This window comes from Pannonibacter indicus (genome assembly GCF_001418225.1).
GTDB lineage: Bacteria > Pseudomonadota > Alphaproteobacteria > Rhizobiales > Stappiaceae > Pannonibacter > Pannonibacter indicus.
This window is the reverse complement of the sequence record NZ_LIPT01000003.1, coordinates 169,763-282,698: the sequence shown is the minus strand read 5'-3', so window position 1 is coordinate 282,698 and position 112,936 is coordinate 169,763. Positions and strand designations below refer to the sequence as shown.

The 112,936-nt window shown below is 63.4% G+C and carries 98 protein-coding genes and 1 tRNA gene (2 of these 99 cut by a window edge); 51 read left to right on the top strand and 48 right to left on the bottom strand.

The genetic code is table 11. The annotated features are described in order from the left end of the window. The 4 genes from ASC48_RS07095 to ASC48_RS07080 form a co-directional block, all read right to left on the bottom strand. Positions 1-325, bottom strand: partial view of a Crp/Fnr family transcriptional regulator gene (locus ASC48_RS07095; RefSeq protein WP_050472029.1) — the beginning only. Its footprint begins 365 nt before the window's first position; the window shows 325 of its 690 coding nt (coding positions 1-325); the start codon lies at positions 323-325; the stop codon falls past the left edge of the window. A 233-nt stretch (positions 326-558) separates the two neighbouring features. Continuing rightward, positions 559-1,356: a ChbG/HpnK family deacetylase gene (locus ASC48_RS07090; RefSeq protein WP_055455064.1), complete on the bottom strand. Its 798-nt coding sequence runs from the start codon at positions 1,354-1,356 to the stop codon at positions 559-561. Between the two features lie 111 nt (positions 1,357-1,467). Further along, positions 1,468-3,000, bottom strand: a complete 1,533-nt coding sequence (locus ASC48_RS07085; RefSeq protein WP_055455290.1) for a glycosyltransferase family 39 protein — start codon at positions 2,998-3,000, stop codon at positions 1,468-1,470. 13 nt (positions 3,001-3,013) lie between these two features. After that, on the bottom strand, positions 3,014-4,141 hold the full coding sequence (locus ASC48_RS07080; protein ID WP_055455063.1) for a glycosyltransferase: 1,128 nt from the start codon (positions 4,139-4,141) through the stop codon (positions 3,014-3,016). 200 nt (positions 4,142-4,341) lie between these two features. Here ASC48_RS07080 and ASC48_RS07075 point away from each other — a divergent pair, with 200 nt between their 5' ends. The 4 genes from ASC48_RS07075 (at position 4,342) to hisG (ending at position 8,885) form a co-directional block, all read left to right on the top strand. Next, a complete protein-coding gene (locus tag ASC48_RS07075; RefSeq protein ID WP_055455062.1) occupies positions 4,342-4,791 on the top strand; it encodes a group III truncated hemoglobin in 450 nt (149 codons plus the stop codon). A gap of 413 nt (positions 4,792-5,204) precedes the next feature. After that, positions 5,205-6,740: a histidine--tRNA ligase gene (gene hisS / locus ASC48_RS07070; protein WP_055455061.1), complete on the top strand. Its 1,536-nt coding sequence runs from the start codon at positions 5,205-5,207 to the stop codon at positions 6,738-6,740. A 10-nt stretch (positions 6,741-6,750) separates the two neighbouring features. After that, positions 6,751-7,920 (top strand): ATP phosphoribosyltransferase regulatory subunit, encoded by a 1,170-nt coding sequence (locus ASC48_RS07065; protein ID WP_208975581.1) that lies wholly within the window; start codon positions 6,751-6,753, stop codon positions 7,918-7,920. After that, positions 7,917-8,885 carry an ATP phosphoribosyltransferase gene (gene hisG, locus ASC48_RS07060; protein WP_050472034.1) on the top strand — a complete coding sequence of 323 codons (969 nt, stop codon included), beginning with the start codon at positions 7,917-7,919 and terminating at the stop codon, positions 8,883-8,885. The genes ASC48_RS07065 and hisG overlap by 4 nt, the downstream gene beginning before the upstream one ends. A 155-nt stretch (positions 8,886-9,040) precedes the next feature. Here the strand turns inward: hisG and ASC48_RS07055 are convergent, their stop codons facing one another. Both ASC48_RS07055 and ASC48_RS07050 read right to left on the bottom strand, forming a co-directional pair. Beyond that, the gene (locus tag ASC48_RS07055; protein WP_055455060.1) at positions 9,041-9,679 is read right to left on the bottom strand and encodes a DNA-3-methyladenine glycosylase I; all 639 of its coding nucleotides are present in this window, start codon (positions 9,677-9,679) and stop codon (positions 9,041-9,043) included. Positions 9,680-9,797: 118 nt separating this feature from the next. Beyond that, positions 9,798-10,532 (bottom strand): protein phosphatase CheZ, encoded by a 735-nt coding sequence (locus ASC48_RS07050; protein WP_055455059.1) that lies wholly within the window; start codon positions 10,530-10,532, stop codon positions 9,798-9,800. 235 nt (positions 10,533-10,767) lie between these two features. Between ASC48_RS07050 and ASC48_RS07045 the strand changes: the two genes are divergently transcribed. After that, entirely contained in the window at positions 10,768-11,490 is a 723-nt protein-coding gene (locus ASC48_RS07045) for a DUF2927 domain-containing protein (RefSeq protein ID WP_055455288.1), read from the top strand. Between the two features lie 188 nt (positions 11,491-11,678). Next, positions 11,679-12,419 (top strand): L,D-transpeptidase, encoded by a 741-nt coding sequence (locus tag ASC48_RS07040; protein ID WP_055455058.1) that lies wholly within the window; start codon positions 11,679-11,681, stop codon positions 12,417-12,419. A gap of 11 nt (positions 12,420-12,430) precedes the next feature. On the opposite strand, the gene glcF is transcribed toward ASC48_RS07040, so the two are convergent. The 3 genes from glcF to ASC48_RS07025 are packed head-to-tail and all read right to left on the bottom strand — an operon-like array spanning position 12,431 to position 16,547. Next, complete coding sequence (glcF, locus tag ASC48_RS07035; protein WP_055455057.1) at positions 12,431-13,747, bottom strand: glycolate oxidase subunit GlcF; 1,317 nt, start codon at positions 13,745-13,747, stop codon at positions 12,431-12,433. A gap of 21 nt (positions 13,748-13,768) precedes the next feature. Continuing rightward, on the bottom strand, positions 13,769-15,037 hold the full coding sequence (gene glcE / locus ASC48_RS07030) for a glycolate oxidase subunit GlcE (protein ID WP_055455056.1): 1,269 nt from the start codon (positions 15,035-15,037) through the stop codon (positions 13,769-13,771). A gap of 13 nt (positions 15,038-15,050) precedes the next feature. Beyond that, positions 15,051-16,547 (bottom strand): FAD-linked oxidase C-terminal domain-containing protein, encoded by a 1,497-nt coding sequence (locus tag ASC48_RS07025; RefSeq protein WP_055455055.1) that lies wholly within the window; start codon positions 16,545-16,547, stop codon positions 15,051-15,053. A 181-nt stretch (positions 16,548-16,728) separates the two neighbouring features. Between ASC48_RS07025 and ASC48_RS07020 the strand changes: the two genes are divergently transcribed. Together ASC48_RS07020 and ASC48_RS07015 are read left to right on the top strand one after the other, a co-directional pair. Continuing rightward, positions 16,729-17,670 (top strand): LysR family transcriptional regulator, encoded by a 942-nt coding sequence (locus tag ASC48_RS07020; RefSeq protein ID WP_055455054.1) that lies wholly within the window; start codon positions 16,729-16,731, stop codon positions 17,668-17,670. 111 nt (positions 17,671-17,781) lie between these two features. Then, complete coding sequence (locus ASC48_RS07015; protein WP_055455053.1) at positions 17,782-18,177, top strand: c-type cytochrome; 396 nt, start codon at positions 17,782-17,784, stop codon at positions 18,175-18,177. Between the two features lie 156 nt (positions 18,178-18,333). Here the strand turns inward: ASC48_RS07015 and ASC48_RS07010 are convergent, their stop codons facing one another. Beyond that, a complete protein-coding gene (locus ASC48_RS07010; RefSeq protein WP_055455052.1) occupies positions 18,334-19,656 on the bottom strand; it encodes a DUF3422 family protein in 1,323 nt (440 codons plus the stop codon). Between the two features lie 166 nt (positions 19,657-19,822). Between ASC48_RS07010 and ASC48_RS07005 the strand changes: the two genes are divergently transcribed. Continuing rightward, positions 19,823-20,650, top strand: a complete 828-nt coding sequence (locus ASC48_RS07005) for a FadR/GntR family transcriptional regulator (RefSeq protein WP_055455051.1) — start codon at positions 19,823-19,825, stop codon at positions 20,648-20,650. A 42-nt stretch (positions 20,651-20,692) separates the two neighbouring features. Then, entirely contained in the window at positions 20,693-21,856 is a 1,164-nt protein-coding gene (locus ASC48_RS07000) for an alpha-hydroxy acid oxidase (RefSeq protein WP_055455050.1), read from the top strand. Positions 21,857-21,874: 18 nt separating this feature from the next. On the opposite strand, the gene ASC48_RS06995 is transcribed toward ASC48_RS07000, so the two are convergent. Then, positions 21,875-22,576 (bottom strand): type 1 glutamine amidotransferase, encoded by a 702-nt coding sequence (locus tag ASC48_RS06995; protein ID WP_055455049.1) that lies wholly within the window; start codon positions 22,574-22,576, stop codon positions 21,875-21,877. A gap of 125 nt (positions 22,577-22,701) precedes the next feature. Between ASC48_RS06995 and ASC48_RS06990 the strand changes: the two genes are divergently transcribed. Together ASC48_RS06990 and ASC48_RS06985 are read left to right on the top strand one after the other, a co-directional pair. Continuing rightward, a complete protein-coding gene (locus ASC48_RS06990) occupies positions 22,702-23,268 on the top strand; it encodes a hypothetical protein (protein WP_244270016.1) in 567 nt (188 codons plus the stop codon). Positions 23,269-23,386: 118 nt separating this feature from the next. Then, positions 23,387-24,304, top strand: coding sequence for a DMT family transporter (locus ASC48_RS06985; RefSeq protein WP_055455047.1), 918 nt, complete (start codon positions 23,387-23,389; stop codon positions 24,302-24,304). A 9-nt stretch (positions 24,305-24,313) separates the two neighbouring features. Here the strand turns inward: ASC48_RS06985 and ASC48_RS06980 are convergent, their stop codons facing one another. Then, positions 24,314-25,189 (bottom strand): LysR substrate-binding domain-containing protein, encoded by an 876-nt coding sequence (locus ASC48_RS06980; RefSeq protein WP_019963218.1) that lies wholly within the window; start codon positions 25,187-25,189, stop codon positions 24,314-24,316. Between the two features lie 232 nt (positions 25,190-25,421). On the opposite strand from ASC48_RS06980, the gene ASC48_RS06975 reads away from it, so the two are divergent. Next, entirely contained in the window at positions 25,422-25,754 is a 333-nt protein-coding gene (locus ASC48_RS06975; protein ID WP_055455046.1) for a DUF1127 domain-containing protein, read from the top strand. A gap of 134 nt (positions 25,755-25,888) precedes the next feature. On the opposite strand, the gene ASC48_RS06970 is transcribed toward ASC48_RS06975, so the two are convergent. From ASC48_RS06970 to ASC48_RS06950, 5 genes are all read right to left on the bottom strand, one after another. After that, positions 25,889-26,725 carry a DUF937 domain-containing protein gene (locus ASC48_RS06970; protein ID WP_055455045.1) on the bottom strand — a complete coding sequence of 279 codons (837 nt, stop codon included), beginning with the start codon at positions 26,723-26,725 and terminating at the stop codon, positions 25,889-25,891. 138 nt (positions 26,726-26,863) lie between these two features. Continuing rightward, positions 26,864-28,237, bottom strand: coding sequence for a glutamate--cysteine ligase (locus tag ASC48_RS06965; RefSeq protein WP_055455044.1), 1,374 nt, complete (start codon positions 28,235-28,237; stop codon positions 26,864-26,866). A gap of 83 nt (positions 28,238-28,320) precedes the next feature. Further along, positions 28,321-29,082, bottom strand: coding sequence for a 16S rRNA (uracil(1498)-N(3))-methyltransferase (locus ASC48_RS06960; protein ID WP_055455043.1), 762 nt, complete (start codon positions 29,080-29,082; stop codon positions 28,321-28,323). Between the two features lie 105 nt (positions 29,083-29,187). Continuing rightward, complete coding sequence (locus ASC48_RS06955) at positions 29,188-32,310, bottom strand: efflux RND transporter permease subunit (RefSeq protein WP_055455042.1); 3,123 nt, start codon at positions 32,308-32,310, stop codon at positions 29,188-29,190. 2 nt (positions 32,311-32,312) lie between these two features. After that, the gene (locus ASC48_RS06950; protein ID WP_055455041.1) at positions 32,313-33,449 is read right to left on the bottom strand and encodes an efflux RND transporter periplasmic adaptor subunit; all 1,137 of its coding nucleotides are present in this window, start codon (positions 33,447-33,449) and stop codon (positions 32,313-32,315) included. On the opposite strand from ASC48_RS06950, the gene ASC48_RS19750 reads away from it, so the two are divergent. The 3 genes from ASC48_RS19750 to ASC48_RS06935 all read left to right on the top strand — a co-directional run bounded on the left by ASC48_RS19750 (position 33,436) and on the right by ASC48_RS06935 (position 37,240). Beyond that, entirely contained in the window at positions 33,436-34,293 is an 858-nt protein-coding gene (locus tag ASC48_RS19750; RefSeq protein WP_208975580.1) for a TetR/AcrR family transcriptional regulator, read from the top strand. The two genes, ASC48_RS06950 and ASC48_RS19750, sit on opposite strands and share 14 nt — an antisense overlap. 50 nt (positions 34,294-34,343) lie before the next feature. Next, positions 34,344-35,954: an exodeoxyribonuclease VII large subunit gene (gene xseA / locus ASC48_RS06940; RefSeq protein WP_055455040.1), complete on the top strand. Its 1,611-nt coding sequence runs from the start codon at positions 34,344-34,346 to the stop codon at positions 35,952-35,954. A gap of 131 nt (positions 35,955-36,085) precedes the next feature. Continuing rightward, entirely contained in the window at positions 36,086-37,240 is a 1,155-nt protein-coding gene (locus ASC48_RS06935) for an acyl-CoA dehydrogenase family protein (protein ID WP_055455039.1), read from the top strand. Positions 37,241-37,420: 180 nt separating this feature from the next. Here ASC48_RS06935 and ASC48_RS06930 read toward each other — a convergent pair whose 3' ends face one another. Then, entirely contained in the window at positions 37,421-38,833 is a 1,413-nt protein-coding gene (locus tag ASC48_RS06930; RefSeq protein ID WP_055455038.1) for an FAD-binding oxidoreductase, read from the bottom strand. Positions 38,834-39,026: 193 nt separating this feature from the next. On the opposite strand from ASC48_RS06930, the gene fabI reads away from it, so the two are divergent. Continuing rightward, on the top strand, positions 39,027-39,845 hold the full coding sequence (gene fabI, locus ASC48_RS06925) for an enoyl-ACP reductase FabI (RefSeq protein ID WP_055455037.1): 819 nt from the start codon (positions 39,027-39,029) through the stop codon (positions 39,843-39,845). Between the two features lie 199 nt (positions 39,846-40,044). After that, positions 40,045-40,683 carry a histidine phosphatase family protein gene (locus ASC48_RS06920; protein WP_055455036.1) on the top strand — a complete coding sequence of 213 codons (639 nt, stop codon included), beginning with the start codon at positions 40,045-40,047 and terminating at the stop codon, positions 40,681-40,683. Between the two features lie 10 nt (positions 40,684-40,693). Here the strand turns inward: ASC48_RS06920 and ASC48_RS06915 are convergent, their stop codons facing one another. Further along, on the bottom strand, positions 40,694-40,951 hold the full coding sequence (locus ASC48_RS06915) for a DUF1344 domain-containing protein (protein WP_055455035.1): 258 nt from the start codon (positions 40,949-40,951) through the stop codon (positions 40,694-40,696). 218 nt (positions 40,952-41,169) lie between these two features. Here ASC48_RS06915 and ASC48_RS06910 point away from each other — a divergent pair, with 218 nt between their 5' ends. From ASC48_RS06910 to ribB, 3 genes are all read left to right on the top strand, one after another. Further along, positions 41,170-42,381 (top strand): DUF3095 domain-containing protein, encoded by a 1,212-nt coding sequence (locus tag ASC48_RS06910; RefSeq protein WP_055455034.1) that lies wholly within the window; start codon positions 41,170-41,172, stop codon positions 42,379-42,381. A gap of 63 nt (positions 42,382-42,444) precedes the next feature. Beyond that, entirely contained in the window at positions 42,445-43,527 is a 1,083-nt protein-coding gene (aroC, locus tag ASC48_RS06905; protein ID WP_055455033.1) for a chorismate synthase, read from the top strand. A gap of 71 nt (positions 43,528-43,598) precedes the next feature. Beyond that, positions 43,599-44,918 (top strand): 3,4-dihydroxy-2-butanone-4-phosphate synthase, encoded by a 1,320-nt coding sequence (gene ribB, locus ASC48_RS06900; RefSeq protein WP_055455032.1) that lies wholly within the window; start codon positions 43,599-43,601, stop codon positions 44,916-44,918. Positions 44,919-45,150: 232 nt separating this feature from the next. Here ribB and ASC48_RS06895 read toward each other — a convergent pair. Together ASC48_RS06895 and ASC48_RS19925 are read right to left on the bottom strand one after the other, a co-directional pair. Continuing rightward, positions 45,151-45,227, bottom strand: a tRNA-His gene (locus ASC48_RS06895). Positions 45,228-45,449: 222 nt separating this feature from the next. Beyond that, complete coding sequence (locus tag ASC48_RS19925) at positions 45,450-49,571, bottom strand: histidine kinase dimerization/phospho-acceptor domain-containing protein (RefSeq protein WP_055455031.1); 4,122 nt, start codon at positions 49,569-49,571, stop codon at positions 45,450-45,452. Positions 49,572-50,068: 497 nt separating this feature from the next. Between ASC48_RS19925 and ASC48_RS06885 the strand changes: the two genes are divergently transcribed. The 4 genes from ASC48_RS06885 (at position 50,069) to ASC48_RS06870 (ending at position 54,615) form a co-directional block, all read left to right on the top strand. Continuing rightward, a complete protein-coding gene (locus ASC48_RS06885; RefSeq protein ID WP_019963236.1) occupies positions 50,069-50,452 on the top strand; it encodes a phasin in 384 nt (127 codons plus the stop codon). Positions 50,453-50,763: 311 nt separating this feature from the next. Beyond that, a complete protein-coding gene (locus ASC48_RS06880; RefSeq protein WP_055455030.1) occupies positions 50,764-51,288 on the top strand; it encodes a phasin in 525 nt (174 codons plus the stop codon). 461 nt (positions 51,289-51,749) lie between these two features. After that, positions 51,750-52,802, top strand: coding sequence for a Fe(3+) ABC transporter substrate-binding protein (locus ASC48_RS06875; protein ID WP_141658892.1), 1,053 nt, complete (start codon positions 51,750-51,752; stop codon positions 52,800-52,802). A 136-nt stretch (positions 52,803-52,938) separates the two neighbouring features. Then, complete coding sequence (locus tag ASC48_RS06870; RefSeq protein ID WP_055455029.1) at positions 52,939-54,615, top strand: ABC transporter permease; 1,677 nt, start codon at positions 52,939-52,941, stop codon at positions 54,613-54,615. Between the two features lie 16 nt (positions 54,616-54,631). On the opposite strand, the gene ASC48_RS06865 is transcribed toward ASC48_RS06870, so the two are convergent. Continuing rightward, positions 54,632-56,767, bottom strand: a complete 2,136-nt coding sequence (locus ASC48_RS06865; protein WP_208975578.1) for a putative bifunctional diguanylate cyclase/phosphodiesterase — start codon at positions 56,765-56,767, stop codon at positions 54,632-54,634. A 421-nt stretch (positions 56,768-57,188) separates the two neighbouring features. Between ASC48_RS06865 and ggt the strand changes: the two genes are divergently transcribed. Next, on the top strand, positions 57,189-58,946 hold the full coding sequence (gene ggt / locus ASC48_RS06860) for a gamma-glutamyltransferase (protein ID WP_055455028.1): 1,758 nt from the start codon (positions 57,189-57,191) through the stop codon (positions 58,944-58,946). Positions 58,947-59,027: 81 nt separating this feature from the next. Here the strand turns inward: ggt and ASC48_RS06855 are convergent, their stop codons facing one another. The 9 genes from ASC48_RS06855 to ASC48_RS06815 form a co-directional block, all read right to left on the bottom strand. After that, complete coding sequence (locus ASC48_RS06855) at positions 59,028-59,660, bottom strand: CoA transferase subunit B (protein ID WP_055455027.1); 633 nt, start codon at positions 59,658-59,660, stop codon at positions 59,028-59,030. 14 nt (positions 59,661-59,674) lie between these two features. Beyond that, on the bottom strand, positions 59,675-60,370 hold the full coding sequence (locus ASC48_RS06850; protein ID WP_055455284.1) for a CoA transferase subunit A: 696 nt from the start codon (positions 60,368-60,370) through the stop codon (positions 59,675-59,677). 216 nt (positions 60,371-60,586) lie between these two features. Beyond that, positions 60,587-61,735, bottom strand: a complete 1,149-nt coding sequence (locus ASC48_RS06845; protein ID WP_055455026.1) for a GNAT family N-acetyltransferase — start codon at positions 61,733-61,735, stop codon at positions 60,587-60,589. 121 nt (positions 61,736-61,856) lie between these two features. Further along, positions 61,857-62,657, bottom strand: a complete 801-nt coding sequence (locus ASC48_RS06840; RefSeq protein WP_055455025.1) for a sulfite exporter TauE/SafE family protein — start codon at positions 62,655-62,657, stop codon at positions 61,857-61,859. A 100-nt stretch (positions 62,658-62,757) separates the two neighbouring features. After that, entirely contained in the window at positions 62,758-63,582 is an 825-nt protein-coding gene (locus ASC48_RS06835; RefSeq protein ID WP_055455024.1) for an ABC transporter permease, read from the bottom strand. Then, a complete protein-coding gene (locus tag ASC48_RS06830) occupies positions 63,579-64,505 on the bottom strand; it encodes an ABC transporter permease subunit (RefSeq protein WP_055455023.1) in 927 nt (308 codons plus the stop codon). The genes ASC48_RS06835 and ASC48_RS06830 overlap by 4 nt, the downstream gene beginning before the upstream one ends. 82 nt (positions 64,506-64,587) lie before the next feature. Further along, a complete protein-coding gene (locus ASC48_RS06825) occupies positions 64,588-65,745 on the bottom strand; it encodes an ABC transporter ATP-binding protein (RefSeq protein ID WP_055455022.1) in 1,158 nt (385 codons plus the stop codon). Between the two features lie 100 nt (positions 65,746-65,845). Beyond that, positions 65,846-66,934, bottom strand: coding sequence for a polyamine ABC transporter substrate-binding protein (locus tag ASC48_RS06820; RefSeq protein WP_055455021.1), 1,089 nt, complete (start codon positions 66,932-66,934; stop codon positions 65,846-65,848). A 204-nt stretch (positions 66,935-67,138) separates the two neighbouring features. Further along, on the bottom strand, positions 67,139-68,524 hold the full coding sequence (locus ASC48_RS06815; protein WP_055455020.1) for a glutamine synthetase family protein: 1,386 nt from the start codon (positions 68,522-68,524) through the stop codon (positions 67,139-67,141). A gap of 160 nt (positions 68,525-68,684) precedes the next feature. On the opposite strand from ASC48_RS06815, the gene ASC48_RS06810 reads away from it, so the two are divergent. From ASC48_RS06810 to ASC48_RS06795, 4 genes are all read left to right on the top strand, one after another. Beyond that, positions 68,685-69,437: a GntR family transcriptional regulator gene (locus ASC48_RS06810; protein ID WP_082440016.1), complete on the top strand. Its 753-nt coding sequence runs from the start codon at positions 68,685-68,687 to the stop codon at positions 69,435-69,437. 173 nt (positions 69,438-69,610) lie between these two features. Beyond that, the gene (locus ASC48_RS06805; protein WP_055455282.1) at positions 69,611-71,020 is read left to right on the top strand and encodes a glutamine synthetase family protein; all 1,410 of its coding nucleotides are present in this window, start codon (positions 69,611-69,613) and stop codon (positions 71,018-71,020) included. Between the two features lie 64 nt (positions 71,021-71,084). Continuing rightward, the gene (locus tag ASC48_RS06800) at positions 71,085-72,482 is read left to right on the top strand and encodes an aspartate aminotransferase family protein (protein ID WP_055455019.1); all 1,398 of its coding nucleotides are present in this window, start codon (positions 71,085-71,087) and stop codon (positions 72,480-72,482) included. A gap of 252 nt (positions 72,483-72,734) precedes the next feature. Beyond that, positions 72,735-73,145, top strand: coding sequence for a BA14K family protein (locus ASC48_RS06795; RefSeq protein ID WP_141658891.1), 411 nt, complete (start codon positions 72,735-72,737; stop codon positions 73,143-73,145). Positions 73,146-73,371: 226 nt separating this feature from the next. Here ASC48_RS06795 and ASC48_RS06790 read toward each other — a convergent pair whose 3' ends face one another. Together ASC48_RS06790 and ASC48_RS06785 are read right to left on the bottom strand one after the other, a co-directional pair. Further along, the gene (locus tag ASC48_RS06790; RefSeq protein WP_055455018.1) at positions 73,372-73,833 is read right to left on the bottom strand and encodes a YaiI/YqxD family protein; all 462 of its coding nucleotides are present in this window, start codon (positions 73,831-73,833) and stop codon (positions 73,372-73,374) included. Next, the gene (locus tag ASC48_RS06785) at positions 73,830-75,050 is read right to left on the bottom strand and encodes a BaiN/RdsA family NAD(P)/FAD-dependent oxidoreductase (protein ID WP_055455017.1); all 1,221 of its coding nucleotides are present in this window, start codon (positions 75,048-75,050) and stop codon (positions 73,830-73,832) included. Before ASC48_RS06785 ends, ASC48_RS06790 begins: the two co-directional genes overlap by 4 nt. Before the next feature lie 220 nt (positions 75,051-75,270). Between ASC48_RS06785 and ASC48_RS06780 the strand changes: the two genes are divergently transcribed. The 3 genes from ASC48_RS06780 to ASC48_RS06770 all read left to right on the top strand — a co-directional run bounded on the left by ASC48_RS06780 (position 75,271) and on the right by ASC48_RS06770 (position 78,449). Next, positions 75,271-76,593 carry an HD domain-containing phosphohydrolase gene (locus tag ASC48_RS06780; protein ID WP_055455016.1) on the top strand — a complete coding sequence of 441 codons (1,323 nt, stop codon included), beginning with the start codon at positions 75,271-75,273 and terminating at the stop codon, positions 76,591-76,593. Between the two features lie 180 nt (positions 76,594-76,773). Continuing rightward, complete coding sequence (locus ASC48_RS06775; protein WP_055455015.1) at positions 76,774-77,595, top strand: glycosyltransferase family 2 protein; 822 nt, start codon at positions 76,774-76,776, stop codon at positions 77,593-77,595. Then, the gene (locus ASC48_RS06770) at positions 77,592-78,449 is read left to right on the top strand and encodes a DUF6492 family protein (RefSeq protein WP_055455014.1); all 858 of its coding nucleotides are present in this window, start codon (positions 77,592-77,594) and stop codon (positions 78,447-78,449) included. Before ASC48_RS06775 ends, ASC48_RS06770 begins: the two co-directional genes overlap by 4 nt. 47 nt (positions 78,450-78,496) lie before the next feature. On the opposite strand, the gene ASC48_RS06765 is transcribed toward ASC48_RS06770, so the two are convergent. Further along, complete coding sequence (locus ASC48_RS06765; RefSeq protein WP_055455013.1) at positions 78,497-79,243, bottom strand: glycosyltransferase; 747 nt, start codon at positions 79,241-79,243, stop codon at positions 78,497-78,499. A 455-nt stretch (positions 79,244-79,698) separates the two neighbouring features. Here ASC48_RS06765 and ASC48_RS06760 point away from each other — a divergent pair, with 455 nt between their 5' ends. Beyond that, entirely contained in the window at positions 79,699-80,865 is a 1,167-nt protein-coding gene (locus tag ASC48_RS06760) for an acetyl-CoA acetyltransferase (RefSeq protein ID WP_055455012.1), read from the top strand. Positions 80,866-80,919: 54 nt separating this feature from the next. Here the strand turns inward: ASC48_RS06760 and ASC48_RS06755 are convergent, their stop codons facing one another. Next, the gene (locus tag ASC48_RS06755) at positions 80,920-81,234 is read right to left on the bottom strand and encodes a DMT family transporter (RefSeq protein ID WP_055455011.1); all 315 of its coding nucleotides are present in this window, start codon (positions 81,232-81,234) and stop codon (positions 80,920-80,922) included. A 304-nt stretch (positions 81,235-81,538) separates the two neighbouring features. On the opposite strand from ASC48_RS06755, the gene ASC48_RS06750 reads away from it, so the two are divergent. The 5 genes from ASC48_RS06750 to ASC48_RS06730 all read left to right on the top strand — a co-directional run bounded on the left by ASC48_RS06750 (position 81,539) and on the right by ASC48_RS06730 (position 85,957). Further along, complete coding sequence (locus ASC48_RS06750; protein ID WP_055455010.1) at positions 81,539-82,114, top strand: YceI family protein; 576 nt, start codon at positions 81,539-81,541, stop codon at positions 82,112-82,114. Positions 82,115-82,174: 60 nt separating this feature from the next. After that, on the top strand, positions 82,175-82,747 hold the full coding sequence (locus ASC48_RS06745; protein WP_055455009.1) for a cytochrome b: 573 nt from the start codon (positions 82,175-82,177) through the stop codon (positions 82,745-82,747). A 33-nt stretch (positions 82,748-82,780) separates the two neighbouring features. After that, complete coding sequence (locus ASC48_RS06740) at positions 82,781-83,335, top strand: YceI family protein (protein WP_072242562.1); 555 nt, start codon at positions 82,781-82,783, stop codon at positions 83,333-83,335. Between the two features lie 191 nt (positions 83,336-83,526). Next, positions 83,527-85,122, top strand: a complete 1,596-nt coding sequence (locus ASC48_RS06735; protein WP_409841049.1) for a fumarate hydratase — start codon at positions 83,527-83,529, stop codon at positions 85,120-85,122. A 238-nt stretch (positions 85,123-85,360) separates the two neighbouring features. Continuing rightward, positions 85,361-85,957 carry a L,D-transpeptidase gene (locus tag ASC48_RS06730; protein ID WP_055455006.1) on the top strand — a complete coding sequence of 199 codons (597 nt, stop codon included), beginning with the start codon at positions 85,361-85,363 and terminating at the stop codon, positions 85,955-85,957. Positions 85,958-85,970: 13 nt separating this feature from the next. Here the strand turns inward: ASC48_RS06730 and ASC48_RS06725 are convergent, their stop codons facing one another. Both ASC48_RS06725 and ASC48_RS06720 read right to left on the bottom strand, forming a co-directional pair. After that, complete coding sequence (locus ASC48_RS06725) at positions 85,971-86,330, bottom strand: gamma-butyrobetaine hydroxylase family protein (RefSeq protein ID WP_019963269.1); 360 nt, start codon at positions 86,328-86,330, stop codon at positions 85,971-85,973. A gap of 275 nt (positions 86,331-86,605) precedes the next feature. Next, complete coding sequence (locus ASC48_RS06720) at positions 86,606-88,069, bottom strand: cryptochrome/photolyase family protein (RefSeq protein WP_055455280.1); 1,464 nt, start codon at positions 88,067-88,069, stop codon at positions 86,606-86,608. A gap of 177 nt (positions 88,070-88,246) precedes the next feature. On the opposite strand from ASC48_RS06720, the gene moaA reads away from it, so the two are divergent. Beyond that, entirely contained in the window at positions 88,247-89,263 is a 1,017-nt protein-coding gene (moaA, locus tag ASC48_RS06715; protein WP_072242548.1) for a GTP 3',8-cyclase MoaA, read from the top strand. 38 nt (positions 89,264-89,301) lie between these two features. Here moaA and ASC48_RS06710 read toward each other — a convergent pair whose 3' ends face one another. From ASC48_RS06710 to ASC48_RS06700, 3 genes are all read right to left on the bottom strand, one after another. Then, the gene (locus ASC48_RS06710; RefSeq protein WP_055455005.1) at positions 89,302-90,543 is read right to left on the bottom strand and encodes a multidrug effflux MFS transporter; all 1,242 of its coding nucleotides are present in this window, start codon (positions 90,541-90,543) and stop codon (positions 89,302-89,304) included. 3 nt (positions 90,544-90,546) lie between these two features. After that, positions 90,547-91,425, bottom strand: coding sequence for a DMT family transporter (locus tag ASC48_RS06705; protein ID WP_244270015.1), 879 nt, complete (start codon positions 91,423-91,425; stop codon positions 90,547-90,549). Positions 91,426-91,571: 146 nt separating this feature from the next. Next, positions 91,572-92,768 carry an Mrp/NBP35 family ATP-binding protein gene (locus ASC48_RS06700; protein ID WP_055455004.1) on the bottom strand — a complete coding sequence of 399 codons (1,197 nt, stop codon included), beginning with the start codon at positions 92,766-92,768 and terminating at the stop codon, positions 91,572-91,574. A 212-nt stretch (positions 92,769-92,980) separates the two neighbouring features. Here ASC48_RS06700 and ASC48_RS06695 point away from each other — a divergent pair, with 212 nt between their 5' ends. The 4 genes from ASC48_RS06695 to ASC48_RS06680 all read left to right on the top strand — a co-directional run bounded on the left by ASC48_RS06695 (position 92,981) and on the right by ASC48_RS06680 (position 97,014). Next, the gene (locus tag ASC48_RS06695) at positions 92,981-94,960 is read left to right on the top strand and encodes a bifunctional 2',3'-cyclic-nucleotide 2'-phosphodiesterase/3'-nucleotidase (RefSeq protein WP_055455003.1); all 1,980 of its coding nucleotides are present in this window, start codon (positions 92,981-92,983) and stop codon (positions 94,958-94,960) included. A gap of 136 nt (positions 94,961-95,096) precedes the next feature. Next, positions 95,097-95,783, top strand: coding sequence for an SDR family oxidoreductase (locus tag ASC48_RS06690; RefSeq protein WP_055455002.1), 687 nt, complete (start codon positions 95,097-95,099; stop codon positions 95,781-95,783). Positions 95,784-95,886: 103 nt separating this feature from the next. Then, a complete protein-coding gene (locus ASC48_RS06685; RefSeq protein ID WP_055455001.1) occupies positions 95,887-96,339 on the top strand; it encodes a BLUF domain-containing protein in 453 nt (150 codons plus the stop codon). Positions 96,340-96,555: 216 nt separating this feature from the next. After that, the gene (locus tag ASC48_RS06680) at positions 96,556-97,014 is read left to right on the top strand and encodes a BLUF domain-containing protein (RefSeq protein ID WP_072242547.1); all 459 of its coding nucleotides are present in this window, start codon (positions 96,556-96,558) and stop codon (positions 97,012-97,014) included. 136 nt (positions 97,015-97,150) lie between these two features. On the opposite strand, the gene ASC48_RS06675 is transcribed toward ASC48_RS06680, so the two are convergent. After that, positions 97,151-97,330, bottom strand: a complete 180-nt coding sequence (locus ASC48_RS06675) for a hypothetical protein (protein WP_055454999.1) — start codon at positions 97,328-97,330, stop codon at positions 97,151-97,153. 231 nt (positions 97,331-97,561) lie between these two features. Here ASC48_RS06675 and ASC48_RS06670 point away from each other — a divergent pair, with 231 nt between their 5' ends. The 3 genes from ASC48_RS06670 to ASC48_RS06660 are packed head-to-tail and all read left to right on the top strand — an operon-like array spanning position 97,562 to position 99,454. Continuing rightward, positions 97,562-98,392 carry a sulfite exporter TauE/SafE family protein gene (locus ASC48_RS06670; RefSeq protein ID WP_055454998.1) on the top strand — a complete coding sequence of 277 codons (831 nt, stop codon included), beginning with the start codon at positions 97,562-97,564 and terminating at the stop codon, positions 98,390-98,392. Then, the gene (locus tag ASC48_RS06665) at positions 98,389-99,141 is read left to right on the top strand and encodes an AzlC family ABC transporter permease (RefSeq protein WP_208975577.1); all 753 of its coding nucleotides are present in this window, start codon (positions 98,389-98,391) and stop codon (positions 99,139-99,141) included. The genes ASC48_RS06670 and ASC48_RS06665 overlap by 4 nt, the downstream gene beginning before the upstream one ends. Continuing rightward, on the top strand, positions 99,134-99,454 hold the full coding sequence (locus ASC48_RS06660; protein ID WP_055454997.1) for an AzlD family protein: 321 nt from the start codon (positions 99,134-99,136) through the stop codon (positions 99,452-99,454). Before ASC48_RS06665 ends, ASC48_RS06660 begins: the two co-directional genes overlap by 8 nt. Here the strand turns inward: ASC48_RS06660 and ASC48_RS06655 are convergent. Then, complete coding sequence (locus ASC48_RS06655) at positions 99,443-101,002, bottom strand: bifunctional aminoglycoside phosphotransferase/ATP-binding protein (protein ID WP_208975576.1); 1,560 nt, start codon at positions 101,000-101,002, stop codon at positions 99,443-99,445. The two genes, ASC48_RS06660 and ASC48_RS06655, sit on opposite strands and share 12 nt — an antisense overlap. Positions 101,003-101,157: 155 nt before the next feature. Between ASC48_RS06655 and ASC48_RS06650 the strand changes: the two genes are divergently transcribed. From ASC48_RS06650 to ASC48_RS06635, 4 genes are all read left to right on the top strand, one after another. Next, positions 101,158-101,538, top strand: a complete 381-nt coding sequence (locus ASC48_RS06650) for a hypothetical protein (RefSeq protein ID WP_055454995.1) — start codon at positions 101,158-101,160, stop codon at positions 101,536-101,538. A 174-nt stretch (positions 101,539-101,712) separates the two neighbouring features. Further along, the gene (locus ASC48_RS06645; protein WP_055455276.1) at positions 101,713-103,383 is read left to right on the top strand and encodes a thiamine pyrophosphate-binding protein; all 1,671 of its coding nucleotides are present in this window, start codon (positions 101,713-101,715) and stop codon (positions 103,381-103,383) included. Positions 103,384-103,573: 190 nt separating this feature from the next. Beyond that, positions 103,574-104,404: a universal stress protein gene (locus ASC48_RS06640; protein ID WP_055454994.1), complete on the top strand. Its 831-nt coding sequence runs from the start codon at positions 103,574-103,576 to the stop codon at positions 104,402-104,404. A gap of 443 nt (positions 104,405-104,847) precedes the next feature. Continuing rightward, positions 104,848-107,574 carry a bifunctional acetate--CoA ligase family protein/GNAT family N-acetyltransferase gene (locus ASC48_RS06635; RefSeq protein ID WP_055454993.1) on the top strand — a complete coding sequence of 909 codons (2,727 nt, stop codon included), beginning with the start codon at positions 104,848-104,850 and terminating at the stop codon, positions 107,572-107,574. Between the two features lie 183 nt (positions 107,575-107,757). Here ASC48_RS06635 and ASC48_RS06630 read toward each other — a convergent pair whose 3' ends face one another. From ASC48_RS06630 to ASC48_RS06605, 6 genes are all read right to left on the bottom strand, one after another. After that, complete coding sequence (locus ASC48_RS06630; protein ID WP_055454992.1) at positions 107,758-108,318, bottom strand: DUF934 domain-containing protein; 561 nt, start codon at positions 108,316-108,318, stop codon at positions 107,758-107,760. Positions 108,319-108,375: 57 nt separating this feature from the next. After that, complete coding sequence (locus tag ASC48_RS06625) at positions 108,376-109,122, bottom strand: phosphoadenylyl-sulfate reductase (protein WP_055455275.1); 747 nt, start codon at positions 109,120-109,122, stop codon at positions 108,376-108,378. Further along, entirely contained in the window at positions 109,109-110,767 is a 1,659-nt protein-coding gene (locus ASC48_RS06620) for a nitrite/sulfite reductase (protein WP_055454991.1), read from the bottom strand. Before ASC48_RS06620 ends, ASC48_RS06625 begins: the two co-directional genes overlap by 14 nt. A gap of 101 nt (positions 110,768-110,868) precedes the next feature. After that, positions 110,869-111,159, bottom strand: coding sequence for a DUF2849 domain-containing protein (locus ASC48_RS06615; RefSeq protein ID WP_055454990.1), 291 nt, complete (start codon positions 111,157-111,159; stop codon positions 110,869-110,871). Between the two features lie 60 nt (positions 111,160-111,219). Further along, positions 111,220-112,686 carry a siroheme synthase CysG gene (gene cysG, locus ASC48_RS06610; protein ID WP_055454989.1) on the bottom strand — a complete coding sequence of 489 codons (1,467 nt, stop codon included), beginning with the start codon at positions 112,684-112,686 and terminating at the stop codon, positions 111,220-111,222. Between the two features lie 178 nt (positions 112,687-112,864). Beyond that, positions 112,865-112,936, bottom strand: partial view of an SDR family oxidoreductase gene (locus ASC48_RS06605; RefSeq protein WP_055454988.1) — the end only. The gene runs 681 nt beyond the window's last position; 72 of the gene's 753 nt are visible here — the last part of the coding sequence; its start codon lies off the right edge, out of view — the gene reads right to left on this strand; the stop codon is at positions 112,865-112,867.

The window sequence follows — 112,936 nt, the reverse complement described above, 5'->3', positions numbered from 1 at the left end:
TGTCGATGAAGGCGAGCCGTGCCGCCTTCAGCGCCGTGACAGTGGCCGAGCGCGGCCGGCCGTCGAGAAGCGCCAGTTCACCCACCAGATCCCCTGGCCCCAGCACGGCGAGCAGCTGCTCATCCCCTTCGACGGAAAGAATGGAGACTTTGAGGGAGCCTTCCAGAATGGCGTAGCAGCCATTGCCCGGATCGCCGGTCTCGAACAGGATCGCTCCCTGGTTCACCTTCATCGGACGCGCCAGACGGGTGAGCCCGTCCGCCAGCTCTGACGGCAGCCCCTCGAGAGTGAAGCTGTTGTCGAGAAAACCCTTGAGATCCGACACGAGACGCTGCCCCTTGGCTCATGGCAGATACACGGCCCTGCGCCGCCCGCCTGCCCAGTAAAAATTGTCTACTCTGCCTCTGGCAATCTCGCAAAAACTGCCCATATCCACAATAGCAGACAGCGAGAGCTGTTTGCCTCCTCCCGAAGAACGGCTCCAGCCCCCACTGGAGCCGTTTCCGTTCGCGGAAGGCAGATCGAGGACTGGCAGAAGAAAACCGGCTGGTACGCCTTTCAGTAAAGGAAGATGTCCTTCTCTGCCAGTGTGTTGAAGAATTTGAGGCTTTTGAGCACAGCAAAATGCCGCTCGCGCCTTGCAAGCTCCGCCTTTGGCAGTTGCCGCCGCAGACGGTCATCGATGATCGCAGGCCGCGCCACGACGAAAGCCATTTCGGGAAGTCCGTCGAAGTGATGCCTCAGCGCCTCCTGCAGTTCCGCCTCAGTTGGCGGGTCCGGCAGAATGGGGCCGCTGGCCAGCAGCGGAAAGCCAAGCTTTAACGCAAAGCGGCTGAAACGGCGCAGCGCCCGCCCTTCCCCTTGCGGGTAGATGAGAAGGGGACGGTTGGCAAGCCCCTCAGCCTCCACCGCCCGTGCCAGCAGCCGAACCAGAGCCCGGTGGCGCATCAGGCCATCGGACAAGGTGATGAATTGCGGTTCAGCGCCGAAATGCGCCATGAAGCTGCGGATCTGGGCGGCCATCTCCTCAAGGATGATTTCGTCGGGCAGCAGCCCGAAGCCTGCGCGGCGGCCAAACCAGCCGGGGCTGCGGAAGGATGGCCCCAGTTCCTGCTGCCAGCGGGGGCTCATCGGTTTGCCGAAGGCGCCTGTCAGCGTCAGGGTCAGGCCAACCAGTGCATGACCTGCGCTGCAATCCACGACCTCGCGCAAGGGCGCATATTCTCGCCGCCACATCTCGGAGAAAGCAAGACAGCCCACCGCGCTGAGGCGGCCCTGCGCCAAAAGTTCGCGGATCGCCCGGTCCGTGCCGAACGCGAAGCCATAATCGACTGCCGCCAGGGTGATCCGTTTCATTCCGCCCCCTACCCGCAATTTATCGCGGGGCACCATGCCTCTTTGCTAACCGCAAAAAGGCTTGGAATACAATCGGAAACAGAAGTTCAGGCATAACCTCGCGGCATCAGCCTATTGCGCGGACATCCACAGAGCGGGATCAATTGGCTCCAGTGGCTGGCCTTCCGGCTGATCGATGACATAGACCAAGAGATCCTCAAGCGGCACGCCCTCAACCTTGCGCGTAAGGGTTGCCACAAGCTCCACCCGGCCAAAGGTCTCCGACAGCCGCTCGGCCGCATCGCGCCGCGCTTCGGTGACATAGAGCCCCGGCACGGAGAACAGCTCCGGCCCCGGCTGCGGCATCATCACATAACGGATGCGGTCATTGAGCTGGACGACCGGAATTTCCCCCCGGAAGGCAAAGGCCATCTGGCCATTGAGGCCGTAGCCCATGGTGGCGATGTAGCCCGCCCCTTGCGCATCGGCGATCTGGCGAAGCTCATCATGGATCTGCTGCCAGCCGCGCATCTGGAACGTGGGGTCCTTGCGGGCGAACTTGCCGGTGAAGGGCGACACCGCATGCACCTGCACTGCTGCGCCAAGGCCAAGCCCCAGCACAACCGCAGCCGCAGCAAGCCCGCGCCAGAAGCGTGCTGTGCTTGCTGCCACAAACACCGCGGCCATGATGCAGAAGGCCGGGAACACGGGCGCCGGCCAGTTGCCCTGCACACGCGAATGCAGCGCATGGACGAGCAGATAGGCAAGGAACGGCAGCGTGGTCAGCACGATCAGTCCGGCGCCTGTCTCGCCCTTGCCCATGCGCCGGATCAGTTGCCACAGCCCGGCCAGCGCAGGAATCGCCACCAGCGGATTGAGCAGGCCAAGGAATGCACCGAGGAACTCGACAATGAACTTTTCCGTCCAGTCACCCCGCCCGGCACGGCCAAACTGCTTGTAGAAGGAGGCCCAGTCATGGCCCGCGTTCCACATCAGCACCGGGGAAAGCACCGCGAGGGCAATCAGCCCACCCGCCCAAAGCTGCCAGGAGAAGAACCAGCGGCGGTTTGCGGGCATCAGCAGCCACAGCACGATCCCGGCGCCAAGGAACAGCACGGAATATTTGGAGACGAGCCCAAGACCTGCGAACAGCCCAACCGCCAGCCACCAGCTGGCTTTTCCCGAAGCAGTGAGTTCCGCCAGAGCCCAGAGCGTCAGGCCCCAGAAGAACACGGAAGGCGCATCAGGCGTGGCAATCACCGCGCCGACGCCGACCAGCAGCGTCGCGTTGAGAAACAGCACGGACAGCCCGGCCACACGCGGACCAAACAGCAGAAATGCCGTGCGCCACAGCGCCAGCGCCCCAATGGCCGCCGACAGGATGCTGACCAGCCGCAACCCGAGCGCATTATCGCCCGCAATCTGCTGGCCCAGCCAGATCCACCAGGCGACCATCGGCGGGTGATCATAATAGCCGAAAGCCGGATAAAGGCCCCAGAGCCGGTAATAGGCCTCGTCCTCGACGATATAGGCACTGCCCCCAGTCCACAGGCGCAGCGCCGTCAGCGCCAGCACCAGAAGGACAAGCAGCTTCGGGTGCAGCCACAGCGGCAGGTCTGCCACTCTTTCGCGGCCTGTTCCCAATGCGCCCGTCTGTCCAGCCATGATCACTTCACCCTCAGGACTTGCGCCAGGTCAGCACAGAGGAGGCAGCATAGTTCCACACGGCGCCCATCACCGCACCGGCAGCACCCGCAATCCACCACACCGGCTCGTTCTCGTAGATCAGGTTGGCGACGCCGACATTGGCCAGCACGCCGACACTGCACACCGCATAAAAGGTGACAAGGCCGCGCAGGATGGCAAACCCGGTCAGCCGCCGGTCACGGTAGGTCAGCTGGTTGTTGAGGAAGAAGTTGGTGGTCATGGCGACGAAGGTCGCCACCATCTGCGCCTGATTGAAGTCCAGTTCCAGCGCCTGCAGCGACGCGCGCAGCGCCACCAGATGCACCAGCACGCCGCTGGCGCCCACAAGGCTGAACATGAGGAAGCGGACGGAGACCATGTCGCCGAGATACTTCGAGACCAGAAGGCCCAGATAATCCAGCGTCACCAGCGTATCGAGCTTGCTTTCCCCCTCCTGCCGCTCGCGGAAGACAAAGGGCAGCTCGCGGATGCGCAAGCGCCCCTCGCCGCTCGCCACGATGTCGAGCAGGATCTTGAAGCCCTGCGCCGACAGACGCGGAGCCAGCTCATCGACCACTTCCCGCCGCAGCATGAAGAAGCCGCTCATCGGGTCGGAGAGTGTCACCTTCAGCAGCTTGCGCGCCAGCGCGTTGGCGAAATTGGAGCCCGCCTTGCGGATTGCGGACAGGCCCTCGCCGATATCACCGCCTTCCACCTTACGGCTGGCGACTGCGAGATCCACCTCGCCGGAGCGCAGCGCCGCCAGCATGCGCGGCAGCAGCGTCTCGTCATGCTGCATGTCCGCATCCATCACCGCCACAAAGGGGGCAGACGACGCCAGCATGCCTTCGACGCAGGCGCCCGAAAGCCCCCGGCGGCCAACACGGCGGATGACGCGAATGCGCGGGTCCTTGGCGGCAATGGCGCGGGCTGCGGCGGCGGTGCCATCCGGTGAGTTGTCATCGACGAAGATGACTTCCCAGGCCACGCCTTCCAGCGCCTTGCGCAGCGCCGAAATCACCAGCGGCACGTTGCCCCGCTCATTATAGGTCGGCAGAACCACCGTGAGTTCCGGCGCGGCGCCATGTTGCACCTCTGTCCGGTTCAGGCTCACATCCATGCGGAAAATCCGTTCTTCAATCGTCTTGCGGCGGCCGTCTGCCTGCCGGTCTGTTTGGCCGGGAACATAGCCAAAAGGCCGCCATTTGCAAGCAAGGCACGGTTGACGGCAGCCTGCGGCCCCTTGCCGCCCGCGCAGCTTTTGCCGTGCCTTTGCAAAGACTCGCCGCTAGACTGGCGGCCTGATCAGGAAAGCAGGCCATGACCTCAGTCGACATCCGCCCCGCCGTCACCCGCGTTCCCATGCATGAAAGCATCACCCGCGAGGAGATCAACACGCTGGTGGACAGCTTCTATGATGCCGTGCGCGCCGACGAACGCCTCGGCCCCATTTTCGAGGCCCGTATGGCCGGGCACTGGGAGGCGCATTTGCACCGGATGAAGGGCTTCTGGGGCTCCGTGCTCCTGAAGACCGGCGAATACAAGGGCCGTCCGGTGCCTGCCCACCTGCCCATGCGCCAGGAGGTGAAAAGCGATGATTTCCGCCGCTGGCTCACCCTCTTCCGCGCCACCGCCCGCCACGTCTTTGCCGATCCGGAAGCTGCCGCCATCGTCATCCGCCAGGCCGAGCGCATCGCCACCAGCCTCTGGCTCGCCATGCTCGGCACCCCCTTCGACCGCCCGCCGGGATTTCTGTTCGGGGAGGAATAAGGGGGAAGGCGCTCTCTTTTGAGCACAGCGCCCTTTGTTCCACCTTGAGCTGCGATATGCAGGCTTCGTGCATGAGGATGCACAGACGTGCTCTGACGCCAAAAAACAAGCAGTTTCAATGTTTCGCCTCTCTGACTGATGCCTCTCCTTTCCCCTCCCCCTTGAGGGGAGGGGAACTGAACCGCCGTGCTGTGCAGGGCAAACAGCCTTTTCCCCCTGCCATCCATCTCAAACACCGCCCACCACAGGAATAGGGCGTGACGGCTGAAAACAGGCACCGCCCGCTTCCCCGCCCAATGCCTTGCCCGGCGGGCTGGTTTCGTCTAGGAAACAGCCAGCCGTTTCAGGGGCATGAAAGCCGCTGGACATGACCGCAAGCCTGTTGCACAGCATCCCGGAAAGCAGCCTGTTCCATGTCAAATCCGAAGACCCAGAAACTGAAGGCGCGGCTGCCGCGCGGCTTTGTTGACCGTTCGGCAGCGGATATCCGCGCCACCGAAGAAATGGTCGCGAAGATCAAGGCGGTTTACGAGCTTTACGGGTTTGATCCGGTCGAGACGCCGATGTTCGAATACACCGATTGCCTCGGCAAGTTCCTGCCCGATACGGACCGGCCGAATGCGGGCGTCTTCTCCGTGCAGGATGACGACGAGCAGTGGCTGAGCCTGCGCTATGACCTGACGGCCCCGCTCGCGCGCCATGTGGCCGAGCACATCAACGAGATCCAGCTGCCGTTCCGCAGCTACCGGGCGGGCTGGGTGTTCCGCAACGAAAAGCCCGGCCCCGGCCGCTTCCGCCAGTTCATGCAGTTCGACGCCGACAGCGTTGGCGCACCGGGCGTCGGGGCGGACGCGGAAATGTGCATGATGTTCGCCGATACGCTGGAAGCGCTTGGGCTGAAAGGCCAGTATGTTGTGCGCGTCAACAACCGCAAGGTTCTGGACGGCGTGCTCGAAGCCATCGGCCTTGGCGGTGAGGCGGACGGCGAACAGCGCCTGACCGTGCTGCGCGCCATGGACAAGTTCGACAAGTTCGGCAGCGAAGGCGTGCGCCTCTTGCTGGGTGCCGGGCGCAAGGACGAGAGCGGCGACTTCACCAAGGGCGCCGGGCTTGCGGACGCTGCCATCGCCGCCATCCTCGAAATTCTGGAAGGCGGCTCGCTGGAGGCGCTTCTGGCTGATGGCGAGGACCTCGCCTTCAAGACACCAGCACTGGCGGCCCTGCCCTTCAATGCGGCGCTTCATGACGGCTTCTCGGAGCTGCGCGCCATCTCCGGCCTCGTCCGTGCAGCTGGGTATGGTGCCGAGCGCATCAAGATCGACACCTCCGTCGTGCGCGGCCTCGAATATTACACCGGCCCCGTCTATGAGGCCGAACTGCTGTTCCCCGTCACCAATGAAAAGGGTGAGGTGGTGCAGTTCGGCTCCGTTGGCGGCGGCGGGCGCTATGACGGGCTGGTGAAGCGCTTCACGGGCCGCGATGTTCCGGCCACGGGCTTTTCCATCGGCGTGTCGCGCCTGATGAGCGCGCTGAAGAACCTCGGCAAGCTGCAGGGCAGCGGGACGCTGCCGCCGGTTCTCGTCACCGTCATGGACGGCGATGCAGACGCCATGGCCAGCTATCAGGCCATGACCCAGCAGCTGCGGCAGGCCGGCATCCGTGCCGAGATGTATCAGGGCAACTGGAAGAAATTCGGCAACCAGCTGAAATATGCCGACAAGCGCGGCTGCCCCCTCGCCATCATTCAAGGTTCCGATGAGCGCGCCAACGGAGAAATCCAGATCAAGGACTTGATTGAGGGCAAGCGTCTTTCAGGTGAAATAACCGACAATGTAACATGGCGCGAAAGCCGCCCGGCACAGGTGACTGTGGCCGCAGGCGAGCTGGTGGAAACCGTGAAGCGCATGCTGGCCGGGCAGGCCGAAGACCGCGCCCGCGCGGCAAGCTGAGGACAGGACGATGACGGGAAGCACCGCAGCAAACGGATCAGGGGCCGATGCCGGCACCGCACGGCTGGCCGCAACCGCACTGGCGCGGCTGCAGGCTGCCGGGCATACGCGCATCGACCCGCCGATCCTGCAGCCTGCGGACACGTTTCTGGATCTGGTGGGCGAGGACATCCGCCGCCGCCTGTTCCTGACGAACGGTGCCGATGGGCCGGAGCTGTGCCTGCGCCCGGATTTCACCATTCCCGTCTGCCGCCAGCACCTCGAAAGCGAACCGGCCAACCGGCGCGATGACTATTGCTACGCGGGGCCCGTGTTCCGCCAGCGCCCCGGCGGCATCGGCGAGATCCCGCAGGTTGGTGCCGAAAGCTTTGGCCGCACCGACCGGGAACAGGCGGATGCCGCGATGCTGGCGCTGGCCACCGGCGTGCTGGCCGACCTTGGCATCACGGATCCGGTGATCCGCATCGGCGATGAAACCATCTTCACCGCCGTGCTTGCCGGGCTGAACCTGCCCGTGGTGTGGCAGCGCCGCCTGCGCGGGTTGTTCGGCGAGACGGCCCGGCTGGACGCGGCCATCGCCCGCATGGGCGGCGAAGGCGTGCAGGATGACAGCGCCACCCGTCTCGGCTTCCTCGCCGCGCTCGACGGCGCCAATCATGAAGCCGCGCAGCAGGTGGTCACCGATCTTCTGTCCATCGCCGGCATCACCGCCGTGGCCGGGCGCAGCGCCAGCGAAATTGCCGAACGCTTTCTGGAGCAGGCCGCCCTTGCCAACGGCTCAGGCGCCAATGCGGGCGCGGCGGCCACCTTGCGCGACTATCTTGCCATCAAGGGCCAGCCGGATGTGGCGCTTTGCGAGCTGAAGGCCTTCGCCAGCCGTCATGGCCTGGACCTTTCCGGCCCGCTGGCGGCCTTCGAAGCCCGGCTTGCGGCCATCAATGCGCACGGTCTTGCCGCCTCGCGCATGCAGTTTGCCGCTGATTTCGGCCGCCGCCTCGACTATTATACCGGCTTCGTCTTCGAGATGACCGCTGCAGGTCATGACCTGCCGGGGCAGATCGTCGGCGGCGGGCGCTATGACAAGCTGCTGCGCCTGCTGGGCGCCCCGCACGAGGTGCCCGCCGTCGGCTTCTCGCTGTGGCTGGACCGGCTGCAGACCGTTGTGGAGGCTCGCGCATGACCCGTCTGATCATCGGCATTCCCTCCAAGGGCCGCCTGCAGGAAAAGACCTCCGAGTTCTTCGCCGCCAGCGGCTTGCGCATCGTCCAGCCGGGCGGCGACCGCAATTACCGCGGCGCCATCAAGGGGCTGGAGGATGCGGAAATCGCCTTCCTCTCCGCTTCCGAAATCGCCCGCGAACTGGCGGAAGGCACCATCCACTTCGGCATCACCGGGCTGGATCTGGTGCATGAGAGCATCGCCGCGCCGGAGCGCCTCGTGCATGTCGTCACCCCGCTCGGCTTCGGCCCGGCGGATGTGGTCGTCGCCGTGCCCAAGGCCTGGATCGACGTGGAAACCATGGCCGACCTTGGCGACGTGGCCTCCGACTTCCGCGCCCGCCACGGCCGCAGCCTGCGGGTGGCAACCAAATACGTGAACCTGACCCGTGCCTTCTTCGCCCGGCAGGGCATTGCCGATTACCGCATCGTCGAAAGCGCCGGCGCCACGGAAGGTGCGCCTGCCGCCGGCTCTGCGGAACTCATTGTCGACATCACCACCACCGGCTCGACGCTGGAAGCCAACGCGCTGAAGATTCTCAAGGATGGCGTCATCCTGAAGAGCCAGGCCCATCTGGTCGCCTCGCTGAAAGCGGACTGGAGTGGCACGGCACTGGGAGCAGCCCGCACCATTCTGGACCGGGTGGCGGCTGAGGAAACCGCAAGGGGCCTGCGCATCGTCCGGGCGCTCGTCACCGATCCGCGCGGCGCGGTGAAGGCCGTGCTGCCGCTGGGGGCTGAACTCGCCTTCGGCCATCCGGCCGACGAAACGGTTCTCGCCCTGCTCTGCCCCAAGGATCAGGTGGCCGACTGCGCCCAGAAGCTGATCGAGCATGGAGCCCAGACGGTCAGCGTCGAGACGCCGGACTACATCTTCCGCAGCACCAACCGCCTTTTCGATCCGCTGGCGGAAAAGGTGAGACCCTGAAAAATGGCCGCCTTGCGGGCTAGAGAGCGCAAGGCGGCCAGTCTCATCGGGGGAAGACCGGTGCGCCGCGCGGGGGGGGGGGGGCTGCGGCACCGGAAATCGCTGCTGCCACTGCATCACGGTTATCAGGTATACGCAGGCAGCCGCCCGCCGGATCAGCCGTTCATGACAACAGGACGCACGAACGTGGCCCGGTATTCTTCAAGCGGCTCCCGGCAGCAGCAGCCTTCGAGGTGATCGTTCACCAGCCCCATCGCCTGCATGAAGGCATAGACGGTGGTTGGTCCCACAAAACTCCAGCCGCGCTTCTTGAGATCCCTGGACAGGGCCACACTTTCCGCTGACTGGGTGATCTGCGAAAGGGTTGCGCGGTCATAACGCAGGGGCCGCGCCTCCGGCTTTGGCTCGAAGCGCCAGAAATAGGCGGCCAGAGACCCGAACTCGGCCTTCAACTCGATGGCGCGCCGGGCGTTGTTGATGGTGGAGACGATCTTGCCACGGTGGCGCACGATGCCCGTGTCAGCAAGGCAGCGGGAGATGTCCTCTTCCCCGAACTCCGCCACCTTGTTGAAATCAAAGCCGGCAAAAGCCGCGCGGAAGCCCTCGCGCTTGCGCAGGATCGTCAGCCAGGACAGGCCGGACTGGAAGCCTTCGAGGCAGATCTTCTCGAACAGGCGGTGATCATCCGTGACGGGCCAGCCCCATTCCTGATCGTGATAGTTGCGGTAATCCTCCAGCCCGCCATACCACTTGCAGCGGTGCTGGCCATCCGGCCCCTCGATCAGACCATCCATTCTTGCCTCCCGCATCTGGGATTTTTGTTCTTTTTTTGTTCTATATGCTTTTCATCCATGCCGCAAACGGAAAAAGCCGGCGCAAAGGCCGGCTTTTTGCAAAATGACAGAGGCTGCTTCACGCAAAGAGCGCGTCGATGTCGTCCTGCGAGGCAACATTGGTGTCGGTCTTGAGCGAGGGGCCGTTGAGCAGAGCGGCGTCGCCCTCGGCCTGCGCCCGCATCTTGAACTCGAAGTCGTTGAAGCTTTCAATACCGCCCCAGATGTTCATCATGTCGATGATGCGCTCTTCAATGAAGCGCAGGGTATTGATTACCTTGGTGATGCGCTGACCGGTCAGATCCTGGAAGTTACAGGCTTCGAAGATCTGGATGACCTTTTCCTGGATGTCCTGCGCCATTTCACGGTCATGGCCGCTCACGCGGGCCGACAGGGTGTTGGCGGTCTCGTCGATGAACTCGGCTGCGGACAGAATGCTTTCCGTAGCCCCTTCCGTACCTTCGACGACAGCATCAAGTTCGTTGGAGACGCGCGCCATCTCCTCACCTTCCGACCCGGTGGTGTGGTGCAGGGCTGCGATTTCCTTCTTCGTAGCGTTGATCGCCTCGTAGATGGCATCAAGTTCAGCCTTCAGCTTGGCCGCTTCGTTCAGTTCCTTGCGGAACTCCTGCAACACCTGATCGCTGATGCTCTTGCTGTCCGGAGCAGTATTGCCCTGCATCAAGGCCTTGACTGCCCGGATCTCCGCCATCAGCTCCTGATGCCGGTATTCCTCAAGCCGTTCTGGCTGCGCTGCAGCCGTCGCATCACGGAAAAGACTTTCAACCCGGAATGCACGTTTTGCCGCCGCCATAACTGCTCCTGCCATCACTCAAATACTGTAGGAGATTGCCCATCCTGGGGCTGATTTATATCCGCCGATGTTTAAGGAAATGTTCCCGGGCTCCGTTGAAACGCGCAGATGATGCGGATTCAGGCCATTGATGCGATTTTGGTTTTCAAGCCGACCCGGCTGCGATTAAAGTCCGCCAGCGTGGAAGGTTAACGCCGCGTGAAGAAGGGTCCGCAGCCCGGTGAAGCAGTTTCAGATGCCGCGCATTTCCATCACATGCCTTGCCCTTCTGCTTGCTAGCAGCCTTGCCGGCAAGGCAGTGGCGCAGCCGGATACCTTCACCACAGAAGAACTGGTGACCGGCTTCAATGCGACCGTCTTCGGCCTCGAATACCGCACCTGGAGCTGGCAGCCCTATATGGTGAAGAAATTCGCCAAACCCGTCCGTTTCCGCATCTTCAGCCTGTCACACAAGGACCGGCGGGCCGAAGTCGAGGTCTTCATCGCCGAAATGGACCGCAAGATCGCAGGTATTTCGATCCAGGTGGCCAGCGCCACCGAAGAGCCGAACTTTGACGTCTACATCGTTGACCGGCACCAGTATGAAGACGTGGTGCGCCAGTCGGTCTACAAGGACATGACCGCTGATGCACCGGGCCGCTGCCTTGTGCGGGTGGAGTCTGGGCGCCGGGGTATCAAGAACTCCCGTGCCGTCATTGTTTCCGATGAGGGCGACTTCCTGTTCCGCCGCTGTCTGGTGGAAGAGCTGCTGCAGGGGCTCGGCCCCATGAATGATGATGACCGGCTGGTGCATTCGGTCTTCAATGACAGCTCACGCCACAACCGCTTCACCGTTTTCGACCAGCTTATCCTGAATATACTCTATGACCCGCGCATCAAGCCCGGCATGTCCCCTTCCGAGGCAGAGAAGGTGCTGCCGGTGGTCGTGCGGGACGCCCGGCGGCGGATCCAGCCCTGAGCCATCAGGCCCCTCGCATCCGGCCGGGTAACCGGCCGTTCACCATATCCGTACATTGCCCCTTTACCTTGATTCCAGATTGCCGGACTGGTTAGCCCGCCGTTCACCCTTTCCACGCGGTCAGATACCTAAAATTTGAACGAATGCCGGTCTCCGGCTTGAAGGCCATCTGTTTGCGAGTAACGCCAATGAAGCGGATACGGACCCTGACTGCCGCCGGGCTTTTCAGTGCCCTTGCACTGGTGCCTGCGGCCACACCAAGCGCCATGGCCCAGAATGCCGGCCGTGCCACGCCGCCGCCGGTGATCCTGAGCCCGGACCTGGCAGAACCCTGGCTGCTGCAGCTGCGCCCCCACGGCATTCAGCCGCCAAGGCCGCAGCCGCCGCAGCAGAGCTGGTTCTCCTTCAGCAGCAGGCAGCCAGCCCCCGTGCAGCTGGCCCATGCCGAGCCTGCCCGCAAGGCGCCGCAGGCCACCCGCCAGATCGACCCGAAATTCCTGCCAGCGGTGGTGGATTACAAAGGCCCCCACAAGCCGGGCACGATCGTGGTGGATACCAACACCCGCTATCTCTATCTGGTGCAGGCGGGCGGCACCGCGCGCCGCTATGGTATTGGCGTCGGCAAGCCGGGCTTTGAATGGGCCGGGACCCACAAGGTCACCCGCAAGGCGGAATGGCCGGACTGGCGCCCGCCGGCTTCCATGCGTAAGCGCCGCCCGGAACTGCCCACCTTCATGGCGGGCGGGCCGAACAATCCTCTGGGCGCCCGGGCGCTCTATCTCGGCTCGTCGCTCTACCGGATTCACGGCTCGAACGAGCCCTGGAGCATCGGCCATGCCGTATCTTCCGGCTGTATCCGCATGCGCAACGAGGACGTGACGGATCTTTACGAGCGCGTCGGCGTCGGCACGACGGTGATCGTCATCTGACCTGATAGCAGCTAAGCTTTGGACGTGAGCACTTCCGGGCAAGGCCCGCCATAGGCCCAGTCCAGCAATTCCGCCGTGTGCACCACAGGGATATCGATCCCGGTTCCGATCTGCGTCATGCAGCCGATGTTGCCGGTGGCGACCAGATCCGGCATCGTCTTGCGGATGTTGGCGGCCTTGCGGTCCCTGAGGCGCGTGGCAATTTCGGGCTGGAGAATGTTGTAGGTGCCGGCCGAACCGCAGCACAGATGCCCCTCCGGCACATCCTTCACGGTAAAGCCCGCCGCCTTCAGCAGATCTTTCGGCTGGCGGGTTATCTTCTGCCCGTGCTGCATGGAACAGGCGGAGTGATAGGCGATGGTCAGCCCGCCGGGACGAACCGGCGCGCCCAGATCGAGGCCAGTCAGGAACTCGGTGATGTCCTTGGCGAGGCCGGACACTTTCGCCGCCCGCTCCGCATAGGCCGGATCATTGCGCAGCATGAAGCCATAGTCCTTGATCGCCGTGCCGCAGCCAGAAGCGGTGATGACGATGGCATCGAGCCCTTCGCCCTCTGCCTCGCGCATCCACACATCCACATTGCGCCGGGCATTGGCGAGCGCATCCTCTTCCCGGCCCATGTGATGCACCAGCGCGCCGCAGCAGCCCTCTCCCTTGGGCAACACCACCTCATATCCGGCCCGCGTCAGCAGGCGGATGGTGGCGTCGTTGATGGACGGGGCCAGCACCGGCTGGGCGCAGCCGTTCAGCAGAGCAACCCTGCCCTTCCGTGCGCCTTCCTGCGGCTGGAAATTACCCGGCGCCTCATAGAGGCCACGCCCCGGCGCCCTGGAAGGGGCCAGCGAAAGCATCGCGCCCAGCTTGGCAAAGGGACCGCCCAGCGCCTTGAAGGCACCTGCAAGCGGGCGGCCCATATAGGCCCCCACCAGCGCCAGCCGGAAGCGGCCGGGATAGGGCAGGACAGCGGCCAGCAGCGCGCGGATCAGCCGGTCAGCCAGCGGGCGGCGCCAGGTCCGCTCGATATGGACACGGGCATGGTCCACCAGATGCATGTAATTCACGCCAGACGGACAGGTGGTCATACAGGACAGGCACGACAGGCAGCGGTCCACGTGGCGCACGATCTGTTCATCCGCCGGACGGCCGTTTTCCAGCATGTCCTTGATCATGTAGATGCGGCCGCGCGGACTATCCAGCTCATCCCCCAGCAGGGTGAAGGTGGGGCAAGTGGCCGTGCAGAAGCCGCAATGCACGCATTTGCGCAGAATCTTCTCCGATTCGGCCACATGCGGATCTGCGAGCTGTTCGGCGGTGAAATTGGTCTGCATGCATCACCTGAGGGTCAAGGGTCACAGATCCGGCGCGATACGGCCGGGATTGAGAATGCCTTTGGGGTCGAACTGAGCCTTGAGCCGGCGCGACAGCGCCGCAAGCGCAGGTTCCTGCGGCTCGAACACAGGCACGCTGGAGCGCGCGCCAGCATCCGCCCGCACCAGCATGGCATGGCCGCCGCCGTGGTCCGCCAGAGCGTCACGGATGGGCACGTCATGCAGATTGCCATCCAGGCACTGCAGCCAGACCAGCCCGCCGCTCCAGTCAAAGAAGGCTTCCACCGGAATGCTCTGCTTCAGGCTGGCGAGATATCTTGCCCCCGAAGCTGGCGGCAGCGACACGCGCCAGACCGGCAGGCTGCCGCCCGCAAAGGGCCGGCAATCGCGGATCGCGGCCCAGGCGGCACGGGAGGCTGAATCCTCCAGCCGCTCCACGGCAGCGCCAGCCGGAAGAACTTCAGCCAGCAGGCGGGACAGCGCGGCAAAGCGGTAATCGACAGAAGGGCCAAAGCCCTCCAGCCGGATCAGCGTCACCGCCCGGCCCCGGTCCTGCCCGGCAAGGCCAAGCCTTGCAAACAGGCCCTCAGGCAGATGTGCAGCCGCCGACACTTCGGCAGGCGTTCCCATCGCCCGGCAGAGGGCGGCAACCGCCGTGGCATCGTCCAGCCCCTCGATCAGCAGGCTGACGCTGGTTTCCGCCCGAGGATTGACCTTGAGCGTCAGTTCGGTGGACAGTGCCAGCGTGCCCCAGGAGCCGCAGAGCGCGCGGGGCAGATCGTAGCCCGTCACATTCTTTACCACCTTGCCGCCGGCCCGGAAGATCTCGCCGCGCCCGGAGACAGCCTCCAGCCCCAGCACGTGATCCCGGGCAGCGCCTGCCTTGATGCGGCGGGGACCGGACAGATTGGCCGCCAGTGCGCCGCCAAGCGTTCCTTGCGCGGAGACGCCGCCCAGCAGCGGGCCATAGTCTATCGGCTCGAAGGAGAGCTCCTGCCCGGCTGCAGCAACCGCCGCCTCGATCTCCGCCAGCGGCGTGCCCGCCAGCGCGGTCAGCACCAGTTCGGCAGGCTCATAGACGAGGACTCCGGAGAGGGCCGACAGGTCGGCCACAAGTCCAGCCTGCACCGGGCGGCCCAGCGCGCGCTTGGAGCCCTGCCCGATGATTTCAAGCGGCAGATCCTCCGCAGCCGCATGGGCCACAAGGTCGCGCAGTTCACTGGCATTGCGCGGCCGCACGGCCTTCAGCGCAGCGGCACCGGGAGCCACGGTGGTCTGGTCTGGGGTCATCTGGTCCACCTGCTCAGAAACGCGGAATGTCCGGGAAGGGCATCTGCCCCTTGTGCACATGCATGCGGCCAAGCTCGGCGCAGCGGTGCAGCACGGGGAAGACCTTGCCGGGATTGAGAAGCTGGCGCTCGTCAAAGGCGCATTTGACCCTCTGCTGCTGGCGCAGATCATCCTCGGAGAACATCTCCGTCATCAGGTCGCGCTTTTCGATTCCGACGCCATGCTCGCCGGTCAGCACGCCCCCCACCTCGACGCAAAGCCGCAGGATGTCGGCGCCGAAGGCTTCGGCAGCCTCCAGTTCGCCCGGCAGATTGGCATCATAGAGGATCAGCGGATGCAGATTGCCGTCTCCGGCATGGAACACGTTGGCGACCCTGAGCCCATGCTTCTCCGACAGCGCCCGCATGCCGGCCAGCACACGCGGCAGTTCGCGCCGGGGAATGGTGCCGTCCATGCACAGATAGTCCGGCGAAATACGCCCCACAGCAGGGAAAGCTGCCTTGCGCCCGGCCCAGAACACCATCCGCTCTTCTTCGCTCGTCGAAACGCGCAGATAGCCGGAGTTGTTGGCGCGGGCGATTTCCTCGACGCGGGCCAGCAGATAGTCCACCTCCGCCTCCGGCCCGTCCAGCTCCACGATCAGCAGCGCCTCGGCCTCGCGCGGATAGCCGGCATGGACGAAATCCTCCGCCGCTTCCAGCGCCAGCTTGTCCATCATCTCCAGCCCGCCGGGGATGATGCCTGCGGCGATGATATCGGCCACGCAGCGCCCGGCATCTTCGGTAGCAGAGAAGCCGACCAGCGCGGCACGGGCCGTTTCCGGCTTCTGCAGGATGCGAACGGTAACTTCCGTCACGACGCCAAGCAGCCCTTCGGAGCCTGTCATCATGGCCAGGAGATCATAGCCTTCCGCATCCAGATGCTTGCCGCCAAGACGGATGACCTCACCCGTCACCAGCACCATTTCGAGACCAAGCACGTTGTTGGTGGTGAGGCCATATTTCAGGCTGTGCACGCCGCCGGAGTTTTCCGCGATGTTGCCGCCGATGGAGCAGGCAATCTGCGAGGACGGGTCCGGCGCGTAATAGAAACCCTCGTGTTCCACGGCGCGGGTGATGCCAAGGTTGGTCACGCCGGGCTGGACAGTGACGGCACGGTTGGGAAAGTCGATATCGAGGATGCGGTTGAACTTCATCATCGACATCAGCACGCCATCGGCCACCGGCAGCGCGCCGCCGGAGAGCGAGGTGCCGGCCCCGCGCGGCACCACCTTGACGCCGTTGTCATAGCAGTAGCGCAGGACGGCCGCGACCTGCTCCACCGTTTCCGGCAGCACGACGATCAGCGGCATCTGGCGGTAGGCGGTCAGCGCATCGGTCTCATAGGGGCGCATGCCGGTGTCATCGGCAATCACACCCTCTCCCGGCACGATGGCCTGAAGCGCGGAAACGATCTCCGCCCGGCGCGCCAGAACGGCACCATCCGGCTGCGGCATGGCAAGTCCGGCCATTTTCTCTCCTCTCCGGCAAAAATGTGATCCATTCTTGCCCTCCTGCCCGTAAGACAGCAAACGGACCGGCTCCACCGCTCCGGAAATGCCTTCTGTCAGCCTTACGAAAGGCAGTCTGGCAAAAAACCGGCGCAAGCGGAATATCCGGTCCCTTACTAGCTCTCTTTCCGGCGGGAATAAAATGAGCAATCTGACCGATATGGAAATCTTCGCCCGGGTCGTCACAGCCGGCAGCATGTCGGCCGCAGGACGGGAGATGGGGCTTTCCCCTGCCGTCGTGTCGAAACGCATCCGCCGGCTGGAAGACAAGCTCGGCACCCGCCTTCTGCAACGCACCACCCGGCAGATTGCCCTGACAGAGGCCGGCCATGGCTTCCATGACCGGGTTCTCGCCATTCTTGCCTCCGTCGAGGAAGCCGAAACCTTTGTGACACGGGGATCGGCGCAGGCGCGCGGCACGCTGAAGGTCAGCGCGCCCACATCCTTCGGCCGCATGCACGTTGCGCCGTATCTCGCCCGTTTTCTCGAAGCCAATCCGGACCTTTATGTCAGCCTCGACCTGTCGGATGAGTTCGTCGACATCGTCGGTGACGGCTATGACCTGGCGATCCGCATTGCCGAACTGTCCGATTCCAGCCTTGTTGCCCGGCGCCTTGCGCCCGTGCACCGGGTGCTCTGCGCCTCTCCCTCCTATATCGAGCGGCATGGCGAGCCGAAGAGCATCGATGACCTTGTGGAGAACCACGTCCGGGTTGCCGCCGCCGCGCAGGACCCCTGGCGGCTGATGGGGCCGCGTGGCCTGGAAATCGTCAAGACGGACGCTCCCTTGCGCACCAATTCCAGCGAGGTGGTGCGCGAGGCGGTGCTGGCCGGTGTCGGCATTGCGCTGCGCTCCACTTGGGACGTGGGGCCGGAACTGCGCGAAGGCAAGCTGCAGATCGTGCTGCCCCAATACCGCGCCTCCAAGGACGTGGGCCTGCATGCGGTCTATCCCACCCGGCGCTTCCTGTCGGCCAAGGTGCGGGTTTTCATCGACTTTCTGGCCCAGCTCTACGGTCCGCAGCCCTATTGGGACGAGGGCCTGTCCGGCTGGCTCGGCAGCATGGAACGCGCAGCGGGCTGACAGCGTAGCTCTGCGTATGAGCCACAGTGACGCACCCGCTTGCAGCTTGAAGAGAGTAGAATATCTTCTCTACAAGACCGGCTTGGCGGCCGTGACTGAGGGAGAAACACGATGAAATATGTAGTGCTTGCTGCAGCCATGCTGGCTGCTGCGGCGACGGGGGCACGTGCAGACGGCGATGCCGCTGCGGGCGAAAAAGTGTTCAAGAAGTGCATGGCCTGCCATGAAGTTGGCGCGAGTGCCAAGAACAAGGTGGGGCCGGAACTGAACGGCATCGTCGGGCGCCCGGTCGCCTCGATTGCCGAGTTCAAATATTCGCCTGCCATGACCGAGTTTGGTGCCGGTGGCAAGGTGTGGGACGCGGAAACCCTTCACACCTATCTGGCGGACCCCAAGGGCCTCGTCCCCAAGACCAAGATGGCTTTTGCCGGTCTCAAGAAGGATCAGGAAGTCCTTGACGTGATCGCCTACATGAACCAGTTCAACGAGGACGGTTCAATCAAGTAATCCGGATTTCCGGACTTGCAAGGCCGGGCCCAGCGCCCGGCCTTTTGCGTTTTCATGAAGATATTTTTCAGCAAAAATCCGATATTTTCGTCATGCCATGGCTCGTCCATGGCATGACGGTGTTGTCATTTTAAGCGCTCAGCTTCACCCACCCCCTCAATGCGGCTCCCCTGTATCCGTGTGATGCGCCCGGATGCGGCGGACGGTCCACCAGACGGCGAGCAGCACCAGCGGCACCGACATGCCCGAGACAAGACCCGGATCTGGCATGGGCACACCCGCGTCCTTCAGGCCCTTGGCGAGATAGCCCACCAGCCCCACCACATAGTAGCTGACGGCGGCCACCGAGAGCCCCTCCACCGTCTGCTGCAGGCGCAGTTGCAGGCGGGCGCGGCGGTTCATGGAATCGAGCAGATCCCGGTTCTGGCGCTCCATGTCCACATCCACCCGCGTGCGCAGCAGCGTCGTGGCGCGGGCAAGTTTGCGTGACAGGTTGATCTGCCGGTTTTCCACCGACTCGATGGTGCGCATGGCCGGGGCAATCCGGCGTGCGAGAAAGGACGCCAGCCCGAGATAGCCAGGAACCGGGGCTTCCTCGATGGTCTCCAGCCGTGCCTTGAGAATGCTGTGATAGGCACGGCTCGCCCCGAAGCGGTAGGCGCTGGAGGCCGCGCCCGCCTCCAGATCCGCCGCCAGATCGGAGAGACGCTCCAGCAGGCGGCGGTTGCTGTCCATGTCCGACGCCCCGCGCATCTCCCCGGTCAACCGCACAAGCTCTTCCTCGATCCGCCGGACATCCGGCGAAAGCTCCGTGGCCATGGGCAGGCCAAGCAGTGCGAGCGTGCGGTAGGTTTCCACCTCGATGAGGCGCTGCGCCAGCGCGCCGGTCTGGCTGGGCGCCATGCCCCTGTCGATGAGCAGAATACGCGTCAGCCCCTCGCCGTCCTGCCGGAAATCCGTCATGGCGACGGCCCGCCCCTCCTCGGATTGGAGAGCGGCCAAGCTTGCCCGGTCGAACCACCGGGACAGCGCAGCCTCGTCGTGACCATTTTCCGGCACGACATCCAGCCTTGCCGCCACCAGCATCGGCCCCGGAGCCCGGAAGCCCGATCCGAAGGGATGACCGGCGGGAATCCGCCCGAAGGGATGCCCGCCATCCGGTGCCACGTCAAAGGTGTAGGTGATGAATTCCGAATGCTGCTCCCAGCGCAGGGAGCCACCCGCCATCGGCAGAACATGCGAGCGGTCGCTCTCCTCCGGTCCCTTGACGCCCTGGCTGCGGCAGAGATCGGCAAACCAGATCCGGTCATCACCGATGGCCTGCGGGTCCGCGGTAAAGGCGTAATGCAGCAGGATGCGCGGGCTTTCCAGCGCGCGGAACGGGCGGGCATGAAGCTCGCCCAGCACGGCCGCCCTCAGGTGATGCTTGCCGAATGGCAGCAAGCCACCGGTCTGCTGCGTGTTTGCGTCCGCGTTCATTCTCGCCCCCGTCTTCCTGCCTCAAAGTGGCGCAGGATCCTCGCATCTGTCATGCGCAAAATTGCGCCGGCGGCAAGCTGCGGCACAATGTAAGGGCTCATGCAAAGGCAGAACTTGCAATTGGACAAAAAATTTGACCAATTATTGCAAGAGAAAGAGATGCCGCATGTTCGCCAAGGTCAATCATGCCCGTACCGCCGATGCCGTGGTGGATCAGATCGAGCTTCTGATCCTCAATGGCGTGCTGCGTCCGGCCGACCGGCTGCCGCCCGAGCGGGAACTGGCGGATCTGGTGGATGTGTCGCGGCCGATCCTGCGTGAGGCCCTGAAGACGCTGGAAGAGCGCGGGCTTGTGGTGAGCCGCCAGGGTGGCGGCACCTATGTGGCCGACCTGACCGGTTCGGTGTTTTCTGAAGCGCTGGTGGATCTCATCGCCCGCCATCCTGCCGCCATCGAGGACTACCTCGACTTCCGCAGCGACATTGAAGGCCTTGCAGCGGCCAAGGCGGCGGCCAGATCCACCGCTGCCGATCACGCCCTGCTGACGCGTATTGTCGAAGCCATGGCCGCAGCCTTCGAGGCGGAAGACCATGAGGCCGAGGCGCGGCTGGACGTGGAGTTTCATCAGGCGATCGGTGAAGCTGCCCATAACATGATCCTGCTGCACACGCTCAGGGCCTGCTACCGCCTGCTGGAAACCGGCGTCTATTTCAGCCAGCAGAAGCTCTTCCGCCATCCCGGCGCCCGCGAGGCACTGCTGGACCAGCACCGGGCCATCCTCGCCAGAGTGACCGCCGGCGACAGTGAAGGCGCGCGGCGGGCGGCAGAGGCACACATTGCCTTTGTGCGCCGCGCGCTGAGGGAGGCCGGGCAGGAAGGCACCCGCAGCGCCCTGTCAAACCTCAGGCTTGATCAGCGCATTGCCAGCCTGCCGAAACCCCGGCGCGCCAAGGCCAAATCAACAGCCAAACCGGCGGCCGCCCGCCAGACGTGACCCCGGACCGACGTAACGTTACCTTGGGAAGGATCTGAACGCATGCCCGTAATAACCGAGATCGAAGACCTCAAGCGGCTTTACAGGCGCCGCGTGCCGAAGATGTTCTACGACTATGCCGAGACCGGCAGCTGGACCGAACAGACGTTCCGGGAGAACTCCTCGGACTTTGACGAGATCCGCCTGCGCCAGCGCATCGCCGTCGACATGGCCGGACGCAGCACTGCGGCCAAGATGGTGGGGCAGGACTGCAAGATGCCGGTTGCGCTTGCGCCCGTCGGGCTCTGCGGCATGCAGTCGGCTGATGGCGAGATCAAGGCCGCCCGCGCAGCCGAGAAATTCGGCGTGCCCTTCACGCTTTCCACCATGTCCATCTGTTCCATCGAGGACGTGGCGGAGCACACCAGCAAGCCGTTCTGGTTTCAGGTCTATACCCTGAAGGACGATGACTTCATGAAGCGCCTGTTTGCCCGTGCCAAGGCGGCAAGCTGCTCGGCGCTTGTCATCACGGTGGATCTGCAGGTGCTTGGCCAGCGCCACAAGGACCTGAAGAACGGGCTCAGCGCCCCCCCGAAGCTGACGCCCTCCTCTATCCTGAACCTTGCCACCAAGGTGCCGTGGGGCCTGGAAATGCTGCAGACCAAGCGGCGCTTCTTCGGCAACATCGTCGGCCATGCCAAGGGCGTGAGCGACCCCACCTCCTTGAGCAGCTGGACGGCGGAAGCCTTTGATCCCTCGCTGAACTGGGAGCGCATCCGCGAATTCCGCAGCTGGTGGGACGGTCCGGTCATCCTCAAGGGCATTCTCGACGCGGAAGACGCGAAGAAAGCGCTGGATGTTGGGGCCGATGCCATCGTCGTATCCAACCACGGCGGCCGCCAGCTCGACGGCGCCCTCAGCTCCATCCGGACCCTGCCGAAAATCATGGATGCCGTGGGGGACAAGATCGAGGTCCATCTCGACAGCGGCATCCGCTCCGGTCAGGACGTGCTGAAGGCGCTGGCCCTCGGCGCCAAGGGCACCATGATCGGCCGCGCCTTTGTCTACGGTCTGGGCGCCATGGGCGAGGCCGGGGTGACCCGCGCCCTTGAGGTGATCCACAAGGAGCTGGACATCACCATGGCGCTTTGCGGCGAGCGCAACGTCAAGGATCTGGGCCGCCACAACCTGCTGCTGCCCGCGGACTTCGCCGACCGCTGGCGCTGACGAACGGCCGGGTCCGCCTCACCTGAGCAGGCGGACCCAGTTGGCGGCAAGGAGGGCGCCTGTGGCATCGGCGCGGGGCGCGTGCCGGGCAATCTCGGCTTCCAGCCGCTGCGCCCAGTCCGGAGTGTTTTCGGCGATCATGCCGGCGAAATCCCGCGACCAGTCGCGCACTTCGGGCTCGGCCGCCTCGAAATGGAACTGGATACCATAGGTCGCCGCGCCCATGCGGAAGGCCTGATGGCGTGTCTGGGCGCTTGTGGCCAGATGCACCGCGCCTTCGGGCAGATCAAATGTGTCATTGTGCCAGTGGAACAGCGGCGCGCCCTCCCCCAGCGCCGACAGCACCGGATCCGCCTTGCCCGCATCGGTCGGCGTCACGTCATGCCAGCCGAATTCGATGGGCCTGCCGATGATGTTGCGCCCGCCGAAGGCACGGGCGATGAGCTGCGAGCCAAGGCAGATACCCAGCACTGGCCTCTGCTCTTCGTGGAAATCGCGGATCAGATTGCAGATCTGCGGCAGAAAGGGCGAGCCCTCGTCATCCAGCGCGTTCTGCCCGCCGCCAAAGACGGCAAGGCCGGAGAAACGCTCAGCGCGCTGCGGCACCGGCTCCCCTTCGAAGGCCTTCACCACGGTCACTTCGGCCCCCGCATCCTGAAGGGCGCGGCCGACCTGGCCATGAGGTGTGAGCGGATAGTTTTCGATGACAAGAACGCGCATGGGGTCTCCGGCGGGTATCGGCTGCGCCTGCGAATGTGGCAGTATGGCTGTCTTAGTCAAGCGAAGGCAGTAGGGAGACAACCGCAATGCCGCTGCCGAACAGGGTCTGGCCAGATGGAAAACTGATGGCCCATCCGGCCCGGGGCCTGCTGATGGGCAACCGGGGCGGCCAGATCCATGATCCGCAAACCCGGACGATCCGGCGGCAACAAGCCTCCCGGCGCTGGATCTGTTGCGTCCCCTCCTTCAAGGGCCGCCGCCGTGAGGTGATGCGAGCGGGCTATACGGAACTGTTCTTCCTGGATGAGGTGACGGCTCTTGCCGCCGGGCACCGGCCCTGCTTTGAATGCAGACGGGCGGAGGCGCAGGCCTATGCCACGGCGGCGGCCCGGCATCTTGGCCTTGAGGCCGTGTCCGGTGCGGACTGGATGGACCTGCAGCTGGCACCCGAGCGCGGCCCGCGCTGGCAGGGCAAGCCTGCTGATGGCGCGGCTCTCATGTCCCTGCCGGATGGCACAATGCTGACGGACGGAGCCGGATTTCTCGCCCTCAAGTCAGGCCGCCTGCTGCGCTGGAGCCCGGAGGGATATGCGGCCACGAGTTCCGTCTCTCGCCTTCATGTCATCACCCCGGCGCTGTCTCTTGCGGCCCTGTCTGGCGGATATCAGCCAATCTGGCATCATACATCCTGAAGCTTCATTGTGGTTTCATTCACAAACCAGATCGGTTGCTTCAACGACTATCATTTGAATTTCCCGCCACCACGGCGCATTCTCCCGGCCCGGATACCCGGCAGAAGAGAGATTTGAAATGACGATGGCTGAAAGCCGGATTGCAGCCCCCGCCTCCCCGCTGACCTCGAAGGACCTTGGCCTTTATGGTCTCACCGTCTTTTCCTGGGGCTTCAGCTGGATCGCCATGAAGGGGCAGGTGGCGAATGTCGCCCCCGAAGTTTCCGTGTTCTGGCGTTTCGCGCTGGCTGCTGCCGTGATGCTGGGCTGGAGCGTGATCCGGCGGGAAAGGCTGGCTTTTCCCATGAAGACACACCTGCGCTTTGCCGTGCTCGGGCTTTTCATCTTCTCCACCAACTTCACCCTGTTCTATTACGGCGCCAAATATCTGCCTTCCGGCCTGCTGGCCGTGGTGTTCTCGCTGGCTTCCGTCTTCAATCTGATTCTCGGCGTGGTGCTGTTCCGCCAGAGGCCGAAGCTGATCATTCTGGGCGCCGGGATCATCGGCTTTTCCGGCATTGCCCTGATGTTCTGGCCGCAGATTGCAGGGGCTGAACTGAACCTTGATGCGCTGAAGGGCCTTGCCCTGTGCACGGCCGGCACCCTGTCCTTCTGCCTCGGCAACATGGTGTCTTCATCCAACCAGACGGCGGGCATCAGCATCACTTCCGCCACCACATGGGGCATGATCTATGGCGCGGCGCTGCTCGGCACCTTCAGCCTGCTGCGCGGCGACAGTTTCGCGGTAGAGCCGACACTCACCTATCTCGGCAGCCTCGCCTATCTGTCGATCATCGCTTCCGTGCTGGCCTTTGCCTCCTACCTGACGCTGCTCGGCCGTATCGGTCCGGCGCGGGCGGGCTATTCCACGGTCATCTTCCCCGTGGTGGCGCTGACGGTCTCCACCATCTTTGAAGGCTATGTCTGGACCTTTGCTGCCCTGCTCGGCCTCGTCCTCGTCATCGCCGGCAATGTGATCATGCTGCGCAGCCGGTAAGCGGCAGGCCTATTCCGCCGCCTGCGGCACCGACAGGTTGTCGAGAGACGAGATGATGTGTTCCACCAGCGCTTCCGTCACACGGGAATGCTGGTGCCAGGAGCGCATGACGGCAATCTCGCACTCCGGCAGCTTGGGAAAGCCATCAGCTTCCGCCAGAACCCTCATGCCGGGACGCAAGGCCGATTCGGGCAGCACCGAGACAGCCAGACCCGCAAGAACGGCAGCACCGACGGCGGTGGAGTTCCAGCTGGAATAAAGCAGCCGGTGCTCCCGCCCGACCGAGCGCAGCGCCAGAAGCGCCGCACGCCGCCAGCCGCAGGTGGCACGGCCAAGCGCCAGCGGCAGCACGTCCTCATTCTCCACCGCATGGCGGGCTGACGTGACCCAGAGCAGCGGCTCGCGCCGGATCACCTCGTCGCGCTGGCCGCCGGGCTTTTCAACGTGGGTGATGATCGCCACATCCAGCTCATTGGCGACGACGAGATCGATGAGGTTGGCAGTCGGGGCACAGACCACGCTGACCTCGGCCTTGGGATTGGAGCGGGAGAACCGAGCCAGAATTTCCGGCAGGAAGCGGTCGGCATAATCATCCGGCGTGCCCAGCCGCACCATGCCCTGCACTTCAGTTTCGTCGAAGGCGGCCAGCGTCTCGTCATTCAGCTGCACCAGACGGCGGGCATAGTGCAGCAGCTTCTCCCCCTCTTCGGTGAGACGCGACAGGCGCCCGTCGCGCATGAAGATGGGGCGGCCGATTCTCTCTTCCAGCCGCCGCATCTGCATGGACACGGCGGACTGGGTCTTGTGCACCATCTCCGCCGCGCGGGTGAAGCTGCCATATTCGGCGATGGCCACAAACGTGCGCAATTGATCGAGATCGAGCATCAAACCCTCGCCATACAGATGCCGGAGGCGCAGAAATACAGGACTTTTCCTGCATTGCGGCGCCTTCCATCACCAACATTGATCAAACCCATTAAAAACATTCGTTAGATAAATTCAAGCGGCTCTGACATGGTCCCCCTATCGGAAGAGCGTAAAATTACTGAGCCCGGCCGACGAATATGACAGACCATGACGGGAGCAAAGCCTCCCGGAGACGAAGGAGTTTGACGCCATGTACGCCCCGCTCAAGACGCAGCTGATCCACCGCATCGCCGGTATCGCAGCGCGAGCATGGCGCGTGGTGCGTAACCGCCATCAGGCGGGCAAACTCAATGACCTCACAGATGCTCAGCTCGCAGATATCGGGCTGACAAGGGGGGATGTTCGCGAAGCACTTGCGGCGCCCTTCTTCCGTGATCCGTCGTTTGCCCTGACCAAGGCCTCCCGGAGCAATGCACAGGCACCGCAGGCACAGGTTCCGGCCAGCATCGTGCTGATCCCGCAGCCTCAGAAGGCCGCACCCGTCTTTGCAGCATCCAACGCAGGCCCGCAAATGGCTGCCTGAGACTGATGGACGGGATCTCGCCTGCCGCTGTCCCCCCGCGCAGGCTGTGAGATCTGGTCCATCGCCCTACCCCGTCGGCGATTGCCTTGCCGACAATACCTGGCCCGCCTCCCCCGGCGGGCCTTTTTTTTGCCTCACGCCCGGCCTGGCAAGGCAGAGGGGCCGAAACGCTCGAACAGGCCTTCGATCGCCTTCATGTGGTTTTGCTGAAAGGCGCGCCCGGCGGACAGCCAGTCTTCAACAATGGATGCACCCGGCACCGGCGCCTGTGCGGCCCCCTCCGGCTCGGGTACGCTTTCAGGAGCTGGAGCCGGTTCAGGCTTTCGTGCCGCCGCCGGGCGGACTGGAGCCTCGGGCGCGGCTGGAGCCGGCGCAGGCTGCGCGCCTCCGCCCTGCCCTGCGGCAGGCATCCCCCAGAAGCTGGCCGCCTTGCCGGCCGCATCGGCGGCGGAACCGAAGAAGCCCGACCAGAATGACTGCACCGCTTCACCATAGCCCGCCATCATCGCCACACCCGGCGTGGGCTTCGGGCGGCCGCGGGCATAACCGGCCATGAAGGCATCCAGCAAATCTCGCGCCTGCCCTTGCAGGAAAGGCCGGGCCACATTGCCAAGCGCCAGCGTTGCGGCAACGGGCATCAGCGCGGCCACGGCCTCCTGCTGCACCCCCGTGAAAGCCGAAATCTGCGATGCCACCGCCTTCTGCAGCGGATCGGAGCCATAGAACCAGGGCACGGGCGCCGCCGAGAAGGGCTCGGCCATCACGGATGGCGCCTGTCCCTGCAGGAAGCTCATGAAGGACTGGAACGCGTTGGGCGTGGCCGTCGTGTGCTTGAGGCCGGTGAAGGCGGTGGGGATCAGCGCACCCATGGCCCGGGCCACATCTGCCTCATTGAGGCCGAACTGCTGGCGCACGGCATCAACAACCTGTGCGGGATCGAAGGAGAAGGGATGACCTGCCATGCCGTTCATAATGCCTCGCACCGGATCGTGAGCTTTCCCCATGATCCGCGCAACGGCGGCGCACGTCAAATGGCGCTTTGCGCCTGAGCCGCTTCCGGCCCGCCCATCAACAGGGAGTTGAGGGGCAGGCCGGTCAAACGGGTCTCTTCAGTAAGCGTAATCCGCATAGGCGCGGGTTACATCGCCCTGCCATTCGCCGTGGAACTTCGCCAGCATCTGGTCTGCCGGGGAAATGCCGAGGGCCAGCGTCTCTTCCACGGTGGCCAGATGCACCCGCTCGTCCTGGCCGCCGTCATTGAGGCGGGCGCGGCGCTTCAGGCCTTCCAGCGACAGGGCCGTCATCTGGCGGGCGAGATCCAGAACCTTGCCCTTCCGGAACGGCGTCTGAAGACCATGGATGGGCACACCATTGCGCAGGGCAAGGCGTTCTTCCGCCGTCCAGTCTTTCACCATCTGCCAGGCATCCTCAAGGATGCCCTTGTCATAGAGCAGGCCCACCCAGAGCGCGGGCAATGCGCAGATCTTGCGCCACGGGCCGCCATCGGCGCCGCGCATCTCCAGATATTTCTTCAGGCGCACGTCCGGGAACAGGGTGGACAGATGGTTGTTCCAGTCACCTATGGTCGGCAGGCCATCCGGCAGCCGGTCCTTCAGCGCCCCGTTCATGAACTGGCGGAAGGTGGTGTCCGTCGCATCGTGATAGGTATCGCCGCGCTTGACGAAATACATCGGCACGTCGATGGCCCAGTTCACGTAGGCTTCAAAGCCAAAGCCGTCCTCGAAGGCAAAGGGCATCGGCCCGGTGCGGTCGGCGTCCGTGTCTTTCCAGATTTCGGCGCGGAACGACTGGAAGCCATTCACCTTGCCTTCCGTGAAGGGCGAATTGCCGAAGATCGCGGTGGCCACCGGCTGCAGCGCGAGGCTGACGCGCAGCTTCTTCACCATGTCGGCTTCGCTGGAGAAGTCGAGATTCACCTGAATGGTGCAGGTGCGGTACATCATGTCGAGGCCGAGCGAGCCGACCTTCGGCATGTAGTTGGTCATGATCGCATAGCGCGACTTGGGCATGACCGGGATCTGGTCCCGCCGCCAGTCCGGTGTGAAGCCGAGGCCCAGGAAGCCGATGCCGAGCGGTTCGGCAATCTCGCGCAGCTGCGCCAGATGCGCATGGGTCTCGCGGCAGGTCTGGTGCAGATTGTCGAGCGGCGCCCCCGACAGCTCGAACTGTCCGCCCGGCTCGATGGATATGGCGCCGCCGGCAACCGGATCGGCAAGGCCGATGATCTTGTCACGGTCCGAGATGCGCTCCCAGCCCAGCATGGTCTCCATGCCCGTCAGCAGAGCCTCGATGCCGCGCGGCCCCTCATAGGGAACCGGAGAGAAATCCGCCTTGTAGAAGGGAAACTTCTCGTGCTCGGTGCCAAGGCGGAAGCCGTCTTCCGGCTTGCAGCCCGACTCCAGATGTTCAGCGAGTTCACGGACGCCCGAAATCGGGGTGGAATCAACGGTATCGCGGGCCATGCGTCGTCTTTCAAACTTGAGATCGGCGCGCACATTACCGGGGGCCTGCGCGCCACACAATCAAACTTGTTTGATGAATGGGGTTACCAATCGCCAATTACCGATTGAACAATCGCCAGCGCGGCCACAGCGGCCGTGTCGGCGCGCAGAATCCGCGGTCCGAGCGGAATGGCGGAGACGAAGGGAAGGCTCTTCAGCTGCGCGCGTTCGGCTGCCGAAAAGCCGCCTTCCGGGCCGATCAGGACAGCTGGCGGCACAGTGGCACCCCCTTCGTCCCTGAGGGCTGAGAGCAATTGCAGCGGGTTGGCGCCCTCATCGCTTTCGTCGCAGAAGATGATGCGCCGTTCCCCTTCCCGCGCTGTCCAGTCCGCCAGCACGGCAGCAAGAGATCGCGGCTCTTCGATTGCTGCAAGGCCAAGGATGCCGCATTGCTCCGCAGCCTCGATCACATTGGCGGTCATGCGTTCGGTGTTGACGCGGGTTGCCTGGGTGTGGGCGGTGATGACCGGCACCAGCCGCGCCGCTCCCATCTCCACCGCCTTCTGCACCATGTAGTCCAGTCGGGCATGCTTCAACGGCGCGAAGAGATAAACGAGGCCGTCAGAGGACGGCTGAGGCCGTGTCTGCTCATGCGGGCAAAGCAGGACGCTCTTGCGGCTGGGCAGCTTCAGGCGTGCACGCCATTCCCCGTCCCGGCCATTGAACAGCAGTACCTCGTCACCCTCTGCGAGCCGCAGCACGTTCAGAAGGTAATTGGCCTGGGTCTTGTCTGCGGCAATTTCTGCATCCGGGGCAAGCGCAGCCTCCACAAACAGGCGCTGCATGCGGAATTCGTATTTGGCCATGGGCGTCATCCTGATTGGACAGGGGGCTGGTGGCTTGCAGAACAAGCGGGAACGCCGCCCCTTTGTGGGGGGCGGCGTCCAATCATTCAAGCCTTGAGGCTCAAATCAGGCCGTTGCCGGGCCCTCGCCTGCGCCATGGGCATTGCCATGGCCCGCCGGCTTATGGTGGCCGGCTGCGGGCACCTCATCGTCCTCGTCCGTCTTCTTGTGGTCGCCGTGACCGATGTACATGTAGAACATCGGCACGACGAACAGGGTGAAGAGCGTGCCGACCGCAAGGCCCGAGCTGATCACCAGACCGATCGAGTAACGGGCCGCAGCGCCGGCACCTTCCGACATGACGAGCGGAAGGACGCCCAGCACCATGGCGCCAGTGGTCATGAGGATCGGGCGCAGACGCTCACGCGCTGCTTCGATCATCGCCTCCTGCTTGCTCAAGCCGTGCTGTTCACGCTGGGCATTGGCAAACTCGACCATGAGAATGCCGTGCTTGGTGATGAGGCCCACAAGGGTGATCATGCCCACCTGCGTGTAGATGTTGAGCGTTCCCGCCCCCATGAACAGCGGCACCACGGCACCGAAAATCGACAGCGGCACCGACATCATGATGATGAAGGGATCGCGGAAGCTTTCGAATTGGGCCGCCAGCACGAGATAGATCACGATCACCGCAAGACCGAAGGCCATGATGATGGTGTTGCCTTCGTTCACCTCAAGGCGCGACTGGCCGGCATAGTCCTCGAAGAAGCCTTCCGGCATTTCCTCGCGGGCGATCTGCTGCAGGGTCGCAAGGCCGTCACCCGTGGTCACGCCCGGCATCGGCAGAGCCGACAGGGTTGCCGAATAGAGCTGGTTGAACTGCTCTTCAGCCACAGCCGTTGCATTGGTCTCGATCTTCACCACGGAGGACAGCGGCACCATGGCTCCGCTCGCCGAGCGGACATAGAGATCCGCCAGGCGTTCGGGGTTCATGCGGAACTGCTTGTCCACCTGCGGGATGATTTCGTAAGCGCGGCCATCACGGTCGAACTTGGCAACCTGGGCATCACCCACAAGGATGTTGAGGGTCTGACCGATGGTCGAAACCGGCACGCCCAAGGCGGCTGCACGGTCGCGGTCGATGGTGACCGTGGTCCGGGGCTTCTCGAAGGACATCGAGTTCTGCACCACGATGAACTTGCCCGAAGCAATCGCACGCTGCTTGACCTGCTCCGCCACTTCATAGACCTGTTCGGCGGAACCGGTGGTCTGAAGGACGTACTGGATCGGCAGGCCGCCGCCGCCGCCCGGAAGGGATTCCGGCGCGAAAACGAAGGCTTCCACACCCGCAGATTTCCGCAGGCCTGCCTGCACGATCTGCTGGATCTCCTTCTGCGACTGTTCCCGCTCACCCCAGGGCTTCAGCACCCAGATGGCGAACGCGCTGTTGGTGCCGCCGAAACCGACGATCTGGAACCGCGTGTCCACACCCGGCGCATCATCGGTCAGTTCATAGAACTGGTTCGTGTAGAGCTCGGTGTAGTCGGAGGTTGCGTATTGCGGAGCCGTCACAAGCGAGAACAGCGCGCCCTGATCTTCTTCCGGAGCAAGCTCGGAGGAGATCTTGACGAACATGAAGCCCGTCAGGCCCATCAGACCGATGACAACAATGAGGGTGACCGGCTTGTAGTTGAACGAAGCCTTGAGGCGGCGTCCGTACCAGGTGGTAAGCCGGGAGAAGATCCGGTCCACGAACTTCTGGAAGCCGCTCTGTTCCGCCGTCAGAAGCCGCGAGGACATCATCGGCGACAGCGTCACCGCGACGAATCCGGAGATGAACACGGCACCGGCCAGCGTGAAGGCGAACTCGCGGAAAAGCGCGCCGGTCAGGCCCTGTGCAAAGCCGATCGGCGCATAGACGGCGCCCAGCGTGATCGTCATGGCCACCACCGGCCCGAAGATTTCCTTCATGCCGATGATTGCCGCCGGAATGGGCTTGAGGCCTTCCTCCAGATGCCGGTGAATGTTCTCCACTACTACGATGGCGTCATCCACCACGAGGCCGATGGCAAGCACCATGGCCAGCAGCGTCAGGGTGTTGAGCGAATAGCCCAGAGCCCAGAGGAAGAAACACACACCGATGAGCGACAGGGGGATGGTCACAATCGGGATGATCACCGAGCGGAAAGACCCGAGGAACAGCAGGATCACCAGAATCACGATGATCACGGCTTCGCCGATGGTCTTGAACACTTCCTCGATCGAGGCGCTGATGAACTGGGTCGAGTCATAGGTGATCACGACCGACATGCCCTCGGGCAGGTTTTCCTGCAGCTTGGGCAGTGCATCGCGGATGCCCTGTGCCGTGTCGAGCGGGTTGGCGGACGGCGTCGGCATGATGCCGAGGAAGATGCCGCCCTGCCCGTTGAAGGACACGCGCACGTCGGTGCTCTTCGAGCCGAGTTCTGTGCGGGCCACGTCACGCAGGCGCACCACTTCGGTGCCATCGGAGCGGATCGGCAGAGCACCGAAGGCTTCCGGCGTCTGCAGCGTGGTCTTCGTCTCGATCTGATAGGCGACGTATTCGTTTTCCGTCTTGCCGGGAGCAGACAGGAAGTTCGCGCTCTGGATGGCCGAAAGCACCTCCGCTGCCGTCACATTGCGGGCGGCGAGCTTGATGGGATCGATCCAGATACGCATCGAGAAGGTCTGCTCACCAAGGATCTGCGCATCCGCCACGCCCTCGACGATCGAAAGCTGCGGCTGGATCACACGGGAGGTGAACTCGGTGATTTCCTGCGGCGACATCACATCCGACAGCACGGTGAGATACATGATGGCGAAGGACTGGCCGGTGCCCTTCTGGATGACCGGATCTTCGGCCTCCGTGGGCAGCTGCCCACGCACCTGCTGCACCTTGGAGATGACCTCCGTCAGTGCCTTGTCCGGGTCAGAATTCAGCTTCATGTTGACCGTGACGGTCGAAACGCCGAGCGTACTCTTGGACGACACATAGTCCACGTTTTCCGCCGAGGCGACAGCCTTGGCGATAGGCGTGGTGATGAAGCCCTGAATGAGGTCCGCACTGGCACCGACGAAGGCCGTCGTCACGGTGATCACCGTTTCGTCGATCTTCGGGTACTGGCGGATGGACATGTTCAGGATGCCCTGCGCGCCCATCAGCAGGATCAACACGTTGACCACTACCGCCAGCACAGGCCGCCTGATGAAAATTTCGGAGAAATTCATTCTTACTCTCCGGTCGTCATGCCCGTGGCATTGGGCATGATCGTATTGTCGATGGTCACGCTGTTGCCGGCGGCAAGCTTGTTCTGCCCGGCATTGACGATCACATCGCCGGCGGAAACGCCCTTGCTGACCTCGATCCGGCTGCCGAAGCGGCGGCCTGCGGTGACGAACACCTGCTCGACGATCTGCTTCTTCGGCGCGTCAGCTGCGGCACCTTCCTCCGGCTTGGCATCGACCACACGGAAGACGTAGGTGCCATAGAGGCTCTGCACCACCGCCGTCTGCGGCAAGGCAATGACGTTCTCCTCGGCCGGCAGTACGACATCGACAAAGACGAACTGGCCGGGGCGCAGCAGGCCTTCCGAATTGTCCACTTCCGCCTGCAGCGAGACGAGGCGCGACTGCGGGTCGATCTTGGGATCGATACCCGTGATCTCGCCGCGGTGGCTGAACCCGCCTTCCGTCAGGCTTGCCCTGATCTCCTGGCCAATGCTGACGAGCGGAAGCTGCTGCTCGGGGATGGTGAAGTCCACCTTCATGACCTTCAGATCCTGAAGCGTGGCAATCGTGGTGCCTGCCTGCAGGAACTGGCCCTCATCAACCTTGGCAATGCCGATGGTGCCAGAGAAGGGCGCAACGATCTTCTTCAGATTAATGGCCGCCTGCACGCGCTCAACCTGCGAGCGGGAGGCGTCCAGCGCTGCCGTGGCATTATCCAGCTCCGAAGTGGAGCTGAAGCCACGGGTGTTCAGCGCAGAGGCACGGCTCAGCGCCTGTGCGTCACGGGCCTCGTTCGCCTTGGCGGCGATCATGTCGGCCTGTTCGGTCTCATCATCGAGCTGCACCAGCAGCTCGCCCTTTTCAACGTCCTGATTGGAGGTGAACAGGATTTCCTTGATGATGCCCGACGTTCTGGCCGGCACGTCCACGCCCTGACGCGCGCGGATCGTGCCGATGGATTGGATCACGGGCTCTACCCGCTCCGGCTCAACGGTCAGCGCCGAAACGGTGATCGGCGGACGCGGCTGCGCGAAGAACGCCTGAATCATGCTGGCGCGGAAGTTGTCGAACCACCAGGCGCCGTATCCAAGGCCACCTACGATCGCAATGGCAATAAGCCCGATAATGAAACGTTTCATCTGTTTCCCGGTCATGCGGCGAACCGGCCGCTTTCTAATGCGACTGCTCCCCTGCAGTTTCCTGCCGGGCTTTGCCGCGGATAGTATCGCTGGAGCGGCGGATTTTCGATCACTCTTTATAGGGGTAATCACCAATCTGCGCTCAGTGACTTGCAAACTTTACCGTCCAGACGGTAAAGTCAAGATGACGCAATGCGGAAAATGGCAAACATCGGCGGTGAATGTGACTGAAGTGCAACAGGGCTCAAGGCAGGCAAAGCGGGAAGCGACACGGGAGCGGCTCATTGATGCAGCCGTGGAACTCGTCTACGCAGAAAGTGCCCGAAAACTGTCGCTTGAAGCCGTTGCCGAAAGAGCTGGCGTCTCCAAGGGCGGGCTGCTTTATCACTTCAAGTCCAAGTCCGATCTCCTGCGCGCCATGGTCGAGCGGCATATGGCAATGGTCAGCAAGTCGGTCAGCGAGGCTTTTGAGGAAACCTTGCGCGACAACAAGCCCAATGCCCTGATGCGAGCCTATCTGATTGCCGTGGCGCGGGACGTCTGCCCCTTGAGCGAACCACCTGCCGGAATGCTTGCCGCCATTGCCGAGGAGCCCGAGCTGCTGGCGCCGGTCAAGGCCCACCACATCAGCCTCGTGCGCGAAATCCGCGCGACCTGCGAAACGCCGGAGCTTGCGGAGGTTGCCTTTCTGGCGATCGAGGGTGTCTGGCAGCTGATGATGTTTTCCGTCTGCCCGTTCTCGGAGGAAGAGATCCTTCAGCGGCTTGACCTCCTTTCCGAGCTTCTGGCCAACCCTCCGGCCGCATTCACAGGCAATCGGGAGCAGGACGCCCCGCGCTCTTGACCCCGGCGGCCCGTCCGTCCACCTTGGCGCCAACAGGCAGGACGAGTGGCGTGACCGAAGCATCCCCGAATTCCAACATCGCCGAATTCACGGTTTCCGATATCTCCTTTTCCATCAAGCGCACGCTTGAGGATGCTTTCGGCTATGTGCGGGTACGCGGCGAATTGGGGCGCATCTCGCGGCCCGGCTCCGGGCACATCTATCTCGACCTCAAGGATGACCGGTCGGTGCTCTCAGCCGTCATCTGGAAAGGTGCCGTCTCCAAGCTGAAGATCCAGCCGGAACAGGGGCTGGAGGTGATTGCCACGGGCAAGGTCACCACCTTCCCCGGCCAGTCGAAATACCAGATGGTCATCGATGCGCTGGAACCGGCGGGTGCCGGGGCGCTGATGGCGCTGCTGGAAGAGCGCAAGCGCAAGCTCGCAGCTGAGGGCCTGTTCGCGCCCGAGCGCAAGAAGCCGCTGCCCACGCTGCCGCGCGTCATCGGCGTCGTCACCTCACCTACGGGAGCAGTGATCCGCGATATCCTGCACCGCATCTCCGACCGCTTCCCGCTGCATGTGCTGGTCTGGCCCGTGCGCGTACAAGGCGAAACCTGCGGCGCGGAAGTCGCCAACGGCATCCGCGGCTTCAATGCCTTGCCCGAGGGCGGGGCCATTCCCCGGCCAGACCTTATCATCGTTGCCCGCGGCGGCGGCAGCCTTGAGGATCTGTGGGGCTTCAACGACGAGGCGGTTGTCCGGGCAGCTGCCGAAAGCGCCATCCCGCTGATCTCGGCTGTCGGCCACGAGACCGACTGGACGCTGATCGATCTGGCCGCAGACCTGCGCGCCCCGACACCCACGGGCGCGGCCGAAATCGCCGTGCCGGTGAAGGCGGAGCTGATGGCCTCGCTCAACGATCTGAACCGCCGCCTTTCCGCCGGGCTCTTGCGGCTGGTGGCCAGCCGCCGGACGGAGCTGCGCGCTGCCGCCGCCGCCCTGCCCGCCCCGCGTGACCTTCTGGCCCTGCCGCGCCAGCGCTTTGACTTTGCCGCCGGCAATCTGGAGCGGGGGCTATCCGTCAACACCCGCGCCCACCGCACCCGGCTGATGCGCGCCGAAGCCCTGCTCACACCGCTGACGCTGGCCCGCCGCACCACGCAGGCCCGTGACCGGCTGACCGGTCTCGAAGAGCGGCTGGCCCGTGCCCTCACTGTTGCCATCGCCAGCCAGTCGCAGCGGCTCAACGCCGTCTCCGGCCGCCTGACGCCCGCTCCGCTGATCCGTCAGATCCGGCTGGGGCAGGAGCGGATTGGCACGCTGTCCGCCCGGCTGGACCGCACAGGCCAGCAGCTGACGCAGGAGCGGCGTGCCCGGCTCGACAGTCTGTCCAAGCTGCTGAAGTCCCTGTCCTACAAGGATGTGCTGTCACGCGGCTATGCGCTCGTACGCGCTGCCGATGGCCAGCCGCTGCGCAACCCCGCCGATGCCCCCGCAGGCACCTTGCTCTCCATCGAACTGGCAGGCGGTCAGATCTCCGCCGAAGTGGTGGAGAGTAACGGCCCCGCATCTTCTTCCGCCAGCAGCAGCACCGTGCTGCCTGCAAAGAAGCCCCGCGCAGCTAAAGCCGCCGCATCGAAGCCGGATGCACCGGCTTCCAATCAGGGCAGTCTGTTCTGAGGGCAAAGATCCCGGGGAAATTTCGCAGGGCGGCTGTCCGCCATTTGGAGGGTTCCCGGCCAATGGACAGGTTCTGCCCCCTTCGCTAGCTTTCGCGCAGGATCCGGCCTCATTGCGGGAGCAGAAAAGCCATGCATTTCGACCTGACCGAGGAACAGAGCCTCATCGCCGAAACCGCCCGCAAACTGGCGGCGGACCGGCTGGCGCCGCTGGCCGAAACGCTGGACCACGGCGGCGGACGCGAGGCGTTTCTGGAGAATCTGAAGGCTCTGGCCGAAAACGGCTTCATGGGCCTGAATGTGCGGGCAGACTACGGCGGTGCGGAAGCTGGGACGCTGGCCTTTGCGCTCTCCGTCGAGGCTCTGGGCCAGGCCTGCGCCTCAACCGGCGTCACCGTGTCGGTGACCAACATGTTGGGCGAGGTCATCCAGGCTGTCGGCAACGAAGCCCAGCGCGCCGCCTATCTGCCCAGGCTCACCGATGGCACCTATGCAGCCGGCGGCTTCTGCCTGACGGAAGCAGGCGCTGGCTCGGACCCCGCCGGCATGAAGACCCGCGCCGTGAAGGATGGGGACAGCTACATCCTCAACGGCGCCAAGCTCTACATCACCTCCGCCGAATATGCGGGCGTCTTCGTCGTCTGGGCCGTCACCGATCCCGCCGCGCCGAAGGGCAAGGGCATCTCCTGCTTCCTCGTCGAGGCAGGCACGCCGGGGCTCATCATCGGCAAGGCGGAAAGGAAGATGGGCCAGACGGGCTCAGCCACCAACGAGGTATTGTTTCAGGACTGCCGCGTGCCCGCCTCTGCCCTGATGGGGCAGGAGAACCAGGGCTTCCGCGTTGCGGTGGGAGAACTGGCGGGCGGGCGCATCGGCATCGCCGCCCTGTCGCTCGGCATTGCGCGTGCCGCCATGAGCGCGGCCAAGGCCTATGTGAAGGAGCGCCAGCAGTTCGGCGCACCCCTGTCGGACATGCAGGGCATCCAGTGGATGATCGCCGACCGGGAAACCGAACTGGAAGCTGCCCGCCTTCTCATCCTGCAGGCGGCATGGCTGAAGGATCAGGGCCGCCCCTTCGCCCGCGAAGCCTCCATGGCCAAGCTCTTCGCCTCGGAAGCTTCGCAGAAAGCCACATACACCGCCCTGCAGCTCCATGGCGGCGCCGGTTACATCAAGGACTATCCGCTGGAGCGCTACGCCCGCGACGCCCGAATCACGACGATCTACGAAGGCACCAGCGAAATCCAGCGCCTCATCATCGCCCGGGAAACACTGAAGGGGATTTGAGGGGCAGAGATTGGCGGAAAGGCACGCGCCTCTCGTCCTCTCTCCGTCTTGCCATGGCTTGACCATGGCAAGACGGAGACTGTGGGGCTTACGGCCTACCTCTAGTCCGTTAGAAAGAAGCCGGCCGAGTCCCGCAACACACTCGTCGCTAAACTCAGGCCAGCCCCACTCTTTGTTACCTTACAGCACACGTCCCGGATTGAGGGTGTTCTTCGGGTCGAAGGCGGTTTTGATGCGTTGCATCAGGTCGAGTTCCAGCTCGCTCTTCACCTGCTTCATCAGATCGCGCTTCAGGCGGCCTATGCCGTGTTCGGCGGAGATGGAGCCATTGAATTCGTGCACGATACCGTGGACCAGTTCGTTCATCTCGTCCCAGCGCGCGATATAGGCTTCCTTGTCGGCGCCAATGGGCTGGCTGACGTTGAAGTGGATGTTGCCATCGCCCAGATGACCGAAGGGCACTGGGCGGCAGCCGGGCACCATGGCTTCCACGGCGGCGATCGCCTTGTTGAGGAAGGCCGGGATTGAGGCCACCGGCACGGACACGTCATGCTTGATCGAGCCACCCTCGGCGCGCTGCACTTCCGACATGCCATGGCGGATGTGCCAGAAGTCATTGACCTGCTGCAGGCTTTCTGCAAAGGCTGCATCCTCGACAACGCCCTTCTCGAAGGCCTCGCCCAGAATGGACTCCAGCAGGTCGCGCACAGGGAAGGCTTCGGTACCCGAGGAAAGTTCCATCAGCACATACCAGGGATGGCTGCCGGACAGCGGATCGCGGGCGCCACTGAGATGGCGCAGGCAGAACTCCAGGCCGATGCGCGGCATGATTTCAAAGCCGGTGAGAATCGGTCCGGCTTGCCCCTTGGCGAGCGAGAAGAGCTGCAGCGCGTCTTCCGGGCTCGCCAGACCAACAAAGGCGGCTTCCAGTTTCTTCGGTTTGGGGAAAAGCTTCAGCGTGGCAGCCGTGATGACCCCCAGAGTGCCCTCTGCGCCGATAAATAATTGTTTCAGATCATAACCGGTGTTGTCCTTGCGCAGGGCGCGCAGGCCGTTCCAGATGTCGCCGTTTGCCATCACCACTTCGAGGCCGAGAACCAGATCGCGGCTGTTGCCATAGGCCAGAACCGCGGTGCCGCCGGCGTTGGTGGAGAGGTTGCCGCCGATCTGGCAGGAGCCCTGCGCGCCGAGCGAAAGCGGGAACAGCCGGCCAACCTTTTCCGCCTCGCGCTGCAGCGCTTCCAGCACCACGCCGGACTCCACCGTGATGGTGAAACCGTCTGGATCGACGTTGCGCACCTTGTTGAGGCGGCCGAGCGAAAGGACGATCTCATCCCCGGATTCCTGCGGGATCTGGCCGCCGACGAGGCCGGTGTTGCCGCCCTGCGGCACGATCTTGAGCCCCTGCTCATCGGCATAGCGCAGCACCGCGCTGACCTCTGCCGTGGAGCCGGGACGCAGCACCATCGGGGTCACCCCCTGATAAAGATCGCGCCACTCCACGAGGTAGGGCGCCTTGTCCGAGGCAGCAGTCAGAACATTGGCAGCGCCGATGATTTCGGCAAAGCGGGCGGCGTGGGCAGTATCGGCCATGACGGGCTCCCTGAAGGTCCGGCCCCGGCAGGGGGGCAAAACTGACGACAGCGCGCCGCTATCATATCGCAGGCCGCCGGTCCAGCCGGAGCTTTGCCACAGGCGCGGCAGCAGACTTGAAGCGGGCAACTGCGTGTGCCATAGGAAGCCAGCCCGCCGGGCAGACGGTTAAGGAAGTCATCTGGAGAAAAACATGGCGGAAACGCACGGACTGATGAAAGGCAAGCGCGGCCTCGTGATGGGCGTTGCCAACAACCGGTCGATTGCCTGGGGTATCGCCAAGGCCCTCTCGGATGCAGGCGCTGAAATCGCCCTCACCTACCAGGGCGAGGCCCTTAAGAAGCGCGTCGAGCCGCTGGCCGAACAGCTGGGCGCCATCGTCGCCGGCCATTGCGACGTCACCGACGCTGCCAGCATTGACGACGTGTTCGCCCTTCTGGAAAAGACATGGGGCAAGCTCGATTTCCTCGTCCACGCCATCGCCTTCTCCGACAAGGAAGAGCTGACCGGCCGCTATGTGGACACCACGCCGGGCAACTTCGCCCGCACCATGGACATTTCGGTCTATTCGCTCACCGCTGTCACCCAGCGCGCCGAAAAGCTGATGACCGATGGCGGCTCCGTGCTGACGCTGACCTATTACGGCGCTGAAAAGGTGATGCCGCATTACAACGTCATGGGCGTGGCCAAGGCGGCTCTGGAAGCCAGCGTCAAGTACCTGGCGGCTGACCTCGGCCCGCAGAACATCCGCGTCAACGCGATCTCCGCCGGTCCGATCAAGACGCTCGCCGCCTCCGGCATCGGCGACTTCCGCTACATTCTGAAGTGGAACGAGTACAACGCCCCGCTGCGCCGCACGGTCACCATCGAGGAAGTGGGCGATGCAGCCATGTTCCTCCTGTCCGACCTTGGCCGTGGCATCACCGGCGAAGTGCAGCATGTGGACTGCGGCTACCACGTCGTCGGCATGAAGGCCGTGGACGCACCGGATATTTCGGTGGTCAAGGAGTGATCTTCAGGTCCGGACCTGAAGCATGATTGAAGGGCACCCCACCGGGTGCCCTTTTTGCATTTGGACTGCCCTCATTCCGGTCTCGCAAAATTTACCGGGCCGCTTCCGCCGGGCACATGGCTTGTTTACAAAGCCATGGCATTCTCGCACAGCAGCATCCAGTGCCCCGCCCGCTGCGTATCTTCCCGAAAGAGACCTCATGGCCGACCTCACCGAGACCGGAACGCTCCGCATGAAGCTGCAAGTTTCCAAACTGCTCATCTTCATCCGTCACGGCCAGACCGACTGGAACGCGGAAGGCCGGATGCAGGGCCAGAAGGACATTCCGCTCAATGACACAGGCCGTGTTCAGGCCCGCCGCAACGGCCAGGCATTGGCCTCGTTCCTGGCGCATGAAGGCATTGATCCGGCGGAACTGCGCTTCATCGCCTCGCCCCTCGGCCGCACCCGCGAGACCATGGATCTGATGCGCGAGGCCATGGGTCTGCCCGCCGGAGGCTATGAGCTGGAGCCCCGCGTCAAGGAAATCACCTTCGGAGATTGGGAAGGGCGCACCCTTGAGGAACTGGCGGCGAGCGATCCCGAGCTCGTTGCGCAGCGCCGGTCCGACAAGTGGGGCTTCGTGCCGCCGCAAGGCGAAAGCTACGCCATGCTGTCGCAGCGAATCAGCGGCTGGCTTGCCGAGCAGACGGAGCCCTCGGTCTCCGTCATTCATGGCGGCGTGATCCGGGTGCTGCGCGGCCTGCTGGAGGACATTGCCCCTGCAGAGATCCCGAGGCTCGATGTGCCTCAGGATGTTGTCTATCTGTGGAAAGATGGAAAGCTCAGCCTGATCTGAGAGGCTGCCCTCAGCTTTCGATCTGCAGATCGTAGAGCTTCCGCTGGCCGCCCTCGACGTCATAGAAGACGCGCACCTTCTGGCCCGGCTTGATGTCATCGACGAAGAAATCCACCGGGAAGGTGTAGGTCGTCCCGTCGGTCATGGTGATGGTGGCGGTGTCCACGTTGATCTGGGCGATCTCCCCGGTTGCTTCGTCAGCGAGAGCTGCCGAACTTACCAGCCCAAACAGGCCAAGGGCGATCAAACCTGCACGCACATGCTTCATTCTCTTCTCCGGTCTCTCGGCGGGTGCCGGCCGCTCATGGCAGGTCCGCCATGGGTAGGGCATCCGAAGGTTTGGCCGTCCAGTCCTTGCCCGCATTCCATGACCTGCCTATGTCAGCATGCGAAGCACCGGCACGACTTTAAGCAAACCTGTAAGGGAAACTGAAGGCGTTTTCTTGGCAGGAAAGGGATATCACCGGAGGAAGGCATGCCACCATCATGAAAATCGGCGCACAGACCGGCAGTCCCGCGAGTTTTTATGCCCTCCTCCCGGCCTTCACGGAGTTTGCCGGTGTTGCCGATGCAGGCGGCTATGCCCCGGTTCCCGATGACTGGATTGTCTGCATCGCCGACATCCTGCAGTCCACCGCCGCCATTGCAGCCGGGCGCTACAAGGATGTGAACATGGTAGGCGTGGCGGTGATTTCCGCCCTCACCAACAAGCTCGGCGTCGATCAGGTGCCCTTCGTCTTCGGCGGCGATGGTGCCACCGTGCTGGTGCCGCCGGAAGCGCGCGGCATTGCGGCCGAGGCGCTGGCCGGTGTCGCCCGGCTGGCCGGACAGGTCTTTTCGCTGGATCTGCGCACGGCACTCATCCCCGTCAGCGCGTTGCGCGCCCGTGGCACGGATGTGCTGGTGCGCAAGTTCGAGCTGAGCCCCGGCAATTATCTGGCCATGTTCTCCGGCGACGGGCTGCAGCTTGCGGAAACCATCCTGAAGGATCCGGACGCGGTGCACCCCTTCCTCTCCGGCGTCGAGGCCCCCGCCGATCCCGACCTCACCGGCTTTTCCTGCCGCTGGGAGCCCCTGCCCTCCCGCCATGGGCAGATGGTCAGCCTGATGGTGCGGCCTGCGACGACAAGCGATCCGGCAGCGCTCAAGACCCTGATGAGCGGCCTGCGCCAGGCAACGGGCAGCGATCCGCAGGCAGCGCAGATGCCGGAGGCCCCGGTCACGCCGCAAGCCCTGTCGCTGCGTGCGGCCCCGGACACCCTGGCCCGGGAAGCCCGGCTGCTCGGCGGCGGCAAACTCCGCCTGAAAGAGGTGCTGAAGATCATTCTCGGCGTGGCGGCCGTGCGCTTTTCCCGCTGGACCGGCTGGACCATAGGGCCGCTTAAACCTTCGGAATATATGCAGGACATGCTGACCAACACCGATTACCGCAAGTTCGATGACACGCTGCGGCTGGTGCTGGATCTGAACGAGCAGCAGATCAGCGGCCTCAAGGCGTTTCTGCAGGCGGAGTTTGCTGCCGGGCGCATCATCTATGGCCTGCATCAGTCAGACACCGCGTTGATGACCTGCCTTGTCTCCGACATGGCCGGTCGCCAGCATGTGCATTTCGTGGATGGCGCCGATGGCGGGCTCTCCGTTGCCGCAAGGGCCTTCAAGGAGCGGCAGCAGCAGCTTCAGAACGCGCAGGCCATTTGACCGCGGGGCATTTCCCACCTAAGACACTGGCCCAGAACTGTTACGATCAGCCACAGGCTTTCCATGTCGCACAATTCCTTCGGCCACCTCTTCCGTTTCACCACCTGGGGCGAAAGCCATGGGCCGGCGATCGGCTGTGTCGTGGATGGCTGCCCGCCGCTGATCCCGCTGACGGAAGCCGACATTCAGGGCTTCATGGACAAGCGCAAGCCAGGCCAGAACCGCTTCACCACCCAGCGCCGCGAACCGGACGAGGTGAAGATCCTCTCCGGCGTGATGGTGGATGAGGACGGCGTGCAGAAGACCACCGGCACGCCTATTTCCCTCTACGTGGAAAACACGGACCAGCGCTCCAAGGATTATTCCGAGATCAAGGACCGCTACCGTCCCGGACACGCCGATTACACCTATGACGCCAAATACGGCATCCGCGACTATCGTGGCGGCGGCCGCTCTTCGGCCCGCGAAACCGCCATGCGCGTTGCCGCCGGGGCCGTTGCCCGCAAGATCATCCCGAATGTCACCATCCGCGCAGCGCTGGTGCAGATGGGCCCGCACAAGATCGATCGCAACAACTGGGACTGGGCGGAAGTGGACAACAACCCCTTCTTCTGCCCCGACGCGAAGATGGCGGCGTTCTACGCGGATTATCTCGACGGCATCCGCAAGGCCGGCTCTTCCATTGGCGCGGTGATCGAGGTGGTGGCCGAAGGTGTGCCCGCAGGCCTTGGCGCCCCGCTCTATGGCAAGCTGGATCAGGACATCGCCAGCGCGCTCATGTCCATCAACGCGGTGAAGGCCGTGGAGATCGGCAACGGCTTTGCTGCCGCCAGCCTGACGGGTGAAGAAAATGCCGACGAAATGCGCGCCGGCAACGCCCGCCCGCTGTTCCTCTCCAACCACGCCGGCGGCATTCTGGGCGGCATCTCGTCCGGCGAGCCGATTGTGGCGCGCTTCGCGGTGAAGCCCACCTCCTCCATCCTCACCACGCGCCAGTCGGTGACCCGGCAGGGGGACGAAGTGGATGTGATGACCAAGGGCCGCCACGACCCCTGCGTCGGCATTCGCGCCGTGCCCGTGGGCGAGGCAATGATGGCCTGCGTGCTGGCAGACCATTTCCTGCGCCATCGCGGACAGGTTGGATAATCTTTCAGCGAAACTGAAAACAGGATGTTCTTTTTCTTGCGGCTGAAAGCGCGATGCGCTAGCGTCAGCGCATGAGACTAGATCATTGGCTTGCAGCAAACGGAGAAAGCCGCAGCGCATTTGCGCGGCGCGCTGGCCTGTCACCGGCTTCGGTGACCGCTCTGTGCAACGATCCCGGCGCCTGGGTATCGCGTGACATGGCACGCAAGATTGCCGTGGCAACCGGCGGCGGCGTTACGCCCAATGACTTTCTCGGCCTTTCCATCACCAAGGAGCATCCCGTGTCCCAGGCCCGTGTAGCCGAAGCGATCCGTGCCTTTGAGCGCGGCGAGATTGTTGTCGTCACAGATGACGACGACCGCGAAAACGAAGGCGATCTGATCGTTGCCGCCACCAAGGTGACGCCGGAGCAGATGGCCTTCATCGTGCGCCACACCTCCGGTATCGTCTGCGCGCCAATGACGCTGGCCGCCGCCAAGCGCCTGCGCCTTGACCCGATGGTCTCGAACAACGACGCGCCGCTGTCGACCGCCTTCACCATTTCCGTCGACTACCGCCACGGCCTGACCACCGGCATTTCGGCGGATGAGCGCTGCGCCACGGTGCGCGGACTGGCGAACCCGAATGCCGGACCGTCCGATTTCGTCCGCCCCGGCCACATCTTCCCGCTGATCGCCAAGGAAGGCGGCGTGCTGATCCGCTCCGGCCATACGGAAGCCGCTGTAGACCTCTGCCGCCTGGCCGGCCTGGAGCAGGTGGGCGTCATTTCGGAACTGGTGAATGATGACGGCACCGTCAAGCGCGGCGCGCAAGTGGCCGAATTTGCTGCCGAGCACGACCTCAAGATGGTGTCCGTGTCCGACCTCATCGCCTGGCGCCAGCGAACGGAAAAGCTGATCGAGCGCGTCAACGAGCAGCCGATCCAGACCGTGGCCGGTCCGGCCTATGCGATCACCTATTCAACACCCTATGATCCGATGCACCACGTCGCCATCGTCTATGGCGACATCCTCGACGGGCGCAGCGTGCCGGTGCGTCTGCAGCTGGAATCGGTTCTGGACGATGTGTTCGGCGCCGCTCAGCCGCTCGACGCGGTGATGAAGAGCTTTGCGGACCGGGGACGCGGTGTCATCGTGTTCCTGCGCGAGGGTTCGGTCGGCGTTGCCCGCCAGTCCCGCCGCCAGCGCACGGATCTGGAAGCTGCCGAGTTTGAAGAGCACGGTTCGGCGCAGGTGCGTCAGGAACAGTGGCGCGAGGTTGGCATCGGCGCGCAGATACTCAAGGATCTCGGCGTCACCTCCATCCGCCTTCTCTCCTCCCGCGAGCGCCACTACGTCGGCCTCGAAGGCTTCGACATCAAGATCGAAGCCACCGAAATCCTGGAAGCCTGAGGCTTTACGGAAGACACCAAAAACGCCGCAGCTCATCCCTGCGGCGTTTTTTGTTGTGCGACATGCCCTGCCTCTCCCGTCATTCCCACGAAGGTGGGGATCCAGTAGCCCTGAAGCCGTAACGGCGAAGACAGGGCATACTAGATCCCGGTCTTGCCGCTGCGCGCCAAACCGGAATGACAGCCGTGTCATGACAACGGCGCTTCAAACACATAATTCATGGAATGAGAAATGGTACAGACGGGTGGATTCGAACCACCGACCTTCGGAGCCACAATCCGACGCTCTAACCAACTGAGCTACGTCTGCACGGGCTGAGAGGGCAAGCCTCACGCGTCAGCGCTTCCGCGAGTTCGAGGCCCTTGGCCAGCAAAACAACGGCGCGGACCATCAGCGCTGCGGTCCGTCTTTCAAGCGGTCTTCTAATCGAGCTTTTCTGTGGCGGCAAGCAAAAAAGCAGCGTCATCAACATGGAGGCGCCTGCCCTGTGGGCAAGCACAACAGGCCACCAATATGCGGCCTGCCTTCAGCTCATTCTGCCAGCACGCGCTGGGGTGGGAAGATGACTTCCACGAGCGTGCCCTGATCCGGCACACTGTCGATACGGAAGGCGGCGCGGTTGGCTTCCACCAGCGCCTTGGTCAGCGGCAGGCCAAGGCCGGTGCCGCTGCCGGGGCGGGCGGTGTGAAGCTGGCGGAAGGGCTCCAGCGCGGCGGCCAGATCCTTGGCATTCATGCCCGTGCCCGTATCGCGCACCCGCAGCGCCACCTCGCCCGTGGGCTCCAGCGCCGAGGACACGATCACCTGGCCGCCGGAGCGGTTGAACTTGATGGCGTTGGAAAGAAGGTTCAGCACGATCTGGCGCAGGGAGCGCAGGTCCGCCACCACATTGGGCACCGTGCCCGGCAGGCTGGCGCGGATGATCACCCGCTCCCGGTTCGCCTGCGGCTGCATCAGGGCCACGCATTCGCGCACGATCTCGTTGACGGAGACGGCGGCGAAGGTCAGGTCCATCTTGCCCGCCTCGATCTTCGACAGGTCGAGAAGATCGTTGATCAGGCTCATGATATGCGAGCCGGAAGTGCGGATGTCCTTCAGATATTCCTTGTAGCGCTCGTTGCCGATGGCGCCGAAACGCTCTTCCATCATCACTTCCGAGAAGCCGATGATGGCATTGAGCGGAGTGCGGATCTCGTGGCTGATCTTGGCAAGAAAATCCGACTTCTGCGAGCTGGCGGTTTCGGCCTGGCGCTTGGCCTTGGTCAGCTCTTCCTCAGCCGCCTTCCACTGGGTGATGTCGCGCAGCACCGCGCAGAACTTCAGCGTATCATTGCCTTGCCCCAGCCGGCCGATGGTCATGAACAGCGGAATGAGCCCGCCGGAAGACACCCGGCCAATCACCTCGCGCCCGTCGTTGAGCACGCTGGCCACGCCGTTGCGGGACAGGCCATCAAGGTAGTCCAGCGCCGAGCGGTGGCTTTCAGGGGCGAGAAATTCGGTCAGCGGCGCACCGGTGATATCGACGCGCGCGGCCCCGAACAGCGCTTCGGCAGAGCCATTGGCCTTGAGGATCGTGCCGAACCGGTCCAGCAGCAAGACGCCGTCCGTCGCCGTTTCGAGGATCGTGTCCATCTCGGCAATCTGCTCACGGGCACGGGCAAGCTCCCGCTCTACATCCGCCGGAATGGCAGAGGGCTGGGCAGCCACGGCAGCAGCAGGCGCCGGAGACGCCTCGCCGGCCGGCGGCTGGCGGCATTCGATGATGGAAACCATCAGCCCGCGCCCGCCATTCCACGGCACGGTGTGCATGCGGGCAAAGACCGGCTTCAGCCGGCCATCGGCCAGCCGCAGCTTCATGGTCTCATCCAGCGTGCCTTCCAGCCGGTCACCCGGCAGATGATCGGGACCGGCAAACAGCGCCTCGAAGCCGCCGGCCTCGTCCAGAGCCTCCAGATTGGGATAGCCGAGCAGCGCCAGCAGCGTCTCGTTGGTGTAGAGCACCTCGCGATCGCGGACGATGGCAATGCCGATGGGCAGCCGGTCCAGAAGGCGCGGATCGACAGGGGCGGCAGGCGGGGCGACCGGGCGCAACCGGGCAGCGGCCTCCGCAATCTCTTCTTCGGTATCGTCATCAAGGCCGAAGTCGCCTTCAAGCCTTGCGCCCAGCGCTTCGGCGATCTTGCGGAAGGCGGCCCGCTCCGGCTTGGTCAGGCGCGAGGTATCCACCGGCACCACGCGGGTGGGCTTGCCGGTGAAGGGCACGACGCGGCTGCCAGGACGCGGCTGTGCAACAGGTTCGGGTTCGGGTTCAGGTTCAGGCTGAGGTTCGGCAACGGCAGCCGCTTCACCTTCCGGCTCTGCGTCCGGTTCCACCTGCGCCTCCGGCTCTGCGGCGGCAATCTGCATCGCCTGTTCCAGCGCTGCAAAATCATCTGCCGCCGGGGCTGCCTCCGCAACCTCGCTGGCAACGCTGTCACCGGCCTCGTCAGCCAGCAGCTCCGGAGTTTCGTCCTGCCGGGCGTCAGCGTCCTCTTCAAGGGCAGGTTCGTCCTGAGCTTCGGCAGCTCCGGTTTCAGATGCCGCTTCAGCGTCAACCTCCGCCTCAACGGCGGTCACGTCTTCAGCGGCGTCAACCGCCTCTTCTCCGGCTGCGAAACCGGTGTCCGGCAGAGCCAAAGCCTCCGGGGCTGCGTCGTGCACCGTTGCTTCCGGCTGCGGGACCGCCTCCTGCTCCGGCGCGGCCCCGGCGGCCGTCTCTTCCCGGAGAGTATCTTCCACTTTCTGGCGGTAGGCGCGCGGCTCCGCGCTGGCCGCTGCATTGGCGGCTTCACGGGCCGCAGCCCGGCGCTCGACGGCCGCATCAAACTCACGGGCGAGCGTACGCACCGCCTTCTCGATTTCCTTCGGCTTCAGCGGCTGATCACCGGTTATGCCGACCTTCGGCGCATCGCCAAAAAGATCCGCGTCACGCGGCGCATCCGCCTTGCGGGCCGCGGTCGTTGCCTTGATATCCTCAATCCAGCTGCGGGCCGGGGACACTGACCTTACGGCCTGCGGACGCTCGTCATCGTCAGCCTCTTCAGGTGCCTCATCCTCGCCGGGCTGATCAGTATCCAGCGGTAGCTCTTCAGCGGAGGAAACGGCTTCGGGGTCAGACTCAGCTTCAGGCTCGGGCTCCATTGCCTCGTCCGCAACGGGAGCGGCCTCTTCTGCCTCGTCTCCGGCCACGGCCTCAACGCCGCCGGGAACCGTCTCACCAGCCGCCTCATCAGCCAGTTCCGGCTCCGGCGCCAGAACGACTTCCGGCTGAGCCCCGGCGGTTCCCGCTTCAGGCGCCGGCTCTGCAACGGACACCGTCTCAACGGCGGGTTCTGCGGCGGCAGGCTCTGGGCTTTCAGCGGCTTCCGTTGCCAGCGGCATGGCCTGCACAGGTGCTCCCGCCTGAGGCTCTGCGTCGCCAAGGCGCACCACGCCGAAGCCGCGATAGCCTTCAAACACACGGCGGCGGTCAAAGGCAGGCAGGGCCGCCATATCCACCGGCACCCGCAGGCGCCCGCCATCGACAGGCCAGTCCAGCGTCTTGCCGCTCCAGGTATCGCGGCGCAGCAGAGCACGGGCGATGCTGCCGCGCGGATCAAGGTCAAAGCGTTTGGCCACCTCGGCCCAGGTCATGCCGGTAATGGCACCTGCATCCGGGCCCAGCGCATCGGTGAACTCCGGCGAGACGAAGGTGAAGCGCTGATCCGCATCCATCTTCCAGGCAAAACGGACGGAGCGCTCCCGGGGCTCGAAACGCGCGGGCGTTTCAGATGCCGTGGCATCTTCGACGGGTGCTTCAGCTGCTTCCATGGCAGGCGCATCAGAAACAGACACCGGCTCTTCAACAGGCTGAGGAGCGGCGGCTTCCGCCGCCTCTTCGGGCGCGGTTTCCCCGCTCCGGGCGTCCTCGTCTGCGGTCCGCTCAACGGCCTCAGACACGGCGGCCTCAACTGTGGGGGCTGCCGTCTCAACCTCATCCGGGGCATCAAGCTCCAGCGGCTGATCATCAACCAGCATCAGGCTGCGGCCATCGGGAAGCGGCAGGCGCAGGGCATCGTGAAAGGCGCCTGCAATCCTCAAGGTGCCGGTGTCCGGCTCGAACCCCGCCGCCTCTCCGGCCGTCAGCCGCGTGCCAAGCACCCCGGCAGCAGCCAGAACGGTGCCGTTTGCGTCCAGCATGAAAGCGCTGTGCTCCGGCCCCTGCAACAGGCTGGTATAGGCCGCCAGCGCATCGCCCGGCGCCTCGGCACCATCGACAGCAGCAATCAGGGCGCCGTAGCTGCCATCCGGCAGTTCCAGCCGCTGGCACTGGCAGGTGAGCAGAATGGCGCGCAGGCCCTTGTAGAAGCGCAGCCGCTCCAGCACCGGCTTGCCAACCGGGCCTTCAGCCGCGATCCGCGCCAGATGCGGGCGCGCCTGGGACCGCTCAAGTCCCGGCACCTGCCCCAGGTCTTCGGCGGAAGTGGCATCAAAGAAGGCCGCGCCTGCGGCATTGGCCCACAGAATGCTGTCCGCCGCTGCGTTCCAGATCCATGCCGGACGCCCGGAACCGGTCAGCCGCGCCACCGGCGCCAGGCTGCCGAGCTCCAGAAAGGTCGTCAGGTGCTCGTCCATGGGTCAACTCCACTACGCCGGAAAGGAACCTGCGAACCGGTTGGTCTCAGGCCAGCAACAATGTGCGCGGCCAACCGGAGCCTTTCGGTAAATATCTAGTTAAATACCGTCAAAGCCAGCCAGCGTCCACGCCAGAGCCCCCCATCGCAGGAACGGCCTTGCCTTGTGGTTAATCCGGAGACGTCATCCGGCTGCGTCCACGGCCTTGTTATCTCAGGGTAAACAAGACCATAACACCGGTGTTCCAGTTTGAACGCTCTGCCCGGCGGCCTTGCCACGCAAGACAGCAGGCTCTACACGTTATGCGGGAAATTCCGTATTTTTCAAACCCGTGGGACGCGAGGCTTGCCTAACGCAGCCCCCGCGTGTTTTGATCCCTGCACGGGGATAATGTGCAGTGCAGATGAAAATCAGTCCGCGGCTCTTACGGAAGGTGCGGCACTGCGGCATCAGGCACTTGCGCCCCGCCGAGTAAAAACACAGGGGAGTGATACCACATGGCTGCGGACAAGAACACGTTCGAGATTCCCGATCAGATGCGCGACTTTGCCGAGAAGAGCGTTGATCAGGCCCGCAAGGCCTTTGACGACTTCATCTCCCTGACCCACAAGACGGTTTCGAATGTTGAAGGCTCCGCCACAGTGGTGCAGTCCGGCGCATCCGACATCAACCGCAAGACCCTCAGCTACGCCGAAGAGCACGTGGATGCGGCCTTCCGCTTCGCCCAGCAGATGGTGCGGGCCAAGGACGTGGAGGAAATGATGAAGCTGCAGCAGGACTATCTGCGCCGCCAGATGGAACAGCTTGGCGAACAGGCGCGTGACCTCAGCGACACCGCCACCCGCGCCGCTCAGGACGCCGCCAAGGCCGTGAAGGAATAACAACGCGCCGCCCGCGCCTTTCAGCACGGAGCCAGCCGGCTTCCGGATTGAAGGCCCGGGCGCTCCCGCTGCGGAACTCTTTGGCTCTTGCCTGGTTCCTTGCAAAGAAGATCCCGTGCCAGCTCTTGCAGCGATGCAGGAGACGCTGTGGCTTACCGGTTTTTTGTGCAATGCAAAATAATATTGCAATGCAGCAAAACCTCACTTATATTAAGCATGCGGATGACGAGGGCGGGGCCATACGGGCCTGACGCCCTCATGCCGGGTGCGATTGTCACGTGATCGACTCCGGCCCAAGCAGGAGATGACACATGAGCGAAATGACGACGCCGGAGACTCCGGCCAAGGCTGCGCCGAAGGCGCGTGCCACCAAGACCACCAAGCCGGCCACTGCCGCTTCCCCCTTTGCTGAATTCGAGGCTTTTGCCATGCCCAAGATCGAAATTCCCGCCATGGTCCGTGAAATGACCGAAAAAGGTATCGAACAGGCGCGCGACGCCTACACCAAGGTGAAGTCCGCCGCCGAAGAGGCGACCGACCTGCTCGAAGACACCTTCGAAACCTCCCGTCAGGGCGTTTTCGAGTTCAACATGAAGGCTCTCGACGCTGCCAAGACCAACACCGACGCCACCTTCTCCTTCATCAAGGACCTGATGTCGGTGAAGACCGTTGCTGAAGCCATCGAGCTGCAGTCCACCTTCGCCCGCCAGCAGTTCGACACGCTGAGCGCCCAGGCCAAGGACATGCAGGAATTCGCGGCCAAGCTGACCACCGACGTTACCGCGCCGGTCAAGGAAGCTGTCGAGAAGTCCTTCAAGGAGCTGAAGGCCGCCTGAGCCAGCCTCGTGCGATGGCCTGACGCTTTCAGGCCAGGCTGATTTCAAGCCCCCGGACGCTTCTGCGTCCGGGGTTTTTCTTTTCACGCTTTCGTGATCCGCCTTCCGCACCTGCGGCAAAGGGTCTGCAACCTGCTCTCGGAACCTGCCCGGAAATCCACCGGACGCAGGCCTGTGGCGGCAACAGATGCCGCGCGGCACCTGCATTTTCCAAAGGTTAGAGGGACAGAAGACTTATTCCTCTCCCGCATGTCCACACCCTCAGATTGAATGCATGATAAAGGCAGCTTCGCCGCTTTGAAAAAAGGGGAGTAGCGTCGTCAACTTTTAGAATCATTCTAACTTATTGATTTAATACACTTGTTGACATACAGGAGTTTAAAACTCATATTTCGCGCGCCTCAGGTGGCCGCCTGAGACAAGTTATGCGGAATGTCATTTCTGCAGACCGGAGGATTACAATGAGACTGACGAAGATGAATTCCCTTGCCCGCACCAGCCTGCTGGCAGCACTTCTTGCTGCAACCGCTTCCACGGCTGCTGTCGCCGATGGCGAGGTGAACATCTATTCCTATCGCCAGCCCACGCTTATTCAGCCGCTGCTCGATGCCTTTACGGCAGAAACCGGCATCAAGACCAACGTCATCTTCGCCAGCGAAGGCTTGGAAGAGCGCATTGCGGCCGAAGGTGCAAACTCCCCTGCCGACGTGCTGCTGACCGTGGATATTGGCCGCCTTGATGGCGCCAAGCAGGCTGGCATCACCCAGCCGGTCGTTTCGGAAGTGGTTGCCAATGACATCCCGGCTGCGTTCCGTGATCCGGAAGGCCACTGGATCGGCCTGACATCGCGCGCCCGTATCGTTTACGCCTCCAAGGACCGGGTCAAACAGGACACGATCACCTATGAGGAACTGGCCGACCCGAAGTGGAAGGGCAAGATCTGCACCCGTTCGGGCCAGCACGTCTACACCATTGGCCTCGTCGCATCGATGATCGCCAACAAGGGCGCGGAAGAAACCGAGAAGTGGCTTGTTGGCCTGCGCGACAATCTCGCCCGCAAGCCGGCCGGCAACGACCGGTCCCAGGTTCAGGGCATCATGAATGGCGAGTGCGATCTGGCGCTTGGCAACACCTATTACATGGGTGCCATGATGAACAACGAGAAGGAGCCGGAACAGAAGGAATGGGCAGCCTCTGCCAAGATCCTGTTCCCGAATGCCGCTGACCGCGGAACACATGTCAACATCTCCGGTGTCGTGATGGCCAAGCATGCGCCGAACAAGGACAATGCGGTCAAGCTGATCGAGTTCCTGACCTCCGGCCAGGCCCAGAAGATCTACGCCGAAGCGAACTTCGAATATCCGGTCACCCCGGGTGTGGAGCCGTCCGATCTGGTCAAGTCCTGGGGAGAATTGAAGGCTGACAGCCTGCCGCTCTCGGAAGTGGCGAAGTTCCGCAAGGAAGCCAGCGAACTGGTCGACAAGGTTGCCTTCGACGAAGGCCCGAAGTCCTGACCGCCTGACCAGGCTGATCAAGAGGGGGGCCGGAAGATTATTTCCGGCACCCTGCTTGCATTTGCCGTCCCGTGATGTGCTATGACGCGGCGTGAAGATGCCGGTCCCCCCCAGAAGAGCCCCGACAAGAGCGCGCATGAACGCAGCCCCCAGAAAAGACCGGATCTGGCTGATCTCAGCCATTCTTTCCGCTGTCCTGATCCTCATGCCTGTCGCGGCGCTGTTCCTGATGGCGCTGGAGTCTTCCGGTGGCAACTGGAGCCATCTGTTCTCCACTGTCCTGCCGCGCGCCATGCAGACGACCGCTCTGCTGCTGCTGGGCGTGGGCATCCTGACCGGCGTGACGGGTGTCATCACCGCATGGCTTGTCACCATGTGCCACTTTCCCGGACGGCGCCTGTTTGACTGGGCGCTGCTGATCCCGCTGGCCGTGCCGACCTATATCATCGCCTTTGCCTATGTGGATGTGATGGCCTATTCCGGCCCCGTGCAGAGCACGGTCAGGGCCATCTTCGGCTTCCGGACAGCACGGGACTACTGGTTCCCCGAAATCCGCTCGCTGGGCGGCGCCATCTTCGTAATGAGTGCGGTGCTCTATCCTTATGTCTATCTCTCGGCCCGGGCGAGCTTTCTGCTGCAATCCGCCAGCGCGCTGGATGTGGGGCGCACGCTGGGAGCCGGACCTCTGCGGCTCTTCCTGCGCGTTGCCCTGCCGCTGTCGCGTCCGGCCATTGCCGCGGGCATCGCCCTTGCGCTGATGGAATGCCTCAACGACATCGGCGCCGTCACCTTCTTCGGCGTGCGGACGCTGACCTTCTCGATCTACGACACCTGGCTGAATCGCTCGAACCTTGCCGGAGCCGCGCAGCTTGCCTGTGCCATGCTGATCATCGTCGTGATCCTGCTGGCGCTTGAGCGCCGCGCCTGGCGGCATCTGCGCTTCGACAGCAGCCGGGGCAAGCACCATGCCCCGGCGCGGTACCAGCTCACCGGCCCACGCGCGCTGCTGGCCATAGCCGTCTGCGCCCTTCCGATTGTGCTCGGCTTCATCGTTCCGGCGAGCATGCTGGCCGGCCAGGCGTTCCGCCGCCTTGAGCAGGCACAGGATCCGGCATTCATGCTGGCGATGCGCAACAGCGTGGTGATGGCGCTCATTGCCTCCAGCGTCATCACCGGCCTTGCCATCACGCTTGTCTATGCAGCAAGGCTGCACAAGTCGAAGCTGCTGCACATGAGCGGGCGCATCGCTTCGATCGGTTATGCGGTGCCGGGCACCGTGCTTGCCGTCGGCATTCTCATTCCGCTCGCCAGCCTCGATAACGCCATTGACGCGATGATGAAGCAGATGTTCGGCTTCGGTACCGGCCTGCTGCTGATCGGCTCCGGGACCGCACTCGTCTACGCCTATCTCTGCCGTTTTCTCGCGGTGGCACATGGGCAGGTGGAGGGCGGCTTCGGCAAGATTTCGCCCAACCTCGACATGGCGGCCCGCACGCTGGGGCGCGGTTCAACCCGCATTCTGAGCGAGGTGCACATGCCGCTGCTGCGCCCGGTTCTGCTGTCGGCGCTGCTCATCACCTTTGTTGACTGCATGAAGGAACTGCCTGCGACGATCCTGCTGCGGCCGTTCAACTTCAACACCCTGGCGACGAGCGTCTACGAAGCGGCATCGCGCGAGGCCTTCGAGGAGGCAGCCCTGCCGGCGCTGGCGATCGTTGTGACAGGGCTTGTTCCGGTGATCCTGCTGGCCAGCACGAGTGCGCGCAGTTTCCGGCAGAGCGTCAGCAAACGCGGGCTTGTGGCGGCGCCTTGATGAGAGGGCCTATCCGTCAGGCCGCGTGAATGTCAGTCCCGCCGGCGTTTTCCATCGGGACAGTGGAGGACGAGGCCAGGGCGGGCAGATCTTCACACCCCTCACCCTCATGCGCGGCCCGCCATTTGATGAAGGTCTCAGCCGCCATCGGCTTGCCCAGCAGAAAGCCCTGCACGGTCTTGCAGCCGGACAGGCGCAGGAAGTCGAGCTGGAACTCGGTCTCAACCCCTTCTGCCACCACGTCATAGTCAAGGCTCTGCGCCATTGCCAGAATGGTCTGGACAATGGCGCGATTGCTCTTGTCCTCGCCAAGCCCGGCCACGAAGGAGCGGTCGATCTTGAATGTATCGAAGTGCATCCGCTGAAGATGGGCAAGGCTGGAATAGCCGGTGCCGAAGTCGTCAATGGCAAAGCGGATCCCGGCCATACGCAGGCGCTCTGTCGCGCTGCGCACCCGCTCTGGATCGGCCATGGCGGCGCTCTCCGTGACTTCCAGCTCAAGAAGCGAAGGCGGGAAGCCCGTCCGGTCCAGAATCTCTAGCACGCGTGAGGGGAACTCCGGCCATTCCAGCTGACGCATCGAGACATTGACCGCCAGGGACAGCCCCCTGCCCTGATCAAGCCACTCCCGTCCCTGACGGCAGGCAAGCTCCAGAACCCTGTCGCCGAGGCGCAGGATCAATCCGGTTTCCTCGGCAATGGCGATGAAGGCTGCCGGTGTCAGCAGCCCGCGCTCCGGATGGATCCAGCGTGCAAGAGCTTCCGCCCCCGTGATCTCGCCGGTCGCCGCAGAGACTTTCGGCTGGAAGAACACGGTAATCTGGCCGGCTGCAAGCGCCATCGGCAATTCGGCTTCCAGAGCGAGCCGTTCCTGCGCCTTCACATCTGCCGCGATCTGGCCAAAGGTGAAACTGCTGCTGCCCCCTGTGTTCTTGGCAGCGTACATGGCGATGTCGGCATTCTTGAGAATGGCGCTGAAGTCACGCCCGTTGGACGGGAAATTGGCGATCCCGATGCTCGCGCCGATGGACAGCTGCAGCCCGTTGATATCGCAAGGTTCTTCCACGGCCTTCAGGATTTCAGCTGCCAGCGCCAGAATCTCGTCCCGCCTGTCTTCCCCGGCAGGATAGATCAGCGCAAATTCGTCACCGCCCAGCCGCGCCAGATAGCGGATCTGCATACCGTAGCCGGCCGTGAACCCGGTCTCGGAACGGCCGAAGGTTTGCAGAACCTTTTCAAAGCGCGACGCCACTTCGCGCAGGAGAATATCGCCGCAATCGTGGCCGTAGCTGTCATTGATGCGCTTGAACCGGTCAAGGTCGATGAACATCACCGTCAGCGGCCGCGGGCTGCCATCGGCCTGCCGCATGTAGCGGGCAAAATGCTGGCGGAAAGCCTCCCGGTTGGGCAGGCCGGTGACGGAATCGGTGAAGGCCAGCTTGTTGATCTGCTCCATGTTGGAGCTGATCTCACTGACCATATCCCTGTAAGCGCGGGCCAGAACGCCAATCTCGTCGGTGCGCTCGACCGGGAACTTCACATCGAACTCCCCTGCACTCACCTGATGGGCGATGGAAGTCAGGCGCTTGATCGGCTTCAGGAAGCCATTGCCGAAATGCAGCAGCACGGGAACGGCCACAGCCAGGAGGCAGACCGACACAATGGCATTGCGCAGCCAGATGCTGTGCAATTGACTGGTGATCGCCGTCCGCTCTGCCGAAACCAGCACGGCGCCCGCCACCGTGCTGCCATCTGCGGACCACACCGGCATGGCAACCGAAATGCGCCCTGTCTCGACAAGTGTCTGATCCTCCTCGGCAGAATAAGCCGCCAGAAGCAGCGGGTTGACCTCCTGCTGGTCGAATATCCCGGTCTTCGGGTCGGAATCGACAAGGATCGTCCGGCGCGGGTCCCAGACATAGGCCTGCTGTACCAGACCGCTGGCCGCGATGCTTTCAAGCTCCTGGGAGAGGATCAGATAATGGTGGTTGGCCAGTTGCGGCACCGCAAGCCGGCTGACGGTAGCCCCGATAGAATGCACATGAGCGACAGACTTCGTCTGCTCATCCTGATAGTCGAGAACACTGGCCGTCACCAGTGTAATTGCGGTCAGACACGCAAACAGCAGCACCACGAACAGCGTAAACCGCATTCGCAACCCAAACCGCTGGCCCGTTCGCCGCTTCCACGCCTTGCCCAGTGCGAGTGCCATTGTTCCCCGGCCAATCCCGTCGCATTACCCAAGCCCACAATTCGCAAGATCTCATGAAAAGTTATCATTGCGATTGACGGCCTAGAGAAAAATGCAAACTGGCAGGAAACCATGATACGTGCTTATTCAGCTAAGCAAACACCGCCCGAAGCAATGCACGCCTGCTCCCGCAGCGCGAAAACCTCGGCCACGCGCCATCGCCCTGCGTTAACGCGTTGCGGCGAAACTGACAAGAATACTTATCTCACGCCCCAAAATGACACAGATAAGCAAACACACGGATAGCGGGCATCCTCGCTCTTGTCCCCTCCACATCAGCACTCTAGGCTGAAACTCCACCACAGAGGGAAAGATCAGGCCCATGCGATCAAAACTCCTTGCCAGTCTGGCGTTGGCACTTCTGCTTGGCACAACATCAGGCCACACACAGCAGGCTTCCGATACGGTTGCGCCGGAACGGGCGACGGGTAGGGCAGCGGCAGCGCGCATCGAGGCAAAGCAATTCATGGTGGCAGCGGCCAATCCGCTGGCCGTGCAGGCCGGCCGGGACGTGCTCGCCTCCGGCGGCAATGCCATCGACGCCATGGTGGCTGTCCAGACGGTGCTTGGGTTGGTGGAGCCGCAGAGCTCCGGTCTCGGTGGCGGTGCCTTCCTCGTCTATTTCGATGCGGCAACCGGCACGCTCACGACCTTTGACGGCCGCGAGACAGCCCCAGCGGAAGCAACGCCCAAACTGTTTCTTGATGCCGAGGGCCAGCCGCTGAAATTCATGGAAGCGGTCATCGGAGGGCGCTCCGCCGGCACGCCGGGCACCGTGCGGCTGCTGGAAGACGTGCACCGCCAGTACGGGCGTGCAGAGTGGGCCAGCCTGTTGCAGCCGGCCGCAAAGCTGGCAACGGAAGGCTTTGCCGTATCGCCGCGCCTTGCCGCGCTGATTGCAGCCGATGGTGACCGGCTGAAAACCAATGCGGCCGCCCGTGCCTACTTCTTCGACGCCTCAGGCGCACCTTTGCAGGCTGGCGCCATCCTGAAGAACCCGGCCTATGCCGAAACCCTCGATGCCATTGCCAGCGGCGGAGCGGATGCCTTCTACAAGGGCCCTATTGCCGAGGGTATCGTGCAGACCGTGCGCGGGGCGCAAGGCAATCCCGGCGTTCTGTCCCTCACCGATCTGGCCAACTACCGCATCAGGCAGCGTGATCCGGTCTGCTTCAGCTACCGGGCGCTGGATGTCTGCGGCATGGGGCCTCCCTCTTCAGGGGCCGTGGCCATCAGCCAAATTCTCGGTATCGCGGAGAATTTCGACCTTCGGGCGCTGGGGCCACAGAACCCGGAGAGCTGGCGCGTGATCGGCGATGCGCAGCGCCTCGCCTTTGCGGACAGGGAGCTCTATCTCGCCGATCCCGATTTCGTGCCAGTACCAATCAATGGGCTGATTGCAAAGGATTATCTCGCCAAACGCGCTGCGCTTCTCGACGGCGGCAAGGCGCTGCCGGCCGATGCCGTGAAGCCGGGCGAACCGGAATGGGACCACGCCTTCAACTATGGCATTGGCGAAGCACTCGACATACCGTCAACCAGCCATTTCGTCATCACCGACAGGGACGGCAACACCGTGTCGATGACGACAACCATTGAAAGCGGCTTTGGTTCGCGGCTGATGACGGGCGGCTTCCTGCTCAACAACGAGCTGACCGACTTCTCCTTCAAGACCCGCGACGGCAGCCTGCCGGTGGCCAACCGTGTCGAGCCCGGCAAGCGGCCGCGCTCCTCCATGTCGCCCACCATCGTGATGAAAGACGGAAAGCCGCTGCTGGCCATCGGCTCTCCCGGCGGCAGCCAGATCATCGGCTATGTGGCACAGGCGCTGATTGCCTATATCGACTGGCAGATGCCGGTGGAAGAGATCGTCGCCCAGCCCCACCTCATCAACCGCTTCGGCACCTATGACCTGGAAGCCGGCACGGCAGCCGAACAGTTCGCCGAACCGCTGAAAGCGATGGGCTATGAGGTGAAGCTCAGCGAAATGAACTCGGGCCTGCACGTGATCGAGTTTACGCCCGATGGACTGGCCGGCAGTGCCGATCCCCGCCGCGAAGGCACCGCCATGGGCGAGTGACCGCTGAACATCAGCTGAAAAGACGAAAGGGGGCAGCCACCGCTGCCCCCTTTATCTGTTTCCGGTCTGGTGCAGTCCGGGTCAGGCCGCAATCAGGCTGGCTTCTGTGGCAGCCTTGACCTCATCAAGGGTCACGCCGGAGGCCAGTTCCACCAGATGCAGGCCATCCTCTTTCACGTCAAAGACGCCAAGGTTGGTGATGATGCGGTCAACGCAGGCAACGCCGGTCAGCGGCAGGCTGCAGGACTTGAGCAGCTTGCTTTCGCCAGTCTTGGAGGTGTGGTCCATCAGCACGATGACGCGCTTGACGCCCGCCACCAGATCCATGGCGCCGCCCATGCCCTTGACCATCTTGCCGGGGATCATCCAGTTGGCCAGATCCCCCTTCTCCGACACTTCCATGGCGCCGAGGATCGACAGGTCGATATGGCCGCCGCGGATCATGCCAAAGCTGTCGGCGGAGGAGAAGTAGCTCGTGTGCGGCAGTTCCGTGATCGTCTGCTTGCCGGCGTTGATCAGGTCAGCATCGACCTCGTCATCCGTGGGGAACGGCCCCATGCCAAGCATACCGTTCTCCGACTGCAGGGTCACATGCACACCATCGGGAATGTAGTTCGAAACCAGCGTCGGGATGCCGATGCCGAGGTTGACGTAGAAGCCGTCTTCCAGTTCCTGCGCGGCCCTCTGGGCCATTTCTTCGCGAGTCCAGGCCATGTATCCAACTCCCCTCAGGCTGCACGCGTGGTGCGCTTTTCGATGCGCTTTTCAAAAGTGCCGGCGACGATGCGGTCCACGAAGATGCCGGGGGTGTGGATCTGGTCCGGATCCAGTTCGCCCACCTCGACGATCTGCTCGACCTCCACCACCGTCTTCCTGCCGGCTGTCGCCATCATCGGATTGAAGTTGCGCGCGGTCTTGCGGTAGATCAGGTTGCCTTCCTTGTCGGCCTTCCAGGCCTTGATGAGGGAAACATCGGCGATGAGGCCGGTTTCCAGAATGTAGGTCTCGCCGTTGAAGTCCTTGTGCTCCTTGCCCTCGGCAATCAGCGTGCCGACGCCGGTCTTAGTGTAGAAGCCGGGGATGCCCGCCCCGCCAGCACGGATGCGCTCGGCCAGGGTGCCCTGCGGGTTGAACTCCAGTTCCAGCTCACCATTGAGATACTGGCGCTCGAAGGTGGCATTCTCGCCCACATAGGAGGAGATCATCTTGCGGATCTGGCGGGTCTGCAGCAGCAGGCCAAGGCCGAAGTCATCCACGCCCGCATTGTTGGAAATGGCGGTGATGTCCTTCGTGCCGCTGTCGCGCAGCGCCGTGATGAGATTTTCCGGGATACCGCAGAGGCCGAAACCGCCGGCCATGATGGTCATTCCGTCAAACACAAGCCCCTCGAGGGCGGCCTTTGCGTTCGGGTACACCTTGTTCATCGTTGTCTCCTCAAATCCGGCCATGGCCCTCAAGCCCTGCCCGGCACAGCATGCGCGCGCTCGCGGCAGTCCTCCCGCAGCCCCGGCCGCACCGGACAGCCCGGTCCGGCCCTCTGGCCAGGTTGCAACGCAACAAGACTAAGATTTTCGGCAGGCGTCAACTGCCAGAAAGGTGGGAACGGCGTTTCAAACGCTTCAGGTCAAAAACTAAACGGTTCACTCTTCTGCCGCGGTCAGGAGGCGGCGCTCAGAACGCAGCCGCCGGGCGATGCGTTTCAGCCGGCGAAGAGCGAGATAGGCGCTGCCTGCCGCGGTAAGCGCCCGTTCGAAAGACAGCGTTTCGACAGGATCACCGCCGAAGCGCTGCTTGTAGAACTGGACGCCCGCGCCAAAGCACAGCTCGTTGTAGCCGGAGGCTTCCGCCCATTCGATCAGCTTGGCAAAGAGCACAAGCCCCGGCGAGAACCGGCGCCATTTCCCATCCCCCATGGAGATGAGCGTCGCGCTGACCATGCTGTTGTGGCACAGCACGCAGATGGCCCCTGCAATTTCACCATCCTGCGCCTGCAAGGCGAAGACCTCGACAGGCCCTTCCAACAGGTCATCGTAATAGCGCCCTTGCGAGGCGTCCTGCTCCAGCAGATTGGCCCAGCCCTTTTCCGCAAAGCGCTGCGCCCTCTGGCGGCGCAGTTCACGCAGGAAGGCAGCCTTCTGTGCAACGCCATCGGCCTGTACGAAACTTACACCCTCCGCCTGCAGCTTGCGGTACTTGCCCCGCGCCTCCTTGTAGACCGACCGCTTGCGCCAGCCGCCGGCGCCATAGCCGCCCTCAAGATCCAGAACATATGTCGGTTCGGCTTCCGGCTGGCGCAGCACATGAAACAGCGGGTTCGGAAAGCCGCTGATGCGCGGCGGCATCTTGGCAAAACGGATCAGATCCACATCCTGCAACGCTTCGTCGATCAAAGACCAGACGGCCCCGCCCTCAAAAGGCTGGAACGGCGCTTCGCTGGCAAGCACGGGAGCACAAAGATCGGCGAGGTCAAAATCCGGCATGCCGCCAATACGCAGCGGGCCGCGGCGGGTGACCATCAGCGGTACAAGCATCCGGGTACGGCCGGTCGCAGCATCGCGCACTTCCAGAAGGCGCATCTGGGCGCCCGCTGTTGCAGCGACATGGCGGTTGAGCGCATCAAGGACATCCGGCCGCTGGAATGCTGTTGCCACCGCATTGCCTGGCAGCGCGGCCCAGAGACGCCCAAGCAGCGGGCGCGACACCTCCTGGTGAAGTATGCCGCGGATGCCGCTGGCAGCCTCGACAGCCGCCGAACCCAGAACCTGCGGTTCCGCAGAAACGCTTTCCACCGGTGACTCCTGATACGCCAACACATGAAACAGGCCGGACCCGTAACAGGGGTCCAAGTGCGCGTCAGTCTAACGGGGAAATCTAAAGCAACCCTTCATGCGCAGGGCAGGACATAAAAGATCAATGACGCCACACCTTGACCGCCGAAATGAGAAGGATAGCTGCCAGGAGCGGCAGAAGGACATGATCAGGAATTATGCCGAGAAGCTGCGCTCCAGCAAATGTACCCAGAACCGAGCCCGCAGCCATGATCAGGACGAATTTTCCGTTCCGCCGTATAGCTGCGAAGCTCGCGTCCTGACTGTATCTCGAAAAACCGGCAAGCATTGTCGGCAGGCTCACTGCCAGTGACAGGCTCCCCGCCAGCTTGATGTCGGCACCGAAGAGAAGAACAAGAACAGGTATCAGCAGTTCGCCGCCGGCCACTCCGAGCAAAGAGGCCACCACTCCAATCAAAAAACCGGCGAGAACCCCTGCGACGATCTGCGCCTTTCCGGTCACTGCAGGCTCACCTGACACCACTCCATGGCCGAAAAGAAGAACCACCGCGATCAGGACCAGCATGATGGCGATGACCCGATAGAGGGTTTGCGAGCGCAGGCGTGTAGCCCAGCCCGCTCCGTACCATGCTCCCAGCAAACTGCCAGCCAGCAGGTTCAGCACAACGAACCAGTGGCTTATGACGAGGGAAAAAGGGACCGCTGCAGTCCGGAATGGCAATGCCGACGCCACGACAACAAGACTGATCGTCTTGTTGAGAATAACAGCCTCCAAGGCTGGAAAACGGAACAGGCCGATGAGCAATGGCAGCCGGAACTCGGCACCGCCAAGCCCGATGAGGCCACCAAGTGCACCTATACCGGTCCCTGCTCCGAACGATGCCGCAGAACTCCGCCGCCGCGCGCCTTCCTGCTCACTCATCGATATATTCCTTCGGCTATATTGCTCGAAGTTCTATAGGACGTCTTGCAGATAGTTTACAAGCGGCCAAAGCCCTGCCTCGGCTAAGTTGAATGGCAAGTCACCCCCCGGCCGCAATCGCCCGGCGCTGATCGCTCTCGCGTTGCAGCTGGCTGCGCCGCGTCAGGATCGATGTGGCGATGACGACAACCGTCACAATGCCCACAAGGATCGTACAGGCCGCGTTGATTTCCGGCGTCACGCCCAGACGCACTTGCGAATAGATCTTCATGGGTAGCGTCGTCGCGCCGGGGCCTGTGGTGAAGCTGGCGATCACCAGATCATCCAGCGACAGGGTGAAGGCCAGCATCCAGCCGGCAATGACGCCCGGCAGGATCAGCGGCAGGGTGATGACGAAGAAGGTGCGCGCGGGCGGGCAGCCGAGATCCTGCGCGGCTTCCTCCAGCGAACGGTCGAAGCCGACAAGGCGTGACTGCACCACCACCGCCACATAGCAGGCGGCGAACGTGGTGTGAGCCAGCATGATCGTCCAGAAGCCGCGCGCCTGATCAATAGCCACGAAGAGCAGCAGCAGCGACAGGCCAAGGATGACTTCCGGCATCACCAGCGGGGCGAAGATCATGCCCGAGAACAGGGTACGGCCCGGAAACCGGCCGAAGCGCACCAGAACCAGGGCTGCCAGCGTGCCGATAACGGTGGCCAGGGTGGCGGAGAGGAAGGCCACCCGCAAGGTGACGCCAGCTGCCTCCAGAAGCTGCTGATTGTTCATCAGCTCCACGTACCACTTGGTCGAAAACCCGCCCCACACGGTCACAAGACGCGACTCGTTGAAGGAAAAGACCACCAGAATGACGATCGGCAGGTAGAGGAAGGAGAACCCCAGTACCAGCGACGTGACGTTGAACCAGGAGGGACCGTTTTTCATGCCGCCTTCTCCGAAGCCTTCTGCTGCTGCCGCTGGAACAACACGATGGGAATGACCAGAATGAGCAGCAGCACCACCGCCACTGCGGAGGAAACCGGCCAGTCACGGTTGTTGAAGAACTCCAGCCACAGGGTCTTACCGATCATCAGCGTCTGCGAACCGCCGAGAAGATCGGGGATGACGAACTCACCGACAGCGGGAATGAACACCAGGAAACAGCCCGCAATGACACCGGGGATCGACAGCGGAAAGGTGATCGTCCAGAAGGCCTTCCACGGCGGGCAGCCCAGATCCTGCGCCGCCTCCAGCAGGCTCTCGTCCAGCTTTTCAAGGCTGGCATAAAGCGGCAGGACGAGGAACGGCAGATAGGAATAGACGATACCAATATAGACGGCCGTATTGGTGTTCAGGATCGACAAAGGCTGGTCGATGACGCCAACCCACAGCAGCAGCTGATTGAGCAGGCCTTCATTCTTCAGGATGCCGATCCAGGCGTAGACGCGGATCAGGAAAGAGGTCCAGAACGGCAGGATGACCAGCATCAGCAGGGTCGGCCGCCAGGATTTGGGGCTGCGGGCCATGCCATAGGCGATAGGGTAGCCCACCAGCAGCGTGATGAAGGTGGAAACCGCAGCAATGGTGACGCTCGACAGATAGGAGCGCCAGTAAAGATCATCCTCGATCAGCCAGACATAATTTTCAAAGCTGAGTTCGGAGAAGGCCTCCTTGAAGCCGTCCCAGCCGGCCGACCAGTCGAACACAGGCGCATAAGGCGGGATCGAGACCGCGACATGCGACAGCGAGATCTTGAAGACAATGAAGAAGGGAACGAGGAAGAACAGCATCAGCCAGGCATAGGGAATGCTGATGACCAGCCATTTCCCCAGCTTGCCCTTGAGTTTCCCAAGACCGGTTTCTTCCATCGTCCCCGTCCCTTCCAAGAAGCCGCCTGCAGAGGGCAGCAGGATCTGCGGCGCGTGACGCCCGGCACCCCGTGCGTCAGCCTCAGTGTGTGAGGATCACCCCTGCGTCCCGTCCCCAGGACAGGACCACCTTGTCATCCCAGCCGATCGGCCGTTCGACGAGACGGGTGCGGTTGGTCACGGTCGAGCGCATGGTCATGCCCTCTCCGGCGCGCGAGTGATAGACGGACATGTCGCCCAGATAGGCGATGTCCCAGACCTCCGCACCCACCTTGTTGACCCCGCCCGGCTCCTGCGTGCCGTGTTCGATAGTGATCTTTTCGGGACGGACCGCATACCAGACAGTCTCCCCGACGGCAGCGCTGGTGTCCTGCAGCGTATCGATGAGGAAGCCACCATGATCTCCGCTCACCGACAGCTTCGTTCCGCCTTCGCCGCGCTCGGTAACAGTGGCCTCGATCAGATTGATGTCGCCGATGAAATCGGCCACGAAGCGGCTGTTCGGCGTTTCATAGATCTCGGCCGGAGTTGCCACCTGAATGATCTCGCCCGCATCCATGACGGCGATACGGTCAGCCATGGTCATGGCCTCTTCCTGATCATGCGTGACGACCAGGAAAGTCATTTTCAGCTCTTCCTGAAGAGCCATCAGCTCGAACTGGGTTTCCTCGCGCAGCTTGCGGTCCAGCGCACCCAGCGGCTCGTCCAGCAGCAGCACCTTGGGCCGCTTGGCGAGTGAGCGGGCCAGAGCCACGCGCTGGCGCTGGCCGCCGGAAAGCTGGTGCGGCTTGCGCTTGCCGAATTTCTCCAGCTTGGTCAGGCGCAGCATTTCGGCCACGCGCGCCTCGATGTGCGCCTTGGCCATGCCGTCCTGCTTCAGGCCGAAGGCGATATTGGCCTCGACGCTCATATGCGGGAACAGCGCATAGGACTGGAACATCATGTTGACAGGGCGGCGGTAGGGCGGCACGCCGGACAGGTTCTGGCCATCCAGGAGGATCTCGCCCTCGGTCGGCGTTTCAAAGCCGGCCAGCATGCGCATCATCGTCGTCTTGCCGCAGCCGGACCCGCCGAGCAGGGCGAAGAACTCGCGCTCATAAATCTTGAGGCTGAGGTTATCGACGGCGGTAAAATCACCGAAGCGCTTGGTGACATTGCGGAATTCGATGAAAGGGACCGACTGGGGATTTTCCCAGGGTGCAAAGGACCGCCGCACCGGTCCGATCGGTTTCTTGGCCAAATTCCACCCCCAACGCTACCGGAAAATGTCCGGCGTCCCACCCCTTGGGATGCCTGGTCAGAAGCCCGGCGCAGCCAATGCTGCGCCGGGCCAGAGACTGTCAGCGGCCGCTCTTGACCTTGGTCCAGACACGGTTCTGAATGCGGCTGATCTGCGCATTCTTGGTCGACACGGTGTAGAGCTTCTTGATCGTCTCTTCATCCGGGTAGATCGCGCTATCTTCGAGGACATCCTTGTTCAGCAGCGGCTGGCTGTCCTTGTTGCCGTTGGCATAGAACACATAGTTCGAGGCCTTGGCGATCACCTCAGGCCGCATGATGTAGTTCAGGAACTCGTGCGCCTCGGCGACGTTCTTGGCATCCGAGGGGATAGCCATGTTGTCGAACCACATCAGCGCACCTTCCTTCGGGATGGAGTACTCGACGGTGACGCCGTTGTTGGCTTCTGCCGCACGGTCACGCGCCTGCAGGATGTCGCCTGACCAGCCGACCGCCATGCAGGCATCGCCATTGGCGAGCGCGTTGATATACTCCGACGAATGGAACTTGGTGATATAAGGCTTGATCGTCGCAAGCAGTTCGCCGGCCTTTTCAATGTCCTCGGCACTGTCGCTGTCCGGGTTGAGGCCCAGATAGTTCAGGGCGGCGGGGATCATTTCTTCAGGCGTATCGAGCATGAAGATACCGCAATCAGCGAACTTGGAGATCACTTCCGGCTTGAACACCATGTCCCAGCTGCCGGTCGGAGCGTCCGGCATGCGTTCCTTGATCTTGTCGACGTTGTAGCCGATGCCGGTGGTGCCCCACATGTAATTGATGGCGTATTCGTTGCCCGGATCATATTTGGTCAGGCGCTCGGAAATTTCCGGCCACATGTGCACGAGGTTCGGCAGCTTCGACTTGTCGAGCTTCTGGAACACGCCGGCCTGGATCTGACGGCCGAGGAAGGTGCCCGTCGGGACCACGATGTCGTAGCCGGTGCCGCCTGCCAGCAGCTTGGTCTCAAGCGTTTCGTTGCTGTCAAAGACGTCATAGACCACGCGGATGCCGGTTTCCTGGGTGAAGTCGGCCAGGATCGATTCGTCGATATAATCCGACCAGTTGTAGACATTCACCACGCGCTGCTGGGCTGCTGCGGAGCCCGCCACAAGCGCGGCGGCCGCGACACCCGAAAGAATGGCCTTCAACATCTGTTCCGTCTCCACTGATTGCAGCGGGCCTGCGCCCGGTTTTCTCACATAGCCGCCGTGCCGGAGGCGAGGCCGCGACCGGCCAGCGTCTATGCCATTGCCATTGAGACTAGAAGCGAAATCTCAAAGGCTCAACAGCTTGATAGGCTCCGGACGATCATTTTTGCGGCACACATCCGCCTTCCCTTTCAGCACGGTTGCACGTCACAAATATGTCTGCCGCTCCAGGCTGGAAATCTCGCGGCCAAAGGCATTGAGTTCCTCCCGCTTGATGTCGGTCAGAACCTTGTGCATGTGGTGGCCCACTGCCTCCTTCATCCGGGCAGAGGCTTCAAAGGCGTCGATCGCCTCGTCCATCCACGGCGTCAGGCGCTTGTAGCCTTTCTCATAGGCATTGCCCTCGACCGGCGGGGGCGGCATGACACCGGCACTGATGCCGTCCAGCATGCCGGAAATGACGCCGGTCAGCACCAGATAGGGGTTGGCATCGGCGCCCGCGATCCTGTGCTCGATGCGGGAGGCCGCCGGCTTGCTGGCCGGAACGCGCAGGGCCACCGAGCGGTTGTCATAGCCCCAGCAGATCGATGTGGGCGCATAGGAGCCCGGCTGCATGCGGCGGAAGCCGTTGAAGGTCGAAATATAAAGCAGCAGCGACTGGGGCATGGTGTCGAGCAGACCGGCGATGGCGTGCTGGAGGCGCGTCTCCCCTTCCACAGGATCGGCAAAGATATTGCCCAGTTCGTTCTCCAGCGACACGTGCACATGCATGCCGTTGCCGGGCCAGTCCACGAAGGGCTTGGCCATGAAGGAGGCCTTGAGATTGTGCTTGCGGGCAACGCCCGCCACGAGCCGGCGCAGGAGAACAGCATCGTCGGCCGCCATCAGCGCATCGCGCCGGTGGTGCAGGTTGAGCTCGAACTGGCCGGGAGCCGCTTCGGACACTGCCGCATCGGCCGGAATGTCCTGCATTTCCGCCCCGCGCCGGATTTCATCCACCAGCGTCATCAGCGATTCAAGATCCGACAGGGCATACATGTTCTGCCGGGCCGGGCCGAGATGGGTGGCAAAGACCGGCTTGGGCGGGCCGCTCCAGTCGCCTTCGCTCTCCTCAAAGAGATAGAATTCCAGCTCGAAGGCCGCCGTTGCCGACAGGCCATGGCTGGCGAGTTTGCCGTTCATCCGGTCCAGCACATGGCGCGGATCAATGAGGAAGGGTTTACCCTCCCGGTCATACATGTGCATCAGCACCTGCGCCGTCTTGCGGGCGGTCCAGGGCACCAGCGTCAGCGTGCGGGCAATCGGCCAGCACACGCCATCCATATCGCCCGTCTCGATGTGAAGGCCGGTCTCCTCCACCTCACGCCCCCAGACGTCAACGCCAAACAGCGCGAAGGGCAGCGCAACGCCTTCCTCGAACACCTTGCGGATCGCCGTGCCGGGCAGCCACTTGCCGCGCAGCACTCCGTTGGTGTCCGGCAGGATCACCTCGAAAGTGTCGATATCCGGATGCTCAGCCAGAAAGCGCTCCAGCACCTCCTCCCAACCCTCATCCTCCGGGCGCACCCAGGTCTGGCGGGGAATCGTATGCATGATGGCTCTCCTTCCGGCGTCAGCGGTGTCCGTCCGGCCTTGTGGCCCGTAGTTGCACCGTGAGGCAAATTGTGATCACGTTGCAGGAAGGCTGTCAAGCGCATCTGCCCAAGCGGCAAGCATGCCTGCCAGAAATGCAAGATCGAAAGGATCAGCCACAGTGGCAAAGACCGGAGCTTCGAACGAGCCCCCGCCAGCGGGCGCGGCAGCACAACGCCGCCAGGACAAGGACCTGGAAAAAAGCGCAGAGCGCGGTGTGGCGCGCGGCCATGTGGACCGCAGCATCCGCCACGCCTTGATCACGGGACGTTTCATCCCCGGCAAGGCCGTGACCTTGCGCGGCCTGGCCGCCGAACTGGGCGTCAGCCCCATGCCGGTGCGCGAGGTAATCCAGCGGCTGGCCGCCGAAAACGCCCTGTCGATTCGCGCGAGCGGCCGGGTGCAGGTGCCAGACATGACCTCCGAGCGCTTTGACGAGATCCTGCGCGCCCGCCTGCTGCTGGAGCCGGAACTGGCCCGCCGCGCCCTTCCCGCCCTCGGCAAGGCCGACACAAAGGAGCTTGAAGACATCGACAACCGCATGGATGTCAGCATCGCCAGCGGCGACGCGGAAGGCTACATGCGGCTCAACCACGCCTTCCACTTCCGCATCTATTCCGCCGCCCGCTCCACGGTGCTGCTGCCTTTGGTGGAGAGCCTCTGGCTGCAGTTCGCGCCCTTCATGCGCACCGTCTATGGGCGCCTTGGCACGGCCGTTCTGGTGGACCATCACAAGGAGGCCATAGCTGCCATCCGCCAGCGCAAGGACGAGGCACTCGCCGCCGCCATTGCTGCAGACATCCAGGATGGCATGGACTTCATCGAACAGGCCCAGGGACGTACCGGCCGACCGGCCCGAACAGAAAACAGTTGACCGCACGCATTTTGTGATCACAAAATCAGGAAAACTGGACGGACGAGGATGCAGCTCATCAACCGGCAAGAGGAACCGGGAAACTGCATCTGCTTGACGGAACGCCATCCGGGCGCAAGATGCCTGCGCCCGGCGTTGCAATGCGGCATGCGCCAATCCGGGCTGACACCGATATGCAGGAGCCCAGCGTGAGCAAGAAGAAGAAAGCCCAGCCCGTGACGAGCCCGCGCGGCGTGGCGGATATGGCGGCGGCCCAGACCTGGCTTGCCGAGCGTGGCATCGAAGACATCGAATGCATTGCCCCGGACCTTGCCGGCGTTGCCCGCGGCAAGATGATGCCGACGGAGAAGTTCCTCTCCGGCCCGGTCATGACCATGCCGTCCTCGATCTTCGCCCAGACGATTTCCGGCGACTATCCGGAGGATGACGACCGTTTCCAGCACAATCCGATCGACGGCGACCTCTATTTCCGTCCCGACTATTCGACGCTGACCACCGTTCCGTGGGAGACCGACCCGACGGCGCAGCTGATCCATGACGCCTATACCCGTGACGGCATTCCGGTAGAGACGGCTCCGCGCAACGTGCTCAAGCGCGTGCTCGGCCTTTATGAGGAAAAGGGCTGGCAGCCGGTGATCGCGCCGGAAATCGAGTTCTATCTGGTGCGGCCCAACACCGATCCCGATTATCCGCTGGAGCCGCCAACCGGCCGCTCGGGCCGCCCGGAGGCAGGCCGCCAGTCCTATTCCATCTCGGCGCTGAACGAATTCGACGATCTCATTGACGATATCTATGACCTGTCCGAGAAGCAGGGGCTGGAGATCGACACGCTGATCCACGAGGAAGGCGCGGCGCAGATGGAGATCAACCTGCGCCATGGCCATCCGCTGGAACTGGCCGATCAGGTGTTCCTGTTCAAGCGCACCATCCGCGAAGCAGCGCTGCGGCATGACATGTATGCCACCTTCATGGCCAAGCCCATGTCGAACCAGCCGGGCTCTGCCATGCACATCCATCAGTCCGTGACGGACATGGAAACCGGCCGCAACATCTTCTCCAACGAGGATGGAGAGGCGACACGCGAGTTCCTTTCCTTCATTGCCGGCCACCAGCAGTACCTGCCGAACGTCACCTGCCTGATGGCCCCTTACGTGAACTCCTACCGCCGCTTCTCCCGCAACACGGCGGCGCCGGTCAACGTTTACTGGGGCTACGACAACCGCACGGTCGGTCTGCGCGTGCCCTATTCCAAGCCCGATGCCCGCCGCCTTGAAAACCGGGTGCCCGGCTCGGACGCCAATCCTTATCTTGCCATCGCCGCTTCGCTCGCCTGCGGCTATCTCGGCATCGAGGGCAGGCTGCAGCCGGACGAGCCGCGCATGTCCGATGCCAGCAACATCCAGCATTCCCTGCCGCGCGGCCTGATCGAGGCCGTGGCGCTGTTCGAGGAATGCGAGGAACTGACCGAGGTCTTCGGCGAGAAGTTCGTCGCCACCTACCGGGCGATCAAGCAGGAGGAGTTCGAAACCTTCATGTCCGTGATCAGCCCCTGGGAGCGGGAATACCTCCTGCTCAATGTCTGAAATCCCGCCGGGCAAGGGCGCAACTCCAGCCCCTGCCCGGCCTTAACGCCCGACGGAGCCTGAAATGAACGGTGTATCCAACCGCTATCCGACCGCAGAGCTGCGTGCCCTTGATGCGGCACATCATTTCCATCCCTTCACGGATACGCTCCAGCTCAATGCGGAAGGCAGCCGGGTGATCACCAATGCCAAGGGCGTGTGGCTGACCGATTCAGAAGGCAACCGCATTCTGGACGGCATGGCGGGCCTGTGGTGCGCCCAGATCGGCCATGGCCGCGAGGAAGTGGCCGAGGCGGTATACAAGCAGATGCTGGAACTGCCCTATTACAACACCTTCTTCAAGACGACCCATCCGCCGGTCATTGCCCTCTCCGAGAAGCTGGCGGAGATCTCCCCGCCGCAGTTCAACCGCACCTTCTTCTGCTCGTCCGGTTCCGAGGCCAACGACACCGTGTTCCGCATGGTCCGCTTCTACTGGGACCAGATGGGCAAGCCCGAGAAGAAGGTGATCATCGGCCGCTGGAACGGCTATCACGGCTCGACGCTGGCCGGTACCAGCCTTGGCGGCATGAAGGCGATGCACGAGCAGGGCGATCTGCCGGTGCCGGGCGTGCGCCACATCGGCCAGCCCTACTGGTTCGGCGAAGGCGGCGACATGTCACCGGAGGACTTCGGCATCGCCGCCGCCCGGCAGCTGGAGCGCGCCATCGACGAGATCGGCGAGGACAAGGTGGCTGCCTTCATCGCCGAGCCCATCCAGGGCGCAGGCGGCGTCATCATTCCGCCATCGACCTACTGGCCGGAAATCTCCCGCATCCTCAAGGAACGCGACATTCTCTTCGTCGCCGACGAGGTGATCTGCGGCTTTGGCCGCCTCGGTACCTGGTTCGGGTCGGAGTACTTCGGCCTCGAGCCGGATCTGATGCCCATCGCCAAGGGCCTGACCTCCGGCTACCTGCCCATGGGCGGCGTGCTGGTGTCGGACAAGGTGGCAGAAGGCGTCATCGGCAAGGGCGGCGAGTTCTATCACGGCTACACCTACTCCGGTCACCCGGCCTGCGCGGCTGCGGCTCTGGTCAATCTTGAGATCATCCAGCGCGAGAAGCTGGTGGAGCGGGTGGCCAATGACATCGGCCCCTATCTGCAGGCCCGCTGGCGCGCGCTTGGCGATCATCCCCTCGTCGGCGAAGCCCGCATGACCGGCCTTGTCGGCGCGCTGGAACTGGTGCCGGAAAAGGGCAACCGCAAGAAGGCATTTGCCGATACGGGCACCGTCGGCACCTTGTGCCGCGACATTTCCTTCGGCAACGGTTTGATCATGCGTGCCGTGCGCGACAGCATGATCATCTCCCCGCCGCTGGTCATCAGCCACGACGAGGCCGACCAGCTCGTCGCCCTCGCCCGCAAGACGCTGGACGACACCTGGGCCGAGCTGAAGCGTCAGGGCAAGGTCGCCGCCTGAAAACGGCTGACGCCGCAAGATCGCATGGTCCCCCGCAAGGCCGCCGCCCTGCGGGGGATTTTGCATTCAGGGCACATTTCCCAGCACGCCCATCTCCTGCCACAAACCTGTTGAACCTTACGATTCTGTAACGTGACCGCCATCACAGTGGAACAACACGGCTCCGGCTACGTTGTCACCATGAACTCAAGGCAGCACTGCCAGTCTGGCCCGGCCAGCAAGGCAGAATGTTCCGGAGAAGGAGGCTTCGCCATGTTGAACCGGGCTACCAGAATAGCGTCAGCGTCGCTTCTGTCGGCAGCCGTCGTGCTTGCAGCCGTGTCTACGGCGGAGGCAGGCCGCCGCCATCACCACCGTCACCACGGTCATGGCTGGGAAACAGGGGCTGCCATTGTCGGCGGGCTTGCTGCCGGGGCGCTCATTGGCTCTGCCCTGTCTGCGCCGCGCTATCCTGCACCGGTCTACGTGGCCCCGCCGCCGCCACCGGTCTACCATCACCGTCCGGCGCCCCGCGTCTATTACCAGCAGCCGGCACCGGTCCATTACCGTCCAGCGCCCTGGAGCCCGGCCTGGTATCAGTACTGCTCGTCGCGCTACCGTTCGTTTGATCCGAGAACCGGCTATTTCCGCAGCTATTCGGGCCGCTACGTTTTCTGCCAGTAGGCATCGTTGTTTTCAGCAGACCTTTGGCCTGGACGCTGCGCCGTCCCGGCACCGGTCATTTTGACTTCAAATTTCGAAAAGGGTGGCCTTATTGCAGGCCCTCTGCGCCGTCAGGAGGCGTCAGAACCGGCTTCCGGTTTGCCCAGAACACTGTCTGGCAAGCTCCCGCCAGCCAATCAGCCCCCGTCCTTCAGGACGGGGGCTTTTTTTCAATGCGCCATGCCTTTCAGGGCTGGCCACCCGGTGCTGCTCTCAAGGCGCCGCGCACGGCGCTTTCCAGCGCCTGAAGAAAGCGGGACCGGTCCTGGCGGGAGAAGGACGGGCCGCTTTCCCGGATCTCGCCAATCTCGCGCAGATGCGTTCTCAGGTCCCGCATGGCCAGCGCAAGGCCCACATCCCGGAACGGCTTGCCCGAAGGACCGAGCACGCTGGCTCCCGCCTTCACACAGCGGGCTGCCAGCGGCACGTCTGCCGTCACCACAACATCACCGGGCGCTGCACGCTCCGCGATCCAGTCGTCAGCCACGTCCAGCCCCTCGGACACGACCACCCGCTGCACCAGTTCGCTCTCCGGCAGACGCATGAAGGCGTTGGAGACAAAGATCATCCGCAGGCCATGCCGTTCCCCAACGCGTACTACTTCTTCCTTCACCGGGCAGGCATCCGCATCGATGTAGATGACCGTCATGCAGAAGCCTTTCCGGCAGCCAGATAAGCCAGAATGCCATCGGCCGCCGCCATGCCCGTCGCAAAACAGGCCTGAAGCAGATAGCCGCCGGTGGGCGCTTCCCAATCGAGCATTTCACCGGCCGCAAAGACGCCTGGACGCTGGCGCAGCATCAGGCCGTCATTCAGCGCCTCCAGCCGGATGCCGCCAGCCGTCGAAATCGCCCGCTCCATGCCGCTGGTGCCCGTCAGCTTCAGCTGCACCTGCTTGATGGCGGCGGCAAGCGCCTCTGGCGAACCATCCTGAGGCGTGAGGGATTCCCGCAGGAGCGCCACTTCCACGGGCAACAGCCCCGCGGACTTGCGCAGGAAGGTGGAAAGCGACTGCTTGGCCCGCGGCCTTGACAGGCGGCTGGCGAGCGTTGCCACGTCCATGTCCGGGCGCATGTCGATGGAGAGCACAGCCTCCCCTTCGCTGGCGATCGCCTCACGCAGGAGGGCGGACAGGGCATAGACAGCGCCCCCCTCGATGCCCGTGCGGCTGATCATCGCCTCCCCGCGCTGGCGGATATCTCCATGGGCCAGTTCGATACGCTTCAGCGGCTGCCCGGCAAAACGCTCCGCAAAGAACGGTGACCAGTTGCACAGGAAGCCGCAGTTGGACGGGCGCAGCGGCGTGACCTCGACACCCCAGCCTTCCAGCACAGAGAGCCAGTCCCCGCGCGAGCCAAGGCGGGGCCAGCTGCCACCGCCCAGCGCCAGAAGCGTGGCACGGGCCGGTAGAGCTACCAGCGAACCGTCCTGAGCGCGGAAGAGATTCCGGCCTTCAGCGTCCTGCCCCTCCCAGGTCTGACGCATACGGAATGTGACGCCCTGCTTCTCCAGCCGTGCGAGCCAGGCACGCAGCAGCGGCGAGGCCTTCATTGCCTTCGGAAACACACGGCCGCTGGAGCCTACAAAGGTTTCCTGCCCCAGATCTTCGGCAAAGCGGCGCAGCGCCTGAGGGTCAAACCGGCGGATCAAAGGCTCAAGAAAGGGACGGCCGCTGCCGTAGCGTTCCAGAAAAATCCCGATGTCTTCGGAATGGGTCAGGTTCAGCCCGCCCCGCCCGGCCAGCAAAAACTTGCGCGCAGGTGAGGCCATACGGTCGAGGATCATTACTTTATGCCCGGCCGCCGAAAGCTTATCCGCAGCCGCCAAACCCGCAGGGCCCGACCCTACGATTGCCACATCCGTCATTTTACCAATTTATCCTGATTTTTCGAACCAAAACCTTGCGGGACAGGACAGGTTTACGAAAAAGATTCACTTTTCCCTTTGGTTACCTTTAAAAATTTGCAGCAAACAGGGGTTTATTAGCAATTAAGGCTGCTTGCTGATGTCAGGAGCACGATCGGCGGGAATCAGCCTGGAGCGCAACCCCTCCGGAGCTCCTGCCCGGCGTATTGGAGATTGGAGCATGGCGGAGACACAGAAGCTTATTCTTGTTGTCGATGCGGACGTCAAGGTGCTGACGGCATTTCAGCAATTGCTTGGCAGCAAGTTCCAGATCGTTACGGCCCGCAGCGCCGTCGAGGCGGTCGCCTGGATCGAGCGCAACCCGTCTGTCGCCGTCGTCATTTCCAGCCTCAACCTGCCGGACATGAACGGTGTCGAATTCCTCAAGTCCGTAACCGATATCGCGCCTGTAGCTGCCCGCATCATGCTCACGGCAGACAGGTCGCTGGAGGCCGCCCGCCGCGCCGTGAACGAAGCAAACGTTCTCATGTATCTCCTCAAGCCCTGTCCGGCAGATGAGATCGAGAACGCCATCCGCTCCGGCCTTGCCTACCACAACCGGGTCATGAAGGAGAAAACGCTTCTGGAAAAAACACTCTCCGGTTCCGTGAAGCTTCTGATCGACATGCTGGCCCTGTTCCACACGGACGCCTTCCGCAAGACGACCGTCATTCGCCAGCAGGCGCTGAAGGTGGCCAAGGCACTGGGGTTGAAGAAGGTCTGGGAATTGGAAATGGCGGTCATGTTCTCGCCTCTCGGCGAGGCCCTGCTGCCACGGGAAATCCTGTCCCGCTACCGCTCGGCGAAGACACTGACAGATCCCCAGCGCGAATTGCTGGCCCGTGCCCCGGAACAGAGCCGGGATCTTTTACGCAACATTCCGCAGTTCGAGCGGATTGCCGAGGTGCTGTATTATTCGGGCAGAGGCTTTGACGGCTCGGGCTTTCCCACGGATGGTCCGACCGGCAAGGACATCCCGCTGCATTCGCGCATTTTGAAGATCCTGATAGACCTGTGGTACGCCAGCCCCGACACCGGTGTTGATCTGGCAGCCTTCGAAGCGTTGAACATCAACCGGCGGCAATATGATCCTGCGCTGCTGAAGGTGGTGAGAGCCTGTCTTCTGGACGCGGATCAGTCCATGATGGAACGCTTCCAGACCGTCGCCTGCCATATCCGCGCGCTTCGTCCCGGTGACATTCTCATCGACGACATCATCACCGACGGCAGCCATGAACTGGTTCTGTCCCGCGGGCACCAGCTGACGGAAACGACCATCAAGCGCCTGTCGCAGTTCGACCGGCTGACCGGCCTGCGCCAGCCCATCCGCGTGCGGCGGCAGGAAGTTCTGTTCACCGCACCGGCCGACCAGAGCTTGCCCCCGCCTGCAGACAGCAGCAAATCCCCGGCTCAGGGGCATGGGTCAGAACAGATGCATACGCAAATGGACAACTCAAGGCAGCAGCAGACGGCAGGCGTTGTAACTGCAGACATCATCGACTGAGAAACCGGCGGCCCGTACGCAGGCGGAAACAAGCATCCACGATGAGGTATTGAGGACCGGAGTGAATTCGGTCATAGGATACGTCTGCCCCAGCGTGGAGCAAATCGATGCCGGAGGCGGTGACGCTGCTCTCCCCTGTCTGGCACCTCCCGGTTTCGGGCAAACATGATGACAAGTTAAATGAACGCTGCCATTTCCACGGACGATACCCGGCCCGCCCTGTCCTGCTTCATCCGGACTAAAAACGAAGAACGCATGATCGGTGCGGTCATTACGGCCGCCTTTGCCGTGGCGCGTGAGGTGGTGATCATCGACAGCGGCTCGACCGACAGGACCGTTGAAATCGCCGAAAGCCTCGGTGCCCGGATCATTCACCAGCCCTGGCTGGGCAACGGCTTCCAGAAGCGGGTTGGCGAGCAGGCCTGCACTTATGACATGGTGCTGGACATCGACGCAGACGAAATCGTCAGCCCTGAACTGGCACAGGAAATTGCCGCAGAACTGTCCAGCGGCAATCCTGCTCCGGTCTATGCGCCCAAGCTCGTGACCGTGCCGCCAACGGGGACGCCATGGCATAGTCACGCCATCGTCTACCGCAACAAGCTATATGACCGGCGTGTGGTACAGGCGCCTGCCCACGCTGCGTGGGACCAGTTCGATGTGCCAAAATCCATCGCGCCGCGCCGCCTGAAGGGCGCGCTCTATCATTATGCCTTCCGCGACCTGACGCATGTCATCGAAAAACTCAACCGTGTCAGCCTGGTTCGCGCCCGCGAGGGAAACAGGCGCAGCCGTGGTGCCGCAGGCCTGCGGGTGATCTTCGCCCTGCCGGTCTACTTCCTGAAGCATTATCTGCAGCGCGGGTACTACAAGGCCGGCATCTACGGTTTTTCCATGGCCCTGACATACGCTTTTGGCCGCTGGATGCGGGACGCGAAGACCTATGAGGATCACCTCGTCGCCAGAGCGCGCAAGTCTGAGGACAAGACAGCGGGATCATGAACCAGAGCGCATTTCTCCGGCGGTTCCGCCGTTTACGGCACAACCTGTGCAACTATGTGCTGATCTGGTTCCTGAGAGGCGACAAGCCTTCTGCCTTTTCCAGCACGCTGCTGATCCCCTTGCACGAGAAGGATATCCCCTTCTTCCGCGAGCATATCGGCACGACGCTGCAGAACCTCGCGCAACCCATTGAGGAATTGGTTCTGGTCGGCACGGCGAAGGCCTGTGCAGAGCTGGAGGGCTTTGCAGTGGAAGGCTGCCCGGTGCGCATCATTCCCGAAGAGCAGGTGCTTCCGGCAGGCTTTTCCGCGCAGGGCTTCACCGACAGCAAGGGCAAGAAGCGCAGCGGCTGGATTACCCAGCAGATCATCAAGCTCAGCTGGCCATCCTACATCCCTTCAGAAAGCTGCATCGTTCTGGATGCGGACACCTTCATCAACCGTCCGGCCAGCTATATCAGCGCCGAAGGACACTACTGGCTGTTCACGGCCGACGATGAAAACCACGGCTGGAACAGTTTTGTTGAAAAGGCCCTCGGCCGCCCGAAACAGTTTCCCTGGTCACTGGTGGCGCACACCATGATCTTCCGGCGCGGAGCGATGGAAGCCCTCAGGAGCCACATCGAGCAGCGCTTCGGCCAGCCATGGCTAGAGGCCCTTCAGTCACTTGTGACGGACCGGGCAGACCACTTCTCGGAGTACGAGCTTTACGGCACTTTCGTGAGCGAGCATCAGGACTTCGGCTACCGGCACCGCTACTTCTACAACGTGAAGCGGACCAAGAAGGGCAACTTCCTGAAAGGCATGCGCCTGCGCCTGTCGCGCTTCATCTCCAATCACGTGAGGACGGACTAAGCCTGCGCTGCGGTCTGAAACTTCAGCGCAGGCCAAAGAACCCTGGCTCAGAACGGGTCCTTGCGCAGGCCTGCGTAATAGAGCTTCTTGCGGATCGAGCGCATCAGCTTGCCAAACTTGCTCTTCGGCCGGGGCGGCATGGTCGGATCGGTGACATTGCGCTTCTGGCCGATATGGCGCGCAACGCCGGGCAGCAGATAGGCGACACGCCGGCCGCTCTTCTTGATCTCGGCAGACATCTGGTCGTGAAGATTGCGCGCGAAGGGCGCATATTCCTCGTAGAGGGCCTTGGTGATCAGGCCCGGATTGCTGGACCAGCCATGGAACTCGGGATGGGCATTCCCGTGCATCACACGGAAGTCCGCGCCGGCCACGGTCAGCGGATCGGACTTCTGACGGTACTTTTCCTTGATCTCGTCAAATGCCCGCACCAACACGTTGGAAATAAGCGGATTGGTCTCCAGCGCCTCGATCGCAGCTTCCCAGTTGACCGGGCCATCGAATTGCCAGTCATCTTCCAGATGGAAGATATAGGGCGTTGTGGCCGTCGAATAGAGCCTGTCGATGGAGGCCATCAGGCCCATGCGCTCGGGGCTGGAGATGACCTCCGCCCAAGGATAGGTCCGGCGCACTTCATCGATGATGGCGTCGTCCCGGGAATCCTCATGGATCAGAAAGGTACCGCCCGTGTTGAACCGGCGGAAGGATGCAAGCGTCTCGGCCAGCAGATCCAGCCGCCCGCAGCTGGTGACGCAGATCGTGACAGTTCCGGGAATTTCGACCGCAGCAGTCATCGGATTCGCCAGCCTCACTTGCGCGCAGAAGGAACGCGCCGCCGGGGCTTGCGCAAAGCCATCACCGGGACGCAGTCAGGCCGCAGATACCATTTGGTCACAGTGCTGGCAACCGGTCTGGCTTGCCACGAGCCTTACGAATAAAAAGGCCGGACCCGTCAGGGCCCGGCCTCAAAACTTCCGGCAACAATTTAAGTAATTTTTACGTGTGGAATGACGCTCTTATCGGTTTTTTTGATGACAGGCGTATGACCTGGGGAACAGTCAGATACATTTTCCGCCCACGACCGGTTTCTGACGGTGCCGGCACTCCCCCAAACAGACGAGGCAAAACCCGCTGGCCATGCGGCGCGGGACCGGCATATGTTACGTTAAAGTCAATTGAGGCTTTGTCCCGTGACAGGATAAGGACATCCGCAGCCCGGAGCTGCCGGATGCCAGTGGAGGATCCCGGAATGACAGCGGCAATCGTTGGATGGGCGCATCTGCCTTTTGGGCGGCACGCGGAGGAAACCGTCGAGAGCATGATCGTCAAGGTGGCAGTTGATGCCATCAGCGACGCCGGGCTTGAGCCGAAGGATATTGGCGAGATCTACCTCGGCCACTTCAACGCGGGCTTCTCCCCGCAGGATTTCACCGCCTCGCTGGTGCTGCAGGCAGACCCTGCCCTGCGCTTCACCCCGGCAACCCGCGTCGAGAACGCCTGCGCCACAGGCTCTGCCGCCGTGCATCAGGGCGTGCGCGCCGTCAGCTCGGGCGCGGCCCGTTTCGTGCTTGTGGTGGGCGTCGAACAGATGACCACGACGCCGGGGCCGGAAATCGGCCGCAACCTGCTGAAGGCCTCCTATCTGCCGGAAGAAGGTAACATTCCCGCAGGCTTTGCCGGTGTCTTCGGCAAGATCGCCGAGACCTATTTCCAGCGCCACGGCGACCAGTCGGACGCACTCGCCCGCATTGCCGCCAAGAACCACAAGAACGGCGTCAACAACCCTTACGCCCAGATGCGCAAGGACCTAGGCTACGAGTTCTGCCGCACGGAAGGCGAGAAGAACCCCTTCGTGGCGGGCCCGCTGAAGCGCACGGACTGCTCGCTCGTATCGGACGGCGCGGCCGCGCTGGTGCTGACGGATACGGCCACAGCACTCGGCATGAAAAAGGCCGTCGCCTTCCGCTCGCTCGCCCATGTGCAGGATTATCTGCCCATGTCGAAGCGCGACATCCTGAAGTTCGATGGCTGCCGCCATGCCTGGGGGCAGGCCCTGACTCAGGCGCGGATGGGTCTGGAGGATCTTTCCTTCGTCGAAACCCATGACTGCTTCACCATCGCCGAGCTGATCGAATACGAAGCCATGGGGCTTGCGCCGGAAGGCCAGGGCGCGCGTGCCATCCTTGAAGGCTGGACCGAAATGGACGGCAAGCTGCCGGTCAACCCGTCCGGCGGCCTGAAGGCCAAGGGCCATCCGATTGGCGCCACGGGCGTGTCCATGCATGTCCTCACGGCCATGCAGCTGACCGGGGAAGCCGGTGGCATTCAGGTGAAGAATGCGGAAGTCGGCGGCATCTTCAACATGGGCGGCGCTGCGGTCGCCAATTATGTATCGATCCTGCAGGCGCTGAAGTGATTTGAAGTTGCCTTTGGGCCGGGCTTGGCAGTCCGGCCCGGAGGCTTCCCTACGTTACGAAGATACCTTCATCAGCACGATGCCGCTGATGATGAGAAGCGCGGCCGTCACACGCGCGGGCGAGATCACCTCTCCCAGCATGACGACGCCGAGCACAAAGGCCCCGGCCGCGCCAATGCCGGTCCAGATGGTGTAGGCCGTGCCAAGCGGCAGATCGCGCATGGCCAGCGCCAGCAGGGCGAATGAGCCGATCATGCTGACAATCATGACGAGGGTTGGAAGAGGCCGGGTGAAGCCGTCTGACAGCTTCATCGCAAAGGCCCAGACGACTTCGAGAATTCCGGCAGATAGCAGATAGATCCAGGACATGATGACCTCGTTGCGGGCCGTCCCGGAATGCTGGAACCCATGAGCGGGTGAAGAGGCCGTCCTCTGTTGCCCCATATGGGACCGGGAGAGAAACGGGTCAAGCTGCCATTTTTCCGCTTGAAAAATGTGATTTCATGGACGATCAATTGATCAACAATATTTTACCTGCCCACGCTTCGATTTGATCACTGTTCATTCATCAGAAACGGTGCGTCAAGTTGTGCAGTGCGGAAAAATCATTACATAGTCCCTTGGGCTGCGACAAAGCGCCCTGTTCAGACACTTTTCTGTCCGGAGATTTCTGATGATCCGTCTTGCCGCCTCTGCCCTTGCTCTCGGCCTGCTGACTGCGCCGGTTCTGGCCGCCCCTGTGGCCTATGAATTCGACAAGAGCCATTCCAACCTCTCGTTCTCCTACAATCACCTTGGCTATTCCACCACCGACGGCCGTTTCGGCACCTGGGATGCCAAGCTGATGATCGATGCCGATCAGCCGGAGAATTCCTCGATCGAGATGACGATCGACACCAACAGCCTCGACACCTTCTGGGCCGAGCGTGACACCCACTTCAAGAGCGCCGATTTCTTCGACGTCGCCCAGTTCCCGGAAGCCACCTTCAAGAGCACCAAGGTGACCAAGACCGGTGACAAGACCCTGAAGATCGACGGCGACCTGACCATCAAGGGCATCACCAAGCCGGCCACGCTGGACGTGACCGTGACCGCCATGGGCGAACACCCGATGGAAAAGAAGCCGTGGGTTGGCTTTGCCGCCACCACCACCATCAAGCGTTCGGACTTCGGCATGGACATGTACACCCCGTATGTGGGTGACGACGTGTCCATCGTGCTGCACGCTGAAGCCGCTATCGCTCAGTAAGCATTGAAAACGCGGGGCGGTGACGTGCCGTCCCGCGCGCATGCTGCAGGGAGAATTTCCATGATACGCAACAGCACCGCAGGCTACGGCTGGGTGGCCATTGCATTCCACTGGACCATGGCCGTGCTCATCATCGGCATGATCGGTCTGGGGCTCTACATGGATGACCTGCCGATGTCCGATCCTTCGACCTTCGCCATTTTCCAGCTGCACAAGTCCATCGGCTTCGTGGTGCTCGCCCTTGCCGTGCTGCGGCTTGTCTGGCGGTTCATGAACCCCACCCCGGCCCTGCCGGACAGCATGGCGGCCTGGGAAAAGGCTGCCGCGCATCTTGGCCACATCGGGCTCTATGCGCTGATCCTCGCCATTCCGCTGAGCGGCTGGCTGATGGTATCCGCGTCACCCTGGAACATCCCGACCATTCTCTTCAACACCGTGCCTGTGCCGCATCTGCCGGTGCCTGCCGCCCTTGGCACCAAGGAAGAGGCCGAAGGCCTGTTCAAGGCCCTGCACAGCCTGTTTGCCTGGGCGCTCGTCGCTCTGCTCGCCGCCCATATCGGCGCGGCCCTCAAGCATCATTTCATCGCCCGGGATGGTGTGCTGAAGCGCATCCTCCACCCGGTCAAAGGCTGAGCCCTCCTCGCCCCTGTTTCCATGGAGTTTCCCATGCGCAAGACTTTTGCAGCCGCCTTCACCGCCGCCAGCCTGATCCTCGCGTCCGGCGCGGCATATGCTGCCGAATGGACAGTAGACCCGGCCAAGAGCAGCATCGGTTTCACTGTCGAACAGGGCGGCGCGCCGGTCTCTGGCAGCTTCGGCAGCTGGACCGCGAAAATCGATTTCGATCCGGAGAATGTCTCCGCCGCGAAGATCGAGGCCACCATTGCCACCGGCAGCGCCCAGATGGCCAATGCCCAGTTTGCCGGCATGCTGCCGGGCGCGGACTGGCTGGCCACGGAAGCCTTCCCGGAAGCCCGCTTCACCTCCACCTCCGTCACGGCCAAGGGCGGCAACGCCTATGAGGCGGAAGGCACCCTGTCGCTGCGCGGCGAGGAAAAGCCGGTAACGCTGGCCTTCACCCTCGACATCACCGGCGGCACCGCCGTTGCCAAGGGCACGGCCACCCTGTCGCGCAGCGCCTATGGCATCGGCGCCAGTGTCGGACAGGACAATCTGAAGGACGCCGTCGCGGTCACAATCGACCTCACCGCCACGCGCTGAGCCTCATCCAAAATTGCGATGCGTGAAGGGGCCGGGGCGCTTGTTGCCACCGGCCCTTTTGCCGTAAAGAAGAGCCAGCCAAAGACAGAGCTGCCCGGAGCCATGCCCACGGGTGGCCGTTTTCCAAGACCCTGATGCGAGAGACCGCCATGAATGCTCCCGTCACGCCGCCGGACTACCAGCACAGCGCCATGTTCCCGCTGGGCGAGGACAAGACGCCTTACCGCAAGCTGACATCCGATTACGTCTCTACCGCCACCTTCAACGGCCAGGAAATGCTGATGGTGGAGCCCGAGGGCTTGCGCCTTCTGGCGGAGCAGGCCTTCATCGACATCAACCACTATCTGCGCCCGGGCCATCTCGCCCAGCTGCGCGCCATTCTCGATGATCCGGAAGCGACCGAAAACGACAAGTTCGTTGCCTTCGACCTCTTGAAGAACGCCAGCATCGCTGCAGGCGGCGTGCTGCCCATGTGCCAGGACACCGGCACCGCCATCGTCATGGGCAAGAAAGGCCGCCGCGTGTGGACCGACGGTTCCGATGAGAAGGCCCTCGGCGAAGGCGCGCGCGACGCCTATTTCAAGCGCAACCTGCGCTACTCGCAGCTGGCGCCGATCTCCATGTTCCAGGAGAAGAACACCTCCAACAACATGCCCGCGCAGATCGAGCTCTATGCGGAAGGCGATGACGCCTACAAGTTCCTGTTCATGGCCAAAGGCGGCGGCTCTGCCAACAAGACCTTCCTGTTCCAGGGCACACCCTCGCTGCTGACCCATGACAGGATGATCGATTTCCTCAAGGAAAAAATCCTGACGCTCGGCACCGCCGCCTGCCCGCCCTATCACCTTGCCATCGTCATCGGCGGCACCTCAGCTGAAATGTGCCTCAAGGCCGTGAAGCTCGCCTCCGCCCGCTATCTCGACAACCTGCCGACGCAGGGCTCCGAGCTTGGCCATGCCTTCCGTGACCTTGAAATGGAAGCCGAGATCCACAAACTGACCCAGGCCACCGGCGTCGGCGCCCAGTTCGGCGGCAAGTATTTCTGCCACGACGTGCGCGTCATCCGCCTGCCGCGCCATGGCGCGTCGCTGCCCATCGGCCTTGGCGTCTCCTGCTCGGCTGACCGTCAGGCCACCGGCAAGATCACGAAGGATGGCATCTACCTTGAGCAGCTGGAGATGCATCCGGAGACCTACATGCCGGAAGTCACGGATAAGAACCTCTCGGAAAACGTGGTCAAGATCGACCTCACCCGTCCGATGCCGGAAATCCTCGCCGAGCTGTCGCGCCATCCGATCAAGACCCGTCTGTCGCTGACCGGCCCGCTGATCGTGGCCCGCGACCTTGCCCACGCCAAGCTGCGCGAGCGGCTGGAGGCGGGCGAGCCGCTGCCGGACTATTTCAAGAACCATCCGATCTATTACGCCGGCCCCGCCAAGACCCCGGAAGGCATGCCCTCCGGCTCCTTCGGCCCCACCACGGCCGGGCGCATGGATGCCTATGTGGACCAGTTCCAGGCTGCGGGCGGCTCCATGGTGATGCTGGCCAAGGGCAACCGCTCCCCGGCGGTGCGCCGCGCCTGCCAGGCCCACGGCGGCTTCTACCTCGGCTCCATCGGCGGCCCGGCTGCCCGCCTCGCACAGGACTGCATCAAGAAGGTGGACGTGGTCGCCTATCCGGAACTCGGCATGGAAGCCATCTGGAAGATCGAAGTCGAAGACTTCCCCGCCTTCATCGTCGTCGACGACAAGGGCAACGATTTCTTCCAGGAACTGAACCTGGGGTAATCCGGAACAACGGAGCTATACTGGAGCCCCGCCCTTTACGCCCCGGCCTTTGGCTGGGGCGTTTGTCTTTATGCCCTTAACCGCCCCCTGTGACAGACGGCACAGACAACCTCAAAGTCTTCTCTATGTTTTTCTCATGTCTTCGCCGCGGCATTAAGCGCGCGGAAATGTGATGTGACATAGCGTCATCCCTGGAGTGGAGTGATGAACCAGCCAACCTGGCACGGAGGGGACAGAAATGAGAAGAGTTACGGGCGCTCTGGCGGCCTTCATGATCGTCGCATCAGCCAGTTCTGCTGCGGCCCAGGCAGGGCGTTTTTTTGACCCGGCAACCAAGAGCTGGGTTGAATACGGACCGGGCCTGCACAGTTCCGACAAGTCCCCGATCAAGCGTGAAACCGTGCGTTACGACGGCCCGCACAAGCCGGGCACGATCATCGTCGATACCACCGAGCGCCGCCTCTATCACGTGCAGGAAGGCGGCAAGGCCATGAAATATGGCGTCGGCGTGGGGCTGGAAGGCATGCAGTGGGCCGGTACCCACCGCATCACCCGCAAGGCCGAATGGCCGGGCTGGACACCGCCGCCGCAGATGCGCGCCCGCGAGCGCGCCAAGGGCCGCATCCTGCCGGTGCATATGGAAGGCGGGCCGAACAACCCGCTGGGCGCAAGGGCGCTCTACATCGGCTCGACGCTCTACCGCATCCATGGCACCAACCAGCCCTGGACCATCGGCACCGCCGTCTCCTCCGGCTGCATCCGCATGGCCAATGAGGATGTGAAGCACCTCTATGACAACGTCGGCGTCGGCGCGACGGTGGTCGTGAAGCGCTGAGGGAGGATTGGCCTCACCGGTCGCGGCTGAGGCCTTTTTCTTCGAGTTCGCGCAGATATGTGCCCCAGTGACGGTCTTCCTCGTGAGCGAGTTCGAGGAAATAGGACCACGTGAAGATGCCCGTATCGTGCATGTCGTCGAAGTGCAGGCGGACGGCATAGTTGCCGACCGGCTCCACCTGATAGATCAGTACATTGCGCTTGCCTGGCACTGTCTTCTTCTGCCCCGGCCCGTGGCCCTGCACCTCTGCCGAGGGCGAGCAGACGCGCAGATATTCCGCCGGAAAGGCATGGGTCTCGCCATTATCGAAACTGACGGTGAGAGTGCGCTTGTCGCTGGAAAGGCGCAGTTCAGTGGGCCATGCGGCGGTCATTCGGGCTTGTCCTGATGGATGAGGAATTGTACCGGACGATAGCCCTGTGGCCATAAAGGTCAAGGCTGGTGGTGAGGCACCTGCTGCGGCCTGACCGCATGGAGCCCCTCCTCAGTCATGCCGGACGAAAGCGAAGCCGAGATCCGGTACCGGTGAGCCAAGGTCTTTCGGCCCGCTTCCCTCTTTCACCCAAAGTCTACCCCGGCCCTCCGGTCCCGGCTCGCGCTGCGCTTGGCCGGAATGACTGCGGAGAGGGACGGACTTGCTGAACAGCCTCATCCCGCCGCCTCAAGCCCCGCCTGCTTCACCGCGTCGTACCCTGCGAGCGCCGCATTGCGGGCAGCCGTGTGGTCGACGATGGGACGGGGATAGGTGCGGCCCAGAACGACGCCGGCCGCCTTCAGGATGCGCTCAGGCGCCTCGTGCGGGCAGTGGAGGAACTCGTCCGGCAGCTTGGCCAGTTCCGGGCACCAGCGGCGCACATAGGCACCATCGGGATCGAATTTCTGCCCCTGACCCACCGGGCTGAAGATGCGGAAATAGGGCGCGGCATCGGCGCCGCTGCCCGTCACCCACTGCCAGCTGGCGGAATTGTTGGCGAGATCCGCATCCAGCAGCGTGTCGCGGAACCAGGCCTCCCCATGATGCCAGTGAAGGCGCAGATGCTTGACGAGGAAGGACGCCACCAGCATCCGCACCCGGTTGTGCATGTAGCCGGTGGCCCAGAGCTCGCGCATGCCTGCATCCACCATGGGGTAGCCGGTCAGCCCCTTCTGCCAGGCTTTCAGCGCCGTATCATCCTCAGCCCAGGGATAGGCATCGAAGGCGGGCTTCCAGTTGCGCTCCGGCAGATGCGGGAAATGGTAGAGCAGATGATAGGAAAACTCCCGCCAGCCGATTTCCGATAGGAACTTGTCGCCATCCTTCTGCAGGTGGCCGTACTGTTCTGTGTGAAAGCGGGTAGCCGTCCAGATCTGCCGGGGAGAGATTTCACCGAAATGCAGATGCGGCGACAGGCGCGAGACATTGGGCAGGTCCGGCCGGTTGCGCAGCTCGCCATAACCATCGAGCCCTTCCTCCAGAAAAGCCGCAAGCCGTGCCGCCGCGCCCCTTTCGCCCGGCTGCCAGAGATCGAGCCAGCCAGCCGCCCAGTCCGGCTTCACCGGCAGCAGCGGAAAGTCTGACAGCGGTAGAGACTGACTGACCTGCGGAATGTCCAGCGCCTCCGGCACCGGCAAAGGCGCCGCCACGGTTTTGGCGAGCGCCGCCCGCCAGAAGGGCGAATAGACCTTGAAGGGACCGCCGGTCTTCGTCTCCAGCTCCCAGGGCTCATGCAGCAGCGAACCGTTGAAACTGCGCACCTCGACACCGGCGGCCATGAGATCCGTCTTCAGCCGCTTGTCGCGGGCAATCGCATGCGGCTCGTAGCAGCGGTTCCAGTGAACGGCGGAAGCCCCCGTTTCCTTGACCAGCGCATCCAGCGCCTTGCCGGCGGGCCCGCACATCAGCACCAGCCTGCCGCCCAGGCTTTCGTCAAGCGCCGCCAGCGCATGGTGCAGCCACCAGCGGCTGGCGCCGCCCAGGGGATGGGTTTCGCCGCAGTCCTTCGGATCTTCCAGAATGAACACCGGCACCACGGCGCCTGCCTTTGCAGCCTCGAACAGGGCCGGATTGTCGGCAAGGCGCAGGTCTTGGCGGAACCAGACGATCGTCGTGCGGTCACGTGGCTGAGAGGGCATGGCAAGGCTGTCCGGGATAAATATCAAGTGGTTGTTTGTACGTCATTCCCCGTCTGTGAGATCACATTGCCGGATGCCATCTTGCCCTGAGGAAAAAACCGACTACGTTATTTCCCAACGAACAGAACGAAACATCGTCACAGACACAGCCAGAGATTGCTGATGAGGGAGAGACAGATGAATGACGCCGCGGCATTTCCGCGCATGACCGATCCGTTCGGCCGCGACATTTCCTATCTGCGCGTCTCGGTGACGGACCGCTGCGATTTCCGCTGTGTCTATTGCATGGCCGAGGACATGACCTTTCTGCCCAAGCGCGAGGTGCTGTCGCTGGAGGAACTGGACCGCCTGTGCAGCGCCTTCATCGGCAAGGGCGTGCGCCGCCTGCGGCTGACCGGCGGCGAGCCGCTGGTGCGCAAGGGCATCATGGGGCTGATCCGCTCCCTCTCCCGGCATCTGCAGTCGGGCGCGCTGGACGAGCTGACGCTGACGACCAACGGCTCACAGCTCGCCCGCTATGCCGCCGAACTGGCGGACGCAGGCGTGCGGCGTCTCAATGTCTCCGTCGATACGCTGGATGCAGACCGTTTCCGCGCCATCACCCGCTGGGGCGATCTGCCGAAGGTGATGGAGGGCATCAAGGCTGCCAAGGCGGCAGGCCTTTCCATCAAGATCAACATGGTCGCGCTGAAGGGCATCAATGAGGATGAGATCATCCCGATGATGGAATGGGCCCATAGCGAAGGCCATGACCTGACGCTGATCGAGACCATGCCCATGGGCGAGATCGACGGCGACCGCACGGACCAGTATCTGCCCTTGAGCGAAGTGCGTGCCCGGCTCTCGGAGCGCTTTACCCTCACCAGCATTCCCTACAAGACCGGCGGCCCCGCGCGCTACATGCAGATCGAGGAAACCGGCGGGCGCATCGGTTTCATCACGCCGATGACGCATAACTTCTGCGAAAGCTGCAACCGGGTGCGCATCACCTGCACGGGCATGCTCTACATGTGCCTCGGCCAGGACGACAGCGCCGACCTGCGCGCGCCCTTGCGTGCCTCGGAAGGCGATGAACTTCTCTCGCACGCCATTGATGAGGCCATCGGCCGCAAGCCGAAGGGGCACGATTTCATCATCGACCGGCGCACCAACCGCCCCTCCGTCTCCCGCCACATGAGCGTGACCGGCGGCTGAACGGAAGCGCTTCCTGCCCCATCTCTTCCTGCCCCGTCCTAGACCCGTTCGCTGCGGTAGCAGGCGATGACGGACGCGAGTGTCAGCGTCACGCAGCCGCCCATGACCACCAGCAGCGGCCAGACCGTGCCGGGATACATGCTCTGAGACAGCATCCAGGCCACCAGCGCCGAAACACCGGCGCCAAGGCCGATCTGCATGCTGCCGGCAAGACCTGAGGCCGCGCCAGCCAGATCCGGGCGCACGCTGATGGCACCGGACAGGGCACTGGGCAGGCAGATGCCGTTGCCGAGGCCCAGAATGCACATGGGCAGGAACAGCGAGAAGGGGTGATAGATACCCGCCCCAAAGAGAGCCGCAGCCAGCACAACGGTGATCACTGGCATCAGAGAACCGATGGTGACCATGCGCAGGACGCCGATGCGTGCCGCAAAGCGGCCCGACAGGCCATTGCCGGCAATGTAGCCGCCAGCCACCATCATGAAATAGAGGCCCATGGTCAGCGGCGTCATCCCCAGCACCTGCGAGGCGATGAAAGGAGCCCCGCCGAGGAAGGCGAAATAGACGGCCGAGGTAAACATGGAGGTGCAGGCATAGGCCCAGAACAGCCGCTCCCGGCTCAGCTCCCTGTAGCTGGCCAGAAGGCTTCTGATACTGGTGGTCTGGCTGCGGTCGTGATGGGTCTCATGCAGGCAGGCCCAGGCCGCAAGTGTCACCGCAATGCCGATGGCCAGCATCAGATAGAAGCCCCCCTTCCACCCGGCGACACCATCCAGCGCCCCGCCCATGGCGGGGGCGAGCATGGGGCCCACCGCAAGGCCCATGGTGACGTAGCCGATCATGCTGGCGGCCTGTTCGCGCTCATAAAGATCGCGCACGATGGCACGGCCCAGCACCAGCCCGGCACAGCCGCCCGCAGCCTGCACAATGCGGCCAAAAATGACGGTTTCGACCGTCGCCGCCGCCAGGCAGATGAGCGTGCCGATCACAAAGACGGCCATGCCGGTCACCACCACCGGACGGCGGCCATAGCGGTCGGATACGGGCCCCAGCACAAGCTGCGAAAAGCCCACCGCCGCCAGATAAAGCGACATGGTGAGCTGCACCTCGGCGGCCGTGCTCTCCAGCGCCTTGATCATGCCCGGCAGGGACGGCAGATAGATGTTCATCGCCAGCGGGCTGATCGTGGAGATGGCAATCAGGACCGCCAGCGGAGGACGGCGCCCGCCGGAGGGCGTCTGCCCGGCACCCTGCACCTGCGCGTTCGCGGCCGCATCCATGGTTCAGCTCTGCCCCTGCTGCGCCAGCTTGCGCTCGCGGATGAAGGTGTAGACGCCCGTTGCCACCACGATGGATGTGCCAAACAGCGTCAGCGCATCCGGCACTTCGCTCCAGACCATGTAGCCAATCAGAATGGCCCAGAGAATGCTGGAGTAACGGAAGGGGGACACGACAGCGATATCCCCCAGCCGCATGGCGATGATGATGAAGATATAGCCCGCGAGCAGGAACAGGGAGCCAGCGGCAATGATGCCGAGCTGGCGGACCGTCATCGGCTGCCAGCCCTCGAACAGCACCATTACCCCGCCCAGCGCCATGACACCGAAGCAGGTGACGAGCGTGACGCCGAAGGTGGGAATGGCCTGCGGCATCCGCCGTGTCGAAAGATCGCGCAGCACCATGCAGAACACGCCGCACAGGGCGACGAGCGACCATTCGTTGAAGCCGGAGACGCCGGGCCGGATGATGATCAGCACACCGGCAAAGCCGATGCCGATGGCCGTCCAGCGCCGCCAGCCGACCGCCGCACCGAGGAAGATGGCGGCGGCCGCCGTCACCAGCAGCGGCAGGGACTGCAGAACAGCGGTGATGTTGGCAATCGGCAGTTGGATGAGAGCCACCAGATAGAAGAAGGTTGCCCCCAGCTCGCCCAGTGTCCGCCAGCCCACGGTGGGATGCGCCAGATGCCGGAATTCCCGGTGCACCCCAGTGGCAACCGATGCGGCATAAATCATTACGCAGGCAAAGACGCTGCGCATGACGATGATCTGGCCGAGCGGCAGTTCGTCATGAACGAATTTGACGACGGCGTCATTGGTGAGGAATGCAGCCATAGCCAGCAACATTGCCGTGATGGCCTTGCTGTTTTCTCGAAGATCCACGTGACAATCCTGATCCGGGAGCGCCGGGCACGGAACAGGTGCCACAAGCGGAAGACGTGGGAAATCTTTCCCGCCTTTATATGCAAAGGTCAACCATCCACCTGTGCCGCTGTGCGGGATGCACGGCAGCGCAGGCGGAAACGGCGTCAGTCGATGACGATGCGCGGCGGGGCGCGGCGGACCTCGCCTGTTTCTCCCGTCACACTGGCCCAGACCTTCGCGGCAATGTCCCGGTAGACGGCGGCATGTGCACCTTGCGGGTCTGCCACAACAACCGGCGTGCCTGCGTCGGAGTTGATGCGGATGTCCATGTCGAGCGGCACTTCGCCAAGGAACGGCAGGTGCAGCCGCTCCGCCTCCGCCCTGGCGCCGCCATGGCCGAAGATGTCGTAGCGCTTGCCAGTATCCGGGGCGACGAAATAGCTCATGTTCTCGATGATGCCGAGCACCGGCACATCGACGCGGCGGAACATGTTCAACCCCTTGCGCGCATCGATCAGCGCCAGATCCTGCGGCGTGGAGACAATGACCGCGCCCGACAGCGGCACCTGCTGGGCCATGGTCAGCTGGGCATCGCCCGTGCCGGGGGGCATGTCCACCACCAGCACGTCCAGTTCGCCCCAGGCCACTTCGCGCAGCATCTGCGTCAGTGCCGACATGACCATCGGCCCGCGCCAGATCATCGGCGTGTCTTCTTCGACCATGAAGCCGATGGACATGACCTTGAGACCATGGCCCTCCAGCGGCTTGATGATGCGCCCGCTCACCGGCTCCGGCCGGCCGGAAACGCCAAAGAGGCGCGGCACGGAGGGGCCGTAGATATCGGCATCCAGAACACCCACCTTCAGGCCATTGGCCTTCATCGCCAGCGCAAGGTTGGCCGTGGTGGTGGACTTGCCAACCCCGCCCTTGCCGGAAGCCACGGCAATGATATGCGCCACGCCCGGCACGCCTGCCTTGGCAGGCCCTGCGCCTTGCGGCTGCGGCGCGCGCGGCTGAGCAGCCGGCTGGGCATGGGGGTGGCCGTGAGCGTGACTGTGAGCATGGCTGTGCGGCTGCGGCGCCGGAGCAGAGGCAGAAGTTGAACCGGAGATGCGCTCAGCCGTCAGCGCCACCATCGCCTTCTCGACCCCCGGCAAGGCCTTCACCGCGGTCTCGGCCGCCTGACGCAGCGGCTCCAGCTGGCGGGCCTTTTCTGCGGGCACCGTGATGGAAAAGGCCACGCGGCCATCGGACACAAACACATCGGACACGAGGCCAAGCGATACGATGTCACTGGTTCCGTCCGGGCCGGGAATGCGCGACAGCGCCTGATGCACTGCCGCCTTGATCTGTTCGCTCATGCTGAAGGCGTCCTGTCTGCTTGCGGGCTGGTGCGAAGCACCCGCTCACCTTGTGCCGTAACTTAGCCTCTCACCCGCCCCCGTCAATCGCGCCCGATGCCGCGACCGTCATTGCACCGACAAGATTGCGGGCCTACAACTTGGCCCTGCAGGCACTGAGCGGCCTGCCCTTCCCCGTTCCACAGGCTTCGGCCTTGCGAAGAGATTACGGCATGAACGAGTTGCTTTCCCCCCATCTCACCCGGCGCGGCCTGCTGCTGGGTGCAGCTGCCACCGGCTTTGCCGCCGCCCTTCATCCCTATTCCCTGCGTGCGCAGGAAGGCACGGCGCACCTGCGTCTGATGGAGACGACCGATCTCCACGTTCATGTGTTCCCGTATGACTATTACGCCGACAAGCCTGTGGACACCGCAGGCCTTGCCCGCACAGCTTCGCTGATCCGTGCCATCCGCAATGAAGCCACCAACTCTGTACTGGTTGACAATGGCGACTTCCTGCAGGGCAATCCGATGGGCGACTACATTGCCTATGAGCGCGGCATGAAGGCCGGTGACCTGCATCCGGTGATCCAGGGCATGAATGTTCTGGACTATGACGCGGCAACGCTCGGCAACCACGAATTCAATTACGGCCTTGATTTCCTCGACAAGGTGCTGGCCGGCGCCAACTTCCCGGTCGTCTGCGCCAACATTGCCAAGGGCCAGCTTTCCGCCGGTCCGCGCAGCGACACCACGCTGCTGAAACCCTATGTCATCGTCGACAAGACCATCCGCGACGGCTCGGGCAAGGACTATCCGATCCGCATCGGCTTCATCGGCTTCGTGCCGCCGCAGATCATGAACTGGGACCGCAAGCATCTGGAAGGCAGCGTCAACACCCGCGATATCGTCGAAACGGCGAAGGCTTTCGTCCCGGAAATGCGCGAGCAGGGCTGCGACCTCGTGATAGCCCTGTCCCACTCCGGCATCTCGGCCGGAACCTATGCCGGCGGCATGGAAAACGCCTCGCTGCACCTGGCCGCTGTCGAGGGCATTGATGCCATCTTCACCGGCCACCAGCATCTTGTCTTCCCCGGCACTGCCTTTGACGGCCTTGAGGGGGTAGACACGGCCAAGGGCACGCTCTTCGGCAAGCCCGCTGCCATGGGCGGCTTCTGGGGCTCGCATCTGGGCGTCATCGACCTGATGCTGGCGCGGGACGGCAACAGCTGGCGCATCACCGGCTTCAGCACCGAAGCACGGCCGATCTATACGAAGGAAGGCCGCACGGTCACCCCAACGGTGGAGAGCCAGGACGACGTACTGGACGCCGTGAAGGCCGAGCATGAGGCGACGCTTGCCTATGTGCGCCGCCCGGTCGGCAAGACCGACGCGCCTCTGCATTCCTATTTCGCGCTGGTAGCCGATGATCCAAGCGTGCAGATCGTCTCGCAGGCGCAGATCTGGTACATCACCGAAATGCTCAAGGGCACCGAATGGGAAAGCCTGCCGGTCCTCTCCGCTGCCGCCCCCTTCAAGGCAGGCGGACGTGGCGGCCCCGAATATTACACCGATGTGCCGGTGGGCGATGTGGCCATCAAGAACGTTGCCGATCTCTACCTCTATCCCAACACGGTTCAGGCGGTGGCGATCACCGGCAAGGATGTGAAGGAGTGGCTGGAGCGCTCGGCCGGCATCTTCCGCCAGATCACGCCGGGCGCGAGCGACGAGATGCTGATCGAGCCCACCTTCCCGAGCTACAACTTCGACATCATCGATGGCGTCACCTATCAGGTCGACCTGTCGCAGCCGTCGAAATATGGCGAAAAGGGCGAGGTGCTCAATCCGGAAGCGAACCGCATCGTCAACCTCGCCTACAACGGCACGCCCGTTGACCCGGACCAGAAGTTCGTTGTGGTGACCAACAACTACCGCGCCGGTGGCGGCGGCAGCTTCCCCGGCATCAATGAGAGCGTTGTCATCTTTGCCGGTCCGGATACCAACCGCGACGCGCTGGTGCGCTATATCGTTGAAAAGGGCACGATCAGCCCGAGCGCTGATGCCAACTGGACCTTCAAGCCCATGCCCGGCACCACGGTCCTGTTCGACACCGGCCCCGGCGGCAAGGCCCATGCGGCTTCCGTCAAGGGCGTGAAGATCGAACCGGCAGGCGACGGCGCCGACGGCTTCGCCCGCTACCGCATCACGCTCTGAGCGGGGGACGGCAACTGCGCCAGATTTGATCTGTGCCGTTGCCGGTTGGCCTGGGCCGCCCTAGGTTGACATGCAACGGATCGCCGCCGGTCATTTCCGGCGGCGTTTTCTTTCACGTGCAGGAGACATTTTGCCCATGCCGGTCATGCTCATCACAGGTGCCAACAGAGGGATCGGCCTGGCTGTTGCACGGGTTGCCCTCGCGCGCGGCTGGACGGTGCTCGGCAGCATGCGGCGGGAAGAGGATGCCGACCGGCTTGCCGCAGAACTCGGGCCTCTGTTCCGCCCCCAACTGTTTGATGTGGCCGACCGGGACGCCCTTGCCGCATCGGCCGCCTCCAGCCCGGAGGCGATTGACGTTCTGCTCAACAACGCCGGGATCATCGGGCCGGACGGGCAGGATCAAAGCTCCCTCCACATGGATTTTGACGGTTTCCTGCGCACGCTGGAGATCAATACCCTCGCCCCTCTCGCCGTGGCGCAGGCTTTTCTGCCGCGCCTGCGCAAGGCGGCCCAGCCGCGGATCCTGACCATCTCCAGCCAGATGTCCTGGATGGGCTACGCCAAGTCCGACCGGGTTGCCTACCGGGCGTCCAAGGCAGCGGTGAACAAGGTGATGCAATGCCTTGCCACCGATCTGGAGCCCGAGAACATCGCCGTCGGCCTGATCGATCCGGGTTGGGTGCGTACGGATATGGGCGGCGGCGAGGCTGACCTGACGGCGGAAGAAGTGGCCAGCGGCATTGTTGGCCTCATCGAGAATTTTGATATTACACGAACGGGACGCTTCTTCCGCTGGACCGGCGAAGCACGCGAATTCTGAAATCTTCCGCAAAGAAAATTCCTTAAATTTTATATGAAAGCTTAATCGAAGAAGAGAGACCTGCGTGTAAGCTCCTGATATTCACGGGAACACGGAGTTTTCCATGCCGGGGCTCTATCACATCTGCTATCTGAGCGTTGCAAAGCTGTCTGCCCTTCAGCCCACTCCTGAACAGGGCTTCGAGGCCATCACGGCAGCAGCGCTCAAGGCCAATGCCGCTTCGGGACTGACAGGCTGCATCATATTCACCGGGCAGCATTTCCTGCAGGTGATCGAAGGCAATCGGGAAGACGTGGAAGACACGTTTGGCCGGATCTCGCGCGACACCCGGCACACCGATGTGCGGGTTCTGAGCGAAGGCCCCATCGAGGTACGCGACTTCCCCGAGATGGCCGTCAACTGCGGCGGTGATGAGGCCCTGACGGCTGAGGCGCTTACGGAAATCAGTGCCGTGCTGGATTTCCCCCAGCATCAGCTGCACATCCGGGAAATCCGCACGCTGCTGTCCGTCATCACCCAGACGAGCCGCAAACAGGACGCGCTGCTGGCCGGCTAGCTCAGGAGGCGCTCCCGTTTCTCCGGAGGCGGGGCCCCGCCCGGGACCGCTTCCGGCAGAACTCCACGCTTTCCAGCGGCTTCTAGCCTTAGCTGTATATAGGCTGTATTATTCCGAAATACATCTTTCGCGAAAATTTAATTTTTAGTTCCACAGTTAACTCAGGCTGAATTTCCCTTGCGTAAATTTCGCTCGCGATTGAGCGGAGGGGATAGTATGCCGCAGCTTTATCACATCTCCTACATGAGTGACGCCAAGCCTCAGGCACTCGGCCCCGATGTATGCGAAAGCATTCGTGCGATCGGGCAACAATGCCTCAGAAAAAACGCAAGGCTTGGGCTCACAGGATGCTTGCTCTTTGCAGGCGGGAAATTCTTCCAGACCCTCGAAGGTGAAACGGAAGACGTTGAAGATACGTTCGGCCGTATTTCCAGGGACAGCCGGCACAAGGACCTGCGCGTTCTGAGCGAGGGCTATATTCCGGAAAGAGCCTTCGCCGGAACAACCGTCACCGCCCCTGACTGCTGTCTTCAGCTTGCCTCCGAAGTGCTGCAGGAACTCAGCCAAGCCGTTGACACGCTGGCCCTGCTCCATCTTCACACCCGCGAACTGGAAACTCTGCTGGCGGTGGTTACCCAGCCCTCCCGGCGGCATGACTTCCTGCTGAACGCCTGAGCGGCCGGGACAGCGTCCGGCTGCACGCAGAGACCACAAAGGCTTCTGCGGCGGCCGGCGGCCCTTGCGGCGTATCCTGCTGTCCGTCAGCCTCAACCCGCCCGCACCCGCACGGTGAAGCGGGCCACTTCCATCCTCAGCATCTCCGCATCGCGGGCAGAACCGCCCGCCAACACCAGAACCCGCGCTGCAGCCCCTCTGCCGCTTCCGCCACCCGGCGGAAGCCGGTGATGCTGGCGGAGACTTCGGCTGTACTGGCCAAAACCTGCTGCACATCGCGCGCAATCTCCAGGGTGACAGCATTCTGCTTCTCCATCACAGCTCTGCTGGCTGCGGATTGAAATCCGGTCATTTGACCGGAGACCCTCTGGCACGCGCGATTTTCAGTAGTCCGGGGAGATCGCGCCGGACATTCCCAGCCACATTTCGAGGCCATGGAAAAAAGGGTGACGGCGCCTCAATATTGTATACATTAAACTTCCATCAGAGAAAATTGCCGGCAATGCGGACGCGGCCAGGCACGCTTTTTCAATCGGACAGAACACTCATGGACAACGCGAATATCATGGAACTGGCGTCCCTGGCCGCCGCCCTGCTGGCCACCGGCGCCATCGCCGGCATTGCGGCAGGCTTGCTGGGTGTCGGCGGCGGCATCGTCATCGTGCCGGTGCTCTACTATGTCTTCCCGCTGGTGGGCGTGGAGCAGGAAGTCGTGATGCATCTGGCGGTGGGCACCTCGCTCGCCACCATCGTTGCCACGGGCTACTCCTCGGCACGGGCGCACTGGCTGCGCGGCAGCGTTGACATGGACCTGCTGAAGCGCTGGTGGCTGCCGATTTCGGCCGGTGTGATCGCTGGCGCAACGCTGGCCGGCAATCTCAGCGGCGGCGCGCTGTCGCTCGTCTTCGGTACGGTGGCGCTGCTGGTTTCGGCCAATATGGTGCTGCGCAAGGAGGGCAGCGGCATTGCAGACAAGCTGCCCGGCACGCCCATCCGCGAGATGCTGGGTGCGATCATCGGCGGGGTTTCGGTGATGATGGGCATTGGCGGCGGCACGCTGGGTGTGCCGGTTCTGACACTCTTCTCCTATCCGATCCGCAAGGCCGTCGGCACGGCGGCTGCCATCGGCCTCATCATCGCCGTACCGGGCACACTCAGTTCCATCTACTTCGGCTATGGCAATCCGGACTTGCCGCCGTTTTCACTCGGCTATATCAATCTGCTTGGCTTTATTCTGATCATCCCTGGCTCGCTTCTCATGGCCCCCGTGGGCGCGAAGCTGGCGCACACCCTGCCGCCAGCCAAGCTGAGGCTTGTCTTCGCCGCATTTCTTGCCTTCACCGGAGCCAGGATGATCTACAGCGTACTGGCAGGATGACGGATAACAGCGCCCCTATCACCCAAAGCGGCATGATGCTCGGCGTGCGGCAGACTTTCCCGCTCGTTCCGGGCATCATCACATTTGCAGCCGTCTTCGGCACGGTCTGCGCCCAGAAGGGGCTGACGCTGGCTGAAACGCTGCTGATCAATTCCTTCGTCTTCGCTGGCGCCTCTCAGTTCGTGGCGATGGAGCTTTACCGTGATCCGGTGACGCCGGCCGTGCTGCTGGCGATGACAGGCATTGCCGCTGCGGTGAACCTGCGGATGCTGCTGCTGGGCGCCTCGCTGCGGCCCTGGCTGGGGGCAGCACCCGCGTGGCAGGTCTATCCTTCTCTCTATTTCCTCACCGACATGAACTGGCTGCTCGCCCTGCGTTACCGGGCGGGCGGCGGCAGCGACTGGGGCATTTACCTCGGCAGCGGGCTGCTGCTCTGGGTGCTGTGGGCGGTGGCCGTCATTCCGGGCTATTTTCTCGGCCAGCTGTTTGCCGAGCCGCAGCGCTGGGGCCTCGATCTGGTGATGCCGGCTCTCTTCATCACAATGCTGGTGCCCCTGTGGAAAGGCCGCCGCCAGACACTGAGCTGGGGCGTTGCCGCTGTTGTGGCCCTTGGCAGCTGGCAGCTGATCGGCGGCTACTGGTTCGTGCTGACGGGCGCCATTGCAGGGGCCATTGCCGGGGCCTATGCCAGCGACCCGGACGCCGCGGACACGGAGCCGGCGAAGGAAACGGAGAAGCCGAATGGCTGAGAGCCCCTTCTCCGTCGATTTCCTGTTTTTCCTGACGGTCATCGCCATGACCGGCGTGACCTATCTGATGCGTGCCGCAGGCTACTGGATCATGGGGCAGGTGCCGATGACACCGCGCATCCGCCGGGGGCTGGAAGCCTTGCCGGGCGCGATCATCGTTTCCACCATCTTGCCCATCGCGCTGAAGGGCGGCGTGCCTGCCGCCCTGTGCCTCATGGTTGCTGCCGCCGTGATGGCGGTGCTGCGCAAGGATATCGCCGCCGTGGTGCTGGCCATAGCCGCAGCTGCGGGCGCGCGCGCTCTAGGTCTCTAAAGCCAGCGCCTTGAGCGCTGCGGCCAATGTGTCCTCCAGAGCTGCGCCAGCCCCAACCACCTGCCAGTCCACCGGCCCCAGATCATAGGCAAGCTGGCGGGACACGACCTCAACTGTCGCATCCGACGCATCCCCCTTGCGGGCGCTGACACGGGCCTTGAGCGTGGCCTCCCCTGCCTCCAGCCAGAGCCCGGTGAAAGGCAGTTCCATCACCGCCGCCAGATCCGCCACCGCCTGCCGCTCGCCCGGCCTGGCGTGGACGGCATCGAGAATGACGCTGTGCCCAGCGGCAAGCGCTGCCCGCGCCTCTGCCATCATCGCCGCATAGACCGCATCGCTCGCCTCCGGCGTATAGGCGCATGCGGGGGCGCGGCTCATTTCCTCAAGCCCCAGCATGCGCTTGCGCAGCACATCGCTGCGCAGCACCCGCGCCCCCGGCAGCGGCAGCAGATGCGGCGCAATCAGCCCTGCCAGCGTGGATTTGCCCGCACCGGAGAGCCCGCCAATGGCAATGAGGCGGGGCGTTGCCGGTTCCAGCGCCCGGCAGGCCAGCTCGAAATAGGCCCGCGCCGCCTCGCGCTGCGTTTCAGCCAATGCAGTTTCCTGCTGGGTGGCGATGCTGGCCGCAGCGATCTTGGCCCGGATGGCTGCGCGCATGGAGATATAAAGCGGCAGCGCCGCCAGCCCCTCGCCCATCTCCGGCAACTGGGTCAGATCGAGATAACGGTTGAGCAGATGGCAGGCGGCAGGCGTCTGGCCGCGTTCGATCAGGTCCATCAGCGCAAACCCCACATCATAGAGCACGTCGCCGGTGGCGATACCGTCATCAAATTCCACCGCATCGAAGAGCACCGGCGCGCCGTCAATCAGCACCACATTGGCAAGGTGCGCATCCCCATGCGCCAGCCGCACCAGCCCCTTGCGGCCACGCTGGAGCACCAGATCCTTGATGCGGGCCAGCGCGGCACGGGTGGCGGCGACCAGCGCCCCGGCCTCATGGGCAGGAAACAGTTCCGGCGCGGCGCGAAAGGCAGCTTCGTTCTGTTCGGCGTAGCTGGAAAGCCCGGCAAACCACTCCGCCGCATCCCGCACCGGCGCCACCGCATGGGCAGCGGCAAAGGTCTTCGCCAGTGCCGAGGTGAGGCTTTGCGGCAGCGGCCCTCTGGCGGCCACATGGTCCAGGGTGGCGCTTTCATCAAAGCGGCGCATGTGCACCAGCGGCTCCACAAGCTCGCCGTCTCCGCCCAGCGCCAGCGTTCCGTCCGCGCGCCGCATCACCGCTGTCTCGCCCGGATAAAGCTCCGGCGCAAACAGGCGGTTGCGGGTCAGTTCCGCCGTCACCGCCCGGCGGCGCAGAGGAAGCGCCGAATAATCCAGAAAGGGAAAACGCACGGCGCGCTTCATCTTGTAGGCGTCATGGCCGATCAGAAACACCGTGTTGGCATGGGTGTCGATCCGCCGCGATCCGGGCTCCGCCCGCACCAGCGCATCGAGAAAGGCGTAGGCTTCGCTCTGATCATCTGGCAGATGGCGTTCTGGCGGAGGCATGTGCATCTCCCATTTCCGCTACGGCAGCAGCTTTCACCGTGCGGCAGATACCGGTCTGCCGAATTGATCCTGCTCAATGCCCCGCCGCCGTCCTGTGCCAGTCTGCGGCCAGCAGAACCGGCAGAACGCCGGGGGAAGCAAGGAGGGACCCGCCCATGACCGCAAGCCACGGCCTGAAGAAGATAAGACTGAACCTCGCCCGGACCAAAGAGTTCCCCAACGGCTCGGCCCATCATGGCTATGAATTCACCGCGCCGCTGGATGAAACGGGCCACATTGATGCTGTTGCATGGAAGACAGCGCGGGACCGTTGCCGCGTCCGCCGCTTCTGGGGCGGCGAGGAAGACGAGATTGGCCATCTGGTGCACCGCCCCGGCGGCTCCTGGGCTTTCCGCTATGACATTGACGGCGACGATGACGATGAAGCCGGCTACCGCTTCGGCTCGCATGCATTTCAGCCCGGAGAATATGTGTCGATCCGCGACGAGGACGGCGAGTTACATACATTCCAGGTGGTCACCGTTCTTCCCGTCTGACCCTTGATGAAATTCCGGCTCCGCGTGGCTTTTCATTCCTGAACAGAATGAAGTCATTGCAAAAAGCCGTGCGGGGCCGGTGTCATGTCCGGTGCCAATCACTGCTCACCTGCGCTATAGAGCAGGCAGGCTCGCGCAGCCTTGCGCATCTGCACCAACAGCGGGAAAACGGATATGGCACAGAAGACCGGCGGTCAGCTCCTCGTGGAAGCTCTGGAAACCCATGGCGCGGAGCGGGTGTTCTGCGTGCCGGGCGAGAGCTATCTCGCCGTTCTCGATGCCCTGCATGATGCCGATATCCCGGTTACCGTATGCCGTCAGGAAGGCGGTGCGGCGATGATGGCCGAGGCCCATGGCAAGCTGACGGGCCGCCCCGGCATCTGCATGGTCACCCGAGGCCCCGGCGCCACCAATGCTTCGTCGGGCGTGCATGTGGCGGCGCAGGATTCCACCCCGATGATCCTCTTCATCGGCCAGATCGAACGCGGCATGCGCGAGCGTGAGGCGTTTCAGGAAGTCGATTACCGGCAGATGTTCGGCGGCATCGCCAAGTGGGTGGCGGAAATCGACCATGCGGACCGGGTGCCGGAGTTCATCTCCCGCGCCTATCACGTGGCCACCTCCGGCCGCCCCGGCCCCGTGGTTCTCGCCCTGCCGGAAGACACGCTGGTGGAACTGGCCGATGTGACCCAGCCTGAGCCATGGAAGCAGGTGGAGACCCATCCGGGCCTGACCCAGATGGCCGATCTGCAGAAGCGCCTGTGGGCGGCAGAGCGCCCCATCGCCATTCTCGGCGGCAGCCGCTGGACGGCGGAGGCTGTCGCCGCCTTCACCCGCTTTGCCGAGCGCTTCGAGCTACCTGTCGCCTGCTCCTTCCGCCGCCAGATGCTGTTCGACAACCTGCACCCCAACTATGCCGGTGACGTGGGCATTGGCGCCAATCCGAAGCTGCTGGCCCGCATCAAGGCCAGCGATCTGGTGCTGCTGGTGGGCGGGCGCCTGTCCGAAATGCCGAGCCAGTCCTACACGCTGCTGGACATTCCCCAGCCCTCGCAGCAGTTCATCCACGTCTATCCGGACCCCGACGAGCTGGGCCGTGTGTACCGCCCCAGCCTTGCCATTAACGCCTCCCCCACTGCCTTCTGCAAGGCGGCTGAAGGGTTGCAGCCGCCGGTGAGCAACAAATGTGCGGGCACCGCTACCGAAGCTCACGCGGACTACCTCGCATGGTCCGGCGCCAGGCCGCAGACGCCGGGCGCGCTGCAGATGGCGGGCGTCATGGACTATCTGGAGGCAAACGCCGCCCCCGGCACCATCTTCACCAATGGTGCGGGCAACTATGCCACCTGGCTGCACCGCTTCCACCGCTTCCGCCAGTTCGGCACGCAGGCCGCTCCCACTTCCGGCTCCATGGGCTATGGCCTGCCGGGCGCCATTGCCGCCAAGCTCGCCTTCCCGCAGCAGGATGTGATCTGTTTTGCCGGTGACGGCTGCCTGCAGATGACCATTCAGGAACTGGGTACCGCAGCGCAGGAAGGGGCTGCCGTCATCGTGCTCGTCATCGACAACGGCATGTATGGCACCATCCGCATGCATCAGGAGCGGCATTATCCGGGCCGCATCTCGGCCACGAAGCTGGAGAACCCGGACTTCGCCGTCCTCGCCCGCGCCTATGGCGCCCATGCGGAAACCGTGACGGCAACGGAGGAGTTCGGCCCGGCTTTCGAGCGGGCACGGGCCAGCGGCAGGCTGTCGCTGCTGCATCTGAAGCTTGATCCGGAGGCCCTGACGCCTGCGGCCTCGCTCAGCCAGATCCGTGCCGCCGCAGAGGCCGCAAAGGGCTGAGACATTTCGTCTCTGCGTATTGCCCCACCATGGAACAATCGCCCGTTGAACGGCATTTTCATTTTGGGGCAGCAACACCTGACCAGGCGTTGACAAGACCGGAATTGACCCGTGTCAATGTCCGGTCATGCTTGCCGGCCTAGCTTGTGAGCTGAAGGGCTCATGAGGGCCAAGCGACGGGAGACTTGAAATGGCTTTGAGAGACATTCTGATGGTGACCGATCTGTCGGGCGAACAGCAGGCCGTGAAATACGGCATCGAGCTTGCTGCCCGCTGCGACGCCCATGCAACCGGCCTTGCCCTTTCCTATGAACCCGTGGTGCCGGCTTTTGCCGCGGCGCCCGTTCCGGTCGACTTCATCGAGCAGAGCCGCCAGCACGCGCTCGCCGCTGCGAAGAAGTCTCTGGAAACCTTCAACGAGCTGGCCCGCCTTGGCGGGGTGAAGTCGGAAGGCCGGCTTGCCGAAGTCATCACCGGCGGCCCGATGGAACCGGTGCTGCGCCACTGCCGCCTGACGGACCTGATCGTCGTCGGCCAGGACAACCCGGACCAGCCGGAGCCAATGCGCGAACTGCTGATCGAAACGGCCCTGTTTGAAAGCGGCGTGCCGGTGCTGATCATCCCCTACATCGGCACTCCGGCGCCGAAGTTCGAAAATGTGCTGGTTGCCTGGGATGGCAGCTCCACCGCCACCCGTGCCGTGCATGCAGCCCTGCCGATCCTTGCCATGGCGAAGAAGGTGACCGTGCTGATCATCAACAAGGGCTCGAAGATGGCCGGTGAGCCGGGTGCTGACATGGCCACCTATCTGGCCCGCCACGGCCTCGACGTCACCGTGGACGTGATCACCAACACCCAGACCACCGTCGCCGAAACGCTGCTCAACTATGTCAGCGACAACGGCAACGATCTGGTGGTGATGGGCGGCTACGGCCACAGCCGCGTGCGCGAATTCCTCTTCGGCGGTGCCACCCGCGACATCCTCGCCGCCATGACCGTGCCGGTGCTGATGGCGCATTGAGGGGGGTATGCCGGATTGAAGGTTCCGGCTCGCACCAGCCTTGAACTGGACATGCCAATTCCTTCTGGCATCGCCTCTCAGCCACCTCCCCTACGAGGGGCAGCGTTCATACCGAACTGCCCGCCAGGCACCAGTTCTTCTCCCCCCCTTTGAGGGGCAGAGGGGGGAGTGGACTGTCCGGTTGAGAGAGATAATGCCGTGTTGATGAGCACTTACCCCCCTCTGTCAGCTTACGCTGACCTCTCCCCCTCAAAGGGGGAGAGGGGCGCTGCGGCAAAAAAGGGCCCGCTCCCCCTCCTTGCGTCCAATGTAAACACTGCCACCGCAAGGAGAGAGGAAACGGAAAGCTCGTGCCTGCGCCGGGCCCTGTTGACTGTTGAGGCCGCACCCGGCACCCTTCGGCCGCGCAGCCAGATCACACGTCCTGCCGGAGTGTTCAGACCATGACCATCCGTAATCTGGAAGGCCTCTTCGCACCCGGCGGTCTTGCCATCCACGGGCCCAATGCCCAGGCCGCCGGACTGCCCGGCCTCATCATCAGCCGCTTGCAGGCCTCAGGCTTCCGGGGCCGCACCGCGCTGATCAATCTGGAAGCCCCGGATGAGGCCGACAGCTGGCCCATGTTTGCCAGCATTGCAGACCTGACATTCACGCCGGACCTGCTGATCTATCTCGGGTCAGCCGAAGCAGCCCCGGAAACGATCGCCGAAGCGGCGGCGCGCGGGATAAAGGCCGTGGCGCTGCAGTCGGCAGGCTATGAATCCTGGCCCGATGCAACGGTTTCCGCCGCCATGCAGGCAGCCCGCAGCCATGCGGTACGCCTCATCGGCCCCGGCAGCCTCGGCGTTGCCGCCCCTCACTCCGGGCTCAATCTTCTGGCCACCCGCGAGGCACCGCAGGCCGGGGATCTGGCGCTGATCGCCCGCTCCGGTGCCGTGGTCAACAGCATCCTGTCCTGGGCCTCGTCCCGCAAGATCGGCTTTTCCGGAGTTGCCTCTCTCGGACAGCGCAGCGACGTGGATGGCGGCGACCTGATCGACTATTTCGCCTCCGACTACCGCACCCGCGCCATCCTGCTGCATGTCGAAGCGGTGTCCAATCCGCGCAAGTTTCTCTCTGCTGCAAGGGCTGCGGCGCGCAGCAAGCCGATCATCCTCATCCGCTCGGGGCGCAGCCGTGATGCGGCGGCCAGCGGCAACACCCATGCGGGGCGGCTGACGCGCGCCGATGCGGTCTATGAAAGCGCCCTGCGCCGCGCCGGCATCCTGCGCATTGCCGACCTCGACGAGTTGTTCGAGGCTGTCGAAACCCTGACCCGTTTGAAAGTGCCGAAATGCCAGAGGCTCGGCGTCATTGCCAATGGCCGCAGCCTTGCGACTCTTGCCGCTGACAAGCTGCAGGACGGGCGGGCGGAACTAGCCGAACTGGACGCCGGAACCCTGGCCAGCCTGCAGCCGCTGATCCGTCCGGGCACCCAGCCCGGCAACCCGCTGACCCTGCCGGAAGGCGCCGCGCCCGAGGCCGTGGAACAGGCGGTCACCGCCATGCTGGCGAGCACGGCGGTGGACGGCGTCCTGGTTCTGGCGGCGCCCAATCCCTTTGTGCCGGGCGAGGATGTGGCCCGCGCCATTGCCAATGCCGCCGACAAGGACAAGCGCCGCCTTGGCCGCCGCAAGGCAGTAGTCGCCGCCATGGTGGGCGAAGATCCGCTGCCGCGTGCGGCTCTCGATTTAGCCCGGGTGCCAGTCTATGGCAGTCCGGCCGAAGCCGTGCGCAGCATCCTCTACCTGAAGCGCAGCGCCGAGGCGCAGGAAGCCCTGATGGCTGCCCCGCCGAGCCTGCCGTCCGACTTCTCGCCCGATGTGGAGGACGCCCGCGCCATCGTCACCGCCGCCCTGAAGGAAGGCCGCAGCATGCTGGACCCGGCGGAAACGGCGGCCCTGCTCTTTGCCTACCGGGTGCCCATGATCGAAACCCATCTCGCCCGCACCATCGATCAGGTGCGGCAGATGGCGGGCAGCCTGCTGGAGCGCTACCCCGCCTGCGTGGTCAAGGCCTGGTCCACTGCCCTGCCCTTCAAGTCCGATATTGACGGCGTGCGCCTTGGCATCGAAAGCGCCGATGCCGCTGCGCAATCCGCACAGGAACTGATTGATCTGGTCGCCCGCACCCATTCCAAGGCGCGGATCGAGGGCTTTACCCTGCAGCCGATGCTGGAGGCGAAGCACGGTCTGGAACTTTTTGCAGGCCTTGGCGATGATCCCTCCTTCGGGCCAGTCATCGCCTTCGGACAGGGCGGAACGTCCGTGGAAGTCTCCGGCGATGTGTCGCTGGAACTGCCGCCGCTGGACCTCAATCTTGCGAACCAGCTCATCCGCCGCACCCGCGTATCGCGCCTGTTCCAGGCGTTCCGCGGGCATCCGGAGCGGGACGTGCAGGCCGTCGCCCTCACCCTGATGAAGCTGTCGCAGATCACCATCGACCTGCCGCAGGTGCGGGAACTGGATATCAATCCGCTGGTCGCCCTGCCGCAGGGCGTGCTGGCGCTGGATGCGCGCATCGTGGTGGGAGAAGCACCGGTGCAGGCGGGACGTGCCGGCTCTTCCCGCCTTGCCATCGCGCCCTACCCGCAGGAGTGGGAACAGACGCTGACGCTTCGAGAAGGTGAGAAGGTTTTCGTCCGCCCCGTCCGTCCGGAAGATGAAGATCTTTTCCGCGCCTTCTTCGAACAGGTGTCGCCGGAAGACCTGCGCCTGCGCTTCTTTGCACCTGTGAAGGACTTTGACCACCGCTTCCTGTCGCGGCTGACCCAGCTTGACTATGCCCGCGCCATGGCGCTGGCGGCGATTGATCCGGAGACGGGCGATCTTCTCGGCGTCGTGCGCCTGCATGCCGACCCGGACCACAAGACCGGCGAATATGCGGTGATGGTGCGCTCGGACCTGAAGGGACGGGGGCTTGGCTGGGCGCTGATGAAGCTGATCATCCGCTATGCGGAGGTGGATGGCATCGAGACCATCAAGGGTGAGGTGCTGAAGGAAAACACCAGCATGCTGACCATGTGTGAATCCCTTGGCTTCACCATGTCCACCTCCCCCGACGACCCCGCCATCGCCCTCGTCACCCTCTCCGTCAAATCGGCAGCGGCGACGATGGATGGGCCGGGGTGAGGGAACGGGAAAACCTCAGTCTGGTCATCCGGACGCAGCGGAGCGGAGATCAGGGACCGGTGAGCCAAGGTTTCGCTGGAGGTGATCCATTCAAACAGTCTGCACCCCCGGCTGACCGGTCCCGGATCGCGCGAGGCGCGTCCGGATGACATCGGAGAGGTTGGGATGCGGGGCTGAAAGCCTTCACTCCACCACAGCGCCCGTGGCGAGTTTGCGCTCGCTGTTGGGGCGGCGGGCCCAGGGGCGGGTGCCGGCGGGGATTTCAGTGACGGTGCCGACCGGCTGCAGGTAGTGCGTCACTTCCGGCCAGATGCCTGCCTTGAGTGCGGCTTCCACATGCGGCTTGGTGATCTCGAAGCTGGAGACACCGCAGCGGAGCATCAGGGGGATCTGGTCGAGGATGAAGTCGCCGATGGCGCGGATGTCGCCCTCGTATCCCATCTGCTCGCGCAGGATGCGGGCGGAGGAAAAGCCCCGGCCATCGCTGAACTTGGGGAACTCCACGGCAATGCGCGGCAGCCGCGCTGCGAAGGGCGCCAGCGCCTCGACGTCATCCCCCGGGCTCACCAGAACGGCGATATCAACGGCCAGCGCCAGAAAGGCATCGGGACCGGCCAGAAAGCGCGCCTGCGGCACCAGCAGCTTCACACCCTCCGCGAAGGGATGGGCCGGCAGCTCAGCGTCCTTGTCGAGGCGTTCCCAGCTTTCCTGCGTGAAGCCGCCGTTGGCGTAGATCGAGGTCATCAATTGCGTCCTTCGCAAAATTCGTCAGGCATCCGGTTCCGGCAGCCTCGTCAAGCCTTACAGGCCGGAGGAGCCCAGAGACAGGTGGATGCCGCATTCGGTCTTGTCCATGCCACGCCAGCGGCCTGAGCGCGGGTCCTCGCCCGGCGCCACCTTGCTGGTGCAGGGCAGGCAGCCGATGGAAGGATAGCCCTCGGCCACCAGCGGATGCGGCGGCAGATCATGTTCCTTGGCATAGGCCAGGATATCGCTAGCCTTCCAGCCCGCCAGCGGATTGACCTTCACCCGGCCCTCTTCCGCCTCAAACACCGGCAGCGCAGCTCGGGTGCTGCTCTGGAAGCGCTTGCGCCCGGAAATCCAGGCATCAAAGCCCTTCAGCGCGGTGGCTAGAGGCACAACCTTGCGGGCATGGCAGCAGGCATCGGTGTCCACCATCCACAGCATGCCGCCAGGATCTGCCGCCGACAATGCCTCGGGATCCGGGCGGACATCAAGCACGCCGGTGAGGCCAAGCCGGTCCACCAGCAGATCGCGGTAGCGCAGGGTCTGCGGGAAATGCTTGCCCGTGTCGACGAAGATCACCGGCGCTGACGGATCGATCTCCGACACCATGTGCAAGAGCACAGCCGAATCCGCCCCGAAGCTGGAGACGAGCGCAATGCGCCCCGCATAGTGACTACAGATGGCATCGCGCAGGATCGTCTGCGGACTCTCGCCTTCATACTGCCGGGCAAAGGCCAGCGCTTCCGCGCCAAGCCCCAGCTCCGGATCGAAGGCGAAGCCGCTCAACTCAGTCAGTGCCATAAAGGGCCTCCTTGAACGGATCTTCGCCAACGCGGCGGTAGACCTCCAGGAAGGTCTCCTGCGGGGACTGGCGCAGGGCGAGATAGGCATCCACCAGCGTCTCGATGGCATCGACCACCTCGTCGGAGGAGAAGCCGCGGCCGATGATCTCGCCAATCGACGCGCTCTCGTTGGCCGAACCGCCGAGGGTGATCTGGTAGAATTCTTCGCCCTTCTTTTCGAGGCCGAGAATGCCGATGTGGCCCACATGGTGGTGGCCGCAGGCGTTGATGCAGCCGGAGATCTTGATCTTCAGCTCGCCAATCTCGCTCTGCCGCTCCGGCGCGCCGAAGCGCTCCGAGATGCGCTGCGCCACCGGGATGGAGCGGGCCGTCGCCAGCGCGCAGTAATCCATGCCCGGGCAAGCGATGATGTCGGTGATGAGCCCGGCATTGCCTTCGGCCAGGCCGTTCTTCACCAGCACGTCGAAGATTTCCGGCAGATCATCCAGCGCCACATGCGGCAGGATGACGTTCTGCTCGTGGCTGATGCGGATCTCGTCAAAGGCATAGGCCTCGGCAAGGTTCGCAATCACATCCATCTGCGCATCCGTCACATCCCCCGGAATGCCGCCAATCGGCTTCATGGAGATCGTGATGCTGGTGTAGCCCGGCACACGGTGCGGGTTGAGATTGTGTGCCACGAAGCGTGCGAAGGCAGCATCGCCCGCCACGCGGGCTTCCACCTTGGCGCTGACCGCATTGCGCGGCTCCAGCGCAGGAGGGGCGAAATAAGTCTCGATGCGGCGGACTTCCTCATCCGGCAGGCGCAGCACGCCATAGCGGATCTTCTCGAACTCGGCCTCGATATCGGCCTTCAGCTCTTCAAGGCCGGTCTCATGCACGAGGATCTTGATGCGTGCCTTGTACTTGTTGTCGCGGCGGCCATAGAGATTGTAAACGCGCAGGATCGCTTCCGAATAGGCCAGCAGATCTTCCTCGGGCAAGAAGTCGCGCACCTTACGGCCGATCATCGGCGTGCGGCCCAGCCCGCCGCCGACGAAGACGGTGAAGCCAATCTCACCCTTGTCATTACGGGTCAGCTGCAGGCCGATGTCATGCACCTGCACCGCCGCACGGTCATGCGGGGCGCCGGTGATGGCCACCTTGAACTTGCGCGGCAGGAACGAGAACTCCGGATGGAGCGAGGACCACTGGCGCAGGATCTCCGCATAGGGGCGCGGATCGGCAATCTCGTCGGCAGCAGCACCGGCGAAATGATCGGCCGTGACATTGCGGATGCAGTTGCCGGAGGTCTGGATGGCGTGCATCTCCACTTCGGCCAGCTCTTCCAGAATGCGCGGTGTGTCCTTCAGGCTCGGCCAGTTGAACTGGATGTTCTGGCGCGTGGTGAAGTGGCCATAGCCCTTGTCATAGGTGCGGGCGATGTGAGCCAGCCGGCGCATCTGGCGGCTGTTGAGCGTGCCGTAGGGAATGGCGACGCGCAGCATGTAGGCGTGAAGCTGCAGATACAGCCCGTTCATCAGGCGCAGCGGCTTGAACTCGTCCTCGGTCAGCTCGCCGGACAGACGGCGGCGCACCTGATCGGCAAACTGTGCGGTGCGCTCCTTGACGAAAGCCTGATCAAATTCATCGTAGCGGTACATGTTGCGTCTCCAGGGCGGCTGCCGGGCTGCGCCGAAAATCTGTCATCTGGCAGGGCGGGTGCCGGTGCACCGGCGCCCTTGTTTCACTCAGGCCGTTCTATTCAGGCACGGGCCTGCTTGCCGAGGGCGGGATGGGTGGTGGGGCCGGCGGCGCGGATCTTCTCGCGCAGGCGCTCCGGTACCCGCTTGCCATTCTCGTCCTTGATCTCGATGTCGTAAGGATCAACGATCTCGCGGGAAGCAACCGACTTTGCCGCCAGAGCCAGCGCCTCAGCCACCGCGTCCTTGCCTTCGAGCAGGCGCGCCTCGCCGATCAGCTCGACCCAGGCGCCGTTCTCGCCCTGAAACACGACCTCGCCGTCGATCAGACGGTTGGCGGTGATCACCTTCATGCCTCTCTCCTCATCAGGCGCGGGCTTGCCCGCTGCCTGCAAAATTCCGGCAGGCCCGCGTCAGGCCGCCTTGATCGCTTCTGCCGCCGCCGCAATCGGCAAGGCCTTTTCCATCACGCCATGGCCCACGGCCTCGCCGATCACCATCAGCACGGCACCATTCACATCCTTGCGCCCGGCCAGTTGCGGCAGGTCGGCTAGCGTTCCGGCAAACTGGCGCTCACTGGGATGGGCGGCGTTCTCGATGATCGCCACCGGCGTCGTGGGCTTCAGCCCTGCCGCCATCAGCCGCACCGACACGGCCGCCGCCACGCTGCGTCCCATATAGACAGCAACGGTGGAGCCGCGCAGGGCGAGATTGGCCCAGTCTGGCAGGGTTTCGCTCTCGGCATTGTGTCCTGTCGCAAACACCAGCGTGGATGCGACACCGCGCAGGGTCAGCGGAATCTGAGCAGAGGCCGCTGCCGCAAAGGCCGCCGTCACGCCCGGCACCACCTCGAAGCCGATCCCGGCCTCGCGCAGCGCTGCCATTTCCTCACCCGCACGGCCGAACACCAGCGGATCGCCAGCTTTCAGACGCACCACCTTGTGCCCGGCTTCGGCCAGTTCCACCAGCACCTTGTTGATTTCGCCCTGCGGTACCGAATGGGCCCCCTTGCGCTTGCCGACGGAAATGCGCTGCGCATCGCGGCGGCCCATGGCAATCACCGGGTCCGGCACCAGCGCGTCATGCACGATCACATCCGCTTCCTGCAGCAGCCGCTGGGCGCGCAGGGTCAGAAGATCCTCGGCGCCGGGGCCTGCACCCACCAGCCAGACAAAGCCGCGGTCATCCGTGGCGCTGTTGAGCAGGCGCTGCGCCTCGGCACGGGCGGCATCGGCGCGCCCGGCGTAGAGATTGGTGGCGACGGAACCGGAAAAGAACCGCGCCCAGAAACGGCGGCGCAGCGCGCCATCGGTCAGCACCTTCGCTGCCGTGCCGCGCAGGCTTTCGGCCAGACGGGCAAGGTCCCCCGTGGCACGCGGCAGCATGCCTTCGATACGGGCACGGATGTGCCGCGCCAGCACCGGGCCGACGCCCGTGGACGTGATGGCAACGGCAACCGGCGCACGGTTTACCAGCGCGCCCGTGTAGAAATCGCAGAGTTCCGGCTTGTCCACCGCATTGGCCGGCACGCCGAGAATGCGCGCCGCCTGCACGACGGCACGGTCCAGCACCTCGTCCTCGCGGGCGGAAAACACCAGCGCAGCGCCGTTGAGATGGCGCGGGCGGAAATCCTCCGCCACATGGGTGGCCCCCACCGTCTCCATCACCTCGGCCAGTTCCGGCTCGATGTGGGCGGAAACGACCTCGATCAGCGCATTGGTCTCGCCCAGCAGCCGCACCTTGGCCGCCGCCTCGCCGCCATGACCAACCACGACAACGCGCCGCTCCGCGACCTTGTGAAAGGCCGGGAACACGTCAAGGCGCCGGTGGCGCTTGTTCTCGCGGGGCTCACCGCCGGATGTTGATCCGGTACCGGACATGAAGGCACTCCTGCATCAATGATGACACGCACAATAGCCGTTGCATGGCAAATATGCCGGGCATCGTTTTTCAAAGCTTGAAAGGGGGGAGAAAAAGAATCTCTTTCGCGGGAGCGCGGTGGAAAAATACGGAACCGGCGGCCGTCTGGCCGCCGGTCCTGTCTGAAATCCCGTATCCTCAAATGCAGCGGCCGCCGTCGACTTCGAGGGCGACGCCGGTGATGAACTCGGCGTCGTCAGAGGCGAGCCA

What these genes read in the sequence shown, in the direction of transcription:
- ASC48_RS06790 (WP_055455018.1), bottom strand. Translation starts at nt 73,833, where the DNA reads ATGACGGTCATCTACATCGATGCGGATGCCTGCCCGGTGAAGGAAGAA.
- ASC48_RS07065 (WP_208975581.1), top strand. Translation starts at nt 6,751, where the DNA reads ATGACGGGAAGCACCGCAGCAAACGGATCAGGGGCCGATGCCGGCACC.
- ASC48_RS06775 (WP_055455015.1), top strand. Translation starts at nt 76,774, where the DNA reads ATGAACGCTGCCATTTCCACGGACGATACCCGGCCCGCCCTGTCCTGC.
- ASC48_RS06970 (WP_055455045.1), bottom strand. Translation starts at nt 26,725, where the DNA reads ATGAACGGCATGGCAGGTCATCCCTTCTCCTTCGATCCCGCACAGGTT.
- ASC48_RS06960 (WP_055455043.1), bottom strand. Translation starts at nt 29,082, where the DNA reads ATGGCCAAATACGAATTCCGCATGCAGCGCCTGTTTGTGGAGGCTGCG.
- ASC48_RS06660 (WP_055454997.1), top strand. Translation starts at nt 99,134, where the DNA reads ATGGCTGAGAGCCCCTTCTCCGTCGATTTCCTGTTTTTCCTGACGGTC.
- ASC48_RS06695 (WP_055455003.1), top strand. Translation starts at nt 92,981, where the DNA reads ATGAACGAGTTGCTTTCCCCCCATCTCACCCGGCGCGGCCTGCTGCTG.
- ASC48_RS06630 (WP_055454992.1), bottom strand. Translation starts at nt 108,318, where the DNA reads ATGACCTCGATCTACGCCAACGGCGGCTTCACGCAGGAAAGCTGGGAA.
- ASC48_RS06780 (WP_055455016.1), top strand. Translation starts at nt 75,271, where the DNA reads ATGGCGGAGACACAGAAGCTTATTCTTGTTGTCGATGCGGACGTCAAG.
- ASC48_RS06985 (WP_055455047.1), top strand. Translation starts at nt 23,387, where the DNA reads ATGACGATGGCTGAAAGCCGGATTGCAGCCCCCGCCTCCCCGCTGACC.
- ASC48_RS07050 (WP_055455059.1), bottom strand. Translation starts at nt 10,532, where the DNA reads ATGGCGGCGGCAAAACGTGCATTCCGGGTTGAAAGTCTTTTCCGTGAT.
- ASC48_RS06930 (WP_055455038.1), bottom strand. Translation starts at nt 38,833, where the DNA reads ATGGCCGATACTGCCCACGCCGCCCGCTTTGCCGAAATCATCGGCGCT.
- ASC48_RS06765 (WP_055455013.1), bottom strand. Translation starts at nt 79,243, where the DNA reads ATGACTGCTGCGGTCGAAATTCCCGGAACTGTCACGATCTGCGTCACC.
- ASC48_RS06980 (WP_019963218.1), bottom strand. Translation starts at nt 25,189, where the DNA reads ATGCTCGATCTCGATCAATTGCGCACGTTTGTGGCCATCGCCGAATAT.
- aroC (WP_055455033.1), top strand. Translation starts at nt 42,445, where the DNA reads ATGTCGCACAATTCCTTCGGCCACCTCTTCCGTTTCACCACCTGGGGC.
- ASC48_RS06670 (WP_055454998.1), top strand. Translation starts at nt 97,562, where the DNA reads ATGGACAACGCGAATATCATGGAACTGGCGTCCCTGGCCGCCGCCCTG.
- ASC48_RS06750 (WP_055455010.1), top strand. Translation starts at nt 81,539, where the DNA reads ATGATCCGTCTTGCCGCCTCTGCCCTTGCTCTCGGCCTGCTGACTGCG.
- ASC48_RS06645 (WP_055455276.1), top strand. Translation starts at nt 101,713, where the DNA reads ATGGCACAGAAGACCGGCGGTCAGCTCCTCGTGGAAGCTCTGGAAACC.
- ASC48_RS07020 (WP_055455054.1), top strand. Translation starts at nt 16,729, where the DNA reads ATGAGCAATCTGACCGATATGGAAATCTTCGCCCGGGTCGTCACAGCC.
- ASC48_RS06755 (WP_055455011.1), bottom strand. Translation starts at nt 81,234, where the DNA reads ATGTCCTGGATCTATCTGCTATCTGCCGGAATTCTCGAAGTCGTCTGG.
- ASC48_RS06950 (WP_055455041.1), bottom strand. Translation starts at nt 33,449, where the DNA reads ATGAAACGTTTCATTATCGGGCTTATTGCCATTGCGATCGTAGGTGGC.
- ggt (WP_055455028.1), top strand. Translation starts at nt 57,189, where the DNA reads ATGCGATCAAAACTCCTTGCCAGTCTGGCGTTGGCACTTCTGCTTGGC.
- ASC48_RS07000 (WP_055455050.1), top strand. Translation starts at nt 20,693, where the DNA reads ATGCCCGTAATAACCGAGATCGAAGACCTCAAGCGGCTTTACAGGCGC.
- ASC48_RS06725 (WP_019963269.1), bottom strand. Translation starts at nt 86,330, where the DNA reads ATGACCGCCGCATGGCCCACTGAACTGCGCCTTTCCAGCGACAAGCGC.
- moaA (WP_072242548.1), top strand. Translation starts at nt 88,247, where the DNA reads ATGAATGACGCCGCGGCATTTCCGCGCATGACCGATCCGTTCGGCCGC.
- ASC48_RS07025 (WP_055455055.1), bottom strand. Translation starts at nt 16,547, where the DNA reads ATGGCCGGACTTGCCATGCCGCAGCCGGATGGTGCCGTTCTGGCGCGC.
- ASC48_RS07090 (WP_055455064.1), bottom strand. Translation starts at nt 1,356, where the DNA reads ATGAAACGGATCACCCTGGCGGCAGTCGATTATGGCTTCGCGTTCGGC.
- ASC48_RS06935 (WP_055455039.1), top strand. Translation starts at nt 36,086, where the DNA reads ATGCATTTCGACCTGACCGAGGAACAGAGCCTCATCGCCGAAACCGCC.
- ASC48_RS06655 (WP_208975576.1), bottom strand. Translation starts at nt 101,002, where the DNA reads ATGCCTCCGCCAGAACGCCATCTGCCAGATGATCAGAGCGAAGCCTAC.
- ASC48_RS06720 (WP_055455280.1), bottom strand. Translation starts at nt 88,069, where the DNA reads ATGCCCTCTCAGCCACGTGACCGCACGACGATCGTCTGGTTCCGCCAA.
- ASC48_RS06995 (WP_055455049.1), bottom strand. Translation starts at nt 22,576, where the DNA reads ATGCGCGTTCTTGTCATCGAAAACTATCCGCTCACACCTCATGGCCAG.
- ASC48_RS06735 (WP_409841049.1), top strand. Translation starts at nt 83,527, where the DNA reads ATGTTCCCGCTGGGCGAGGACAAGACGCCTTACCGCAAGCTGACATCC.
- ASC48_RS07015 (WP_055455053.1), top strand. Translation starts at nt 17,782, where the DNA reads ATGAAATATGTAGTGCTTGCTGCAGCCATGCTGGCTGCTGCGGCGACG.
- ASC48_RS06850 (WP_055455284.1), bottom strand. Translation starts at nt 60,370, where the DNA reads ATGAACAAGGTGTACCCGAACGCAAAGGCCGCCCTCGAGGGGCTTGTG.
- ASC48_RS07010 (WP_055455052.1), bottom strand. Translation starts at nt 19,656, where the DNA reads ATGAACGCGGACGCAAACACGCAGCAGACCGGTGGCTTGCTGCCATTC.
- fabI (WP_055455037.1), top strand. Translation starts at nt 39,027, where the DNA reads ATGGCGGAAACGCACGGACTGATGAAAGGCAAGCGCGGCCTCGTGATG.
- ASC48_RS06880 (WP_055455030.1), top strand. Translation starts at nt 50,764, where the DNA reads ATGAGCGAAATGACGACGCCGGAGACTCCGGCCAAGGCTGCGCCGAAG.
- glcF (WP_055455057.1), bottom strand. Translation starts at nt 13,747, where the DNA reads ATGCAGACCAATTTCACCGCCGAACAGCTCGCAGATCCGCATGTGGCC.
- ASC48_RS06700 (WP_055455004.1), bottom strand. Translation starts at nt 92,768, where the DNA reads ATGAGCGAACAGATCAAGGCGGCAGTGCATCAGGCGCTGTCGCGCATT.
- ASC48_RS19925 (WP_055455031.1), bottom strand. Translation starts at nt 49,571, where the DNA reads ATGGACGAGCACCTGACGACCTTTCTGGAGCTCGGCAGCCTGGCGCCG.
- ASC48_RS06915 (WP_055455035.1), bottom strand. Translation starts at nt 40,951, where the DNA reads ATGAAGCATGTGCGTGCAGGTTTGATCGCCCTTGGCCTGTTTGGGCTG.
- ASC48_RS07085 (WP_055455290.1), bottom strand. Translation starts at nt 3,000, where the DNA reads ATGGCTGGACAGACGGGCGCATTGGGAACAGGCCGCGAAAGAGTGGCA.
- ASC48_RS06840 (WP_055455025.1), bottom strand. Translation starts at nt 62,657, where the DNA reads ATGAGTGAGCAGGAAGGCGCGCGGCGGCGGAGTTCTGCGGCATCGTTC.
- ASC48_RS07055 (WP_055455060.1), bottom strand. Translation starts at nt 9,679, where the DNA reads ATGGATGGTCTGATCGAGGGGCCGGATGGCCAGCACCGCTGCAAGTGG.
- ASC48_RS19750 (WP_208975580.1), top strand. Translation starts at nt 33,436, where the DNA reads ATGAAACGTTTCATCTGTTTCCCGGTCATGCGGCGAACCGGCCGCTTT.
- ASC48_RS06835 (WP_055455024.1), bottom strand. Translation starts at nt 63,582, where the DNA reads ATGAAAAACGGTCCCTCCTGGTTCAACGTCACGTCGCTGGTACTGGGG.
- ASC48_RS06910 (WP_055455034.1), top strand. Translation starts at nt 41,170, where the DNA reads ATGAAAATCGGCGCACAGACCGGCAGTCCCGCGAGTTTTTATGCCCTC.
- ASC48_RS06745 (WP_055455009.1), top strand. Translation starts at nt 82,175, where the DNA reads ATGATACGCAACAGCACCGCAGGCTACGGCTGGGTGGCCATTGCATTC.
- hisS (WP_055455061.1), top strand. Translation starts at nt 5,205, where the DNA reads ATGTCAAATCCGAAGACCCAGAAACTGAAGGCGCGGCTGCCGCGCGGC.
- ASC48_RS06760 (WP_055455012.1), top strand. Translation starts at nt 79,699, where the DNA reads ATGACAGCGGCAATCGTTGGATGGGCGCATCTGCCTTTTGGGCGGCAC.
- ASC48_RS06685 (WP_055455001.1), top strand. Translation starts at nt 95,887, where the DNA reads ATGCCGGGGCTCTATCACATCTGCTATCTGAGCGTTGCAAAGCTGTCT.
- ASC48_RS06640 (WP_055454994.1), top strand. Translation starts at nt 103,574, where the DNA reads ATGGCTTTGAGAGACATTCTGATGGTGACCGATCTGTCGGGCGAACAG.
- ASC48_RS06875 (WP_141658892.1), top strand. Translation starts at nt 51,750, where the DNA reads ATGAGACTGACGAAGATGAATTCCCTTGCCCGCACCAGCCTGCTGGCA.
- ASC48_RS06865 (WP_208975578.1), bottom strand. Translation starts at nt 56,767, where the DNA reads ATGCGGTTTACGCTGTTCGTGGTGCTGCTGTTTGCGTGTCTGACCGCA.
- ASC48_RS06785 (WP_055455017.1), bottom strand. Translation starts at nt 75,050, where the DNA reads ATGACGGATGTGGCAATCGTAGGGTCGGGCCCTGCGGGTTTGGCGGCT.
- ASC48_RS06620 (WP_055454991.1), bottom strand. Translation starts at nt 110,767, where the DNA reads ATGTACCGCTACGATGAATTTGATCAGGCTTTCGTCAAGGAGCGCACC.
- ASC48_RS06855 (WP_055455027.1), bottom strand. Translation starts at nt 59,660, where the DNA reads ATGGCCTGGACTCGCGAAGAAATGGCCCAGAGGGCCGCGCAGGAACTG.
- glcE (WP_055455056.1), bottom strand. Translation starts at nt 15,037, where the DNA reads ATGACCCCAGACCAGACCACCGTGGCTCCCGGTGCCGCTGCGCTGAAG.
- ASC48_RS06955 (WP_055455042.1), bottom strand. Translation starts at nt 32,310, where the DNA reads ATGAATTTCTCCGAAATTTTCATCAGGCGGCCTGTGCTGGCGGTAGTG.
- ASC48_RS06885 (WP_019963236.1), top strand. Translation starts at nt 50,069, where the DNA reads ATGGCTGCGGACAAGAACACGTTCGAGATTCCCGATCAGATGCGCGAC.
- ASC48_RS06680 (WP_072242547.1), top strand. Translation starts at nt 96,556, where the DNA reads ATGCCGCAGCTTTATCACATCTCCTACATGAGTGACGCCAAGCCTCAG.
- ASC48_RS06615 (WP_055454990.1), bottom strand. Translation starts at nt 111,159, where the DNA reads ATGAAGGTGATCACCGCCAACCGTCTGATCGACGGCGAGGTCGTGTTT.
- cysG (WP_055454989.1), bottom strand. Translation starts at nt 112,686, where the DNA reads ATGTCCGGTACCGGATCAACATCCGGCGGTGAGCCCCGCGAGAACAAG.
- ASC48_RS06920 (WP_055455036.1), top strand. Translation starts at nt 40,045, where the DNA reads ATGGCCGACCTCACCGAGACCGGAACGCTCCGCATGAAGCTGCAAGTT.
- ASC48_RS07080 (WP_055455063.1), bottom strand. Translation starts at nt 4,141, where the DNA reads ATGGATGTGAGCCTGAACCGGACAGAGGTGCAACATGGCGCCGCGCCG.
- ASC48_RS06975 (WP_055455046.1), top strand. Translation starts at nt 25,422, where the DNA reads ATGTACGCCCCGCTCAAGACGCAGCTGATCCACCGCATCGCCGGTATC.
- ASC48_RS06635 (WP_055454993.1), top strand. Translation starts at nt 104,848, where the DNA reads ATGACCATCCGTAATCTGGAAGGCCTCTTCGCACCCGGCGGTCTTGCC.
- ASC48_RS06820 (WP_055455021.1), bottom strand. Translation starts at nt 66,934, where the DNA reads ATGTTGAAGGCCATTCTTTCGGGTGTCGCGGCCGCCGCGCTTGTGGCG.
- ASC48_RS06830 (WP_055455023.1), bottom strand. Translation starts at nt 64,505, where the DNA reads ATGGAAGAAACCGGTCTTGGGAAACTCAAGGGCAAGCTGGGGAAATGG.
- ASC48_RS06805 (WP_055455282.1), top strand. Translation starts at nt 69,611, where the DNA reads ATGCAGGAGCCCAGCGTGAGCAAGAAGAAGAAAGCCCAGCCCGTGACG.
- ASC48_RS06710 (WP_055455005.1), bottom strand. Translation starts at nt 90,543, where the DNA reads ATGGATGCGGCCGCGAACGCGCAGGTGCAGGGTGCCGGGCAGACGCCC.
- ASC48_RS06795 (WP_141658891.1), top strand. Translation starts at nt 72,735, where the DNA reads ATGTTGAACCGGGCTACCAGAATAGCGTCAGCGTCGCTTCTGTCGGCA.
- ASC48_RS06730 (WP_055455006.1), top strand. Translation starts at nt 85,361, where the DNA reads ATGAGAAGAGTTACGGGCGCTCTGGCGGCCTTCATGATCGTCGCATCA.
- ASC48_RS06990 (WP_244270016.1), top strand. Translation starts at nt 22,702, where the DNA reads ATGGCCCATCCGGCCCGGGGCCTGCTGATGGGCAACCGGGGCGGCCAG.
- ASC48_RS06870 (WP_055455029.1), top strand. Translation starts at nt 52,939, where the DNA reads ATGAACGCAGCCCCCAGAAAAGACCGGATCTGGCTGATCTCAGCCATT.
- ASC48_RS07005 (WP_055455051.1), top strand. Translation starts at nt 19,823, where the DNA reads ATGTTCGCCAAGGTCAATCATGCCCGTACCGCCGATGCCGTGGTGGAT.
- ASC48_RS07045 (WP_055455288.1), top strand. Translation starts at nt 10,768, where the DNA reads ATGCCGCGCATTTCCATCACATGCCTTGCCCTTCTGCTTGCTAGCAGC.
- ASC48_RS06690 (WP_055455002.1), top strand. Translation starts at nt 95,097, where the DNA reads ATGCCGGTCATGCTCATCACAGGTGCCAACAGAGGGATCGGCCTGGCT.
- ASC48_RS06815 (WP_055455020.1), bottom strand. Translation starts at nt 68,524, where the DNA reads ATGCATACGATTCCCCGCCAGACCTGGGTGCGCCCGGAGGATGAGGGT.
- ribB (WP_055455032.1), top strand. Translation starts at nt 43,599, where the DNA reads ATGAGACTAGATCATTGGCTTGCAGCAAACGGAGAAAGCCGCAGCGCA.
- ASC48_RS06965 (WP_055455044.1), bottom strand. Translation starts at nt 28,237, where the DNA reads ATGGCCCGCGATACCGTTGATTCCACCCCGATTTCGGGCGTCCGTGAA.
- ASC48_RS06800 (WP_055455019.1), top strand. Translation starts at nt 71,085, where the DNA reads ATGAACGGTGTATCCAACCGCTATCCGACCGCAGAGCTGCGTGCCCTT.
- ASC48_RS07075 (WP_055455062.1), top strand. Translation starts at nt 4,342, where the DNA reads ATGACCTCAGTCGACATCCGCCCCGCCGTCACCCGCGTTCCCATGCAT.
- ASC48_RS06665 (WP_208975577.1), top strand. Translation starts at nt 98,389, where the DNA reads ATGACGGATAACAGCGCCCCTATCACCCAAAGCGGCATGATGCTCGGC.
- ASC48_RS06770 (WP_055455014.1), top strand. Translation starts at nt 77,592, where the DNA reads ATGAACCAGAGCGCATTTCTCCGGCGGTTCCGCCGTTTACGGCACAAC.
- ASC48_RS07040 (WP_055455058.1), top strand. Translation starts at nt 11,679, where the DNA reads ATGAAGCGGATACGGACCCTGACTGCCGCCGGGCTTTTCAGTGCCCTT.
- hisG (WP_050472034.1), top strand. Translation starts at nt 7,917, where the DNA reads ATGACCCGTCTGATCATCGGCATTCCCTCCAAGGGCCGCCTGCAGGAA.
- ASC48_RS06740 (WP_072242562.1), top strand. Translation starts at nt 82,781, where the DNA reads ATGCGCAAGACTTTTGCAGCCGCCTTCACCGCCGCCAGCCTGATCCTC.
- ASC48_RS06650 (WP_055454995.1), top strand. Translation starts at nt 101,158, where the DNA reads ATGACCGCAAGCCACGGCCTGAAGAAGATAAGACTGAACCTCGCCCGG.
- ASC48_RS06625 (WP_055455275.1), bottom strand. Translation starts at nt 109,122, where the DNA reads ATGGCACTGACTGAGTTGAGCGGCTTCGCCTTCGATCCGGAGCTGGGG.
- ASC48_RS06675 (WP_055454999.1), bottom strand. Translation starts at nt 97,330, where the DNA reads ATGGAGAAGCAGAATGCTGTCACCCTGGAGATTGCGCGCGATGTGCAG.